Source organism: Pseudomonas libanensis (genome assembly GCF_001439685.1).
GTDB classification, from domain to species: Bacteria; Pseudomonadota; Gammaproteobacteria; order Pseudomonadales; family Pseudomonadaceae; genus Aquipseudomonas; species Aquipseudomonas libanensis.
The window spans coordinates 1-111683 of sequence record NZ_JYLH01000010.1; the positions used below are offsets into that span (position 1 = coordinate 1).

General features: G+C 59.7%; 106 protein-coding genes, 1 tRNA gene and 3 pseudogenes (1 of these 110 running past the window's edge). 65 read left to right on the forward strand and 45 right to left on the reverse strand.

Annotated elements, in window-relative coordinates; all coding sequences use genetic code 11:
* Nucleotides 1-212: 212 nt before the first annotated feature.
* The 6 genes from recC (at nt 213) to yfiB (ending at nt 11863) form a co-directional block, all read left to right on the forward strand.
* Entirely contained in the window at nt 213-3665 is a 3453-nt protein-coding gene (recC, locus tag TU73_RS16260) for an exodeoxyribonuclease V subunit gamma (protein ID WP_057013085.1), read from the forward strand.
* The gene (recB, locus tag TU73_RS16265; RefSeq protein ID WP_057013086.1) at nt 3662-7333 is read left to right on the forward strand and encodes an exodeoxyribonuclease V subunit beta; all 3672 of its coding nucleotides are present in this window, start codon (nt 3662-3664) and stop codon (nt 7331-7333) included. Before recC ends, recB begins: the two co-directional genes overlap by 4 nt.
* Complete coding sequence (gene recD / locus TU73_RS16270) at nt 7330-9399, forward strand: exodeoxyribonuclease V subunit alpha (protein ID WP_057013087.1); 2070 nt, start codon at nt 7330-7332, stop codon at nt 9397-9399. Before recB ends, recD begins: the two co-directional genes overlap by 4 nt.
* Nucleotides 9400-9541: 142 nt before the next feature.
* Nucleotides 9542-10108: a regulatory sequestration protein YfiR gene (gene yfiR, locus TU73_RS16275; RefSeq protein ID WP_057013088.1), complete on the forward strand. Its 567-nt coding sequence runs from the start codon at nt 9542-9544 to the stop codon at nt 10106-10108.
* Complete coding sequence (gene dgcN / locus TU73_RS16280; RefSeq protein ID WP_057013089.1) at nt 10105-11367, forward strand: diguanylate cyclase DgcN/YfiN; 1263 nt, start codon at nt 10105-10107, stop codon at nt 11365-11367. Before yfiR ends, dgcN begins: the two co-directional genes overlap by 4 nt.
* Before the next feature lie 4 nt (nt 11368-11371).
* Nucleotides 11372-11863, forward strand: coding sequence for an outer membrane lipoprotein YfiB (yfiB, locus tag TU73_RS16285; protein ID WP_057013090.1), 492 nt, complete (start codon nt 11372-11374; stop codon nt 11861-11863).
* A gap of 160 nt (nt 11864-12023) precedes the next feature.
* Here the strand turns inward: yfiB and TU73_RS28390 are convergent.
* A pseudogene (locus TU73_RS28390) lies at nt 12024-12119 on the reverse strand (DUF3077 domain-containing protein); the annotation flags it as partial.
* A 148-nt stretch (nt 12120-12267) separates the two neighbouring features.
* Between TU73_RS28390 and TU73_RS16290 the strand changes: the two are divergent.
* The 3 genes from TU73_RS16290 to TU73_RS16300 are packed head-to-tail and all read left to right on the forward strand — an operon-like array spanning nt 12268 to nt 15064.
* The gene (locus TU73_RS16290; protein ID WP_057013091.1) at nt 12268-13215 is read left to right on the forward strand and encodes a TauD/TfdA family dioxygenase; all 948 of its coding nucleotides are present in this window, start codon (nt 12268-12270) and stop codon (nt 13213-13215) included.
* A gap of 53 nt (nt 13216-13268) precedes the next feature.
* Nucleotides 13269-14117, forward strand: coding sequence for an EamA family transporter (locus TU73_RS16295; RefSeq protein WP_057013092.1), 849 nt, complete (start codon nt 13269-13271; stop codon nt 14115-14117).
* Nucleotides 14117-15064, forward strand: a complete 948-nt coding sequence (locus TU73_RS16300; protein WP_057013093.1) for a LysR substrate-binding domain-containing protein — start codon at nt 14117-14119, stop codon at nt 15062-15064. Before TU73_RS16295 ends, TU73_RS16300 begins: the two co-directional genes overlap by 1 nt.
* 45 nt (nt 15065-15109) lie before the next feature.
* Here the strand turns inward: TU73_RS16300 and TU73_RS16305 are convergent, their stop codons facing one another.
* Together TU73_RS16305 and TU73_RS16310 are read right to left on the reverse strand one after the other, a co-directional pair.
* A complete protein-coding gene (locus TU73_RS16305; RefSeq protein WP_057013094.1) occupies nt 15110-15400 on the reverse strand; it encodes a DUF3077 domain-containing protein in 291 nt (96 codons plus the stop codon).
* Between the two features lie 331 nt (nt 15401-15731).
* Nucleotides 15732-16679 carry a LysR family transcriptional regulator gene (locus TU73_RS16310; protein WP_043046740.1) on the reverse strand — a complete coding sequence of 316 codons (948 nt, stop codon included), beginning with the start codon at nt 16677-16679 and terminating at the stop codon, nt 15732-15734.
* 133 nt (nt 16680-16812) lie between these two features.
* Between TU73_RS16310 and TU73_RS16315 the strand changes: the two genes are divergently transcribed.
* Nucleotides 16813-18330 (forward strand): CoA-acylating methylmalonate-semialdehyde dehydrogenase, encoded by a 1518-nt coding sequence (locus TU73_RS16315; RefSeq protein ID WP_057013095.1) that lies wholly within the window; start codon nt 16813-16815, stop codon nt 18328-18330.
* Nucleotides 18331-18345: 15 nt separating this feature from the next.
* Complete coding sequence (gene mmsB / locus TU73_RS16320; RefSeq protein WP_043046742.1) at nt 18346-19233, forward strand: 3-hydroxyisobutyrate dehydrogenase; 888 nt, start codon at nt 18346-18348, stop codon at nt 19231-19233.
* 47 nt (nt 19234-19280) lie between these two features.
* On the opposite strand, the gene TU73_RS16325 is transcribed toward mmsB, so the two are convergent.
* Nucleotides 19281-19625, reverse strand: coding sequence for a cupin domain-containing protein (locus TU73_RS16325; RefSeq protein ID WP_003230905.1), 345 nt, complete (start codon nt 19623-19625; stop codon nt 19281-19283).
* A gap of 356 nt (nt 19626-19981) precedes the next feature.
* On the opposite strand from TU73_RS16325, the gene kynB reads away from it, so the two are divergent.
* A complete protein-coding gene (gene kynB / locus TU73_RS16330) occupies nt 19982-20632 on the forward strand; it encodes an arylformamidase (protein WP_046069514.1) in 651 nt (216 codons plus the stop codon).
* Nucleotides 20629-21486, forward strand: a complete 858-nt coding sequence (kynA, locus tag TU73_RS16335; RefSeq protein ID WP_057013096.1) for a tryptophan 2,3-dioxygenase — start codon at nt 20629-20631, stop codon at nt 21484-21486. The genes kynB and kynA overlap by 4 nt, the downstream gene beginning before the upstream one ends.
* Before the next feature lie 59 nt (nt 21487-21545).
* Here the strand turns inward: kynA and TU73_RS16340 are convergent, their stop codons facing one another.
* The 4 genes from TU73_RS16340 to antA form a co-directional block, all read right to left on the reverse strand.
* The gene (locus TU73_RS16340) at nt 21546-22946 is read right to left on the reverse strand and encodes an amino acid permease (protein ID WP_057013097.1); all 1401 of its coding nucleotides are present in this window, start codon (nt 22944-22946) and stop codon (nt 21546-21548) included.
* A 71-nt stretch (nt 22947-23017) separates the two neighbouring features.
* Nucleotides 23018-24025, reverse strand: coding sequence for an anthranilate 1,2-dioxygenase electron transfer component AntC (gene antC / locus TU73_RS16345; RefSeq protein ID WP_057013098.1), 1008 nt, complete (start codon nt 24023-24025; stop codon nt 23018-23020).
* An 18-nt stretch (nt 24026-24043) separates the two neighbouring features.
* On the reverse strand, nt 24044-24535 hold the full coding sequence (antB, locus tag TU73_RS16350) for an anthranilate 1,2-dioxygenase small subunit (RefSeq protein ID WP_057013099.1): 492 nt from the start codon (nt 24533-24535) through the stop codon (nt 24044-24046).
* Nucleotides 24535-25926, reverse strand: a complete 1392-nt coding sequence (gene antA / locus TU73_RS16355) for an anthranilate 1,2-dioxygenase large subunit (RefSeq protein WP_057013100.1) — start codon at nt 25924-25926, stop codon at nt 24535-24537. Before antA ends, antB begins: the two co-directional genes overlap by 1 nt.
* Nucleotides 25927-26237: 311 nt before the next feature.
* On the opposite strand from antA, the gene TU73_RS16360 reads away from it, so the two are divergent.
* On the forward strand, nt 26238-27230 hold the full coding sequence (locus TU73_RS16360) for an AraC family transcriptional regulator (RefSeq protein ID WP_057013101.1): 993 nt from the start codon (nt 26238-26240) through the stop codon (nt 27228-27230).
* A 132-nt stretch (nt 27231-27362) separates the two neighbouring features.
* On the opposite strand, the gene TU73_RS16365 is transcribed toward TU73_RS16360, so the two are convergent.
* On the reverse strand, nt 27363-28238 hold the full coding sequence (locus tag TU73_RS16365) for a LysR family transcriptional regulator (RefSeq protein ID WP_057013102.1): 876 nt from the start codon (nt 28236-28238) through the stop codon (nt 27363-27365).
* Nucleotides 28239-28352: 114 nt separating this feature from the next.
* Between TU73_RS16365 and TU73_RS16370 the strand changes: the two genes are divergently transcribed.
* Genes TU73_RS16370 through catA form a run of 3 tightly spaced genes read left to right on the forward strand, consistent with a single transcriptional unit; the run spans nt 28353 to nt 30756 of the window.
* Entirely contained in the window at nt 28353-29480 is a 1128-nt protein-coding gene (locus tag TU73_RS16370; RefSeq protein WP_057013103.1) for a muconate cycloisomerase family protein, read from the forward strand.
* A gap of 12 nt (nt 29481-29492) precedes the next feature.
* Nucleotides 29493-29783 carry a muconolactone Delta-isomerase gene (catC, locus tag TU73_RS16375; protein WP_014719906.1) on the forward strand — a complete coding sequence of 97 codons (291 nt, stop codon included), beginning with the start codon at nt 29493-29495 and terminating at the stop codon, nt 29781-29783.
* Nucleotides 29784-29826: 43 nt separating this feature from the next.
* Complete coding sequence (gene catA, locus TU73_RS16380) at nt 29827-30756, forward strand: catechol 1,2-dioxygenase (protein WP_057013104.1); 930 nt, start codon at nt 29827-29829, stop codon at nt 30754-30756.
* 94 nt (nt 30757-30850) lie between these two features.
* Here catA and TU73_RS16385 read toward each other — a convergent pair whose 3' ends face one another.
* Nucleotides 30851-31324, reverse strand: coding sequence for an Lrp/AsnC family transcriptional regulator (locus TU73_RS16385; RefSeq protein WP_057013105.1), 474 nt, complete (start codon nt 31322-31324; stop codon nt 30851-30853).
* A gap of 144 nt (nt 31325-31468) precedes the next feature.
* On the opposite strand from TU73_RS16385, the gene kynU reads away from it, so the two are divergent.
* Entirely contained in the window at nt 31469-32719 is a 1251-nt protein-coding gene (kynU, locus tag TU73_RS16390) for a kynureninase (RefSeq protein WP_057013106.1), read from the forward strand.
* A 132-nt stretch (nt 32720-32851) separates the two neighbouring features.
* On the forward strand, nt 32852-34258 hold the full coding sequence (locus TU73_RS16395) for an amino acid permease (RefSeq protein ID WP_057013107.1): 1407 nt from the start codon (nt 32852-32854) through the stop codon (nt 34256-34258).
* Here the strand turns inward: TU73_RS16395 and TU73_RS16400 are convergent.
* Nucleotides 34204-35094, reverse strand: coding sequence for a LysR substrate-binding domain-containing protein (locus TU73_RS16400; RefSeq protein ID WP_057013108.1), 891 nt, complete (start codon nt 35092-35094; stop codon nt 34204-34206). The two genes, TU73_RS16395 and TU73_RS16400, sit on opposite strands and share 55 nt — an antisense overlap.
* 184 nt (nt 35095-35278) lie before the next feature.
* On the opposite strand from TU73_RS16400, the gene TU73_RS16405 reads away from it, so the two are divergent.
* The 4 genes from TU73_RS16405 to TU73_RS16420 all read left to right on the forward strand — a co-directional run bounded on the left by TU73_RS16405 (nt 35279) and on the right by TU73_RS16420 (nt 39623).
* Complete coding sequence (locus TU73_RS16405; RefSeq protein WP_057013109.1) at nt 35279-36043, forward strand: sulfite exporter TauE/SafE family protein; 765 nt, start codon at nt 35279-35281, stop codon at nt 36041-36043.
* 42 nt (nt 36044-36085) lie between these two features.
* Nucleotides 36086-36982: a LysR family transcriptional regulator gene (locus TU73_RS16410; protein WP_057013110.1), complete on the forward strand. Its 897-nt coding sequence runs from the start codon at nt 36086-36088 to the stop codon at nt 36980-36982.
* Between the two features lie 103 nt (nt 36983-37085).
* Nucleotides 37086-37979 carry an NAD-dependent epimerase/dehydratase family protein gene (locus TU73_RS16415; protein WP_057013111.1) on the forward strand — a complete coding sequence of 298 codons (894 nt, stop codon included), beginning with the start codon at nt 37086-37088 and terminating at the stop codon, nt 37977-37979.
* A 198-nt stretch (nt 37980-38177) separates the two neighbouring features.
* Nucleotides 38178-39623: a SulP family inorganic anion transporter gene (locus TU73_RS16420; protein WP_057013112.1), complete on the forward strand. Its 1446-nt coding sequence runs from the start codon at nt 38178-38180 to the stop codon at nt 39621-39623.
* A gap of 2 nt (nt 39624-39625) precedes the next feature.
* Here the strand turns inward: TU73_RS16420 and TU73_RS16425 are convergent, their stop codons facing one another.
* The gene (locus TU73_RS16425; protein WP_057013113.1) at nt 39626-40006 is read right to left on the reverse strand and encodes a lysozyme inhibitor LprI family protein; all 381 of its coding nucleotides are present in this window, start codon (nt 40004-40006) and stop codon (nt 39626-39628) included.
* Nucleotides 40007-40252: 246 nt separating this feature from the next.
* On the opposite strand from TU73_RS16425, the gene TU73_RS16430 reads away from it, so the two are divergent.
* Genes TU73_RS16430 through TU73_RS16445 form a run of 4 tightly spaced genes read left to right on the forward strand, consistent with a single transcriptional unit; the run spans nt 40253 to nt 44352 of the window.
* A complete protein-coding gene (locus TU73_RS16430) occupies nt 40253-41602 on the forward strand; it encodes a GntT/GntP/DsdX family permease (RefSeq protein WP_167347568.1) in 1350 nt (449 codons plus the stop codon).
* Between the two features lie 26 nt (nt 41603-41628).
* The gene (locus TU73_RS16435) at nt 41629-42489 is read left to right on the forward strand and encodes a MurR/RpiR family transcriptional regulator (protein WP_057013115.1); all 861 of its coding nucleotides are present in this window, start codon (nt 41629-41631) and stop codon (nt 42487-42489) included.
* Nucleotide 42490: 1 nt separating this feature from the next.
* A complete protein-coding gene (locus tag TU73_RS16440; RefSeq protein WP_057013116.1) occupies nt 42491-43954 on the forward strand; it encodes an N-acyl-D-amino-acid deacylase family protein in 1464 nt (487 codons plus the stop codon).
* Nucleotides 43955-43983: 29 nt separating this feature from the next.
* Entirely contained in the window at nt 43984-44352 is a 369-nt protein-coding gene (locus TU73_RS16445) for a glyoxalase superfamily protein (RefSeq protein WP_057013117.1), read from the forward strand.
* Between the two features lie 277 nt (nt 44353-44629).
* Here the strand turns inward: TU73_RS16445 and TU73_RS29635 are convergent, their stop codons facing one another.
* Both TU73_RS29635 and TU73_RS29640 read right to left on the reverse strand, forming a co-directional pair.
* Entirely contained in the window at nt 44630-45493 is an 864-nt protein-coding gene (locus TU73_RS29635; protein ID WP_371851119.1) for a methyl-accepting chemotaxis protein, read from the reverse strand.
* Nucleotides 45485-46744, reverse strand: a pseudogene (locus TU73_RS29640) (methyl-accepting chemotaxis protein); the annotation flags it as partial. The gene TU73_RS29635 and the pseudogene TU73_RS29640, both read right to left, overlap by 9 nt.
* Before the next feature lie 84 nt (nt 46745-46828).
* Here TU73_RS29640 and bamJ point away from each other — a divergent pair.
* Entirely contained in the window at nt 46829-47446 is a 618-nt protein-coding gene (gene bamJ, locus TU73_RS16455) for a BamJ family beta-barrel-assembly machinery protein (RefSeq protein ID WP_003194089.1), read from the forward strand.
* Between the two features lie 63 nt (nt 47447-47509).
* Here bamJ and TU73_RS16460 read toward each other — a convergent pair whose 3' ends face one another.
* From TU73_RS16460 to TU73_RS16470, 3 genes are all read right to left on the reverse strand, one after another.
* Complete coding sequence (locus TU73_RS16460) at nt 47510-47767, reverse strand: PA4570 family protein (protein WP_057013119.1); 258 nt, start codon at nt 47765-47767, stop codon at nt 47510-47512.
* A gap of 159 nt (nt 47768-47926) precedes the next feature.
* Entirely contained in the window at nt 47927-48268 is a 342-nt protein-coding gene (locus TU73_RS16465; protein WP_046069494.1) for a zinc ribbon domain-containing protein YjdM, read from the reverse strand.
* Nucleotides 48269-48437: 169 nt separating this feature from the next.
* Nucleotides 48438-49406, reverse strand: coding sequence for a polyprenyl synthetase family protein (locus tag TU73_RS16470; protein WP_043046768.1), 969 nt, complete (start codon nt 49404-49406; stop codon nt 48438-48440).
* 239 nt (nt 49407-49645) lie between these two features.
* Between TU73_RS16470 and rplU the strand changes: the two genes are divergently transcribed.
* The 7 genes from rplU (at nt 49646) to TU73_RS16505 (ending at nt 55286) form a co-directional block, all read left to right on the forward strand.
* Nucleotides 49646-49960 carry a 50S ribosomal protein L21 gene (rplU, locus tag TU73_RS16475; protein WP_003176051.1) on the forward strand — a complete coding sequence of 105 codons (315 nt, stop codon included), beginning with the start codon at nt 49646-49648 and terminating at the stop codon, nt 49958-49960.
* A 34-nt stretch (nt 49961-49994) separates the two neighbouring features.
* Nucleotides 49995-50252: a 50S ribosomal protein L27 gene (gene rpmA / locus TU73_RS16480; RefSeq protein ID WP_003176049.1), complete on the forward strand. Its 258-nt coding sequence runs from the start codon at nt 49995-49997 to the stop codon at nt 50250-50252.
* Nucleotides 50253-50446: 194 nt separating this feature from the next.
* Entirely contained in the window at nt 50447-51670 is a 1224-nt protein-coding gene (gene cgtA / locus TU73_RS16485) for an Obg family GTPase CgtA (protein WP_005791308.1), read from the forward strand.
* Between the two features lie 109 nt (nt 51671-51779).
* Nucleotides 51780-52898: a glutamate 5-kinase gene (gene proB / locus TU73_RS16490; protein WP_057013120.1), complete on the forward strand. Its 1119-nt coding sequence runs from the start codon at nt 51780-51782 to the stop codon at nt 52896-52898.
* Between the two features lie 15 nt (nt 52899-52913).
* The gene (locus tag TU73_RS16495) at nt 52914-53378 is read left to right on the forward strand and encodes a CreA family protein (protein WP_043046770.1); all 465 of its coding nucleotides are present in this window, start codon (nt 52914-52916) and stop codon (nt 53376-53378) included.
* A gap of 101 nt (nt 53379-53479) precedes the next feature.
* Nucleotides 53480-53962, forward strand: a complete 483-nt coding sequence (locus tag TU73_RS16500) for a glutathione peroxidase (RefSeq protein ID WP_057013121.1) — start codon at nt 53480-53482, stop codon at nt 53960-53962.
* Nucleotides 53963-54182: 220 nt separating this feature from the next.
* Nucleotides 54183-55286 carry an NADH:flavin oxidoreductase gene (locus tag TU73_RS16505; RefSeq protein ID WP_057013122.1) on the forward strand — a complete coding sequence of 368 codons (1104 nt, stop codon included), beginning with the start codon at nt 54183-54185 and terminating at the stop codon, nt 55284-55286.
* A gap of 373 nt (nt 55287-55659) precedes the next feature.
* Here TU73_RS16505 and TU73_RS16510 read toward each other — a convergent pair whose 3' ends face one another.
* On the reverse strand, nt 55660-56838 hold the full coding sequence (locus tag TU73_RS16510; RefSeq protein ID WP_057013123.1) for a glycosyltransferase family 4 protein: 1179 nt from the start codon (nt 56836-56838) through the stop codon (nt 55660-55662).
* A 54-nt stretch (nt 56839-56892) separates the two neighbouring features.
* The gene (gene cysZ / locus TU73_RS16515; RefSeq protein WP_057013124.1) at nt 56893-57657 is read right to left on the reverse strand and encodes a sulfate transporter CysZ; all 765 of its coding nucleotides are present in this window, start codon (nt 57655-57657) and stop codon (nt 56893-56895) included.
* 294 nt (nt 57658-57951) lie between these two features.
* Between cysZ and trxB the strand changes: the two genes are divergently transcribed.
* A complete protein-coding gene (gene trxB, locus TU73_RS16520; RefSeq protein WP_057013125.1) occupies nt 57952-58914 on the forward strand; it encodes a thioredoxin-disulfide reductase in 963 nt (320 codons plus the stop codon).
* A 187-nt stretch (nt 58915-59101) separates the two neighbouring features.
* Here the strand turns inward: trxB and TU73_RS16525 are convergent, their stop codons facing one another.
* Genes TU73_RS16525 through TU73_RS16550 form a run of 6 tightly spaced genes read right to left on the reverse strand, consistent with a single transcriptional unit; the run spans nt 59102 to nt 62033 of the window.
* The gene (locus TU73_RS16525; RefSeq protein WP_057013126.1) at nt 59102-59440 is read right to left on the reverse strand and encodes a HopJ type III effector protein; all 339 of its coding nucleotides are present in this window, start codon (nt 59438-59440) and stop codon (nt 59102-59104) included.
* Complete coding sequence (locus TU73_RS16530) at nt 59433-59729, reverse strand: DUF1244 domain-containing protein (protein ID WP_014719882.1); 297 nt, start codon at nt 59727-59729, stop codon at nt 59433-59435. Before TU73_RS16530 ends, TU73_RS16525 begins: the two co-directional genes overlap by 8 nt.
* A gap of 24 nt (nt 59730-59753) precedes the next feature.
* A complete protein-coding gene (folX, locus tag TU73_RS16535; protein ID WP_005791287.1) occupies nt 59754-60125 on the reverse strand; it encodes a dihydroneopterin triphosphate 2'-epimerase in 372 nt (123 codons plus the stop codon).
* A 2-nt stretch (nt 60126-60127) separates the two neighbouring features.
* Complete coding sequence (folE, locus tag TU73_RS16540) at nt 60128-60688, reverse strand: GTP cyclohydrolase I FolE (RefSeq protein ID WP_057013127.1); 561 nt, start codon at nt 60686-60688, stop codon at nt 60128-60130.
* Nucleotides 60689-60708: 20 nt separating this feature from the next.
* Nucleotides 60709-61419, reverse strand: a complete 711-nt coding sequence (folM, locus tag TU73_RS16545) for a dihydromonapterin reductase (protein WP_057013128.1) — start codon at nt 61417-61419, stop codon at nt 60709-60711.
* Nucleotides 61420-61475: 56 nt separating this feature from the next.
* The gene (locus tag TU73_RS16550; protein WP_057013129.1) at nt 61476-62033 is read right to left on the reverse strand and encodes a putative antibiotic biosynthesis monooxygenase; all 558 of its coding nucleotides are present in this window, start codon (nt 62031-62033) and stop codon (nt 61476-61478) included.
* Nucleotides 62034-62245: 212 nt separating this feature from the next.
* Here TU73_RS16550 and TU73_RS16555 point away from each other — a divergent pair, with 212 nt between their 5' ends.
* Nucleotides 62246-63202, forward strand: a complete 957-nt coding sequence (locus TU73_RS16555; RefSeq protein WP_057013130.1) for a MerR family transcriptional regulator — start codon at nt 62246-62248, stop codon at nt 63200-63202.
* A 2-nt stretch (nt 63203-63204) separates the two neighbouring features.
* On the opposite strand, the gene TU73_RS16560 is transcribed toward TU73_RS16555, so the two are convergent.
* Both TU73_RS16560 and TU73_RS16565 read right to left on the reverse strand, forming a co-directional pair.
* Nucleotides 63205-63810: a hypothetical protein gene (locus tag TU73_RS16560; RefSeq protein WP_057013131.1), complete on the reverse strand. Its 606-nt coding sequence runs from the start codon at nt 63808-63810 to the stop codon at nt 63205-63207.
* Nucleotides 63811-63868: 58 nt separating this feature from the next.
* Nucleotides 63869-64336 carry a PAS domain-containing protein gene (locus TU73_RS16565; RefSeq protein ID WP_057013132.1) on the reverse strand — a complete coding sequence of 156 codons (468 nt, stop codon included), beginning with the start codon at nt 64334-64336 and terminating at the stop codon, nt 63869-63871.
* A 128-nt stretch (nt 64337-64464) separates the two neighbouring features.
* Between TU73_RS16565 and TU73_RS16570 the strand changes: the two genes are divergently transcribed.
* The 7 genes from TU73_RS16570 (at nt 64465) to TU73_RS16600 (ending at nt 74142) form a co-directional block, all read left to right on the forward strand.
* A complete protein-coding gene (locus tag TU73_RS16570) occupies nt 64465-64920 on the forward strand; it encodes a flavodoxin (RefSeq protein ID WP_057013133.1) in 456 nt (151 codons plus the stop codon).
* Nucleotides 64921-65111: 191 nt separating this feature from the next.
* The gene (locus tag TU73_RS16575) at nt 65112-65894 is read left to right on the forward strand and encodes a class II aldolase/adducin family protein (protein ID WP_057013134.1); all 783 of its coding nucleotides are present in this window, start codon (nt 65112-65114) and stop codon (nt 65892-65894) included.
* The gene (locus TU73_RS16580) at nt 65894-66796 is read left to right on the forward strand and encodes an alpha/beta fold hydrolase (RefSeq protein WP_057013135.1); all 903 of its coding nucleotides are present in this window, start codon (nt 65894-65896) and stop codon (nt 66794-66796) included. Before TU73_RS16575 ends, TU73_RS16580 begins: the two co-directional genes overlap by 1 nt.
* A 116-nt stretch (nt 66797-66912) precedes the next feature.
* Nucleotides 66913-67824 (forward strand): SDR family oxidoreductase, encoded by a 912-nt coding sequence (locus TU73_RS16585; RefSeq protein ID WP_057013136.1) that lies wholly within the window; start codon nt 66913-66915, stop codon nt 67822-67824.
* 480 nt (nt 67825-68304) lie between these two features.
* A complete protein-coding gene (locus TU73_RS16590; protein WP_057013137.1) occupies nt 68305-70086 on the forward strand; it encodes a DUF1302 domain-containing protein in 1782 nt (593 codons plus the stop codon).
* Nucleotides 70087-70112: 26 nt separating this feature from the next.
* Entirely contained in the window at nt 70113-71471 is a 1359-nt protein-coding gene (locus tag TU73_RS16595) for a DUF1329 domain-containing protein (protein WP_057013138.1), read from the forward strand.
* A 175-nt stretch (nt 71472-71646) separates the two neighbouring features.
* Nucleotides 71647-74142: a LuxR C-terminal-related transcriptional regulator gene (locus TU73_RS16600; RefSeq protein WP_057013139.1), complete on the forward strand. Its 2496-nt coding sequence runs from the start codon at nt 71647-71649 to the stop codon at nt 74140-74142.
* Here TU73_RS16600 and TU73_RS16605 read toward each other — a convergent pair.
* Nucleotides 74139-75014 (reverse strand): helix-turn-helix domain-containing protein, encoded by an 876-nt coding sequence (locus tag TU73_RS16605; protein ID WP_057013248.1) that lies wholly within the window; start codon nt 75012-75014, stop codon nt 74139-74141. The genes TU73_RS16600 and TU73_RS16605 overlap by 4 nt on opposite strands.
* A 136-nt stretch (nt 75015-75150) precedes the next feature.
* Between TU73_RS16605 and TU73_RS16610 the strand changes: the two genes are divergently transcribed.
* The gene (locus TU73_RS16610) at nt 75151-76053 is read left to right on the forward strand and encodes a DMT family transporter (protein ID WP_057013140.1); all 903 of its coding nucleotides are present in this window, start codon (nt 75151-75153) and stop codon (nt 76051-76053) included.
* 46 nt (nt 76054-76099) lie between these two features.
* Here the strand turns inward: TU73_RS16610 and norR are convergent, their stop codons facing one another.
* Complete coding sequence (norR, locus tag TU73_RS16615) at nt 76100-77644, reverse strand: nitric oxide reductase transcriptional regulator NorR (RefSeq protein WP_057013141.1); 1545 nt, start codon at nt 77642-77644, stop codon at nt 76100-76102.
* Nucleotides 77645-77791: 147 nt separating this feature from the next.
* Here norR and hmpA point away from each other — a divergent pair, with 147 nt between their 5' ends.
* Both hmpA and TU73_RS16625 read left to right on the forward strand, forming a co-directional pair.
* Nucleotides 77792-78973, forward strand: coding sequence for an NO-inducible flavohemoprotein (gene hmpA, locus TU73_RS16620; RefSeq protein WP_057013142.1), 1182 nt, complete (start codon nt 77792-77794; stop codon nt 78971-78973).
* Between the two features lie 222 nt (nt 78974-79195).
* The gene (locus tag TU73_RS16625) at nt 79196-79702 is read left to right on the forward strand and encodes a disulfide bond formation protein B (protein WP_057013143.1); all 507 of its coding nucleotides are present in this window, start codon (nt 79196-79198) and stop codon (nt 79700-79702) included.
* Nucleotides 79703-80176: 474 nt separating this feature from the next.
* Here the strand turns inward: TU73_RS16625 and TU73_RS29515 are convergent, their stop codons facing one another.
* Entirely contained in the window at nt 80177-80467 is a 291-nt protein-coding gene (locus TU73_RS29515) for a hypothetical protein (RefSeq protein WP_082642623.1), read from the reverse strand.
* Between the two features lie 27 nt (nt 80468-80494).
* On the opposite strand from TU73_RS29515, the gene cyoA reads away from it, so the two are divergent.
* The 6 genes from cyoA (at nt 80495) to queC (ending at nt 86131) form a co-directional block, all read left to right on the forward strand.
* A complete protein-coding gene (cyoA, locus tag TU73_RS16635; protein WP_057013145.1) occupies nt 80495-81436 on the forward strand; it encodes a ubiquinol oxidase subunit II in 942 nt (313 codons plus the stop codon).
* Nucleotides 81437-81439: 3 nt separating this feature from the next.
* A complete protein-coding gene (gene cyoB, locus TU73_RS16640) occupies nt 81440-83458 on the forward strand; it encodes a cytochrome o ubiquinol oxidase subunit I (protein ID WP_057013146.1) in 2019 nt (672 codons plus the stop codon).
* Nucleotides 83459-83461: 3 nt separating this feature from the next.
* Entirely contained in the window at nt 83462-84088 is a 627-nt protein-coding gene (locus TU73_RS16645; protein ID WP_010206435.1) for a cytochrome o ubiquinol oxidase subunit III, read from the forward strand.
* Nucleotides 84088-84429, forward strand: coding sequence for a cytochrome o ubiquinol oxidase subunit IV (cyoD, locus tag TU73_RS16650; protein ID WP_010206434.1), 342 nt, complete (start codon nt 84088-84090; stop codon nt 84427-84429). Before TU73_RS16645 ends, cyoD begins: the two co-directional genes overlap by 1 nt.
* Before the next feature lie 11 nt (nt 84430-84440).
* A complete protein-coding gene (cyoE, locus tag TU73_RS16655) occupies nt 84441-85328 on the forward strand; it encodes a heme o synthase (protein ID WP_003176002.1) in 888 nt (295 codons plus the stop codon).
* A gap of 104 nt (nt 85329-85432) precedes the next feature.
* Entirely contained in the window at nt 85433-86131 is a 699-nt protein-coding gene (gene queC / locus TU73_RS16660) for a 7-cyano-7-deazaguanine synthase QueC (protein WP_057013147.1), read from the forward strand.
* Between the two features lie 137 nt (nt 86132-86268).
* On the opposite strand, the pseudogene TU73_RS16665 reads toward queC, so the two are convergent.
* Nucleotides 86269-87146: pseudogene (locus tag TU73_RS16665) on the reverse strand (queuosine precursor transporter).
* Nucleotides 87133-87738, reverse strand: coding sequence for a helix-turn-helix transcriptional regulator (locus tag TU73_RS16670; protein WP_082642624.1), 606 nt, complete (start codon nt 87736-87738; stop codon nt 87133-87135). The pseudogene TU73_RS16665 and the gene TU73_RS16670 overlap by 14 nt, the downstream one beginning before the upstream one ends.
* A 213-nt stretch (nt 87739-87951) precedes the next feature.
* On the opposite strand from TU73_RS16670, the gene ptaA reads away from it, so the two are divergent.
* A complete protein-coding gene (gene ptaA, locus TU73_RS16675) occupies nt 87952-89043 on the forward strand; it encodes a pyoverdine biosynthesis transaminase PtaA (protein ID WP_057013148.1) in 1092 nt (363 codons plus the stop codon).
* Between the two features lie 171 nt (nt 89044-89214).
* On the opposite strand, the gene TU73_RS16680 is transcribed toward ptaA, so the two are convergent.
* The 7 genes from TU73_RS16680 to TU73_RS16715 form a co-directional block, all read right to left on the reverse strand.
* Nucleotides 89215-89931, reverse strand: coding sequence for a hypothetical protein (locus tag TU73_RS16680; protein WP_057013149.1), 717 nt, complete (start codon nt 89929-89931; stop codon nt 89215-89217).
* A gap of 162 nt (nt 89932-90093) precedes the next feature.
* Nucleotides 90094-91347 (reverse strand): 2-aminoadipate transaminase, encoded by a 1254-nt coding sequence (locus TU73_RS16685; protein ID WP_057013150.1) that lies wholly within the window; start codon nt 91345-91347, stop codon nt 90094-90096.
* A gap of 114 nt (nt 91348-91461) precedes the next feature.
* Nucleotides 91462-92475 carry a sensor domain-containing diguanylate cyclase gene (locus tag TU73_RS16690; RefSeq protein ID WP_057013151.1) on the reverse strand — a complete coding sequence of 338 codons (1014 nt, stop codon included), beginning with the start codon at nt 92473-92475 and terminating at the stop codon, nt 91462-91464.
* Nucleotides 92476-92611: 136 nt separating this feature from the next.
* Complete coding sequence (locus TU73_RS16695) at nt 92612-94513, reverse strand: alkaline phosphatase D family protein (protein WP_057013152.1); 1902 nt, start codon at nt 94511-94513, stop codon at nt 92612-92614.
* 455 nt (nt 94514-94968) lie between these two features.
* Nucleotides 94969-97197 carry an ATP-binding protein gene (locus tag TU73_RS16705; protein ID WP_057013154.1) on the reverse strand — a complete coding sequence of 743 codons (2229 nt, stop codon included), beginning with the start codon at nt 97195-97197 and terminating at the stop codon, nt 94969-94971.
* Nucleotides 97194-97808, reverse strand: coding sequence for a biliverdin-producing heme oxygenase (locus tag TU73_RS16710; RefSeq protein ID WP_057013155.1), 615 nt, complete (start codon nt 97806-97808; stop codon nt 97194-97196). The genes TU73_RS16705 and TU73_RS16710 overlap by 4 nt, the downstream gene beginning before the upstream one ends.
* Before the next feature lie 195 nt (nt 97809-98003).
* A complete protein-coding gene (locus TU73_RS16715; RefSeq protein WP_057013156.1) occupies nt 98004-98384 on the reverse strand; it encodes a response regulator in 381 nt (126 codons plus the stop codon).
* A 203-nt stretch (nt 98385-98587) separates the two neighbouring features.
* Between TU73_RS16715 and TU73_RS16720 the strand changes: the two genes are divergently transcribed.
* Nucleotides 98588-98962, forward strand: coding sequence for a c-type cytochrome (locus TU73_RS16720; RefSeq protein WP_057013157.1), 375 nt, complete (start codon nt 98588-98590; stop codon nt 98960-98962).
* A gap of 116 nt (nt 98963-99078) precedes the next feature.
* Here TU73_RS16720 and TU73_RS16725 read toward each other — a convergent pair whose 3' ends face one another.
* Nucleotides 99079-99450, reverse strand: a complete 372-nt coding sequence (locus tag TU73_RS16725) for a PH domain-containing protein (protein WP_057013158.1) — start codon at nt 99448-99450, stop codon at nt 99079-99081.
* A gap of 157 nt (nt 99451-99607) precedes the next feature.
* On the opposite strand from TU73_RS16725, the gene TU73_RS16730 reads away from it, so the two are divergent.
* The gene (locus TU73_RS16730) at nt 99608-100243 is read left to right on the forward strand and encodes a LysE family translocator (protein ID WP_057013159.1); all 636 of its coding nucleotides are present in this window, start codon (nt 99608-99610) and stop codon (nt 100241-100243) included.
* Nucleotides 100244-100261: 18 nt separating this feature from the next.
* On the opposite strand, the gene TU73_RS16735 is transcribed toward TU73_RS16730, so the two are convergent.
* The 3 genes from TU73_RS16735 to TU73_RS16745 all read right to left on the reverse strand — a co-directional run bounded on the left by TU73_RS16735 (nt 100262) and on the right by TU73_RS16745 (nt 102622).
* The gene (locus TU73_RS16735; protein ID WP_057013160.1) at nt 100262-100591 is read right to left on the reverse strand and encodes a hypothetical protein; all 330 of its coding nucleotides are present in this window, start codon (nt 100589-100591) and stop codon (nt 100262-100264) included.
* A gap of 241 nt (nt 100592-100832) precedes the next feature.
* A complete protein-coding gene (locus TU73_RS16740; protein ID WP_057013161.1) occupies nt 100833-101498 on the reverse strand; it encodes a DUF4276 family protein in 666 nt (221 codons plus the stop codon).
* On the reverse strand, nt 101495-102622 hold the full coding sequence (locus tag TU73_RS16745; RefSeq protein ID WP_057013162.1) for an AAA family ATPase: 1128 nt from the start codon (nt 102620-102622) through the stop codon (nt 101495-101497). The genes TU73_RS16740 and TU73_RS16745 overlap by 4 nt, the downstream gene beginning before the upstream one ends.
* 513 nt (nt 102623-103135) lie before the next feature.
* Here TU73_RS16745 and TU73_RS28410 point away from each other — a divergent pair.
* Entirely contained in the window at nt 103136-103228 is a 93-nt protein-coding gene (locus TU73_RS28410) for a hypothetical protein (RefSeq protein ID WP_231984837.1), read from the forward strand.
* Nucleotides 103229-103394: 166 nt separating this feature from the next.
* On the opposite strand, the gene TU73_RS16750 is transcribed toward TU73_RS28410, so the two are convergent.
* Nucleotides 103395-103479 (reverse strand) — tRNA-Leu (locus tag TU73_RS16750).
* Between the two features lie 108 nt (nt 103480-103587).
* Here TU73_RS16750 and queA point away from each other — a divergent pair.
* From queA to TU73_RS16780, 6 genes are all read left to right on the forward strand, one after another.
* A complete protein-coding gene (queA, locus tag TU73_RS16755) occupies nt 103588-104637 on the forward strand; it encodes a tRNA preQ1(34) S-adenosylmethionine ribosyltransferase-isomerase QueA (RefSeq protein WP_057013163.1) in 1050 nt (349 codons plus the stop codon).
* Between the two features lie 5 nt (nt 104638-104642).
* Nucleotides 104643-105758 (forward strand): tRNA guanosine(34) transglycosylase Tgt, encoded by a 1116-nt coding sequence (gene tgt / locus TU73_RS16760; RefSeq protein ID WP_032803964.1) that lies wholly within the window; start codon nt 104643-104645, stop codon nt 105756-105758.
* 43 nt (nt 105759-105801) lie between these two features.
* Complete coding sequence (gene yajC, locus TU73_RS16765; RefSeq protein ID WP_003175975.1) at nt 105802-106140, forward strand: preprotein translocase subunit YajC; 339 nt, start codon at nt 105802-105804, stop codon at nt 106138-106140.
* 62 nt (nt 106141-106202) lie between these two features.
* Nucleotides 106203-108071, forward strand: coding sequence for a protein translocase subunit SecD (secD, locus tag TU73_RS16770; protein ID WP_043046811.1), 1869 nt, complete (start codon nt 106203-106205; stop codon nt 108069-108071).
* A gap of 9 nt (nt 108072-108080) precedes the next feature.
* Nucleotides 108081-108995: a protein translocase subunit SecF gene (secF, locus tag TU73_RS16775; protein ID WP_057013164.1), complete on the forward strand. Its 915-nt coding sequence runs from the start codon at nt 108081-108083 to the stop codon at nt 108993-108995.
* A gap of 122 nt (nt 108996-109117) precedes the next feature.
* On the forward strand, nt 109118-109660 hold the full coding sequence (locus TU73_RS16780; protein ID WP_003194023.1) for a glycine zipper 2TM domain-containing protein: 543 nt from the start codon (nt 109118-109120) through the stop codon (nt 109658-109660).
* A gap of 186 nt (nt 109661-109846) precedes the next feature.
* Here the strand turns inward: TU73_RS16780 and suhB are convergent, their stop codons facing one another.
* Nucleotides 109847-110662, reverse strand: a complete 816-nt coding sequence (suhB, locus tag TU73_RS16785; protein ID WP_005791195.1) for a type III secretion system regulator SuhB — start codon at nt 110660-110662, stop codon at nt 109847-109849.
* A 145-nt stretch (nt 110663-110807) separates the two neighbouring features.
* Here suhB and trmJ point away from each other — a divergent pair, with 145 nt between their 5' ends.
* Entirely contained in the window at nt 110808-111578 is a 771-nt protein-coding gene (gene trmJ / locus TU73_RS16790) for a tRNA (cytosine(32)/uridine(32)-2'-O)-methyltransferase TrmJ (protein WP_057013165.1), read from the forward strand.
* A gap of 2 nt (nt 111579-111580) precedes the next feature.
* Nucleotides 111581-111683: the 5' end (the start) of a serine O-acetyltransferase gene (cysE, locus tag TU73_RS16795; protein ID WP_057013166.1), read on the forward strand. 683 nt of this gene lie beyond the right edge of the window; the window shows 103 of its 786 coding nt (coding positions 1-103); its start codon is at nt 111581-111583; the stop codon falls past the right edge of the window.

Genomic DNA, 111683 nt, shown 5'->3' on the forward strand with positions numbered 1-111683 from the left:
ATCGCCGATGGTAGTGTGGGGTTTCCCCATGTGAGAGTAGGTCATCGTCAAGATTAAATTCCGAAACCCCAATTGCGAAAGCAGTTGGGGTTTTGTTTTGGGCGCTTGGAAAGTGTCCACGATGTCCACGCGCACCTGTCAGCCATGTGTCCGGTCCGTGCACCACAGTGCTAAAGTCCATCCTCGATTTTGCTTTTCCCAAGGAAACCGTTATGCCGGACGCAACGTCCCTCAGCGCTGGATTCATGGTGGTCCACGGCAATCGCCTGGACGAACTGCGTAGCCTGGTGGTCAGTTGGATGCGCCGCTACCCACTGGCGCCTTTGGAAAACGAAATCGCCCTGGTACAAAGCAACGGTATCGCTCAATGGCTCAAGCTGGCCTTGGCCGAAGATCCGGAGGAAGACGATATGGGCGGTTGTGGCATTGCTGCTGCAATCGACGTGCAACTGCCTGGCAGCTTCATGTGGCAGCTCTACCGCATGGTCCTGGGCCGTGAAGAAATCCCACCGAAGTCCCTGCTCGATAAAGCTCCGCTGACCTGGCGCCTCATGCGGCTGTTGCCCGAGCTGATTGACCAGCCGCACTTCGAGCCTTTGCAACGTTTTTTGACTCAAGACACCGACCTGCGCAAACGCTACCAACTTGCCGAGCGCCTGGCTGACTTGTTCGACCAATACCAGGTCTACCGCGCTGATTGGCTGGAGGATTGGGCCGCAGGCCGCCACCAACTACGCAATGGTCGAGGCGAATCCAAACCGCTCGACCCTGCCAATTGCTGGCAAGCCGAGTTATGGCGTGCGTTGTTGCTGGATGTGGGAGCAGAGGGCATGGCCCAAAGTCGAGCCGGCGTTCACCAACGCTTTATCGAACGTATCAACAACCTTGAAGAAGCGCCGTCCGGCTTGCCTTCCCGGGTGATTGTCTTTGGCATTTCATCGCTCCCGGCCCAGGCATTGGAAGCGCTGGCGGGTCTGGCCCGTTTCAGCCAGGTCCTGCTTTGCGTGCATAACCCTTGCCGCCACCACTGGTCCGACATTGTCGCCGACAAGGACTTGCTGCGAAACGAATACAAACGCCAGGCGCGCAAAGCCGGTATGCCGGTCATCATCGACCCCCAAACCCTACATCAGCATGCCCATCCATTGCTCGCCGCGTGGGGCAAGCAAGGCCGTGATTACATCAGCCTGCTGGACAGCTACGATGACCCCAACAGCTACCGCGCCGCATTCCGTGACGGTCGCATCGACCTGTTCAGCGACAGTGAACCCACCACGCTGCTCAACCAGCTCCAGGACGATATCCTCGAACTGCGCCCGCTGAATGAAACCCGTGAACTGTGGCCCGCTGTCGACATGGAGCACGATGCTTCGATTCGCTTCCACATCGCCCACAGTGCCCAGCGCGAAGTGGAGATCCTCCACGACCAATTGCTCCAACGCTTCAGTGCCGACCCAACTTTGCGCCCCCGGGACATCATCGTCATGGTCCCCGACGTCGACAGCTACGCGCCGCACATCCGCGCAGTCTTCGGCCAGATCGAACGAAATGACCCACGCTTCATTCCTTTCACCCTTACCGACCAAGGCCAGCGCGGACGCGACCCTCTGCTGATCGCCGTCGAGCACCTGCTGAAACTTCCCGACAGCCGTTTCCCCGTCAGCGAGATCCTCGACCTGCTCGACGTACCCGCCCTGCGCGAACGTTTCGCCATCAAAGAGCGCGACTTGCCCACCTTGCATCGTTGGATCGAAGGCGCCGGCATCCGCTGGGGCCTGAATGCCGAGCAACGCGCCGGTTTAGGCCTACCTACAGAACTGGAACAAAACAGCTGGCAATTCGGCTTGCGCCGTATGCTGCTGGGCTACGCTGTCGGCACTGGCACGGCCTGTAATGGGATTGAGCCCTATGACGAAATCGGCGGCCTCGATGCGGCACTGATCGGCCCGCTAGTCGCCCTGCTCGATGCCTTGAGCGATGCCCACCAGGCGTTGTCCCAACCCGCCTCCCCCCAGGCCTGGGGCGAGCGACTGCAACACCTGATGCAGCTGTTTTTCCTGCCTGGTAGCGAGCACGATGACTACCTGTTAGGCCAGCTCGAACAATTGAGAGAGACGTGGCTGGAAACTTGCGAGTCCGTTGGCTTGCAGGATGAGTTACCGCTTACCGTGGTTCGTGAGGCGTGGCTGGCCGGACTGGATCAGGGGCGCCTATCCCAGCGCTTCCTCGCGGGAGCTGTCAATTTTTGTACCCTCATGCCTATGCGTGCAATCCCGTTCAAGCTGGTCTGCCTGCTCGGCATGAATGATGGCGATTACCCGCGGGCCCAGCCGCCCCTGGACTTCGACCTGATGGGCAGCGACTACCGCCCCGGCGACCGTTCACGCCGCGAAGACGACCGCTACCTGCTGCTTGAAGCGCTGCTGTCGGCCCGCGACCAGCTGTATATCAGCTGGGTTGGGCGCAGCATCCGCGATAACAGCGATCGCCCAGCCTCGGTGTTGATTGGTCAACTGCGCGATCACCTCGCCAGCGGCTGGCAGCACGCCAAAACCGATACACCGCTTATTGACGCAATGACCCAGGAGCATCCTCTGCAGCCCTTCAGTGCCCGCTACTTCCACGAAGGCGATCCGCTGTTCAGCTATGCTCGCGAATGGCAATTGTTGCATGAAGCGCCGGTCGGCGTGAGCCCAGAAAATGCCCTGGCGCAACACCAGCAGGAAGAGCCCCTGAGCCTCGGCCAGTTACAGGACTTCCTACGTAATCCGGTTAAACACTTCTTCAGCCAGCGACTGAAAGTGTTCTTCGAAGCCGCCGAAGTGCCCCTTTCCGACGAAGAACCCTTCGTGCTGGACGCACTGCAACGCTACAGCCTCAGCGACAGTCTGTTGAGCGCCGCACTGACACAGCCTGATCAGCTCGACCAGACCCTCAATGCCCAGGCGCTGCGCCTGCAACGCAGCGGACTGCTGCCGATGGTCGGTTTCGGTGAGTGCCTGCGTAACGAGCTGATCGAGCCTTTGCCTGATCTGGTGCAACGCTATCAACACCTTCTGACCCTTTGGCCAACCCCGCATACCGTTGCAGAGCCGATCAGTTTTGAGCATCAGGGCATCCAGCTGGAAGGTTGGATCAGTGGCCTGCATCGACGCAGTGATGGTGGTTTGTTAAGCGTCACCACCATCCCCAACAGCATTGGCTCGATCAAGACCCGCAAGTGGCATCGCCTGATCCGACCCTGGGTCAATCATGTGGTGGCCTGCGCCTGCGGTCTGCCATTGAGCACCGGCCTGGTGGCAAGTGACGATACCTTGCTGCTGGCTCCGCTGGATAAGCTCACTGCGCAGGAAAACCTTGGCAACCTGCTGCTGGCCTGGCACACCGGCATGAGCACGCCGCTACCCGTCGCGGTGAAAACCGCCTTTGCCTGGCTCGGCCAGACCGATCCCGTCAAGGCCCAAGCCGCAGCCAGCAAGGCCTATGAAGGCGACGGCATCACCACTGACGGTGAACGCCGCGAGACGCCCGCGCTCACGCGGCAATTTCCCGACTACGCCGCCTTGGTTGCCAGCGAAGAATTCGAAGGCTGGTGCGAAACCCTGTATCGCCCACTCCTCAACGCCCCGTGGCGATCACTCTCCAGCGCGGAGGCCGGCGCATGATCGGCAAACCCCTGGCCCTGGCATTCCCGCTCAAAGGCAGCCAGTTGATCGAGGCCAGTGCCGGCACTGGCAAGACCTTCACCATCTCTGCCTTGTACCTGCGCCTGGTGCTCGGCCACGGCGGTGATGAGTCCGGTTTCGGGCGCGAACTGCTGCCGCCGCAGATCCTCGTGGTGACGTTCACCGACGCCGCCACCAAGGAACTGCGTGAACGTATCCGTATCCGCCTGGCCGAAGCTGCGCGTTTTTTTCGCGACGAAATCGAGCAGCCCGATGCGTTGATCGCCGACCTGCGCGATCAGTACCCCCCGGAGCAGTGGCCCGCCTGCGCCAACCGTCTGGACATCGCCGCGCAATGGATGGATGAAGCCGCCGTCTCGACTATCCACAGCTGGTGCCAGCGCATGCTGCGCGAACATGCGTTCGACAGCGGCAGCCTGTTCACCCAGACCCTGGAAACCGACCATAGCGACCTGCTGGGCGAAGTGCTGCGCGACTACTGGCGGCTGTTCTGCTACCCGATGCACGACGACGCGCTCAACTGGGTGCGCAGCCATTGGGGCGGCCCCGCTGCACTGATGCCGCGAGTGCGTGCGCTGTTCGGCAGCGAACGGCCCGCCGATGAAGGTCGTGAGCCGGCGGAACTGATCAACGCGTGCCTGCAAGAACGTCGCGCAGCGCTGGTAAGCCTCAAGGCGCCTTGGCAACAATGGGCCGTCGAGCTACGGGATATCTGCCTGCAAGCTGTAGCGGCCAAAGCGGTCGATGGTCGCAAGATGCAAGCGCGCTACTTCGAACCCTGGTTCGAAAAGATCAGCGCCTGGGCCGCTGATGAAGCCTTGGAACAACTGGACATCGGTACCGGCTTCACGCGCTTGACGCCCGACGGTATGGCCGAAGCCTGGAAAGGTGAGCCGCCGCAGCACCCAGGGATAGAGGCCATGGCCAGCCTCAAAGCCAGCCTCGACGCCTTGCCAACGCCAGACGCGGCGGTGTTGCAACACGCTGCGGGTTGGGTCGGCAAACGCTTCGAAGAAGAAAAGCGTCGCCGCGCAGAGATGGGCTTCGACGACATGCTGATCCGCCTCAACGCGGCCCTTCAAGCCGACGGGGGCGAGCGCCTGGCCAGTGTGATCCGTGAGCAATTCCCGGTGGCGCTCATTGATGAATTCCAAGACACCGACCCTGTGCAATACCGCATCTTCGACAGCATCTACCGCATCGAGGAAAACCACCTCGACAGTGGACTGTTCCTGATCGGCGATCCCAAGCAGGCGATCTACGCCTTTCGCGGCGCCGACATCTACACCTACCTGCGCGCCCGGCAGTCCACTACCGGCCGCCATCACACCCTGGGCACCAATTTCCGTTCCAGCCATGCGATGGTCGAGGCGGTGAACCACGTGTTCCAGCGGGCTGAAACCGGCCGGGGTGCGTTCCTGTTTCGCGAGCCAAATGGCGAGAATCCGGTGCCGTTCCACCCGGTATTATCCCAGGGTCGCAAAGAACAGTTGCAGGTCGACGGCCAGACGCTGCCGGCCATGAACCTTTGGCACCTGCCCACCGACCAGCCAATGTCCAACGCGCTTTATCGCCAACAACTGGCTGCTGCCTGTGCCACGCAGATCGTCGCGCTGCTCAATGGCGGGCAGCAAGGCACGGCGGGGTTTGTCACGAAAGACAGTTTCACCGGTGTGCTGCCCTCAAACATCGCCATCCTCGTGCGCGACGGCAAGGAAGCCCAGGCCGTACGTGCTGAATTGGCCAGCCGTGGCGTGCGTAGCGTGTACCTGTCGGATAAAGACTCGGTGTTCGCCGCCCAGGAAGCCCACGACTTGTTGGCCTGGCTCAAGGCGTGCGCCGAGCCGGATGTCGAGCGCCCGCTACGCGCTGCCCTTGCCTGCGTCACCTTGAACCTGTCGTTGGCGGAACTGGAGCGCCTGAACCAGGACGAATTGGCGTGGGAAGCCCGCGTCATGCAGTTCCGGGGTTACCGCTCGATCTGGCGTACCCAAGGCGTGCTGCCGATGCTGCGCCGCCTGCTCCACGACTTCAAGTTGCCGCAAACCCTCATCGCCCGCGGTGATGGCGAGCGTGTGCTGACCAACCTGTTGCACCTCAGTGAGTTGCTGCAACAAGCAGCATCGGAACTCGATGGCGAACAGGCGCTGATCCGTCATTTGGCAGAACACTTGGCGCTGTCGGGCCAGGCTGGCGAAGAGCAGATCCTGCGGCTGGAAAGCGATGAACAACTGGTCAAGGTGGTGACCATCCACAAATCCAAAGGCCTGGAGTACGACTTGGTGTTCCTGCCGTTCATCTGCTCGGTCAAACCGGTGGATGGCAGTCGCTTGCCGCTGCATTACCACGATGAGCAGGGTAAGTCCCAAGTGAGCCTGCGGCCGACGGCCGAGCTGATTGCCCAGGCCGATGATGAGCGCCTGGCCGAAGACCTGCGTTTGTTCTACGTGGCATTGACCCGCGCCAAACACGCGTGCTGGCTGGGCATCGCCGACCTCAAGCGCGGCAATAACAGCAGTTCGGTTTTGCACCTCTCGGCCTTGGGCTATCTGCTGGGGGCCGGTGCGTCGCTAGGCGAATCCGCCGACCTGGCGCGCTGGCTGTCGGACTTGCAGCAAGGCTGCCCGGCCATCAGTTATGCACCTGTGCCAGATGCGCAAGACATCCTGTTCCACCCGCCACGCAATGAAGCGACTCTGCTGGCGCCGTTGCTGCCCAAACGCAAGGCTGCGGAAAACTGGTGGATCGCGTCCTACAGCGCTTTGCGCATTGGCGACAGCATGAGCGCCGCCAGCCTCGAAGCACCGGAAAGCCCACAGGCCCAGAAGCTGTTCGACGACGAACGCCTCGACCCGGATGCGCCACGGGAAGTGGTGGCGTCCGGCGGTGACATTCACCGTTTCCCACGCGGCCCTAATCCAGGCACCTTCCTTCACGGGTTATTGGAGTGGGCCGGTGAAGAGAGTTTCAACGTGACGCCTGAGGCGATCGAAAAAGCCGTGGGCGCACGCTGTAATCGCCGCAACTGGGAGGGCTGGATCGTCACCCTCAGCGGCTGGCTGGGCCATCTGCTGCAAACGCCGCTGCCCCTGTGCAATGACCACGTCACCCTCAGCGGCCTGAAGCAGTACCAGATTGAAATGGAGTTCTGGTTCGCCAGCCACAAGGTCGATGTGCTTGCCCTCGACAAGCTGGTATGCCAGCACACCCACGGCGGTGTCTCGCGTGTGGCCGCTGAGCCGGTGTTGCTCAACGGTATGTTCAAGGGGTTTATCGACCTGACGTTCGAGCACAATGGCCGCTACTACGTGGCGGACTACAAATCCAACTGGCTCGGTCCCGACGATTCAGCCTACACCGTTGATGCCATGGAGCATTCGATCCTAGAGCATCGGTACGACCTGCAATACGTATTGTACCTGCTGGCCCTGCACCGCCAGCTCAAGGCGCGTTTGCCGGATTACGATTACGACCAGCACCTCGGCGGCGCCCTGTACCTGTTCCTGCGCGGTACCCATTCGGTGAGCCAGGGCGCATATTTCACCCGGCCACCCCGTGAGCTGATCGAGGGGCTGGACCTGTTGTTCCAGGGCAAGCCTATCCCGCCCAAGGTTGAGCCCGCCTGGGAACAAGGAGTGCTGCTATGAACCTGTCGCCGTTACCGCTGGAAGAGCTGACGCCTCTGAGCCGCGCCGCCGACCTGCTGCAACTGTTGGAGCGTTGGGTCGACCGTGGCTGGTTGCGCGCCTTGGACAAAGCCTTCGTCGGCTTCCTGTACGAGCTTGATTCCCAGGCCGATCCCCTGGTGCTGTTGGCGGCGGCCTTGACCAGCCATCAACTGGGTCATGGTCACGTCTGTCTGGATTTGTTCGAAACCCTCAAGGCCCCGGACTTCGCCCTGTCGCTGCCGCCTGAGGGCGACCAGCACATCGGCGCCATGCTGCTGCCATCGCAGTTGCTGCATGGCCTGGACGGTGCCCATTGGTGTCATGCCCTGGCGTCCAGCCAACTGGTCGCGCTGGCGGTCGATGGCAGCGCAGCCGCCCAGAGCCGACCGTTGGTGTTGTCCGGTAAGCGCCTGTACCTGCGCCGCTACTGGGCCTACGAACGGCGTATCGACAATGCCTTGCGCCAGCGTCTTGCGAGCGTGGAAAGCGTTGCCGACGATTTGCCGCAACGCCTCAATCGCCTGTTCGATCAACCGGCGCCGGATGGCGTGATCGACTGGCAAAAACTCGCCTGTGCCCTGGCGACCCGCGGCGCATTCAGTATCGTCACCGGCGGCCCCGGCACCGGCAAGACCACCACGGTGGTGCGCCTGCTCGCGCTGTTGCAAGCGCCCGCCGTCGAGTCCGGCAGCCCGTTGCGTATCCGCTTGGCCGCGCCGACCGGTAAAGCCGCCGCGCGCCTGACCGAATCCATCAGCCAGCAAGTGTTGTCGCTGACAGTGGCCGGCAACGTGCGGGAAAAAATTCCCACTCAGGTCACCACTGTCCATCGTCTGCTCGGCAGCCGGCCGGGAACCCGTCATTTCCGTCATCACCTGGGTAACCCGTTACCTCTGGATGTGCTGGTGGTGGATGAAGCCTCGATGATCGACCTGGAAATGATGGCCAACCTGCTCGACGCCTTGCCGGCCCATGCACGCTTGATACTGCTGGGCGACAAGGACCAGTTGGCATCGGTGGAAGCAGGTGCCGTACTCGGCGACTTGTGCCGCGATGCCGAAGCCGGCTGGTACAGCCCGCACACGCGCCAATGGTTGCAAGCGGTCAGCGGTGAAGACCTCAGCACCAGTGGCCTGCAAGAAGACCTCGATGGCAGCCATCCCCTGGCTCAGCAAGTCGTGATGCTGCGCTATTCGCGCCGCTTCGGTGAGGGCAGCGGCATCGGCCAACTGGCGCGTTGGGTCAACCAGCAAAACGCCGAAGAGGCCCGCCAGCTGTTGGCCGCACGCCGCCACGACGACCTCTTCTGCGTCAGCCTCAAGGGTGAACATGACCACGCCCTTGAGCGCCTGGTCCTGGACGGTCAGGGCGAGGGTGCCCAAGGTTATCGCTACTATCTGAACCTGCTGCAATCGGCACGTCCCTCGCTGGATACGCGGCGGGATGACCCTGCCTGGACCCATTGGGCGCAACAGTTGCTGCAAGCCTTCGACGCATTCCAGTTGCTTTGCGCCGTACGCAAGGGCCCTTGGGGCGTCGAAGGGCTGAACCTGCGCATCACCGCGGCGCTGCGCAAAGTGCGCCTGATCGAAGGCGACGAGCAGTGGTACGAAGGCCGCCCGGTGCTGATGACCCGTAACGATTACGGCCTGGGGCTGATGAACGGCGACATCGGCATCGCGCTGAAATTGCCCGAAAGCGACGGTGGCCCCCAGGTGCTGCGCGTGGCCTTTGCGCGTAACGATGGCCAGGGCGGCGTGCGCTTTGTGTTGCCCAGCCGGCTCAATGACGTGGAAACCGTGTACGCAATGACCGTACACAAATCCCAGGGCTCTGAGTTCACCCATACCGCACTGATCTTGCCGGATGCGCTCAATCCGGTGCTGACCAAAGAGTTGATCTATACCGGTATTACCCGCGCCAAGCGCTGGTTCAGCCTGATTGAGCCCCGGGCTGGCGTGTTTGAGGAGGCCGTGCGCCGCAAGGTCAAGCGCTTGAGCGGGCTGATGCTGGAATTGGACGCCGTGCCTGAAGAAACTGACTGATAGGTCATGTAATATTTCTTATTCAGCTGCCTGATTTTTCTGAAAAAATAGTGCGACCCGCGCAAACCGTGTGTCGTGGGGTTTTCCGCCGCTGTGCTATCGTTGCGGCATCACTTTGGAAACTACCTGAGAGAATTGCTGCATGAACGTGGCTGGCTCGCCCACAGAGCGTAGTTTGAGCTGGAGACGCATGTTACTGGTGGCGGTTCTGTGCCTGCTCGTGACGCCTCTATGGGCACAGACCCAAAGCCTTGCCGAGCAGCGTGCCCAGGCGGTTACCCAAGTGGTGCTCGGTATCCTCAGCTACGCCCGATGGCCGGTAGAGCCTGCGCAGTTGCGGCTGTGCGTTGTCGGGCCGACCCAATACACAGACGACCTGGTCAAAGGCACCACCCAGGCTACCGGCCGTCCGGTGCTGGTGCGGCGCCTGCTGGTCGATCATCCCGACATCGTCAACGCCTGCGACGCCGTCTACATCGGCAAGCTCACCGCGGACGAACGCAGCCGCTTGTTCACCTCGCTGATTGGCCATCCGGTACTCAGCATCAGCGAAGGTGGCGACCAATGCACGGTGGGCAGTCTGTTCTGCCTGCGAGTGAGCGATGCGCAAGTGTCGTTCGAGGTCAACCTGGATTCCGTCGCCCGCAGCGGCGTGCGCATCCACCCCAGCGTGTTGCAGTTATCTCGCCGTCGAGCGCCTGGGTCATGAGCGGCACTAAAGTGCGGCCGACCCTGCGCTCGGTGATTGCCCGTGGGCATATGATCCTGGCTCTGGTGGCAGTCACCCTGGCCAGTGTGTCCCTGACCCTGCTCGGCGTACTTGCCCTACGGGTCTACGCCGAGCACAACCTGCACCTGATCGCCCGTTCCATCAACTACACCGTGGAAGCGGCGGTGGTGTTCAATGACAGCGCGGCGGCCACCGAAGCCCTGAGCCTGATTGCCTCCACCGAGGAGGTGGCCCAGGCGGAAGTTTTCGATATCAACGGCAAGTTGCTGGCGCGATGGGTACGCCCGGAAACCGGCATGTTGTCACGGGTCGAGCTGCAGATAGCGCACGCCCTGCTTGAACAGCCCATCAGCCAACCGATCCTGCGCCAAGGGCAAACCGTGGGCAGCATCCACCTGGTCGGCCACGGTGGCAGCCTGTTGCGCTTCTTGCTCAGCGGTCTGGTCGGGATTCTGATCTGCACCGCCCTCAGCGCCTGGGTGGCCTTGCACTTGTCGCGGCGTCTGTTGAATGGCATCACCGTGCCACTGCAACGCCTGGCCGCCGTGGCCCACGCGGCCCGCAGCGAGCGCGACTTCGACCGCCGCGTTCCCTCCGCGCAGATCGCCGAACTCGACAGCCTGGGCAGCGACTTCAACGCCTTGCTCGGCGAGATGGAAGCCTGGCAGAGCCACCTGCAAAGCGAAAACGAAACCCTGGCTCACCAGGCCAGCCACGACAGCCTCACCGGCCTGCCCAACCGCGCGTTCTTCGAAGGCCGGTTGATCCGTGCCTTGCGCAGCGCAGCCAAGGTCAGCGAGCAAGTGGCGGTGCTGTTTCTCGACAGTGACCGCTTCAAAGACATCAACGACAGGTTCGGCCACGCCGCCGGCGATGCCGTACTGGTAGCCGTTGCCGACCGCGTGCGTGCGCAACTGCGTGAAGATGACCTGGTGGCGCGCCTGGGTGGCGATGAATTTGCGGTGTTGCTGGCGCCCCTGCACAAGGCCGAAGACGCCCAGCGCATCGCCGACAAGATCATTGCCAGCATGGACGTGCCGATCCCACTGCCTGGTGACACTCAGGTATTGACCTCCCTCAGTATCGGCATTGCCATCTATCCCGATCATGGCGCCACTCCCGGCACCTTGCTCAACGCCGCCGATGCGGCGATGTACCAGGCCAAACGACTGTCCTCGGGCGGCCAGCAAACGGCGGAGTCGGAGCGCCCCGCCGTCAACGTTCAACACAGGAGTTGATCCCTTGTTCGCTAACACGCGCGTTTTGTTTATTTCTTTACTCGTTGCCTTCCTGGCCCTCAGCGGCTGCCAGACGCCACCGCCCAAGGGCCTGACCCCGGCGCAAGTCGCGGTGCTCAAACAACAAGGCTTCGAGCTGACCGATGAGGGCTGGGCCTTCGGCCTGTCTGGCAAAGTGCTGTTTGGCAGCGACGTCGAAACCCTCAACAAACCCAGCACCGACATCGTTGAGCGCATCGGTAGCGCCCTTGTTGGTGCAGGCATTGAGCGCGTGCGCGTTGACGGCCACACCGATGCTTCCGGTAAAGAACCCTACAACGTGGCGCTGTCCCTGCGCCGCGCCAAGAGCGTCGGCAAGGTGCTGATCCGCGTGGGAATGAAAGAAGAAAATATCCAACTGCGCGGCCTGGGCAGCAGCGAGCCGGTGGCATCGAATACGACAACGGCAGGCCGAACCGAGAATCGCCGGGTCTCGATTGTAGTGATCGCGGACTAAGGCAATTCACCTGCCTTAACCTGAAATACATTCAAAATGTGGGAGGGGGCTTGCCCCCGATAGCAGTGTGTCAGCCAATACAACTGGTGACTGACACTCCGCCATCGGGAGCAAGCCCCCTCCCACATTTGTTTTGCGGTCTGCTCGCGGGAGTTTCCGCTTAACAGCGCGGCGTCATCGTCTGCGTCAAGTCATCCACCACGGCCTTGCCCATCTCACACAGATAATGCGCGTCCCATGCGTATTGCTCGCCGCGAAAACCTACCAACGACCATTAGGAGTTTTCTCTGTAGGAAAGGCCTGTCATGACGAATTTTAATGGCTGGGCTGATGAAGTTTCGCTTTTTCGCAAGTGGTGGGCTTAGTTAAATGGACGCTATAAGTAACTACCGTAAAGGATTGCGATGAATATAAATGTCAGTAATTTTCGCCAGGAAGTATCTAAAGTCAGGCTTTCAAAAGATGCATTTGCTGAGCTATTGACGGTAAGAGAATTATTCGAGGTTGGAAGTCAAGGTGTTAGATTCGATACCAAGGTCGCTTACATCAATCCTCTACAGTCAAGCGTGCTGAGCGAGGAGCTGAATAGAATACGAAACATGATCGATCATGAAAGTCATGTCTTGATTCTCGATGGCTTTAAGGTGGATGAACTTTCAAATTTCAAATCTCTGATATGGACATTCGGTTCCTTGCTCGGTGTGCCAATGATGCAGAATCATCTTGGTCATAAAGTTATTGAGGTTTATGACCGAGGCGGCAAAAGCATCGAGGAGGGTGCGAGATACCATCAAACCCGTCAGGGCGCCTACGTACATAACGATGGTGTGAGCGACCCGCTGCCTATCGATTACTTGATCCTGGCCTGTGGACAGAAAGCGCTTTTAGGAGGTGAGAGCATTCTCATCGATGCAAGCGCGGTATACGCGGAGCTGATGGCGTTCCCAGAGGTATTGGAAGCGCTCAAATGCGACTTCTTTTTTGAGAATCGCGGCATGTCAGAGGATGAGCAACTGTTTAAAGCCCCCATCCTGAGCTTTTCCAGTGAAGGTATTCCACTGATCAGGTACTTTCGAGTCTACATTGAGTCAGCTCACCTTAAGGCAGGAGTGCCTTTAACCGTGGCTCAAACCCAGGCACTGGACTTTCTGGATACTGTTCTCGATCAGTCATCAGTTCAGCATCGAGTACTGCTGGAGCCAGGGCAAGTGCTTATTTCGGCCGATAACAAATTTCTCCATACGCGCACGCACTTCATTGATATGAATGCTCCACGCTCCGAGATCAATGATGCTGAGCCTTTGAGTGATCTGAATCGTTATATGCTACGGATGTGGTTACGCAAACCATGATGCATTCGTGTTCATAACGTAAGTCCTCCCATATCCGCCATAAGCCGAGCCCCATGGAAAATTCCGATATCGCGATCACGCTGGTCTTGATCTCTGCCTTTATGCACGCCACTTGGAATGCCGTAGTCCGCGCCGGTAGCAGTCGCTTTCTGACCTTGGCCATGGTCGATGGCACTGCGCTCGTGATATGCCTGCTGGCGTTGCCGTTTGTCAGTGTGCCTAGCCTAGAGGTATGGGGCTATATACTAGTCTCCGTGGTGCTCAATACGGTCTACCGGCTATTTTTGATCAAAGCGTACGAAACGGGTGATTTCGGTCAGGTTTACCCGGTGATGCGTGGGGTGCCACCTGTACTGGTCGCGCTGTTTTCTTACTTTCTGCTGCATGAACAGTTGTCATGCCAGGCGTTGACGGGAGTGTTGCTGATTTGTGTGGGGATTATCAGCCTGACCTTTGTGCGCAGGATGACGGCGCAGATGTTCAAGCCGATCCTGATGGCGGTGTGCGCCGGTGCGTTTATTGCGTCTTACACGGTGGTGGATGCCAAAGGTGTAAGAGCCAGTGAGACGGTGCTGCAGTACATCATCTACCTGACAGTGTTCCAAAGTATTCCGATCCCGATGCTGGCGTTTTACAAAGAGCGTTCAGTCTTGGCTCGTGCGATACGTGGGCATTGGCGAGTTGGACTCTTAGGCGGTGTTTTTTACCTGGCGTCTTACGGGTTGGTGTTGTTTGCGTTGTCATTGGACGCGGTGGCCAAGGTCTCAGCTCTGCGGGAAACCAGTGTTATTATCGGCGCCATTATTGCTGCACTGTTCTTTCATGAACGGTTCGGTTGGCGACGGATGCTTTCGGCGTTCGTCATTGTTTGCGGGATCATCTTGATCAAAGTGAGCACCTGATGGCCCAGCGTCCGCCTCCCACACCTATGCTTCAAGCGTTTGTCAGCGCAGCGCAAACCGGTAGTTTTGCGCGCGCAGCGTCTGAGCTCAACCTCACTGCCAGCGCCATTAGCCATCAAATTGCGGGCTTGGAGGAGTGGTGGGGCGTGTCGTTGTTTGAGCGGCACTCGCGTGGCGTCAAACTGACGGTGGCTGGGCAGGCTTTGTTGCCGGTTACCGATGGTTTCTTCAAATCGCTGGATGGGGTGCTGCATTCACTCAACCCCGGTAAATCCCAACCGCTGTACCTCTCATGCACGTCTTCTCTCTGTTCGACATGGCTGATCCCCAGGATGCACGGTTCTCACACTGAGGCCTCATTCAATCTAGATCTGGTGTTGACCAGCGCCGACATGAACCGCGCCAGCCTGGAGGCTCATCAATACGATGTCGCGGTGGTGATGGGGTACGGCGACTACCCGGATCATCATGTCGAATTACTGATGCGCGATGCGGTGTTCCCCGTTTGTTCGCCGGAGTTTCTGCGGTTGAAGGGTGATATTGCGCTTGAGGATGTCGCCCGCAATCCGCTGATTCATCGGGTGGACGATCAGGTGTGTCCGGGATGGGAAAGTTGGTTTGCGTTTCAGGGGCTGGCGGCGCCGCCTTATCACCATGGGCCGAGATTTCCGGATTCGAGTCTGGCGATTAGTCTGGCGGTGAAGGGTGGGGGGATAGCGCTGGGCAGGACTGCATTAGTGTATGACCAACTGGACGGTGGTGCGTTAGTTGCGTTGAATAGTCCCGTGATGATGTCTCCAGCGGCCTACTACATCATTTGTCGAAACGGGCGTCAGTCGGAGCCGGATATTGCTCGGCTGATTGAATGGCTCAAGAGCAGTGCGGGTGAGTTTCTGCGCGAAGTTCGGGCTCGGTATCCGCAAATTGCCGAGGCTGGCGCGGTTTAAATGTGGGAAGGAGCAAGGCTCCTCCCGCATTCGAACGGTATTCGCTTAACGGCCCGGCGTCATCGCCTGCGTCAAGTCATCCACCACGGCCTTGCCCATCTCACACAGATAATGCGCAGCCCATGCATATTGCTCGCCGCGCACATCCATGGCGGCTTCCATCGCGAGTTTCTTGGAGTAAAAAAGCAGGGTGGAGGCGTGTTCCAGGGCTTCCTCAATCGGCATGCCGGAATTGACGCGGAACAACGGTTTTTGGTTTTCGCCGTAATCGCCGAAGGTGACGACGCCGAGGGTGATGATGGAGGAAAGCGGTGGATCGGGAATGATTTTGCTCATGGTGATTGCTCTCTGTTGAGTTAGAGCCGCCACATCACATCGCTAAACATGAAGAGGGTGGCAGCTGCGTGCAGGTTAGCGATCCGGGCCAGAGCGCATCCCGGGTAGACTCGAAAGTCTCCCGCACACAGCCGCCATAAAACGCTAAAAGCTGACGGACGCCAGCTAATACTGTTTGGGGCAGTGTCACGCTCGAAACCCGGATCGCTAAACCCGATCGCTGATGTGCAGCGACCCAGGGAGGCTAGTGATCCAAACGCTACAGCGCAATAGGCCAAGGATTCTCTAGGAAACGTCCTGCAATTTAAAGCGAATCGTCGTTGATGGCGCTTTAATCCGCAAACCTGATCTCCCGCGTCTCCCCCATCAACAACCCCTGATTCTGCTCAGTCACCTCCCTTATGTAATCCCACAACAACGTAATCCGCTTCAACTTCCTCAGATCCTCCCGGCAATACATCCAGAACTGCCGCGTAATCGCAATCTGCTCCCCCAGCACCGGCAACAATCGCGGATCCTGCGCCGCCAAAAAGCATGGCAATATCGCCATCGACCTCCCTTGCTGCGCAGCAACGTACTGCGCGATCACGCTGGTACTGCGCAGGCTGGCGCTGGCGCCGGGCACTACGTTCGCCAAGTACAGCAACTCCGAGCTGAAGGCCAAGTCATCCACATAGCTGATAAACGGGTGCTCGGCCAAATCCGCGGGTTTGCGGATCGGCGGGTGTTGGTCGAGGTAATCTTGGGTCGCGTAAAGCTGCAGTTTGTAGTCGCACAATTTGCAGCACACATAGGGCCCGTGCTCCGGGCGTTCGAGGGCAATGACGATGTCGGCTTCGCGCTTGGACAGGCTGATGAAGTGCGGCAGCGGCAGGATATCTACCGAGATCGCAGGATAGGTGTCGACGAAATGGCTCAATTGCGGGGTGACGAAGAAGCTGCCGAACCCTTCGGTGCACCCCATGCGCACGTGGCCGGACAGCGCCACGCCGGAGCCGGAGACTTGTTCGCAGGCCATGTGCAAGGTGCTTTCGATGGTCTCCGCGTAGCCCAGCAGCCGTTGGCCCTCGGTGGTGAGGACGAAGCCGTTGGTCCGGGATTTTTCGAACAGCAGGGTACCGAGCGACACTTCCAATGAGCTGATGCGCCGCGACACGGTGGTGTAGTCCACTGCCAGGCGCTTGGCCGCCACGCTGGCCTTGCGGGTGCGGGCCACTTCGAGGAAAAACTTCAGGTCATCCCAGTTCAGGGTGCCCAGGGAGGTGATGTTTTTTTGCATATTGGACCGGCTTTTATGTGCGTTCTTATTAGAAGTTTGCACATCTATACTCCAAAAACAGTCCGAACGCCTCATTCTTCAAGGCGATTCAACGCCTTGGTTCTCTGCATAAATACAAGATTCTGGAGACCACATGAACGCATCTGCCGATATTTCCGTGCAACAGGTCAAGTTGCTGATCAACGGCGAGTGGATCGAGTCCAAGACCACGCAGTGGCACGACATCGTCAACCCGGCCACCCAACAAGTGCTGGCCAAAGTTCCGTTCGCCACTGCCGATGAAGTCAATGCTGCCATCGACGCCGCCCATCGTGCCTTCCAGACCTGGAAGCTGACGCCTATCGGCGCGCGCATGCGCATCATGCTCAAGCTGCAAGCCTTGATCCGTGAACATTCCAAGCGTATCGCCGTGGTCCTCAGTAACGAGCAGGGCAAGACCATTGCCGATGCCGAAGGCGATATTTTCCGTGGCCTGGAAGTGGTCGAGCACGCCTGCTCCATCGGCACCCTGCAAATGGGCGAGTTCGCCGAGAACGTCGCTGGTGGCGTCGACACCTACACCCTGCGCCAGCCTATCGGCGTGTGCGCCGGCATCACCCCATTCAATTTCCCGGCGATGATTCCGCTGTGGATGTTCCCGATGGCCATCGCCTGCGGGAACACCTTCGTACTCAAGCCATCCGAGCAGGACCCGCTGTCGACCATGCTGCTGGTAGAGCTGGCGCTGGAAGCCGGTGTACCGGCCGGCGTACTCAACGTGGTGCATGGCGGCAAGGACGTGGTGGATGCGCTGTGCACCCACAAAGACATCAAGGCCGTATCCTTCGTCGGTTCGACCGCCGTGGGCACCCATGTCTACGAGCTGGCCGGCAAGCACGGCAAGCGTGTGCAGTCGATGATGGGCGCCAAGAACCACGCCGTTGTGCTGCCGGATGCCAACCGCGAACACACCCTCAATGCCCTCGTCGGCGCCGGTTTCGGCGCGGCGGGCCAGCGCTGCATGGCCACTTCGGTGGTGGTGCTGGTGGGTGCGGCCAAGCAGTGGCTGCCGGACCTCAAGGCCCTGGCGCAGAAGCTCAAGGTCAACGCTGGCAGCGAAGCCGGCACCGACGTCGGCCCGGTGATCTCCAAGCGCGCCAAGGCACGCATCCTGGAGCTGATCGAAAGCGGCGTGAAGGAAGGCGCCAAGCTGGAACTGGATGGCCGCGATATCAAGGTGCCGGGCTTCGAACAAGGTAACTTTGTCGGCCCGACCCTGTTCTCGGGCGTCACCACCGACATGCGCATCTACACCGAGGAAATCTTCGGGCCGGTGCTGGTGGTGCTGGAAGTCGACACCCTCGATCAAGCCATCGCACTGGTCAACGCCAACCCGTTCGGCAACGGCACGGGCCTGTTCACCCAGAGCGGTGCGGCGGCGCGCAAGTTCCAGAGCGAAATCGATGTGGGCCAGGTCGGTATCAACATCCCCATCCCGGTGCCAGTACCGTTCTTCAGCTTCACCGGCTCCCGTGGCTCCAAGCTCGGCGACCTCGGTCCGTATGGCAAGCAAGTGGTGCAGTTCTACACCCAAACCAAAACCGTCACCAGCCGCTGGTTCGATGACGACACCGTCAACGATGGCGTCAACACCACCATCAACCTGCGCTGAACCTGGGAGACGACCATGAAGATTGCATTTATCGGCCTGGGCAACATGGGCGCACCCATGGCCCGTAACCTGATCAAGGCCGGGCACGCGCTGAACCTGTTTGACCTGAACCAGACCGTGCTCAAGGAGCTCGCCGAATTGGGCGGCACCATCAGCAGCTCGCCCCGTGATGCGGCCCAAGGCGCGGAACTGGTGATTACCATGCTGCCGGCCGCCGCCCACGTGCGCAGCGTCTGGCTCAATGAAGACGGCGTGCTCGCAGGCATCGGCAAAGGCGTGCCAGCGGTGGATTGCAGCACCATCGATCCGCAGACCATCCGTGATGTAGCGGCAGCGGCGGCGAAACAGGGCGTGGCCGTGGCCGATGCACCGGTTTCCGGCGGCACTGGCGGCGCGCAGGCCGGAACGCTGACCTTCATGGTCGGCGCCAACCCGGAACTGTTCGCCACCCTGCAGCCGGTATTGGCGCAGATGGGCCGCAATATTGTGCACTGCGGTGATGTCGGCACCGGGCAAATCGCCAAGATCTGCAACAACCTGCTGTTGGGTATCAGCATGGTCGGCGTCAGTGAAGCCATGGCCCTGGGGGATGCGCTCGGTATTGACACTCAAGTGCTGGCCGGCATCATCAACAGCTCCACCGGGCGTTGCTGGAGTTCCGATACCTACAATCCCTGGCCCGGCGTGATCGAGACCGCGCCGTCATCGCGTGGTTACACCGGTGGTTTTGGTGCCGATCTGATGCTCAAGGACTTGGGCCTGGCCACTGAAGCGGCACGTCAGGCACACCAGCCAGTGATCCTCGGTGCGGTGGCCCAGCAGTTGTATCAATCAATGAGCCAGCGTGGGGAAGGGGGCAAGGACTTCTCGGCGATCATCAACAGCTATCGCAAGCCTAAATAGGGCGGTTTCCGGGGGCCAGCAAATAGCTGGCTCCCGGGTTTTGCGGGTCAGGCAAACACAAAATACTTACGCACTGTCTCGACCACTTCCCACGTGCCCTTCATCCCCGGCTCCACCACAAAGATATCCCCAGCGCGCAAATGAATCGGCTCCATGCCTTCCGGCGTGATCACGCAATAGCCTTCCTGGAAATGGCAGTACTCCCACTTCACGTATTCCACGTACCACTTGCCCGGTGTGCAGATCCAGGTGCCCATGATCTTGCTGCCGTCTTCGCTGGTGTAGGCGTTGAGGTTGACGGTGTGCGGGTCGCCTTCGAGCTTTTCCCATTTGCAGGCATCCAGGACCGGCAGTGGGTGGGTGTCGCGCAGTACGGTGATGGGCTTGGACATGATGCCTCCGAGGCAAGGGTAGAAGAGTCGAACCCTATAGCGTCGCGGCTGGGGCTGGTGGTCTGGACTCGACATCGGTATGCCCAGAAGCGCAGCCGAATGCGTTTGTTCTGATACGGTGAGGTCGGTGTGGGAGGGGGCTTGCCCCCGATAGCGGTGGGTCAGTAGAGATATCTGTGACTGACACACTGCAATCGGGGGCAAGCCCCCTCCCACATTGATCTGTGTGAATTGTTCGGTAATTTGTCTTTTTATCGCAGTAACTGCGAAAGAATTCGCCCATGACGCCAGAATTCGCAAGAAAATTCAGAGCTGGCCCTCGTATCATTCACCCAGTACCCCGTGAGAGCCTTGCAATGAACCCAATAAAAACGTGGTGGGATATCAGCCCGCCCTTGAGCACGGCGACCCCGACCTGGCCGGGCGATACGCCATTCCAGGAAGAGCGCGTATGGCAGTTCGGCCCGGAGTGCCCGGTGAATGTGGGGCGCGTGACCTTGTCGCCGCACACTGGCGCCCATGTGGATGCGCCGCTGCATTACAGTGCCGACGGTGCGCCGATTGGCGAGGTGTCGTTGGACGTGTACATGGGCCCGTGCCGGGTGCTGCATTGCCTGGGCAGCGGCGCGCTAGTGCAGCCGCACCAGCTGCAAGGCCGTGTGGATAACGTGCCGGAGCGCGTGCTGCTGCGCACTTATCCACAAGCGCCGCTCACCGAATGGGATGCGAATTTCACCGCCATCGCCCCACAAACCATTGAACTGCTCGCCAGCCTGGGTGTGCGCCTGATCGGTATCGACACGCCGTCCCTGGACCCGCAGCAGTCCAAGACCATGGATTCCCACAACGCCGTAGCCCGTCACGGCATGGCGATCCTCGAAGGCATCGTGCTCGATGAGGTACCGGAGGGCGACTATGAACTGATCGCACTGCCGCTGCGCTTTGCCAACCTCGATGCCAGCCCGGTCCGCGCAATCCTGCGCCCGCTCAAGGAGCCCACGCGATGAGCCAATGTCCCTTTTCTGCCGATTACCAGCCACCGGAAGAATGGCATAACGCCGAACTGAATTTTTCCGAGTCCATGAGCTATGGCGACTACCTGGACCTGGGCAAAGTCCTCAGCGCCCAGCACCCGCTGTCGCCTGACCACAACGAAATGCTCTTCATCATCCAGCACCAGACTTCGGAGCTGTGGATGAAACTGATGCTCCACGAACTCAAGGCCGCCCGCGAACACGTGCGCCTGGGTGAGTTGCCGCCGGCGTTCAAGATGCTGGCGCGAGTCTCGCGGATCTTCGACCAACTGGTGCACGCCTGGGCGGTGCTGGCGACCATGACGCCGTCGGAGTACAAGGCAATTCGCCCGTTCCTGGGGCAGTCGTCGGGGTTCCAGTCATTCCAGTACCGCGAGATCGAATTCATCCTCGGCAACAAGAGCCCGGCCTTGCTGCGGCCCCATGCCCATCGGCCAGAGTTGTTGCAGGAACTTAAGGTGGCGATTGCCACGCCGTCGCTATATGACGAGGCGATCAACCTGATGATTAAGGCGGGGCTGTCGATTGACCCCCAGCGCGCCGAGCGCGATCCGACGGCGGCCACAGTGCATGACGAGTCGGTGGAGGCGGCGTGGCGTGAGGTGTATCGCGACCCGAGCCGGTATTGGGACTTGTATCAATTGGCCGAGAAGTTCATCGATCTGGAGGATTCGTTCCGCCAATGGCGCTTCCGGCATGTGACCACGGTGGAAAGGATCATCGGCTTCCAGCCGGGCACCGGTGGCACCGAAGGCGTGGGGTATTTGCGCAAGATGCTCGACACGGTGCTGTTCCCAGAGTTGTGGCGAGTGCGCTCCACCCTGTAAACAAAAAGCCCCGGATCACCGGGGCTTTTCATTTGCAATGCAATCAAATGTGGGAGGGGTTATTGCGCTACGGCAACTTTCGCGTTTCGGCTCCGCAACCGATAGGCCACATAGATTATCCCCACCCACACCGGCATCGCATACACCGACTCGCGAATCCCCGGAATCGCCAGCATCACGCTGATGATCATCAGCATGAACGCCAGGCACAGGTAGTTGCTGAACGGGAACCAGAAGGTCTTGAACGATGGCGTCATGCCTTGCTCGCCCATGGCCTTGCGGAACTTGATATGAGTGATGCTGATCAGCGCCCAGTTGATCATCAGCGAGGCAACCACCAGCGCGAACAGCAACTCCAGGGCACTCTGCGGCGCGACGTAGTTGACCACCACGCACAGCATCGTCACCAATGCCGAAATCGCCAACGCCCGCAGCGGCACGCCTTGCTTGTTGAGCTTCATCAGCGCCTTGGGCGCGTCACCTTGCTCGGCCAGGCCGAACAGCATGCGGCTGTTGCAATACACGCCGCTGTTGTACACCGATAACGCCGCGGTCAGCACCACGAAGTTGAGGATGTGGGCGGCGGTGTCGTTGCCGATCAGCGAGAAGATCTGCACAAACGGGCTGCCGCTGTAGGCATCGCCCGACGCGCCGAGGGTTTGCAGCAGTTGATCCCACGGGTACAGCGACAACAGCACGGTCAGCGCGCCGACGTAGAAAATCAGGATGCGGTACACCACCTGATTGATCGCTTTGGGGATGACCTTGCGCGGTTCGCTGGCTTCGGCGGCGGTGATGCCGACCAGCTCCAGGCCACCGAACGAGAACATGATGAAGGCCATGGACATCAACAGCCCCATGCCGCCATTGGGGAAGAAACCGCCATGGCTCCACAGGTTGCTTACCGAGGCTTGCGGGCCGCCAGTGCCGCTGAACAACAGGTAGCAACCGAGCACGATCATGCCGACAATCGCCACCACCTTGATGATCGCGAACCAGAACTCGGCTTCGCCGAAGAACTTCACGTTCAGGGTGTTGATCAGGTTCACCGCGACAAAGAACACCAGGGCGCTGACCCAGGTCGGAATCTCCGGCCACCAGAATTGGATGTACTTGCCCACGGCCGTCAGTTCGGCCATGCCCACCAGCACATACAGCACCCAGTAGTTCCAGCCCGCCAAAAAGCCCGCGTAGCCGCCCCAGTACTTGTGTGCGAAGTGGCTGAAGGAACCGGCCACCGGCTCCTCGACGATCATCTCGCCGAGCTGGCGCATGATCAGGAATGCGATAAAGCCTGCAATCGCATAGCCCAGGATCATCGACGGCCCCGCCGACTTGAGCACCCCGGCCGAGCCGAGGAACAAGCCTGTACCAATCGCCCCTCCCAAGGCGATCAGCTGAATGTGCCGGTTTTTCAGGCCTCGCTTGAGGCCCACCGGGTTAACCATGTCATCCGCCATTAACATTCCCTTCTACTTGTTTTTCTCAAGGGTGATTGCACGCCGCATCGGCCCCTCAGAACTGCTGAGGGTCAGATATTACTCTGCGTAAACTTTTCGTAATACAGCTGAACGCCATCAAGTGCCTGATCCGCCAGCCATTGTTGGATGGATTCGACCATTGGCGGGGGACCGCACAGGTACATATCCGCCGATCTGTCCCGCAATTCGGCCAGGTCGAAATGTTCGGTAAGGTAACCGCGCTTGCCGGACCAGTCATCGGAGGGTTCGCTGAGCACTTCGGTGTAGCGAAAGCCCGGGATTTTCCCCGCGTAGTCGTGGATACGCGCCGCTTCGCATAAATCCTCAGCACCGCGCACGCCGTAGTACAGGTGCACCGGTTGCGCGCAGCCGTTGGCCGCCAGCTCATCGAGCATGCCCAGCAACGCCGACAAGCCGGTGCCGCCCGCCACCAGCACCAGCGGCTGGGTGACATGGCGCAGGTAGAACGCACCCAATGGCGCCTCCAGCAGCATCTCGTCGCCCACCTGGCAGCGCTCGCGCAAATAGTTGCTCATCACCCCATCCGGCAGCAGGCGCACCAGGAATTGCAGTTGGTTGCCCGGCCGATTGGCGAAGGAGTAGGAGCGCCAACTGTCGGTGCCGGGTACCGCGAGGCGAGCGTATTGGCCGGGCAGGAAATCCAGTGGCTGCTCCAGCTGCACCTGCAAGATCGCCGTGCTGGTCGATATTTGCTTCACCGCGCTCACTGTGCCGCGTACTTGCACTGGCCCGGACGCATTGCACAGGCTTGAATCGAAGTCGAAGTAGAAGGTGGCGTCGGACTGCACCCGGGTCTGGCAACTGAGCATCTTGCGTTGTTGCAGGTCGAGGCTGGAGAGGGCTTCGTCGTCTACATAGTCTTGTGTGTAGTTTCCCGATTCGCAGCGGCCCTGGCAGGTGCCGCACACGCCTTCGCGGCAATCCAGCGGGATCTTGATGCCGTTGCGCAGGGCCGCATCCAAGAGGATTTCATTGGCGCCGATAGGAAAGAACAGGGTTTTTCCGTCGGCAAAACTGAAGGCCACTTTGTGATTCATCTGAAAAGCTCCGGTGCTTCAGAGGTGATAGAAATCCAGCACCGAGTTGATGGTGTCGTTGAGCAGCAGGGCGTGCTTGCGCGTGATCAGCCAGCTGTCGCCCTCGGGCTTGAGGCGATAGGTTGCGTGCCCATAGAACTGCTCGGACGTAGCCAGCCGATAAAACAGCGTGTGCCAGTTCAAGCGCACCTCCAAGGTGCCGTCGCTTTGTCCGGCAATGCGTACGTTATTGATCAGGTGCAGGGTGCGCGGCATCGGTGTGGCTGAGGCGGCCTTGCCGGTGCGCAGACGGAACACGCGGTCTTCCAGGCCCGAACGGTTGGCGTAGTAGATCAACGACATCTCGCGCTTGGGGTCGCGGGTGTAGACGTGTTCCGAGTCCCACTGCGGCAGGTGGAATTCACTCTGCGGGTCGAACAGCTGCACATAGGCATCCCAGTCCTGGGCGTCGCACAGTTCGGATTTGCGGTAGAAAAACTGCTCGATCTGGTACTGCAATTGCGCATTCATCACTTCACCTCCCGCAGTGTCAGGGCCCGTTGGTCCAAACCTTTGAGCAGAAACTGCTGCCAGTTGCGATGCTGGTTGACATACAGGCCTTCATGGGTGAATTCGGTGCCGGTCATCGCTGGTTGGATGCCAATGGCTTCACTGTTGGGCGTAGGTCCGGTTTCCCAGCGGTGGCTGCCCCGCGAGATATCGCTCCAGCGCTCCAGGCGGCCCTGGAAACCGCGCTGGGCTTCGCGAAATTCCACCAGGTCGTCCGGCGTGCCCATGCCCGAAACGTTGAAGAAATCCTCGAACTGGCGAATGCGGTTTTCGCGATCCGCGCAGGATTCATCTTTCACACCCAGGCACTGACTGATGATCTCGGTTTTGTTCCAGGCCACCGGGCGGATGATGCGCAGCTGTGAGCTGATCTGGTCGAGAAAGAACAGGCTTGGGTAGATGTTCAGGTTGCGTAGGCGGTGCATCATCCACTCGGCCTTTTGCTGGCCGTGCTCTTGTACCAGGCGCGGCATGATCGTGGCGTAGCCCGAGCGCACGCTGGGGTTGGGCATGTCGCTGAACAACACGCTGTGACCGTTGTTGAAGGCAAACCAGCCATCGTCGGTATTGGCGTCTCCCGCGCCGAGCTTGCTGTAGTCCAAGGTCGTGCTGGAGCCTGTGCCATTCTCGGTATTGACCTGCTGGCGATGCTGCACCGTGGCCACGTAGTTGTAGTGCACGGTGCTGACGTGATAACCGTCCAGGCCGTTTTCGTTTTGCAGTTTCCAGTTGCCGTCATAGGTGTAGGCGGACTTGCCCGGCAGCACCTCCAGTTCCCCCGTGGCCGATTGCGCCACCATCATGTCGAAGAACACTTTGGCGTCGCCGAGGAAGTCTTCCAGGCTGTCCGTGCCCTGCACGTCGAGACTGATAAACACAAAGCCCTTGTAGCTGTCGATGCGCGCTTTTTTCAGGCCTCGGGTGGCTTTATCAAACCCTTCTGGATATTCCCCGGGTGCCTTGACCTTCACCAACCGGCCGTCGCTCTTGTAGCACCAGGCGTGGAACGGGCAGGTAAAGGTGGACTGGTTGCCCTTGCCCACCCGGGTGAGGGTGGTGCCGCGATGTTGGCAGGCATTGATCAACGCGTTGAGCCGGCCTTCGCCATCGCGGGTGATGATCATTGGCTGGCGCCCGGCGCGCATCGTCACGAAGTCGTGGTTGTTCGCCAGTTCGCTTTCGTGGCAGGCGTAGATCCAGTTCTTTTCGAAGATCAGTTCCATCTCCAGCTCGAACAACTCGGGCTCGGTGAACATGTCGCGGGCGATGCGAAACACCCCATCGGCCGGGCGAAAATCCAGGCAGCTTTCGATAAAGCTCTTCCACTGCTCGACGCTTCTTGCACCACTCATGGGAGGCACCTTTTGTTCATGGCTAAACGGTGAGCCATTAAGAGCCTGTGAGGCGGTGGCGGGCTATCCGCTTAATGGGGGAAGCTGGGCCGCAAAGTTGGGCAGCAAATACCCACGGCGGTGCGCGCAAGTGACAGCATGCGCTACTGTGATTGCAGGTGAAGGTCACGAAAGCCTGGGCTTTATCCACATAGTCGACCTTTGCTATCCACCCAGTGGTGATGGTGCTGGCGTGGCTTGGAACTTGCTGTCGATGTTCAACGACGCGCCGCCAGAGCGCGCAAATGCCTAACCGCCGTGGGTGCAGCCCGATGAGTAGCCAGACACGCGATATTCATATCCAACGCTTCGACCTGGAGGGCGCCCGCAGCTGGATGTCCGGTATTTGCGGCCCCCACCGCCTGGCAACGGCGACGCCCGAACGCCTGCGGTTTAACCACAGCGCCAACGTGTTCAAGTCCCGCGCCACCACCCTGGGCGTTATCGAATACGGTACCGATGTGACTATCGATATCGAAGATGCCGAGCACTTTCGCAGCTACAGCCTGAGCCTGCCGTTGGTGGGCGAGCAGGAACTGAGCAAGAACGGTGAACGCCTCAGTTCCAACCGCGACCAGGGCGTGATCATTTCACCCAATGAACACCAGATGCTGGCGATTTCCGGTGACTGCCGCAAGTTGCAGGTGGTGATTACCCGCGCGGCCATGAGTGAGTCGCTGGAAGGCTTGCTGCAACGGCCCATCGATGCGCCGCTGCGCTTTGAATCAGTGATGGACGCGGTGGAGGGCGCCCCGGCGTCGTGGTGGCGCATGGCACGTTACTTCATCGCCGAGCTGGAATGCCGCAGCGAATTGTACGAGCAGACGGCGTTTACCCGTGACCTGGAAAGCTCACTGATCAAGGGCCTGATCCTGGCCCAACCGAATAACTACTCTGAAGAACTGCGCGACGTGCTCGGGGTAAAACTGCCGCATTACCTGGTCCGGGCGCGCCAGTACATCCATGACAACGCCCGTGAAGCGCTGCACCTGGAAGACCTGGAAGCAGCGGCGGGCGTGTCGCGTTTCAAACTGTTCGATGCGTTTCGCAAGTACTTCGCACTCTCGCCCATGGCTTATCTGAAGAAGCATCGGTTGGGGGCGGTGCGCCAGGAGATTCTGGAGCAGGGTTCGATCCGCACCATCTCTGAAATCGCCCTGGGTTGGGGGTTTACGCATTTGGGGCGGTTTTCGGCGGAGTACCGCAAGCTGTTCGATGAGTCGCCCAGCCAGACATTGCAACGCAAGCGCCTGCGCATTACTTGAACTGGATGAAAACCAATCTGTGGGAGCTGGCTTGCCTGCGATAGCGGTCGGCCGATCAATACGATGCCAACTGTTCCACCGCCATCGCAGGCAAGCCAGCTCCCACATGGAATATGGGGCGCCTGGAGAACCTCAGATCAGTTCCTCCACCAGTTGCAGGCAATGACTCAGCCCCGGCGACTGATCATTCACTCGCCGGCTGAGGATGATCGGCGAACTCGCCGTCGCCTCCACCACCGGCGTATAGCCAATATCCGCCCGATGCAGCACTTGCACCGACGCCGGCACCAGCGTCACCCCCATGCCTGCGCCCACCAGGCCGATAGCGGTCTGCAATTCGTTGGTCCACTGCGCCACCTTCACGCTCAAGCCATGGGCGTCGAACAGTGCGATCACATGGTCGGCATAACTGGGGCGCGGGTTGCCGGGGTAGAGCACAAAGGGTTCGGCGGCCAACTGGGCGAGGGTGGCCGGGGCGCCCAGCAACGGGTGACCGCTGGGCAGCACTGCCACCAGGCGGTCTTCCACCAATACGCGCTGGACGATGGCCGGGTCGTCAATGCGAATCCGCCCGAAGCCCACGTCAATGCGTCCCGCCTTGAGCGCTTCGACCTGCTGCAACGTAGTCATCTCCGACAAACCCAACTCCAGCTCCAAGGCCTCGTGAGTGCGCAGGCGCCGAATCAATTCCGGCAACACGCCGTACAAGGTCGAGGGCGCAAAGCCGATGCCCAGCCAGGTTTTCTCGCCTTGGCCGATGCGTCGAGTGTTGTCGCAAACCTTGCCCAGTTGTTCGAGCAACACATTGGCATGCTCATAGAAAAACCGTCCGGCCTCGGTCAGCCGCAAGGGGCGGCTGCGTTCCAGCAGCACCACCCCGAGTTCGTCCTCCAGTTGCTGGATCTGCCGGCTCAACGGCGGTTGGGCGATATGCAAGCGTTCGGCAGCGCGGGTGAAGTTGAGGGTCTCGCCCAGCACCTGGAAATAGCGCAAGTGACGCAGTTCCATATCGTCTCCTCTCATACCTTAAGGGTATTGCACGAGACCAATTCTATATTGGAAGCCCGAAAAAATGCGGAACAGAATCGACGCAAATCTATAAATAACCCAACGGGTATTGCCATGCCGATTTGCGCCATCGAGTCGATCGAAACTGTCATCGTCGACCTGCCCACCATTCGCCCGCACAAGCTGGCGATGCACACGATGCAAAACCAGACCCTCGTTATCATCCGTCTGCGTTGCACCGACGGCATCGAAGGCATCGGTGAAGCCACCACCATCGGTGGCCTGAGCTACGGCAACGAGAGCCCCGACAGCATCAAGGTCAATATCGACCGTCACTTCGCGCCGCTGCTGATCGGCCAGGACGCGAGTAACGTCAACGCGGCGATGTTGCGCCTGGAGCGCAGTATTCGCGGCAACACCTTTGCCAAGTCCGGTATCGAAAGCGCCTTGCTCGACGCCCTCGGCAAACGCCTCGGGCTGCCGGTCAGCGAGCTGCTTGGCGGGCGTGTGCGGGACGCGTTGCCGGTGGCCTGGACCCTAGCCAGCGGTAATACCGAACAGGACATCAACGAGGCCGAGAAAATGCTCGACCTGCGCCGCCATCGCTTTTTCAAACTGAAGATCGGCGCCGGTGAGGTCAGCCGCGACCTGGCCCATGTGATCGCAATCAAGAAAGCCCTGGGCGAGCGCGCCAGTGTGCGCGTCGACGTCAACCAGGCCTGGGATGAAGCGGTGGCCCTGCGGGCGTGCAAGGTGCTCGGCGACCACGGTATCGACCTGATCGAACAACCGATCTCACGCAATAACCGTGGCGGCATGGCCCGGCTCAACCTGTCGAGCCCGGTACCGATCATGGCCGATGAGTCCATCGAATGTGTCGAAGACGCCTTCAACCTGGCCCGTGAAGGCGCGGCCACGGTGTTCGCCCTCAAGATCGCCAAGAACGGCGGCCCTCGCGCTGTATTGCGCACGGCGGCGATTGCCGAAGCGGCTGGCATCGGCCTGTACGGCGGCACCATGCTTGAAGGTGGCATTGGCACCCTGGCCTCGGCCCATGCCTTTCTCACGCTGAACACCCTGGCGTGGGGCACTGAACTGTTCGGCCCGCTGTTGCTCACCGAAGACATCCTCACCGAGCCACCGGTGTACCGCGATTTCCAGCTGCATGTGTCCACTGCGCCGGGCCTGGGCCTGACGCTTGATGAAGAGCGCCTGGCGTTCTTTCGCCGTGACAAACACTAAGAGGCCCTTGCCATGTTGTTCCACGTAAAAATGACCGTGAACCTGCCCCTCGACATGCACCCCGAGCGCGCTGCCAGCCTCAAGGCCGAGGAGAAAGCCTTGGCGCAGCGCCTGCAGCAGGAGGGCAAATGGCGCCACCTGTGGCGCATCGCCGGGCACTACGCCAACTACAGCGTGTTCGATGTCGACAGCGTGCAGGACCTGCACGACCTGCTGATGCAACTGCCGCTGTTTCCCTACATGGCCATCGAAGTGAATGCGCTGTGCCGGCATCCGTCGTCGATCCATGCAGACGACCGCTAAGCGCTTTTTAAAAAGCTAATAATGACAAGATGAGGAGTGCTCCATGACCATCCGCCTGTCCCAGACTGCCCACGCCCAACGGTTTCTCGAAGAAGCCAGCGGTAACCTCAATGACGCTGGCAACCCGCGCGCCAAGGCGTTGATGTACCGGATCCTGCGCGACACCGTGAACATTATCGAAGACCTGGAGGTGACCCCGGAAGAATTCTGGAAGGCGGTCAACTACCTCAATGAACTGGGCAAGAACCAGGAAGCCGGCCTGCTCGCCGCAGGCCTGGGCCTGGAGCATTACCTCGACCTGCTGATGGACGCCGCCGATGAACAGGCCGGCAAGTCCGGCGGCACACCGCGCACCATCGAAGGCCCGTTGTACGTAGCCGGCGCGCCGTTGTCGAAGTACGAAGCGCGGTTGGATGATGGTCAGGATGACGCGGTGCCGTTGTTCATGCGCGGGCAAGTGCGCGATACCAATGGCAAGCCACTGGCGGGGGCGATTGTCGATGTGTGGCAGGCCAATACGGGCGGCACCTATTCGTGGTTCGATCCGACTCAATCGGCATTCAACCTGCGCCGGCGTATCGAAACCGACGCCCAGGGCAACTACCGTTTTCGCAGCATCGTGCCCTCCGGCTATGGCTGCCCGCCCACCGGGCCGACGCAGCAATTGCTCGACCAACTGGGGCGCCATGGACAACGTCCGGCGCATATCCACTTTTTCATCTCGGCGCCTGGGCACCGGCACCTGACCACGCAGATCAACCTGTCGGATGATCCGTACCTGCACGATGACTTTGCCTATGCCACCCGGGATGAACTGATTGCCGAAATTCGCTTCAGCGACGATCCGCAACTGGCGCGGGAGTTTGGTGTGCAAGGGCGGTTTGCGCAGATTGATTTTGACTTTGAGTTGCAGGTGGCTGATGCGCCGGTGGAGCAGAAACGCATGCAGCGCGTACGCGCCCTGGAAGACTGATCTGTGGGAGCTGGCTTGCCTGCGATAGCGATGTTGAATGTTCCACCGCTATCGCAGGCAAGCCAGCTCCCACATTGGTTTTGGGGTGTTTGTGTTATTTGCGCAGGACCAGATCCAACACTTCATCCCGATCCTTGATCTTCTGCAGCACAATCTCCGACCTGATATCCATCACCCCCGCCGTGCGGTTCAGGTGGTTCACGATAAAGTCCGAAAAATGCTTGAGATTGCGCGCCTGCACCCGCAGCACGTAGTTGCTGGCGCCAGTGATCACATAGGCGCTTGCCACTTCCGGCCAGCCTTGCACCTTCTTGATAAAGGTCTCATGCCAGTCTTCCACATCCTGGCGCAACGATAGATGGACGATGGCTTCCAACTCGATCCCCAACTGCTCGGCATTCAATACCGCACGGTAGCCGCTGATGATGCCCTCGCTTTCCAACAGGCGCAGACGGCGCAGGCAGGCAGAGGGCGAAAGCGCGACTTTTTCCGCCAGTTCCTGATTGCTGATACGGCCATCCTGTTGCAGGAAATGCAGGAGGCGCAGGTCGGTGGCGTCGAGAACCATGCTTGGTAGATATCCACGTATTTTGAGGTTAAATTCGAATTTCCTACAGCTTAAATAGCCGTTTACCCACCACTTTGCACGAAAATTCTCTAAAAGTTCGTTCATTATTTGGTCCATCCTCACCTATAAAAACCAGGACGACCCATGACCACTCGAAGCCATTGCCAAGCCCTTGACGCCCAGGACCCGTTGGCGCCACTGCGCGCCCAGTTCGCCTTGCCCGAGGGGGTGATCTACCTCGACGGCAACTCCCTCGGCGCCCGCCCGGTGGCGTCGCTGGAGCGGGCCCGGCAGGTGATTGCCGAGGAGTGGGGCAATGGTTTGATCCGCAGCTGGAACAGCGCCGGCTGGGCGGATTTGTCCCAGCGCCTGGGCAATCGTCTGGCGCCATTGATCGGTGCGCGGGACGGCGAAGTGGTGATCACCGATACCACCTCGATCAACCTGTTCAAGGTGCTCAGTGCGGCGTTGAGTGTGCAGCGCCAACGTGCGCCTGCGCGCAAGGTGATCGTCAGTGAGGCGAGCAACTTTCCCACCGATCTGTATATCGCGCAGGGCTTGGCTGAATTGCTGCAACAGGGTTATTCCCTGCGGTTGGTCAACAGCCCCGACGAGCTGCCGCGGGCAATCGATCAGGACGTGGCGGTGGTGATGCTTACCCACGTCAACTACAAGACCGGCTACATGTACGACATGCAGGCGCTCACCGCCTTGAGCCACGAGTGCGGCGCGCTGAGCATCTGGGACTTGGCGCATTCGGCGGGCGCGGTGCCTGTGGACCTGCATCGGGCCGGCGCTGATTATGCGATCGGCTGCACCTACAAATACCTCAACGGCGGCCCGGGCTCCCAGGCGTTTGTGTGGGTCAACCCGGCGTTGGTGGATGTGGTGCGCCAGCCGTTGTCGGGCTGGTTCGGGCACACCCGCCAGTTCGCCATGGAATCCACCTACGCACCCAGCACCGGCATTGCGCGCTACCTGTGCGGCACCCAGCCGATCACCTCGTTGGCCATGGTGGAGTGCGGCCTGGAGATTTTTGCCCAGACCGATATGACCAGCCTACGGACTAAATCCCTGGCATTGACCGACCTGTTTATTGCGCTGGTCGAAAGCCGCTGCGCCGCCCATGGCCTGACCCTGATCACCCCGCGTGAACACGCCCGGCGTGGCAGCCACGTCAGTTTCGAACACCCCGAAGGTTATGCCGTAATCCAGGCCCTGATCGCCCGGGGCGTGATCGGCGATTACCGTGAACCGCGGATCATGCGCTTTGGTTTCACCCCGCTGTACACCAGCTTTACCGAGGTGTGGGACGCCGTGGAAATCCTCGGTGAAATTCTCGACAACCGCACCTGGGACCAGGCGCAATTCAAAGTGCGCAACAGCGTCACTTAAGAGCAACACGGATCAAATGTGGGAGCTGGCTTGCCTGCGATAGCGTCGGTGCATTCACTACTGTTATCGCAGGCAAGCCAGCTCCCACAGGTTCAGCGTCAGCCACCATCACAATAATAAAGGGGCACACCAGTGACCACGCCAGACAACGGCTTTGCAGAAATTACCCACCGTGAACTAGGCTTGAGGCGCCAGCTCACTTCCGGCCAGATGAGCATGATCGCCATCGGTGGCGCCATCGGCACCGGGCTGTTCATGGGCAGCGCCTACGCCATCGGTTATGCCGGGCCGAGCGTGCTGGTGAGCTACGCCATCGGCGCCTTGATCACCTTGCTGCTGATGGGCTGCCTGGCGGAGATGACGGTGGCCCATTCCACCTCCGGCTCCTTTGGCGCCTATGCCGAGTTCTACATCAGCCCGCTGGCCGGGTTCCTGGTGCGGTATGCCTACTGGGCGGCGATTGTGCTGGCGGTGGGCGCGGAGGTCACGGCGGTGGCGATGTACATGAAGTACTGGTTCGCCAACGTGCCGGAGTGGGTGTGGATCGTGTCGTTCTCCAGCGTGCTGATCCTGCTCAATGCCATCAGCGTGAAGACCTTCGGCAACTTCGAATACTGGTTCTCGACGATCAAGATCAGTGCCATCGTCGGTTTCATCATCCTCGCCGTGTATGTGGTGTTCGGCTCCGGCAATCCCGACTACGGGGTGCAGAACTACACGGCTCATGACGGGTTTTTTCCCCATGGCTTGAGCGGCATGTGGATCGCGGTGATTGTGTCGATCTTCAGCTACCTCAGCGTCGAGATGATCGCCGTGGCTGCCGGTGAAGCTGCCGACCCGGAGCAGGCGGTGAAGAAAGCCTTTCGCGCTACCATCGTGCGCCTGGTGGTGTTCTATCTGCTGACCCTGGCACTGATGCTCGCCATCGTGCCGTGGAACCAGGCTGGCCAGACCCAGAGCCCATTCGTCACGGTGATGCAGACAATCGGCATTCCTGGCGCCACCGGGGTGATGAACTTTGTGATCCTGATCGCGGCGCTGTCGGCCATGAACAGCCAGCTCTACATCACCACGCGCATGATGTTCAGCCTGTCCCGCGCAGGCTTTGCGCCCAAGGCCATGGGCGCCTTGAGCAAGAACGGCATCCCGCTCAATGCCCTGTTGCTGTCCAGCTCGGGCATCGCCCTGGCGACCTTGCTTAACGTGGTGTACCCGGAAAGCTCGTTCACCCTGATGATGGCGATCTCGATGTTTGGCGCGATCTTCACCTGGTTCATGATCTTCCTCACGCACCTGTTCTTCCGCCGCTATCGCAAGCGCCATGGCGGGGCGAAGTTGTCATTCCAGTTGCGCCTGTTTCCCTACAGCACATTGCTGGGGCTGGTGCTGATGGGAGCGGTGATGATCACCACCTATTTCACCGAGGCGTTCAAGATGACGCTGGTGTTTGGCGTGCCGTTCCTGCTGATTCTGTCAGCGGTGTATTACGGATTTTTCCGTAAGGGCAGGGCCAAGGCGTCGAGCAAAGCCCTGGCGTAACCCGGCAGTTGTCCGAAGTCGCGTGCGCATAACAGCAGCTTGCGGCAGGCCCAGGCTTCTCGCAGAGGCTGGACCTTGAAACGGCGCTCCGACGGCCAGCGTTCCAAGGCGGCCTGGGGCACGATGCCCAGGCCTGCACCGCCGGCGACCATGCGAATCAAGCCATCAAAACCGTCGGCGCGGATGCGGGTTTGCAAGCGAAAGCCTGCGTGCAATGCCTGTTCCTCCAGATACACCGCCAGCGCACTGTTGGCCGCCAAGCCTACGTAGTCGTACTGCAAGCTGTCGATGAAACTGGCTGTGGTCAGCGGATGGTCAAGGGGCACGATGAGCACCAACGGGTCATCGCGAAACGGCAAGGTCTGCAAGCCATGGGTGTCCACCGCATCGGAAATAACCCCCAGGTCGGCCGTGCCCTGGCGCAAGGCTTGGGTGATGCGCAGGCTGGGCAGTTCTTGCAGGTCGATATCGAGGTTGGGGTGCTCGCGCAAAAAGTGTGCGAGCAGTTCAGGCAGGTACTCGCTGAGGGCCGTGGTATTGCATAGCAGTCGTACCTGGCCCTTGACGCCATTGGCGTACTCGGCCAGGTCTTGTTGCAGGTGGTCGGCCTGCTGCAACAGCAGGCGGGCATGTCGGGCCAGGGCTTTGCCAGCGGTTGTTGGGGTCACGCCACGGCGGCCACGCTCGAGAAACGTAATGCCCAGCGATGCCTCCATGGCCCGGATGCGTGCGCTGGCGGCAGCCAGGGACAGGTGGCTGCGAGCTGCGCCGGCGGTGATGTTGCCGCTGTCGAGGATATGCAGATAGAGGCGCAGGTCGATAAGGTCAAAGTGCATGAAGTTTCCCCATGACTGGAAGGGCCTCATCGCAGGCATCAGCCTCACACATTTTGAACTGTGAATACATTCAAATGTGGGAGCTGGCTTGCCTGCGATAGCGGCATCAGCCTCACACAAAACAAGAGGCTACCTCAGTATATGGCGAATTTTCAGCCTCTCTCCAGCCCTGCACAATCGGTGCATGAATACCTTTCTAGCGTTCTACCAAAACCTCGGTCCCGCCCTGACAGCGCTGGTCATCACCACCTTCCTGCTGGCCGGTACAGTCAAGGGCGTCATCGGTCTTGGCCTGCCTACCGTGGCCATGGGCATGCTCGGCCTGGCTATGTTGCCGACGCAGGCTGCAGCGTTGCTGATCATTCCTTCGACGGTGACCAACCTCTGGCAACTGTCCTTTGGCGGACACTTGGGTGCCTTGCTCAAACGCCTGTGGCCGATGTTGCTGCTGATTTTTCTCGGCACCGGGCTGGGCACTTTGTGGCTGGGCATGGGCAGCGGGCCTTGGGTAGTGCGTGCCTTGGGCGCGGCATTACTGGTGTATGCGTTGAGCGGGTTATTCCTGCCGACCTTCAAGGTCGCACCCCGAACCGAGCGTTGGCTGGGGCCCTTGTGCGGAGCGGTCACTGGCATTATCACCTCGGCCACCGGTGTCTTCGTGATCCCTGCGGTGCCGTATCTGCAGGCGCTGGGCTTGAGCCGTGATCAGTTGGTGCAGGCGCTGGGGCTCTCGTTCACCGTGTCGACGCTGGCGCTGGCCGCCGGGCTGGCCTGGCATGGAGCGCTGGGTGGCGGTGAAATGGGCGCCTCATTGTTGGCGCTGGTGCCAGCGTTGCTGGGAATGTGGCTGGGCCAGGTGGTGCGTCGACGCATCAGTGCGTTGTGGTTCAAACGTGGATTTTTCACCGGCATGGCGTTGTTGGGAGGCCATTTGTTGCTGGCTGGTTAATAATGAGCGGGCACGTGTCAGCCGATAAATGAAGGACCGCCCGTGAAAGCCCGTTCCGATGAGCTACAGATCTTCGTTAGCGTGATTGAATGCGGCTCGATTTCTGCCGCCGCCGAAAAAGTCGGGCAAACGCCATCGGCAGTCAGCCGCACCTTGTCACGCCTGGAGGCCAAGCTCGACACCACCTTGATCAACCGCACCACCCGGCGCATGGACCTGACCGAAGAGGGCAAGTACTTCTTCGAGCAGGCCAAGGTGATCCTGGCACAGATGGATGAGCTGGAAGAGCGCCTGTCGTCGCGCCAGAAAAAACCGGCCGGGCGCCTGCGTATCAACGCTGCCGTGCCGTTCATGCTGCATGGGATCGTGCCGTACATCGCCGAGTTTCGTAGCCTCTACCCGGATATCCAGCTGGAGCTCAACAGCGATGATTTGATCATCGACCTGCTGGAGCAAAGCACCGACATCGCCATTCGCATTGGTGCCCTGGCTGACTCGACCCTACATGCGCGCTTCCTGGGCAGCACGCCGCTGCATATCCTGGCCAGCCCCGGTTACTTTGAGCAGTACGGCACACCCACGACCGTGGCCGAACTGGCCGACCACACACTGCTGGGCTTTACCCACACCGAAACCCTCAACCACTGGCCGCTGCGCCATGTGGACGGTGATCGCTGGCTGATCCAGCCCAGCGTCAGCGCCTCCAGTGGCGAAACTGTGCGGCAATTAGCGCTGCAGGGGCAGGGCATTTGCTGCCTGTCGAACTTCATGACTATCGACGACATTAACGCCGGGCGCCTGGTGCCGATGCTGGAGGCGTTCAACAGCGGCTATCGCCAGCCGATCCATGCGGTGTTCTACCGCAACTCGCAATTGGCGCTGCGTATCCAGTGTTTCCTGGATTTTATTCAGGCCAAACTGGCGCGGTATGCCCGCTGATTCGTGACCTGTACGCAAGAGTGAATTGGGCTATACGGGCTTATTCGGCTGGGAGGGGTGCTTGATACTGGCCCCATCAATTACCCAGTCAGGAGCAACCTCCATGAACGTATTCGTTACCGGCGCCGCAGGGTTTATCGGCGGTTCCATCGCCACCGGCCTGGTCAAGGCCGGCCACCACGTCACCGGCCTGGTGCGCAGCGCCGAGCAAGCTGCCGAGATGACCGCCCTGGGCATCACCCCGGTGATCGGCACCCTTGACGACGCCGCCGTGTTGACCGAGCAGGCGTACAAGGCCGATGCAGTGATCAATGCCGCCAGCAGCGACCATCGCGCCGCCGTGGAAACCCTGCTGGCCGCCTTGAAAGGCTCGAACAAGCCGTTCCTGCACACCAGCGGCTCGAGCATTGTCGGCGATGCGTCGGGCGGCAAGGCCAGCGATGTCATCTATTTTGAGGACAATCTGCCGGAGCCGACCGTCGACAAGGCCGCCCGCGTGGCCATCGACAACCTGATCCTCGCGGCCGCCAATGACGGCGTGAATTCGGCGGTGATCTGCAACACCCTGATCTACGGCCACAGCCTGGGCGTAAAGCGTGACAGCGTGCAATTGCCGCGCTTGCTCAAGCAGGCGCGCAAAAGTGGTGTGGTGCGCCATGTGGGCCCGGGGCAGAACATCTGGTCCAACGTGCATATCGAAGACGTGGTGGCCCTGTACCTGCTGGCGCTGACCAACAACCTACCAGGCACTTTCTACTTTGTGGAAAGCGGCGAAGCAGCGTTTATCGACATGACCACGGCGATTGCCCAAGCGCTGAACCTGGGCGAGCCGCAGGATTGGCCATTGGCCGAGGCCGAAGCCGAATGGGGTTATGAAATGGCCAACTACGGGCTGGGTTCCAACAGCCGGGTGCGTGGCAAGCATGCCCGTGAGTTGTTGGGCTGGGTGCCCAAGCGTACGTCGGTGGTGGAGTGGATTCGCGACGAGATGGTGTGATGTTCGCTTAGCACCGCGGCGCGGCCATCGCGGGCAAGCCCGGCTCCCATATTTTTAAGGTGTGAACCCTGTCAAATGTGGGAGCTGGCTTGCCTGCGAAAGGCGCGACTCGGTATATCGGACCTGACACTTCACTAGCCCCACGTACCGCAATTCCGTACCATTCCCCGCCTTGTCCCCGCAACTCCCTGGTACTCCATGAACCTCACCCGTCTGCGCGCCGACGCCCTGGCCGGCCTCACCACGTCTTTCGCCTTGCTGCCCGAATGCATCGCCTTTGCCCTGGTGGCCCATCTCAACCCGCTGATGGGCCTTTACGGCGCTTTCATCATTTGTACCCTCACCGCATTGTTCGGCGGCCGGCCCGGCATGGTGTCAGGCGCGGCAGGCTCCATGGCGGTGGTGATCGTTGCGCTGGTGGTGCAACACGGCGTGGAGTATCTGCTGGCGACGGTGCTGCTGGGCGGGCTGATCATGGTCACATTCGGCCTGCTGCGCCTGGGCAAGCTGGTGCGCATGGTGCCGCACTCGGTGATGCTCGGCTTCGTCAACGGCCTGGCGATCATCATTGCCTTGGCGCAATTGGAGCATTTCAAGAGCGGCGAACACTGGCTCAGTGGTACGCCGTTGTATGTGATGACCGGTCTGGTGGTGGTGACCATGGCGATTGTCTACCTGCTGCCGCGTCTTACCCGTGCCGTGCCCCCCGCGCTGGTGGCGATCCTGGGGGTTGGCCTGGCGGTCTATCTGCTTGGCCTGCCGACGCGCGCCTTGGGCGATATGGCGCATATCGCCGGCGGCTTGCCAACCTTCGCCCTGCCGCAAATCCCCTGGACCCTGGAAACCTTCACCATCATCGCGCCCTACGCGTTCCTGATGGCGATGGTTGGCCTGTTGGAAACCCTGCTGACCCTCAACCTCACCGATGAAATCACCGAGACCCGTGGCTACCCCGACCGCGAAAGCATGGCCCTGGGCGCGGCAAACATGGTTTCGGGCCTGTTCGGTGGCATGGGTGGTTGCGCGATGATCGGGCAAACCGTGATCAACCTCAGCTCCGGCGGGCGTGGGCGTTTCTCCGGGGTATTTGCCGGGGTGATGATCCTGTTGTTCATTCTGTTTCTGTCACCTTTGATCGAGCGAATTCCGCTGGCGGCGCTGGTGGGCGTGATGTTCGTGGTGTCGCAGCAGACCTTCGCCTGGGCGTCGCTGCGGGTGATCAACAAGGTGCCGCTCAATGACGTACTGGTGATCATGGCGGTGACGATCATCACGGTGTTTACCGACCTGGCCACCGCGGTGTTGTGCGGTATCGTCATTGCCGCGCTGAACTTCGCCTGGCAGCAGGCGCGGGAGCTGTACGCGGATGAACACCTGGAGGCTGACGGCAGCAAGCTTTACCGCCTGCATGGCACCTTGTTCTTTGCCTCGACCACGCCGTTCCTGAATCAATTTGACCCGGCCAACGACCCGGCCCAGGTCACGCTGGATTGCCGTCACCTGAGCTTTGTCGACTATTCGGCGATTGCAGCGCTGATGACCCTGCGTGAACGCTACACCAAGGCGGGCAAGCACCTGCGGGTGCTGCATTTATCCGAGCGCTGCAAGAAGCTGCTCAAGCGTGCGAAGGTTCACCACGACTGATATTAAGGCCCGACCAGGTCTTCGAGTTCCTGGGCGCGGGTCTGGGTCATGTCCAGCACGCAGCCGGAACCGTTGACCTGATCGATAGTGCCGCCGGTGGCACTGCCGGCGAAGGCGCAATTGGCATCGCGGTATTTGATCCACAGGCGCTGCACATCTTGCAGTTGCTGCTTGCGCGCGCCGTCCTGGGCGGCGATAGCGGTCTTGTAGGCACGGTTCAGGCGTTCGTCCTGCACCTTGGTTTGCTTGGCGTTGCAGTTGACCATGTCCGCCGTGGTGTTGGCGCTGTCCATGCATTTCTTCAATGCGGCGTTGTCAGCGGCAAAAGCGCTGCCGCACAGGGACAGAAGCAGGGCGCTGGCGGCGATTGTGGTGCGCATCATGAGCGGTTTCCTGAGCAGAGTGGAGGCGCATTCTATGACTCGAGGGCGGCGCTTGAGTTTCCGACATCCTCTGATCTTCATGTAAGAACACACCCCGAATTTTCATGGGCTGGCGCTGGACGTATCCCCAAGCGACAGTGCTTATCTGTGGGCGAAAATTACTTTCATAAAATTTGAAAATATTCCTCTGTAATGATTTATGAGTTTCACAACCAATTCGACGTGACCCTTTCCGAGGAGTACCGCATGGCCGCATCACCGGGCTTCGGGCTACTGGCATACGCTGCCATTGCCATCATTGCATTGATCGTGCTGATTGCACGTTACCGACTCAACCCGTTTATCGTCATCACCCTGGTGTCGATCGGCCTGGCCCTGATGGCCGGCATGCCGGCCGATACCATCATGGGTTCGTACGAGGCGGGCGTGGGTAAAACCCTGGGCCATATCGCCCTGGTGGTGGCGCTGGGCACCATGCTCGGCAAGATGATGGCCGAGTCCGGTGGCGCCGAGCAGGTGGCGCGCACGCTGATCAACCGCTTCGGTGAGCGCAATGCCCACTGGGCGATGGTGTGCATTGCATTCCTGGTGGGGCTGCCGCTGTTTTTCGAGGTCGGGTTTGTGTTGCTGGTGCCGATTGCCTTTACCGTGGCGCGGCGCGTGGGCGTATCGATCCTGATGGTCGGCCTGCCGATGGTCGCCGGCCTGTCGGTGGTGCACGCGCTGGTGCCGCCGCACCCGGCGGCGATGATGGCGGTGCTGGCCTACAACGCTTCGGTCGGTCAAACAGTGCTGTATGCGATTTTGATCGGTATCCCCACGGCGATTATCGCCGGCCCGGTCTATGCCAAGTTCATCGTGCCGCATATTCACCTGCCGGCGGAAAACCCGTTGGAGCGCCAGTTCATCGAGCGCGAACCGCGTACCCGCCTGCCCAGCTTCGCGTTGACCATGGGCACCATCCTGTTGCCGGTGGTGCTGATGATGATCGGTGGTTGGGCTAACGTGATTTCCACCCCAGGCACCGGCTTCAACCAGTTCCTGCTATTTATCGGCAACTCGGTGATCGCCCTGCTGGTGGCGACCCTGGTGAGCTTCTGGACCCTGGGCCTGGCCCAGGGCTTCAACCGTGAGTCGATTCTCAGGTTCACCAACGAATGCCTGGCGCCGACGGCCAGCATTACCTTGCTGGTGGGCGCGGGCGGTGGTTTGAACCGCATCCTGGTGGACGCCGGGGTGACCAACGAAATCCTCGGCCTGGCCCATGCATTCCATTTGTCGCCGCTGGTGATGGGCTGGCTGTTTGCCGCCCTGATGCGTATCGCCACCGGCTCGGCCACGGTCGCTATGACCACGGCGTCCGGCGTGGTCGCCCCCGTCGCCCTGGGCCTGGGTTATCCACACCCCGAATTGCTGGTACTGGCGACCGGCGCGGGTTCGGTGATCTTTTCCCACGTTAATGACGGCGGCTTCTGGCTGATCAAGGAATACTTCAATATGACGGTGATCCAGACCTTCAAGACCTGGACCGTGCTGGAGACCCTGATTTCGCTCGTCGCCTTCGGTCTCACCTACGGCCTGTCGCTGGTTTTATGAGCCTCATCCTGTAACCCGGAGCCCCCATGGACATCCTTTACCAGATCCGCGCCCGCCAGGACTCTTTCAGCGCCGGCGAAGGGCGTATCGCCAAGCTGATGCTTGAGGATGTGGGCTTTGCCGCCTCGGCCAGCCTGGAGGTATTGTCCCAGCGGGCCGAAGTCAGTACCGCCACCTTGTCACGCTTTGCCCGTAGTGTCGGCTGCCGCGACTTGCGCGATTTGCGCCTGCAACTGGCCCAGGCCAGTGGTGTGGGCAGCCGCTTTTTGGACCCAGCGGGGTTGCCGGAACAATCGGCGTTTCATCGGCAGATCCTCGGCGATATCGAGGCGACGCTGCGTCAGCACCTGTCGGGGTTCAATCAACACAGTTTCGTCGATGCGGTCAATCTGTTGGGCAAGGCACGGATGATCCATGCATTCGGCATGGGCGGCCCGTCGAGCCTGTGCAGTGATGAATTGCAGGTACGCCTGGTGCGGCTGGGCTACTCGATTGCCGCCAGCCATGACCCGGTGATGATGCGGGTCACGGCGGCCACCCTGGGACCGGAGCACGCGTTGATCGTCTGCTCCCTCACTGGCCTGACCCCCGAGTTATTGGAGGTGGTGAAGCTGGCGCGCAGCTATGACGCCCGCGTCGTCGCCATCACGCTCGCCGATTCGCCCCTGGCGCAGTTGGCGGATGTGTTGCTGCCGCTGCAACCGGCGGAAACCAGTTTTATCTACAAACCCACCGCGGCCCGCTACGGCATGCTGCTGGCCATCGACCTGCTCGCCACCGAGCTGGCGCTGGCCCTGCCGGACGACAACCAGGAGCGCCTGCGCCGGATCAAACTGGCCCTGGACGATTACCGCGGCGGCCCTGACAGCCTGCCGCTTGGAGACTGATATGAAGTACGACACGCTGATTCGCCAGGCGCTGATCATCGATGGCAGCAACACCCCGGGTTATCTCGCCGATGTGGGATTGCACGGTGGCCGAATCCAGACGATTGGCGACTTGTCCACAGCCGAGGCCGAGCATGTTATCGAGGCCCATGGCCGCGTATTGGCACCGGGTTTTATCGACGTGCACACCCACGATGACACCGTGGTGATCCGCCAGCCGCAGATGCTGCCCAAGCTCAGCCAGGGCGTGACCACGGTGATCGTCGGCAACTGTGGCATCAGTGCCTCGCCGGTGAGTTTGCGCGGTGCCCCGCCAGACCCGATGAACTTGCTGGGCGGCCGTGAGGCGTTCTGCTATCCGCGGTTCAGCGACTATCGCAACGCCGTGGAGGACGCCCATCCGGCGGTAAACGTCGCCGCGTTGATCGGCCACACGGCGTTGCGCAGCAATCATATGGATGACCTGCACCGCACTGCCACGCCCGGTGAAATCACGGCGATGCGTGTACAACTGCAGGAGAGCCTGGAAGCCGGCGCCCTGGGCTTATCCACAGGCCTGGCCTACGCCAGCGCGTTCAATGCCGAGACCGATGAAGTGTTGCAGCTCACCGAAGAGTTGACGGCCTACGGTGCGGTGTACACCACTCACTTGCGCAGCGAATTCGAGCCGGTACTGGAGGCGATGGAGGAGGCGTTTCTGATCGGCCGCCATGCCAAGGTGCCGGTGATTATTTCCCACCTTAAATGCGCCGGTGCCGGTAACTGGGGGCGTAGCCCGCAGTTGTTGGCGTCCCTGGAAGCCGCGGCAAGAGACCATCCGGTAGGCTGTGATTGCTATCCCTATGCCGCCAGCTCCTCGACCCTGGACCTCAAGCAGGTGACCGATGCGTTTCGCATCACCATCACCTGGTCGACGCCGCACCCGGAATTGGGCGGGCGTGACTTGCAGGCTATCGCTGCCGAGTGGGGCGTTTCGCTAATGGACGCTGCCCGTCGCCTGCAACCGGCGGGGGCGGTGTACTACGGGATGGACGAAGACGATGTGCGCCGCATCCTCGCCCATCCGCTGTCGATGGTGGGCTCCGATGGTTTGCCCGAAGACCCGTTCCCCCACCCGCGTTTGTGGGGCGCATTTCCACGGGTGCTGGGGCACTTCAGCCGCGATGTCGGCTTGTTCCCGTTGCACACGGCGGTGCACAAGATGACTGGCCTTTCGGCAGCGCGCTTTGGCTTATCCGAGCGTGGCGAAATCCGCGAAGGGTACTGGGCCGACCTGGTGCTGTTCGACCCGTTGCGGGTGCGTGATGTGGCAGATTTCAAAACACCGCAACGTGCAGCGGAAGGGATCGACGGTGTGTGGGTTAACGGCGTACTGAGCTACAGCGATGGACAGGTCAACGGCCAGCGGCCAGGGCGATTCCTGGCGCGCAGTGGGGATTTGCGTGGTGGGTTTTCGTCTCTATAGTGGGCGTTCTCATACACGGAGCGGTTGTCATGCACTTAGGAAAAGTCACCCCCATCCTGCGGATTTTCGATGAGGCCAAGGCGTTGGAATTCTACGTCGACTTCCTGGGGTTCAAGGTCGATTGGCAGCATCGTTTCGAGGCGAATTTCCCGTTGTACCTGCAAGTGTCGCTGGGTGAGTGCGTGTTGCATTTGTCCGAGCACCATGGCGATGCTTCGCCGGGCGCGGCGGTGCGGATCCAGGCGCAAAGGGTGGATGCGTACCAGCAGCAATTGCTCGGCAAGGATTACCGCTATGCCAAGCCTGGGGTCGAGGAAACGCCTTGGGGATCGCGGGAAATGAGCATCCGGGATCCGTTCGGGAATCGCTTGGTGTTTGTCGAGGACAGCGAGGGCTAAGTGGCAAATGGCAGGCAATAAAAAACCGCCTTGATAGGGCGGTTTTTTTTGCAAACCCAGTTAGTGGCTGGGGTTGCGGCTTCACAGGAGCACTGGCGTGGTCACAATACTACTGCTGCTTTAGGGCGTTATGCAACACCAGACGAACAAGAGTTTTTCACGGCAGCATTGATCTTTTGTGTTGTTTAACTTTGCAAAAAACAGCAACAGCTTCGATGACCGTTAAGGTCTGAGAGGTGGGGCCGCCTCGGTCTAGATCGAGGCGGCTTTTTGGTGTCTACACCCGGAAATGACTGACCATCTGTTGCAACTGGCTGCCCAGTCGTGCCAGTTCCACACTCGACTTGGCTGTCTCATCACTGGCCGTCGCCGTCTGCTCAGACACATCCCGTACATTCACGATACTGCGGCTGATCTCTTCCGCCACGGCGCTTTGCTGTTCGGCGGCCGCGGCAATCTGCTGGTTCATCGACTGGATATTCGACACCGTACGGGTGATGTTTTCCAGTGACACGCCGGCCTTGCGGGTCAGTTCGACACTGCTGTCGGTGAGGCTGCGGCTGTTGTTCATCACGTTGGCTACTTGCTGGGTGCCGTTCTGCAAGCCGGCCACCAGGCCTTCGATTTCTTCGGTGGATTTCTGCGTACGCTGGGCCAGGCCACGCACTTCGTCGGCGACCACGGCGAAGCCACGGCCGGCTTCACCGGCACGCGCCGCCTCAATGGCGGCGTTGAGGGCCAACAGGTTGGTTTGTTCGGCCACCGCCTTGATCACGTCCATCACGCTGCCGATCTTGTTGCTCTCTTGCTGCAGGTGCGTCATGGCGTCGGTGGAGCGCGCCACTTCGGCGGCCAGGCGTTCGATCTGGGCGATGGCTTCGGCCACCACCTTGTCGCCTTCACGGGCCTGGCCGTCGGCGTCGGAAGCAGCCTGGGAAGCCTGCTCGGCATTGCGCGCAACTTCCTGCACGGTGGCGGTCATTTCATGCATGGCGGTGGCGACCTGATCGGTCTCGATCTTCTGGCTGTTCACTCCGGCGCTGGTCTGTTCGGTCACGGCCGACAGTTCTTCAGCGGCGCTGGCGATCTGAGTCACGCCATCGCGAATGCCGCTGATCAGTTCACGCAGGGTTGTGCCCATGCGCTGGATGCCTTGTTGCAACACGCCCAGTTCATCACGACGGGTCACCTGGATGTTGTGGCTCAGGTCGCCGGAAGCGATGCGCTCGACCACGGCCAGGGTGTCCTGGATCGGACGCGTGATCTGGCGGGTGATGACCCACGCAGCGATGATGCCGACCAGCAGGGCCAGCAAGGTGCTGATCAATTGCAGGCTACGGGCCTGGGTGCTTTCAGCGTCGCGACGTTCCAATTGGATGTCGTACAGCTTGTCGCTGATCGTCACGATATCGGCGCCTTGGGTGGTCATTTCGGCGCGGGCGGTAACGATGTTGGCGTTGGCCGCCTTGTAACTTTGCACGGCGCTGCGATAGTCACCCAGCGCGGTTTCCAGTGCGGTCAATGCGGTTTGCTGGCCAGTACCGAATGCGGCGTTGAGGGTTTTCAAACCAGCGACGGCTTTTTCGATTTGTGCAGCGGCGCGGGCTTCGGTTTCTGCGCTGGGGCTATTGGTATAGCCACGCACTTCGTAGCGAGCTTGCTGGAACTCATTCTTGGCTTGGGTCACGGCCAAAAACTGAGCGAAGCGCTCCGGGCTATCGGGTGATTGCTGCACGCCGGTTTCCAGCGCATTGATTTGCGTGTTGGCGATGTCGGCCTTGGCGCCCATTACGTCGCGCGCAGCGTTGCCATTACGGTAGGCCTCGCGCATTTTGTTCAGGGACTGGCGGTAAGCGGTAATGACGGCTTTCTGGTCATTGAGCAGCTTGAGGTTTTCCGGGCTCTTGAAGCTGTCCAGCAGCTTCTGTTGCTGGGCGGCGAAGGCCTCGAGGCTGGTCTGTACGTTCTGCGCCACGGCTTCGTCGCCGTTGGCCAGCATGTATTGCAAGCGCACGATCCGCAGCTTGGTCAGCGAGGCGTTGAGCTGGGTGATGTCGCTCATCCAATTGCTACGGTCGATCAGGCCGCCCAGGCTGGTCCAGCCGGTGAGTGCCAGGATCGAGGTGAGGACCAGCACCAGGCCAAAGCCCAGGCCGAGTTTGAGATTGACGCTGATGTTACCGAACCAGCTGTTCATCGAAAGCTCCTTGAAGAGTGATGTCTGTCTGCTGGACGGTGTGTTGTTGTTTGAGCCAGCCAAGATGTGTAGGGCTGTATCGGCGGCAATGGACAATTCTGAAATACTTTTCTTGCCGGGCGACCAAGGGGTGTCATTCGGCTGTACCTTATCTACGACCTGGTGCTCTGATGGCCGGGGGAGGGGGCTGATCATGGGCCGCCCTTGTGTGCTAGTCTGCGGGCCCTTTTAGTTCTGGGCGGCGCGGGAAACCGTGTTGTCCTATAGCGGAGCCTCTTCATGTCCGAAGTTAATCTGTCCACCGACGAAACCCGCGTCAGCTACGGTATCGGCCGTCAGTTGGGCGACCAACTGCGCGACAACCCGCCACCGGGCGTGAGCCTGGACGCGATCCTGGCCGGCCTGACCGACGCATTCGCGGGCAAGCCAAGCCGTGTTGACCAGGAGCAAATGGCTGCCAGTTTCAAAGTGATCCGCGAAATCATGCAAGCCGAAGCGGCTGCCAAGGCTGAAGCAGCCGCTGGTGCCGGCCTGGCGTTCCTGGCTGAAAACGCCAAGCGCGATGGCATCACCACCCTGGCTTCCGGCCTGCAATTTGAAGTGCTGACAGCCGGTACCGGCGCCAAGCCGACCCGTGAAGATCAAGTGCGTACCCACTACCACGGCACCCTGATCGACGGCACTGTGTTTGACAGCTCCTACGAGCGCGGCCAGCCTGCAGAGTTCCCGGTTGGCGGCGTGATCGCCGGCTGGACCGAAGCCCTGCAACTGATGAATGCCGGCAGCAAATGGCGTCTGTACGTGCCGAGCGAACTGGCTTACGGCGCTCAAGGCGTTGGTAGCATTCCGCCGCACAGCGTGCTGGTATTCGATGTCGAGCTTCTCGACGTCCTGTAAGACTTGTAGCCGATTACCTGTTGGGGCGAACGCGTTCGCCCCAACAGGTATTTGCCAGGTTCTTCATGGATGGAACTTGCCGTTCAGATCGGTCGTCGGGCGCAACGCTCGGGCATAGCAGAACAGAAACAGATTCCTCACCACTTCCTTCAGCACCCCAGGCTCACTGGAACTCAGGCCATTGACGTCCAGGTCTCCCTGATCCTGCAGTTCGTGCAGCGCTTCTTCCTCAAGCACCGCACAGACTTCACCGGTTTCCCGATGCAGGATCCGCAGGTAAGGGTGTGGGCGATCCAGCCAGGCATCTATCAAATAAGTCATGGTCGTTCTCCTTGATGGGTTTCAATGAGAATAATTCTTATTCGTAGAATAGCAAGTATCTATTGGCAGTTTCCGGTTTTTTTTGTGTGGATATCGTTGTCGATCAATCGCGAGGGCGAAACGCCATCCCGCGGCGGGCGCGGGATGGATGCAGCAGGTTCAGACCTTGCGCACGAACTCGGACTTGAGCTTCATCGGGCCGATACCGTCGATCTTGCAATCGATATCGTGGTCACCGTCGCACAGGCGGATGTTCTTGACCTTGGTACCGACCTTGACCACCAGGGAGGTGCCCTTGACCTTGAGGTCCTTGATCACGGTGATGGTGTCGCCGTCCTGCAGGACGTTGCCCACAGAGTCTTTCTTCACGGTTTCATCGCCGGCCACTTCGGCCTCGCCAGTGGCGGACCACTCATGGGCGCATTCCGGGCAGACCAGTTGGGTGCCGTCTTCGTAGGTGTATTCGGAATTGCATTTCGGGCAGGGTGGCAACGTGCTCACTAAAGCTCCTAGAAAGTCAGGGATGGCTAAAAGTCGCACATTATATAGGGTTTAAGCGCGGGTGGGGCTGGACTCTTTCTAATGTGGGAGCTGGCTTGCCTGCGATAGCGGCAGTGAATTCACTCCAGTCATCGCAGGCAAGCCAGCTCCCACATTAAACAGTGCTGGATCAGTGAGTACGGGCGACCGCAAACTCACTCAGTTCCACCAATGCATCCCGGTATTCACTGGCCGGCAAGGCTTCCAGGCACTGGATCGCACGGGCCACATAGTCACGCGCCAGTTGTGCGGTGTACTCCAGGGAACCGGACGCTTCCACGGCCGCACGAATGGCCTCCAGGTCTTCGATCCCGCCTTTCTGGATCGCCTTGCGTACCAGGGCGGCCTGTTCCGGCGTGCCTTCGCGCATGGTGTAGATCAGCGGCAAGGTCGGCTTACCCTCGGCCAGGTCGTCACCGACGTTCTTGCCCAGGGTTTCGGCGTCGCCCTTGTAGTCGAGCAGGTCGTCCACCAGTTGGAACGCCACGCCCAGGTGATCACCAAAAGTACGCAGGGCTTCGGCCTGTTCGGCAGTGGCGCCACACAGCGCGGCGGCACTATGGGTGGACGCTTCGAAGAGCATCGCGGTCTTGCCGCGAATCACTTCCATATAGGTTTCTTCGGTGGTGCTGGCGTCGCGGACTTTGGACAGTTGCAACACTTCGCCTTCGGCGATGATGCGCGTGGCCTGTGAAAGGATCTTCATCACCGGCATCGAGCCCAGCTCGACCATCATTTCGAACGAGCGCGAATACAGGAAGTCGCCCACCAGCACGCTCGGCGCGTTGCCCCACATGGCATTGGCGGTCTCGCGGCCACGGCGCATGCCGGACATGTCGACCACGTCATCATGCAGCAGGGTGGCGGTGTGCAGGAACTCAATGGTGGCGGCCAACAGGCGCAGGTCATCGCCTTCGCGGCCCAGGGCCTTGCCACACAGCAGCACTAATAAAGGACGCAGGCGTTTGCCGCCCGCCGACGTAATGTAGTCGCCAATTTTGGAGACCAGCGGCACGTTAGACGTCAGTTGCTGCTTGATGATGCCGTCGACGGCGCTAAAATCGTCCGCGACCGCGCGGTAGAAAGCTTGGGGTTGCATCAGCGACAGTCGCTCCAGAAGGGTTGCGCGGCATGCTAGGACCCTCACCCCGCAGTGTCAAGGCGCGATAGACGCCCCCTTGCAACACCCATTTACCTTGCGTACAATCGCGCACCCTGAACTTCCTGGGCAGCACCTGCCTTACGCAATTGCATTCGGGACGTCCATCCCATGCAGCCATGCCAGCCAATACCTCTTCTTATAAAGCGCTGGGTGAGCAGGATTATCGGAGAAATACCATGTCGTACGCAGTAATTGTTACTGGTGGCAAGCAATACAAGGTCGCCCCAGGTGAATACCTGAAGATCGAAAAACTGGAAATCGCTACCGGCGAATCCGTTACTTTTGATCGCGTTCTGTTGGTCGCCAATGGCGATGACGTGAACATCGGCGCTCCAGTTGTTGCTGGCGCTACCGTTGTGGCTGAAGTGATCTCCCAAGGTCGTCACGATAAAGTCCGCATCATCAAGTTCCGTCGTCGTAAGCACCACATGAAGCGTATGGGCCACCGCCAGTGGTACACCGAGATCAAAATCACCGGTATTCAGGCTTAATTTCAGCCTAATTCCTCACTAGGAGAATTGACTCATGGCACACAAAAAAGCTGGTGGTAGTACCCGTAACGGTCGCGATTCAGAAGCCAAACGCCTTGGCGTGAAGATGTATGGCGGCCAGAAAATCATTCCGGGCAACATCATCGTGCGTCAGCGCGGCACCCAATTCCACGCCGGTTACGGTGTAGGCATGGGTAAAGATCACACCCTCTTCGCGAAAATCGAAGGCGTGATCAAGTTTGAAGTAAAGGGCGCGTTCAACCGCCGTTACGTGAGCGTTGTCGCAGCTTAATTGCGAGATCGCTGGAAAAGCCCTGTCTTGCGACGGGGCTTTTTCGTTTGTGGAGTGAGTCTCTTGCAAAGCTGTTTGTAATGGGCGAGGGCAGCAGGATTTGCGGTCGTTGCTTGAGGTCGCTGCGCTCATTTTTGCAAGAGTCTTATGTCTTGGTTTCTTAAGCTCGCCCATGCGGCGAGAGGCGTTTTGTTATGAAGTTCGTTGATGAAGTTTCCATCCGAGTAAAAGCAGGCGACGGCGGTAACGGTTGCATGAGTTTCCGTCGCGAAAAATTCATCGAAAACGGTGGCCCTAACGGCGGCGACGGCGGTGACGGCGGTTCCATCTACATGATGGCCGACGAAAACCTCAACACCCTGGTCGACTATCGTTACACCCGGCATTTCGATGCCGAGCGTGGGTCCAACGGCGGCAGCACCGACTGCACCGGTAAAAAAGGTGAAGACCTGGTACTGCGCGTACCGGTCGGCACCACGATCATCGACTCCGCTACCCAGGAAGTGATTGGCGACCTGACCAAGGCCGGCCAGAAGCTGATGGTTGTGCAGGGCGGCTGGCACGGCCTGGGCAACACCCGATTCAAATCCAGTACCAACCGTGCACCGCGCCAGACCACGCCGGGCAAGCCGGGCGAGCAGCGTGACCTGAAGCTGGAAATGAAAGTACTCGCTGACGTGGGCCTGCTGGGCCTGCCGAACGCGGGTAAAAGTACCTTCATTCGCTCGGTGTCCGCCGCCAAGCCGAAAGTCGCCGACTACCCGTTCACTACCTTGGTGCCAAACCTGGGTGTGGTCAGCGTCGACCGTTGGAAAAGCTTCGTGGTTGCCGACATTCCTGGGTTGATCGAAGGCGCTTCCGACGGCGCGGGCCTGGGTATTCGCTTCCTCAAGCACTTGTCCCGCACCCGTTTGCTGCTGCACCTCGTCGACATGGCACCGCTGGATGACACCAGTGCCGCCGATGCCGCCGAAGTCATCGTCAGCGAACTGACCAAGTTCAGCCCGGCCCTGGCCGAGCGTGATCGCTGGCTGGTGCTGAACAAGTGCGACCAGATCCTTGAAGAAGAGCACGAAGAGCGCGTCAAGGAGATCGTTGATCGCCTGGAGTGGGAAGGTCCGGTCTACGTCATCTCGGCCATCGCCAAAGAAGGCACCGAGCGCCTGACCCGCGACATCATGCGTTACCTGGAAGACCGCGCCGACCGCCTCGCGGCCGACCCGGTATTCAAGGCCGAACTCGCCGAACTCGACCAGCAGATCGAAGACGAAGCCCGTGCCCAGTTGCAGGCCCTGGACGACCAGCGTGCCCTGCGCCGCAGCGGCGTGAAGTCGGTCCACGACATCGGCGACGATGACTGGGACGAAGAAGACGTGGATGATGAAGATGGCCCGGAAATCATTTACGTGCGCGACTGATCCGTTGCGATAAACTTGAACGCCGCTCCCAGGAGCGGCGTTTTGGTATCCGGGTATAACGTTATGGGCGGCGCTGGGTCGCGCGGCCCTCACTCTAAGGTTGAAGATGATGCGGAGCAAAGTGACAGGTGCGCAGCGCTGGGTCGTGAAGATCGGAAGTGCGCTGCTGACGGCGGATGGCAAAGGTCTGGATCGCGCAGCCATGAGCGTCTGGGTCGAGCAGATGGTGGCCTTGCATGAAGCAGGCGTCGAGTTGGTGCTGGTCTCGTCCGGGGCCGTTGCCGCCGGGATGAGCCGTCTCGGCTGGACCGCGCGACCCAGCGCGATGCACGAACTGCAAGCTGCCGCCGCCATCGGCCAGATGGGCCTGGTGCAAGCCTGGGAATCCAGCTTTGCCGAACACGGCCGCCATACCGCGCAAATCCTGCTGACTCACGACGACCTGTCCGACCGCAAGCGCTACCTCAACGCCCGCAGCACCTTGCGCGCCCTGGTGGAGCTCAAGGTCATCCCGGTGATCAACGAGAACGATACGGTGGTCACCGATGAAATCCGCTTCGGCGACAATGACACCCTGGCCGCCCTGGTGGCCAATTTGGTGGAAGCCGACCTGCTGGTGATCCTCACCGATCGCGATGGCATGTTCGACGCCGACCCGCGCAACAACCCCGATGCCCAGTTGATCTACGAAGCCCGCGCCGATGACCCGGCGCTGGATGCAGTCGCCGGCAGTGTCGGGGGTGCCCTGGGCCGCGGCGGCATGCAGACCAAGCTGCGCGCCGCTCGGCTGGCCGCGCGCTCCGGTGCCCACACCATCATCGTCGGTGGGCGCCTGGAGCGTGTGCTGGACCGTCTCAAGGCCGGTGAGCGCATCGGTACGCTGCTGTCGCCGGAGCGCGGCATGCTGGCTGCACGCAAGCAGTGGCTGGCCGGGCACCTGCAAACCCGTGGCACCCTGGTGCTGGACGCGGGTGCGGTGTCGGCGTTGTCCCAGGGCAACAAGAGCCTGCTGCCGGTGGGCGTCAAATTGGTGCAGGGCAGCTTCCGCCGTGGCGAGATGGTGGTGTGCGTGGCACCGGACGGGCGCGAGATCGCCCGTGGCCTGGCCAACTACAGCGCCCTTGAGGCGCAGAAGATTATTGGACAATCGTCTGACGCCATTGTCGGACTCTTGGGTTATATGGCGGAACCGGAACTGGTGCACCGCGATAACCTCATCCTGGTTTAAACGAAGGAATACCTGATGCGCGTAATGAAGGGATTGCTTGGCCTGTTGCTCGCCATGCCACTGCTGGCCTCGGCCGAAGAGATTGCCCAGGTCTCGACGGTGTTCAAGTTCGTCGGCCCCAACGACCGGATTGTGGTCGAGGCGTTTGACGACCCCAAGGTCGACGGCGTGACCTGCTACCTCTCCCGCGCCAAGACCGGCGGCGTCAAAGGCGGCCTGGGTCTGGCCGAAGACCGCGCTGAAGCCTCGATTGCCTGTCGCCAGGTCGGCCCGATCCGTTTCAAGGGCGAGCTCAAGGACGGTGACGAAGTGTTCAAGGAGCGTACCTCCCTGGTATTCAAAACCATGCAGGTGGTGCGTTTTCTCGACAAGAAGCGCAATACCCTGGTGTACCTGGTCTACAGTGACCGCTTGATCGAAGGTAGCCCGCAGAACGCGGTGACGGCGATTCCGATTCTGCCGTGGCCGACCGCTCAGTAACCCGCAGGCGGGTTTTGTAATCGGTGGCTATGATTGCAAGCTGGCGGGTTGTAAGCTCAAAACGCCGCAATACAAAGAACATGGGATATCTGGAGTTCGTCATGAGTGCTTTCCACGATCTGAAACTCAAAGCCTTGGACGGACAAGAGCTACCGCTGGCGCCCCTCAAGGGCCAGGTTGTGCTGGTGGTCAATGTGGCGTCCAAATGTGGTTTGACCCCGCAATACGCGGCGTTGGAAAACCTCTACCAGCAGTACAAGGGCCAGGGGTTCACGGTGCTCGGGTTGCCGTGCAACCAGTTCGCAGGCCAGGAGCCGGGCTCCGAGGAAGAGATTCGCGAGTTCTGCAGCCTGAACTACGGCGTGACCTTTCCCCTGGGCAGCAAGCTCGAAGTGAACGGCCCTGAGCGCCATCAGTTGTACCGTCTGCTGGCGGGCGAGGGCGCCGAGTTTCCTGGGGATATCACCTGGAACTTCGAAAAATTCCTGCTCGGCAAGGATGGCCGGGTGCTTGCGCGTTTCTCGCCGCGCACCTCTCCGGACGACCCGACGATCGTCCAGGCCATCGAAAAAGCCCTGAGCTGATCCGCACCCTCTGTAGGCGCGAGCTTGCTCGCGAAGATCGCCAACGATTACGCGCTTATCCTGATTTGACGCGTGTCCTTGAGTTCCTCGCGAGCAAGCTCGCTCCTACAGGTATTCGGCTGCATTTACCCCCTTAATCACCCAGATCAATAGTGCTATCAAGCACTACTCACTCCCCATATTATGCATGTCATAAATTTCTTTGCGGTGGAGTGCTGCCATGCCTGTCCAAGCCTTGTTCAAACCGTTCCAGCTCGGTGCATTGCAACTGTCCACCCGCGTGGTCATGGCCCCCATGACCCGTTCGTTCTCTCCCGGAGGCGTACCCAATTCCAAAGTCACCGAGTACTACCGCCGTCGTGCGGCTGCCGGTGTGGGCCTGATCATTACCGAAGGCACGGTGGTCGGCCACCCGGCGTCCAACGGCTACCCCAACGTCCCGCACTTCTATGGTGAAGCGGCGCTGGCTGGTTGGAAGAAAGTGGTGGATGCCGTGCATGCCGAAGGCGGCAAGATCGTCCCACAGCTATGGCATGTAGGCAGCGTGCGTCGCATCGGCACCGAGCCTGACGCCAGTGTGCCGGCCTACGGCCCGATGGAAAAACTCAAGGACGGCAAGGTGGTTGTGCATGGCATGACGGCCCAGGACATCAAGGACGTGGTCAATGCCTTCGCCCAAGCCGCCAAGGACGCCCAGGCCATCGGCATGGACGGTGTGGAAATCCATGGTGCCCACGGTTACCTGGTGGACCAGTTCTTCTGGGAGGGCAGCAACCAGCGCACCGACGAATACGGTGGCAGTCTGGTCAACCGTTCGCGCTTTGCCATCGAGCTGATCCAGGCGACCCGCGCCGCAGTGGGCCCGGATTTTCCGATCATCCTGCGTTTCTCCCAATGGAAGCAGCAAGACTACACGGCGCGCCTGGTACAGACCCCGCACGCATTGGGTGAGTTTCTCAAGCCGTTGGCTGACGCCGGCGTGGATATTTTCCACTGCTCCACCCGCCGTTTCTGGGAACCCGAATTCGAAGGCTCCGATCTCAACCTGGCCGGTTGGACGCGCCAGCTCACCGGTAAGCCGACGATCACCGTGGGCAGCGTCGGCCTGGATGGCGAGTTCCTGCAGTTTATGGTCAATACCGACAAGGTCGCGCAGCCGGCCAGCCTGGAAAACCTGCTGCAGCGCCTGAACAATGATGAGTTCGACTTGGTGGCGGTGGGTCGTGCACTGCTGGTCGACCCGGATTGGGCCGTGAAGGTGCGCGAAGGGCGCGAGGGCGACATCTTGCCCTTCAGTCGTGAGGCGTTGACGACGTTGGTGTAAGGGCTGGACTCCCTGTGTCGACCACAGGGAGTTTTGCGGTTCTAGTATTAATACTCTGGTCGCTTATTCAGCTCTTTGTGGTGGTCAGCCTTGAGCGCATCTTTATGCCCAGGCTGCCCTTAGGTTGGCGGCTCTGCACGAGATTGATCCAGCCATTGTTGCTGGCGTGTCCATTCCGCGGTTGGCATGTTGACGCCATTGCGTACACCCATTCCATAAATTGACATTGTTCAATTCTCCATTATTCAAAAGGGCCTGCTTGACCGGCAGGTATCAATGGTTGGCGTTTCGCGGCCAATGGTTCCCCCTTTTAAATACCAGGCAAAACTTGAGCAGCAGGCTCATCGCGGGTTCCACGTAAATGGCAGGTTTCTCAGCGCACGTAAGGTTGCGTTGGAAGGGCGAAACGCTCCCCGCACACACCACGCAAGTGGTGCTCGAATTGCTCGATGATCGCTGCCCAGCCTTGGCGGCTGGCATGTTGGCGAGCATTCAGGCGCATGCGGCGTAAACTCTCCGTATCCTCCAGCAGCCAGTTGGCGGCATCGCAGAACGCATCTTCATCCCCTGGCATCGCCAGCACGCCGTTGTAGCCGTGACGAATGTGCTGGGTAGCGGCTGCCTGGTCGTAGGCCACCACGCCCAGCCCCGAGGCCATGGCTTCCAGTACCACATTGCCGAAGGTTTCGGTCAGGCTGGGGAACAGGAACACATCGCCGGACGCGTAGTGCCGCGCCAGTTCCTCACCGCGCAAGGCCCCGCAGAAAATCGCTTCGGGCAGTTCCTTTTCCAGCATCGCCCGTTGCGGCCCATCACCAACGATGACTAGTTTCATCTGGCGCATTGGGTAACGGTCCTGCAGCGTCTCGAAGCAGCGTTTCAGCAGGCCCAGGTTCTTTTCCTGTGCAAGCCTTCCCACATGCAGCACGGCGATTTGCTCATTGTTCAACGCCCAAGTTTCACGCAGCGCATTGTCGCGTTTGGCCGGATGGAACAATTGGCTGTCGACGCCCCGTGACAACATCCCCAGGCGCTCGAAATGCCGACGTTCCAGTTCCAGCCGTTGGCTGGCGCTCGGTACCAGGGTCAGGCTCGAACGGTTATGAAACCAGCGCAGGTAATGGGTGACCATGCGACTGAGCAGGCTCAAGCCATACTGGTTCGAATACTGCTGGAAGTTGGTGTGAAAGCCGCTGACGACGCTGATACCCAGCCGACGCGCTGCCCGCAGGGCCGATAAGCCCAGCGGCCCTTCCGTGGCGATATACAGCACGTCCGGACGTTGGCGGCTCCAGCGCCTGAGCAGTTTGTGCATCGACGATTGGCCCCACTGCAGCCCTGGATAGCCCGGCAATGGCCAGCCGCGACACAGCAGCAATTGATCGTCGCTCGAGCGGCTCTGGTCGGCACCCTGGCGAGGGCGTACCAGTTCGACCTGATGGCCACGCAAGCGCAAACCCTCGCATAGACGGCCAAGGGTATTGGCCACCCCGTTGATTTCCGGCGGGAAGGTTTCGGTGATCAGGGTGATGTGAAGCGAGGCTGTCGTCATGACCCACAGTGTCGCCGTGGGCCATGTCGTCATTGTGTCAGTGGGATGATGGATTTATGACGTGGCAACGGCTTGCTGAGCCATCGCCTCGGCGCCTTGCTCGCGCACCCAGAACAACGTCGCCCCGGCGACCGCCGCCGGCATCATCAGCAGGTTGACCACCGGTACCAGCAGCACCAGGTAGACGATGCCGCCGAAGCTCATGCTCTGCCAGCGCTTCTGGCGCAGCCAGGCGAGCATTTCGTTCCAGCCCAGCTTGTGGTTGTCGGCCGGGTAGTCGATGTATTGGATCGCCATCATCCACACCCCAAACAGCAACCATAGCGGCGCCGCGATCAGGTTGACCACCGGAATGAACGACAGGATAAACAGGCCGATGGCCCGTGGCAGGAAGTACCCCAGCTTGCGCATTTCCCGGGCCAGGGTACGTGGGACCATGGCAATCAGCTCAGCCCAGCTGAAAGGCGGGAAGTCATCGGTGCCACGTACCACCACCTCGACTTTTTCGGCAAGGAAGCCGTTGAATGGCGCTGCGATGATATTGGCAAGCATGGTGAAGGTGAAAAACACCATCAGCACCACTAGCACCACAAACAACGGCCACAACAGGTAATTCAAAAATCCTAGCCAGTTGGGCACTGTCGGCATCAAGCTGTCGACCCACAGGCTGAACTGATGGCCGGCAAAATAGATCAACCCGACGAACAGCACCAGGTTGATCCCCAGCGGCAGTAATACAAACAGGCGCAGGCCGGGGCTCAACACCAGCTTGAGGCCCTCACGCAGGTATTGCGGGCCGGAAAGAACAGGGGCAGGCATGGACAACTCCGAGCAGGATGACGAACGCGCCGACCTTACCGGCTTTGCACAGGATGTGAAAGCGCGGGTACGTAGGCGACATTCACGGTAACAAAGGTGTCGATTAACTCGATCGGGCACATAGAGAGTTGCTATGAGCTGGATTGTTAATGCGTATTTCCTTAATCTTGCCCTCCTCGATACCCTGCACCCATTATTTTTCAGGACCTGGCGAGTCAAAGCCTTCCCCAAGTGCTTCGCGGTCCTTTTTTATTCCAGCCGCTCTGTGGTTCGAGCGGTCGATAGGAGTGAGTCATGTCTGATACCCGTCATTCCCGAGTGATTATTCTCGGATCCGGCCCTGCCGGTTACAGCGCTGCCGTCTACGCTGCCCGGGCCAATCTCAAGCCGCTGCTGATCACCGGCATGCAGGCGGGCGGCCAGTTGACCACCACCACGGAAGTCGACAACTGGCCGGGCGATGTCCACGGCCTGACGGGGCCGGTGCTCATGGAGCGTATGAAAGAGCACGCCGAGCGTTTTGAGACCGAGATCGTCTTCGACCACATCAACAAGGTCGATTTCTCGAAAAAGCCTTACAGCCTGACCGGCGACAGTGGCGTGTACACCTGTGACGCACTGATCATCGCCACGGGCGCCAGCGCGCGTTACCTGGGCCTGCCTTCGGAAGAAGCCTTCATGGGCAAGGGCGTTTCCGCCTGCGCCACCTGCGACGGTTTCTTCTACCGCAACAAGCCGGTTGCCGTGGTTGGCGGTGGTAATACCGCCGTGGAAGAGGCACTGTACCTGGCTAACATCGCCAGCACCGTGACCCTGGTCCACCGCCGCGAGACCTTCCGCGCCGAAAAGATCCTGATCGACAAGCTGCACGCCCGTGTCGCTGAAGGCAAGATCATCCTCAAGCTCAACGCTACCCTGGATGAAGTCCTGGGTGACAACATGGGCGTGACCGGTGCTCGCCTGAAAAACAACGACGGCAGCTTCGACGAGCTGAAAGTCGATGGCGTGTTCATCGCCATCGGCCACACCCCGAACACTTCGCTGTTCGAAGGCGTGCTGGAAGCCAAAGACGGCTACCTGGTGGTGCAGGGCGGTCGTGAAGGCAATGCTACCGCGACCAACATCGAAGGTATTTTTGCGGCTGGTGACGTGGCTGACCACGTCTACCGCCAGGCCATCACCTCGGCCGGCGCCGGTTGCATGGCGGCCCTGGATGCCGAGCGTTACCTCGACGGCCTGCAGAACGCTACGTTCTGAACCTGTTGAACCCAAAAAAACCGGCTGCGAGGCCGGTTTTTTTATGCGCGGGATTTAAACAGCGCCACAATCCTTAAGTGCTAACCCAATCACTGTGGGCGCTGGCTTGCCTGCGATGGCGGTGTATCAGTCACACCGCCATCGCGGGCAAGCCCGGCTCCCACACTGACCGGGTTTTCAAATTGAATCAGCGGCGGGTCAGGGGCTGTGCGGTGAAACGCACACCCGCCAAACCATGGGCAATCAACGCCCGGATATTCCCATGGTCACTGCCCTCGGGCGTGGCCACCACCGAACGGTAATGCTCACCGAACGCCAGCAACGCTTCCTGGTCGCTCAACTCTTCCAGCAACGCCAGACCCAAGGTCTTGCACGAACCTTCGTTCTGTCCGGCAGCGTTTTCCACATTGCCATTGGTAAAGGCTTGCGGCTGGTAGTCGTAGCCGGCGGCAACAAAGGCCAGGGTATCGGCAAAAACGTGTTCGCCGCTGTCGAGGCTGGCGCGCAGGGTATTCAAATCAGTCATGGGGTTTTCCTTTGGCAAACGCTGCTTGTTGGTCGGCGTTGGCTTCTTGCTGGTATTGGGCTTTCCACTCGGCATACGGCATGCCGTACACCACTTCACGGGCCTCATCGAGGCTGACCTCGATCTGGCGCTCGTCGGCCTCAGCCTTGTACCACTTGGACAGGCAGTTGCGACAGAAGCCGGCGAGGTTCATCAGGTCGATATTCTGCACATCCTTGCGGCTGTCCAGGTGGGCCACCAGCCGGCGGAAGGCGGCGGCTTCGAGTTCGAGGCGTTGTTGGTCGTTCATAGGGCTCACTGCAGATTCAGGGGGTTAGCGGCTGGCCGCCAGGGTAATCGAAACCGATTCGGCAAAACGCAGCGCATGGGGCTTGTCCACTTCGACCTCGGCGTACAGCACCGACTCGTTGCTCATCACCAGGTCCAGCAATTCCTGGGTCAGGCGCTCCAGCAGAGCGAAACGGTTGCCTTCGACATGGGCGATGATCGCCTTGGTGATGGTGCGGTAGTTCAGGGCGTGGTCGATATCGTTGTCGCGCACGGCTTCCTGGGCGGCATACAGGATGGTCAGGTTGATCAGCACGTCCTGCTTATTGAGGATTTCGTCCTCGTTGATGCCGATAAAGGTGCGCAGCCGCAGGTCCTTGACCCGGATACGCGCCATGCCTGGTTGAAGTTGTGGCATTGCTACTTGCTCCGTCCAATCAGTTGCAGGAACTCCATGCGCGTGGTGTTCGATTCGCGGAAGGCGCCGAGCATCACCGAGGTGTTCATGGTTGAATTCTGTTTTTCCACGCCGCGCATCATCATGCACATGTGCCTGGCTTCGATCACGACCGCCACGCCGGCGGCCTGGGTCACGTCCTGGATGGCGTCGGCGATCTGCCGCGTGAGGTTTTCCTGGATCTGCAGGCGCCGGGCGAACATATCCACGATGCGCGCCAGTTTCGACAGGCCCAGTACCTTGCCGGTCGGAATATAGGCCACATGGGCCTTGCCGATAAAGGGCAGCAGGTGATGCTCGCACAGCGAGTACAGCTCGATGTCCTTGAGGATCACCATTTCGTCATTGTCGGAAGCGAACAGCGCGCCGTTGACGATTTCTTCCAGGTTTTGCCCGTAGCCATGACACAGGTACTGCATGGCCTTGGCGGCACGCTTGGGCGTATCGAGCAGGCCCTCGCGCTGCGGGTCTTCGCCCAGGCCCTTGAGGATTTCGCGATAGTGGTGGGGCAGGGATAAGGTCATGCAACATCCTCACAGACGGCTTACTTGATATGCCGCCCGCCGTTGACGGTCAGGGTGGTACCGGTGACATAGGGGGTGTCCAGCAGGTAGCGCACGCTCTGGTAGATCACCTCGGGCCCGGGCTCGATGCCCAGGGCCGACTTGCCCAGGACCTTGGCGCGATAGTTCGCGTCATCGCCCTCATTGAACATCACCATCGCCGGGGCGATGCCGTTGACCTTGATCAGCGGTGCGAACTGCGCGGCAAATGACAACGTGAGGCTGTCGAGCCCGGCCTTGGTGGCGCAGTAGGCAATGTGCTGGCGACTGCCCTTACGCACCACATCATCGCTGATATGCACGATGTCGGCAGGTGTCGAGCGTTGCAGCAAGGGTGAACAATGCAGGTTGATCAGGTACGGCGCAAGCATATGCACGCTGAACATGTCGATAAAGGCGCGGCTTTCGTCGCCTGGGGTTTCGGCGACCCAGGCCGACGCGTTGTGGATGATCGCGCGCAGGCTTTGGGTGTGGGTGTGCAGTTCGGCAATAAAGGCAAGAATCCCGGCTTCGCTGGAGAAGTCGGCGAACACACCGATGGCACCCCGATCACGCAGGGCCTGCACGCCGGGGCGTTCGCTGCGGTAGCTGAAAATCACCGATTGGCCATCATCCAGCAGGCGCTCGGCGCAATGCAGGCCGACCCGTTGGCCGGCACCGGTGATCAGGATCGGGGCGTTGGTTGCAATCATGGGAGGCTCAAGTCGCTGGCAGGCTCAAACTATACCAGCGCCCCGGCCCCCTGTACTCAAGCGGCGGCTTCGGTGACTTTGCGTGGAGGCGAGGGCTGTAGCCAGTTCGCCAGCAGATGGGTCGACAGCGGGATAAAGAGGTAAACCATCAGCGGTGTCAGCACAGCCGTGCTGACCAGTACCCGGCTGAACAAATCCAACTCGTTGAGCAGCGGCCCCAGGCCGAAGTTGAACAGCAATGACACCGGGAAAAACGCCAGCCAGATCGCCACTGCCTGTTTCCAGCGTGGAGGGCGAGCACCCACGGCGCCAAACCAGCCATCAATACCGCTTACACGGTACTCGGATGGGTCGGCAAACAGTTCGCTGCCGCGGCTCAGCCACGCGCTGCGTGAGGCGGAAAACTCCCAGGCGTGCAGGGTCTTTTCGTCGGCGAAGCGGAAGATGATCTGGAATTCATCGTCATGGGGCGGGGGAGCCAGAACGCCGGAACCCAGGTAACCCGGGAAGTCAGTGGCCAATTGCTCGCCTTCGCGCAGCCAGGCCATCAATTCTTCGTAGCGACCTTTGGCTACGCGTCGCGCAACCATCAAGGTAACGGGTGAGGTAGACATCGTGTATCTCCAAGTGATCGGGTGCGCTGGGCCGGATAAGCGGCGCACGAACGAAGCTGCGGGGTGATGCAGCGACGTAAAAAACAGGCAAGGATTATTCCTGTTTTGCCGAAATACGCCAGAAGCTTCGGATGGATCGCCGTAGATCTTGAATCATGGGCTTCAATGGGCGTTAAATAAGATCCAAGCCCACATGGATTTTTTGACCGCTGATGTCCGAAATCATTGCTCCTGTTCGAGAAGCGACACCCGACAGTCACGTTGACGCCGAGGTGCTGTTTCCGATTCGTGAAGTGGCAAGGCTTACCGGTGTAAACCCGGTAACACTGCGTGCCTGGGAGCGTCGCTATGGCTTGATCCAGCCCGTGCGCACCGAAAGTGGGCACCGGCTGTATTCAAGCACCGATATCGATACGGTTCATCGCATTCTCGACTGGATCGAGCGTGGCGTAGCGGTGAGCAAGGTGGGTAAGATCCTGGCGCGTGACCCACTGCCTGGCGAGCCCGCCACGGCGTCACGCAGCGATACCGAGCTGGAGTGGCGCCAGTGGCAGGCGCAGCTGAGGTTGGCAATCAGCGCCTTTGATGATCATGAGCTGGGCCAGCTGTATGGCCAGATATTCAGCGTCTACTCAACGACCGTCGTATTTCAAGACATTCTGATGCCGCTATGGCAGCAACTGTTGCGTCACCAGGGGCGCTTTGGCCAGGCCAGCGAGTGGCTGTTCTTCGACAACTTCCTGCGCTCGCACGCCTCGCGTTGCCTGCAGATGGCCTGTGCCTCGCCGGTACCCAGGGTGCTGTTGGCGGCCATCGCGGGTGAGTGCCGTGAGCTGGAACTGCTGGTTGCAGGCCTGCTGATGTCGAGCGACAAGCTCGCAGTCAAGGTTCTGGGAGTGGGCCAGCCACTCGATGAATTGACGCTGATTTGCGAGAGAACCCAGCCGCAAGCCTTGGTGCTGTTTTCCAATCACGCTCCCGGCGCCGAACTGCCATCGCGGCTCAATCGCCTGGCGTTGACGCTCAATTGCCCGTTGCTGTTGGCTGGAGATGGGTCGGACTTGGCCGAACAAAGCCTGGCGGGCTCGTCGATTGGTTGCCTGGGCAACGACGGCCGTGTGATGCCGCGTCGCTTGCAGCAGTTTCTCAGCGGTCGCCTGGATACCTGACCTCAGGCATGCACCTGGGGATGGACCAGGCGGTGCTGGTGCAGGATGAACTGGCGCAGGCGCTCGATTTCACCGGCATCACTCTGGTTCAGGCGATAGGCGAACAGGCCTCGGGCGGTTTCTCGCTCCAACGTACCGCGCAGCGCGATACGTTCGTAGCCGGAAGGGCTGAACCACAGGGAAAAGGTCTTGGGTGGGTTGGTCCGGCCACGCACTTCTACCAGCACACCCTTGAATGACACTTCGTGCACCCATAATGCGCTGGAGTAGCCCTTGACGTTTTCCAGTGCAACGGGTGTTTCCAGGGCCAGCCGCCAGGGGCGGATCATCGGCCCGTCTTCGAAAATGCTCGGCACACCCAGGCGCAAATGCACGGCATGAAATTCATCTTCCACCAAATGCAGGGGGAAGGTCAGTTGCTGGTTGTCGAACTGCGCCTGGATGGTGACCTGGTCGTGAGCGGCAAGCCGGGTGAGCAAATCGCGAATCTGCGCTCCGCCATTGACCGTCAGGCTCGACCACGCATCCCGCAGGTTGAGTTGCGGGTTGTGCTGCATGTCCTGGATAAAATCCAGCTCGTCCTGCGTCAATAGCGTGTGGCGCTGCATTGATCTGGCTCAAGGCTAAGGCATTAAAAAGCCATTATCGCTCTAAAGGCTGCATCTTTTACAGTTTGTTGATTCCACTCGTCGCCTTGAGAGCCGCGAGCTCGGCTTTGAGTTCGGCCAATTGGGTTTCCAACTGAGCGACGCGTTGCTGCGCCTTGACTTGAAGGGTGACGTCTTTTTGCACGCCGACGAAGTACGTCTGCTTGTCGGCCTCGTTGTACACCGTCGAAAGCGATAGCTCATTCCAGAAGTGGCTGCCGTCCTTGCGGTAATTGCGCAGGGTTTCCCGGCACGAGCCACCGCTGTCGAGGGCTTCACGAATGGCCATCAGCGCCGGCTGGTCGCGGTCGCCTGACTGCAGGAAGCGGCAGTCCTGATACAGGATCTCGTCCAGGGTATAGCCGGTGAGCCGTTCGAAGGCCGGGTTGACGTAGATCAGCGGTTTGTCCTTGCCTTCGCGTTCGGCAACGACGATGCCGTCGTTGGAAGCATTGACGACCATTTGCAGCAGCTTGGCGTTAATCATTGAGCGGTCCATGGCTTGTTTTGATCCTGCAAGTTTATGGCAAGTCTTGAATGTTGCACGGTGCGCACTGAAATATTGGCACAGGCTGCTAATATCCCAGGCTTTGACTCAACTACAGGATCAGATTGATGAAAGTCGCCATCCTTTCCGGCTCGGTCTATGGCACGGCTGAAGAAGTCGCTCGCCATGCCGAAGAAATCCTTAAAGACGCCGGTTTTGAAGCCTGGCATAACCCTCGCGCTACTTTGGCCGACGTGCAGGCGTTTGGCCCTGGGGCTTTCCTGGCGGTGACCTCGACCACCGGCATGGGCGAGTTGCCCGACAATCTGCAACCCCTGTACTCGACCATTCGCGATCAACTGCCCGCTGCCTGGCGCGGCCTGCCCGGTGCGGTCATTGGCTTGGGCGATGCCAGCTATGGCGATACTTTCTGTGGTGGCGGGGAGCAGATGCGCGAATTGTTCGCTGAGTTGGGCGTACGTGAGGTGCTACCGATGCTGCGCCTGGACGCCAGCGAAAGCGTCACTCCAGAAACGGACGCCGAGCCGTGGCTGGCCGAGCTCGTCACTGCACTGCGTGGTTGATCGCAGTCAGCGTCGTCAGTGAAGACCTGCCTTCATTGACGGCGTTTCCCTGACACAAATCTGTACTATTCTGTTGGCTGACTCGCTCAGTCATCAAGCTGGCTGCGAAGGCAACTCCTTCGGCCTCGGCGTCTGACTAGACTGGCTCTCACTTTCGACACAATAAGAAGTGCGCCAAGGAGGTCATTGCCGTGAGCCTAGCCCCCGCTTTATCGCCACAGGATGTCAAAGCCCAGGTCAGTGCTGCCGAATGGCAGACCCGCGTCGACCTGGCGGCCTGTTATCGCCTGGTGGCGATGCATGGTTGGGATGACCTGATCTTCACGCACATTTCTGCCAAGGTGCCAGGTACCGAGGACTTCCTGATCAACCCCTATGGGCTGATGTTCCACGAGATTACCGCCTCGAGCCTGGTCAAGGTCGACCAGGCCGGCAAAAAACAGATGGACAGTCCCTACGAGATCAATCCTGCGGGCTACACCATCCACAGCGCCATCCACGAAGTGCGCCATGACGTGACGTGCGTGCTGCATACCCACACCGCTGCGGGCGTGGCAGTCTCTGCACAAAAGCAGGGGGTGTTGCCTATCAGCCAGCAATCGCTGTTCGTGTTGTCGAGCCTTGGCTATCACGCCTATGAAGGCGTGGCGCTCAATCACGAAGAAAAGGCCCGGCTGCAGGCGGACCTGGGCGAAAACAATTTCCTGATGCTGCACAACCACGGCCTGCTGACCTGCGCCGGCACCATCGCCGATACCTTCCTGATGATGTTCACCTTCCAGCGCGCCTGCGAGATCCAGGTACTGGCGCAAAACGGCGCACCTGAGCTGATTGCCATCGGGCCGCAGATTCTCGCCGGCGCCAAGGCGATGGTGGCAGCTGTCACAAAAAGCGCCCAAGGTATGGGTGGTGCGCTGGCCTGGCCGGCGCTGCTGCGCAAACTGGACCACCAGGACCCCGGGTATAAAAGCTGATGCCACTTGCCGAGATACCACTCAGGGCCTGGCGCAAACGCGGCCAGGACTTCGTCTTTCGTGGCCATACCCTGCGATATTGGGTGGCCGGGCAGGGCGAGCCATTGCTGCTGATCCATGGTTTCCCCACTGCCAGTTGGGATTGGCATTATCTGTGGCAGCCGTTGGCCCAGCGCCATCTAGTGATTGCCTGCGACATGCTCGGCTTTGGCGACTCGGCCAAGCCCCTGAATCACGACTATTGCCTGCTGGAACAAGCCGACTTGCAACAGGCGCTGCTTGACCATCTGCGAGTGGAGCAACCGGTGCATGTCCTGGCCCATGACTACGGTGACAGCGTCGCCCAGGAGTTACTGGCCCGGCATTACGAGGGGCGTTTCCAGATGGCCAGTTGCGTGTTTCTCAATGGCGGGCTGTTTCCGGAAACCCATCGGTCGACGTTGGTGCAAAAGTTATTGCTCAGCCCCCTGGGCTGGATGATTGGCCGGGCCTTTGGACGCAATGCACTGGCCAGCAGTTTCAACCAGATCTTCGGCCCGCGCACACGCCCCAGTGAAAGCGCCCTGGATGATTTTTGGAGCCTGATCAGCTGCAATGATGGCCCACGCATCCTGCACAAGCTGATCGCCTACATTCCACAGCGCCATCGCCTGCGCGAGCGCTGGGTAGCCGCCATGCAGCGGGGCGATGTAGCGTTGCGGGTGATCAATGGCGAGGTTGATCCCATTTCCGGCGCCCATATGGTCGAACGCTATCACCAACTGGTGCCCCACGCCGACACGGTATTGCTGGCCAATATCGGCCACTACCCGCAGATCGAGGCGCCGGTGCAGGTGCTCAAAAACTACCAGGCGTTCCGTGATTGTCTCGGCCAGCCGGCGCCGCGTGCGGTCTATTCCTGAAAAGGCATCATCCTGCTGCCTTATCGAGCACCATTCAGCCTCGGCCGTCTTTATTGTGACCAAAGGCGCTGTGCGTGACACTCTGGCTATTCCCATTGTCGCCAGCGGAGTTCGGTATGAGTGAGTCAGTGCAGTTCCAGGATAAGGTCGTGATCGTCACCGGTGCCGGCGGTGGCCTGGGCCGGGCCCATGCGCTGCTGTTTGCCAAACACGGAGCCAAAGTGCTGGTTAATGACCTGGGTGGCTCAACCCAGGGCGAGGGCGCCAACGCCTCGGCGGCCGACCGGGTGGTGGCAGAGATTCGCGCAGCAGGCGGCATTGCTGAAGCCAACCATGACTCCGTCACCGACGGCGACAAGATCGTACAAAACGCCCTGGATGCATTCGGCCGTGTCGACGTGGTGGTCAACAATGCCGGGATCCTGCGCGACAAGACCTTCCACAAAATGGACGACAGCGACTGGGACCTGGTCTACCGAGTGCATGTCGAAGGCGCCTACAAAGTCACCCGCGCCGCCTGGCCCCATCTGCGCGAGCAGGGTTATGGCCGGGTAATCTTCACCGCCTCCACCTCGGGCATCTACGGCAATTTCGGCCAGTCCAACTACGGCATGGCCAAGTTGGGCCTGTATGGCTTGACCCGTACCCTGGCGTTGGAAGGGCGCAAGAACAATATCCTGGTCAACGCCATTGCCCCCACGGGAGGCACACGAATGACCGAAGGGCTGATCCCGCCGCAAGTGTTCGAACGCCTCAAGCCGGAGCTGGTCAGCCCGCTGGTGGTGTACTTGGGCAGCGAGGCCTGCGAGGAAACCGCGGGGCTGTTTGAAGTCGGTGGCGGTTGGATCGGCAAGACCCGCTGGGAGCGCAGCCTGGGGGTGGGGTTTGATCCGCAGGCGGGCTTCTCGCCGGATGATGTGGCGGCTCATTGGCAGCAGATCTGCGATTTTGAAGGGGCTGCGCACCCAAGGGATAATATCGAAGCCTTGAAGGAGATGATGGCTAACTTGCAGAAGTTCAGCCTCTGATCATTGCTGGAAAATCACTGAATCCAACGGGGCGTCGATGACGCCCCGCTTTATTGCGGGCATAAAAAAGGCCGCTGCATAGCAGCGGCCGAAGTAAGACGTTGGATCAAGGAGCGACAAATCAACGTCAGTGAACACCGGGAACAGACTGAATAAAGGATCAATCTGTAGTAAATAAGCTTTTTCTCCCAACCTTGGAAGCGGGCCGTTTGCCCTGAAAGCCAGGCAAGAATAATCGGTTGTAACAAAATGAGTAATAGCAGTTCAGGACAAGGACTGTTACATAAATGACAATAATTGCCCCCGTCATCGATTCTCCTGATAGCCCCTTATCCGTCCAACGCATGCCCCCTGTGCAAGCCCTGTTCTGCCGGGCCGTTCATCCTTTCGAGTGACAACACGAATACCTCCTTGGTGCGCTTATCGCTCCTCAAGGGCGGCAGTAGGGTGGGGCCTTCTGTCACTCACCGGGGAAGACGCATGACAAAAACAATAATGCGCGCCATCTTCACGCCACAGGCGCTGGCCACTGCGGTTGCGTTGGGTTGCTGTGCCCAGGCACAGGCTGTTTCGTTCAATATTGGCGAGATCGAAGGGCAATTCGACTCTTCGCTCTCGGTGGGCGCGAGCTGGGGCATGCGCGATGCCGACAAAAGCCTGGTCAGCACCGTCAACGGTGGCACCGGCCAGGCGTCTACCGGGGATGACGGGCGCCTCAACTTCAAGAAGGGCGAGACCTTTTCCAAGATCTTCAAGGGCCTGCACGACCTCGAACTTAAATACGGCGATACCGGCGTGTTCGTGCGTGGCAAATACTGGTACGACTTCGAACTCAAGGACGAAGACCGCGAGTTCAAGCAGATCAGCGATCACAACCGCAAGGAAGGCGCCAAGTCCAGCGGCGCGCAGATCCTCGACGCCTTCGTCTACCACAACTATTCCCTGGGCGACCTGCCCGGTACCGTGCGCGCTGGCAAGCAGGTGGTCAGTTGGGGCGAAAGCACCTTCATCGGTAACTCCATCAACAGCATCAACCCCATTGACGTCTCGGCGTTTCGCCGCCCAGGGGCCGAGATCAAGGAAGGGTTGATCCCGGTGAACATGCTGTTTGCGTCACAAAGCCTGACCAACCAACTGACCGTGGAGGGCTTCTACCAGCTGGAATGGGACCAGACCGTGCTGGACAACTGCGGCACATTCTTCGGCGGGGATGTGGCGGCGGACGGCTGCACCGGTAACTACACGGTGGGTAACCCGGCGATTGCCCCTCTGCAACCCATAGCAGCGGCACGTGGCCAAGGCTTTGTGGTGACCCGCGAAGGTGTGGTGGTGCAGCGTGCCGCCGACCGTGATGCACGAGACTCCGGCCAGTTTGGCGCGGCCTTGCGCTGGCTGGGTGATGACACTGAATACGGCCTGTACTTCATGAATTACCACAGCCGTACTCCGACCGTGGGCACGATTACCGCCAATACCAATCTTGCGACCATCGGCGCCATTGGTGCCGCTGCTCCACCCGGCTTCGGGTCGGCCCTGGCCCAGAGCACTATGCTCGGCCGTGGCCAGTACTACCTGGATTACCCGGAAGATATCCGCCTGTTCGGTGCCAGTTTTTCTACCACCCTGCCTACCGGCACAGCGTGGACCGGCGAGATCAGCTATCGGCCGAATGCACCGGTACAACTCAACACCACCGACCTGACCCTGGCACTGGTCAACCCGATTGCCGGCAATACCGCGTCGCCGATCCGCAGCGCGTTTGGCGCGGACAACAAAGGCTACCGCCGCAAGGAAATCACCCAGATTCAAAGCACCATGACCCAGTTCTTCGACCAGGTGCTGGGCGCCGAACGCCTGACGCTGGTTGGCGAAGCGGCGGTGGTGCACGTCGCGGGCCTGGAAGATAAAAGCAAGCTGCGTTACGGCCGCGACTCGGTGTACGGCGCCTACGGTTTCGAGGGCGACACTGACGGTTTCGTCACCTCTACCTCCTGGGGCTACCGCGCGCGGGCGATCCTGGACTACAACAACGCCATTGCAGGGGTGAACCTCAAGCCCAACCTGTCCTGGTCCCACGATGTGGCTGGCTACGGCCCCAACGGCCTATTCAACAAAGGCGCCAAGGCCATCAGCGTCGGCGTGGATGCGGACTATCGCAGCACCTACACCGCCAGCCTGAGCTACACCGACTTTTTTGGCGGTGACTACAACACCCTGACCGACCGCGATTTCCTCGCCCTCAGCTTCGGCGTGAACTTCTGATCTGGCTTAAAGAAGGACAAGACCCTATGCGTAAGATGATTGCAGTGATGGCCCTGAGTGTATTGGCCGCTAACGTAATGGCGGCGGTGTCGCCCGAAGAAGCCGCCAAGCTCGGCACCACCCTGACCCCGGTCGGCGCCGAGAAGGCCGGCAACGCCGATGGCTCGATCCCGGCCTGGACCGGCGGCATCCCGAAAAACGCCGGCGCGGTAGACAGCAAGGGCTTTCTCGCCGACCCCTTTGCCAATGAAAAACCGCTGTTTGTGATCACGCCCGCCACCGTGGACAAGTACAAAGACAAACTCTCCGAGGGCCAGGTGGCGATGTTCAAGCGCTACCCCGAGACCTACAAGATTCCGGTCTACCCCAGCCATCGCACGGTCAACCTGCCGGCGGACATCTATGAGTCGATCAAGCGCAGCGCCCTGAATGTGCATGCGATCAATGACGGCAACGGCCTGGAAAACTTTACCGGCAACCGTTATTACGCGTTCCCGATCCCGAAGAACGGTGTGGAGGTGCTGTGGAACCACATCACCCGTTATCACGGTGGCAACCTGCGCCGCATCATCACCCAGGCCACGCCGCAGACCAACGGCAGCTACACGCCGATCCGCTTCGAAGAAGAAGTCGCGGTGCCCCAGGCCATCGCGGATATCGACCAGGCCAAGGCGGCCAACGTGTTGAGTTACTTCAAGCAGTCGGTCACCGCCCCGGCGCGGCTGGCCGGTAATGTGCTGCTGGTGCACGAAACCCTCGACCAGGTGAAGGAGCCGCGCCTGGCCTGGATCTACAACGCCGGCCAGCGCCGTGTGCGGCGGGCGCCGCAGGTGTCCTATGACGGCCCGGGCACAGCCTCCGACGGCCTGCGTACCACCGACAACTTCGACATGTTCTCCGGCGCCCCCGACCGTTATGACTGGAAGCTGGTGGGCAAGAAGGAAATGTACATCCCCTACAACAGCTACAAACTCGACTCGCCGAAGCTCAAGTACGACGACATCATCAAGGCCGGGCATATCAACCAGGACCTGACCCGTTATGAGCTGCACCGCGTGTGGGAAGTGGTCGGCACCGTCAAGCCCAGCGAGCGGCACATCTACGCCAAGCGCCACATGTACATCGACGAAGACAGCTGGCAGGTTGCCCTGGTGGATCACTACGACGGTCGCGGCCAACTGTGGCGCGTCGCCGAAGGTCATGCGCAGTTCTATTACGACCACCAGGTGCCGGCCTACACCGTGGAAACCCTGTACGACCTCATCGCGGGGCGCTATATCGCGCTGGGCATGAAGAACGAGGAGAAGAGCAGCTTCGTGTTCGGCTTCGCGGCCAAGGCGGCGGACTACACCCCGGCCGCACTGAGGTCGGCAGGCGTTCGCTAGTACCTTTGTGAAATGCAATCAAAGTGGGGGAGGGGGCTTGCCCCCGATGGCGGCCTGACAGCCCACTGGGATGTCGGGTTTGTGCATGGTCACTAATCACCCTGCTGAATACTTCTTCAACAACCACCAACCACGGGTCTACGGTTGCATAACAATAAAAAAGCAGGATGCAGCAATGACCGCCATGACCCGCTGCCTGGACCGTCCTGGACTCATGCCAAGGCTGTCCGCTCACCACCTGTTGCGCCCGCGCCTGGCTGGGCCGCTGCTCGCGGCACAGGCGCGGGTGAAGTTGTTGTGCGCGCCTGGGGGCAGTGGCAAGAGTGCGCTGCTCGCCGAGTGTGCATTGCAGGCACCCAAGGAGTGCCTGGTCTACTGGATGCCACTTAATGGTGCGGCGCTCACCCCCTTGGATTTCTGCGCACGGCTGGCGCAATACCTGGGCCTGCGGTTTATCGACGAAGCCACATTGCTGCTCGACCTCAGCCGTTGGCCAACCCCCACGTGGCTGTTTCTCGATGATTTCTGTCGTCTGCCGGCGCCCGAACTGGACGCCTTGCTTGACCGTTTGCTCACCGCCAGCAGCCCACACCTGACCTGGTGGCTGGGTGCGCGGCGACGGCCGTTGTGCAACTGGCCACGCCTGTTGCTCGACGATGAATTGCTGGAGTGCAGTGAGTTGTCATTCAGCGCTGCGGAAATCCAGACGCTGCTCGCACCAGGGCAGAGCGTCGACAGCATTATGCAGTTCAGCGCCGGTTGGTGTGCCGGGGTACGTATTGCCTTGCTGGACGACGGTCATCCCGACAAAACCTTGCTTGATTATCTGCAGCATGAACTCTTCAATACCTTGCCGGCGCCATTGGTGGACGCCTGGCGCGTGCTGGCCCATCTGCCACGCTTCAATCAGAGCTTGTGTGAGCATCTATTCGGCATTGACGACGGCGCTCAGTATTTGCACACGTTGCAGGCGCTCGGCGCGTTTATCCAGCCTTGGGAAGACACCAGTGACTGGCTGCAAGTCTTTGCCCCGCTGGCGCGATTGATGCGCGAAGCCCCCTGGCCGACCAAGCGTTCATGGCACCGACGTGCGTGCCAGTGGTTTACTGCCGAAACCGACTGGCAGGCGGCCTTCGAGCAGGCGCTGCTGGCAGAGGAATACGAACTGGCGGTAAGCCTATTGCAGCATTTCAGTTTCGAAGATTTGTTTCGTCAGCAAAACGCGGTGCTCCTGTTGCGCCTGCATGAGCAGCACGGCGATGAGTTGATGCTGGGGTCTGCGCAATTGGTGGGGTTGGTCACGGCCGCCTTGCTGTTTGCCGGGCGCTTCGAGCAGGCGGCGTTGTGTATCGACCAACTGGCCCGATTTGCCCCCCAGCCGACGGCCGCTGGGCAACGCTATCTGCTGGCGCGCTGGCAGGCCCAATGGGGCTGGCTGCTGCATTTGAGCGGCGATGCCGGACGCTCCCGCGAGCATTTCCTCGAAGCGTTGCAAGCCTTGCCTGAGAGTGCCTGGACGTCGCGCTTGATGTGCCTGTCGGGCCTGACCCAGCAAGCCTTGTTGCGCGGTGAGCTGGATGTCGCCCAATCCTTGAACCGCGAAGCCCTGTGCCTGGCCCGTGCCCATGATTCGCTGGTCCTTGAGGCCTTGCTTGAGCTGGATCATGCTCAATTGCTGGAGCAGCGCGGCGCACCCTACCGGGCACAAAGCCTGTTGGAGACGGTGCAGGCGATGTTGGCCCGCCAACGCCTCAAGGCTGGGCCGTTGGTGGGGCGTATTGTCCTGCGGCGCGGGCACTTGGCCTTGCGGCAGGGCCAAGACAGCTTGGCGGCCGAGTGTTTTGAAGCGGGCTTGACGATGTGCCAGCAGAGCCAGGACAAGCGCGTGCTGTATGGTTTTCTCGGCCTGGCGCTGTTGGCCGCCAATCGGGGCGACTACGCCCAAGCCTTTATCCAACTGCGTGACGCCGAGCGCCTGATGCAGCAGCGCCATGTGCCGGACACGGTGTATCGCGCGGTGCTGCTATTGGTCAGCGGGCACTTCTGGTTGCAGCAGGGGCGTGCTGAATTGACGGTGCAAGCGGTGCGCCGGGTGTTGCGTCATTTCCGTGGACCTTGCGCCAAGCAGGCACCACCGGCCACCTTGGAGCTGATCCCGCGCCTGGAGTATTTGCTGGTGTTGGCCGAAGTCAAGCTGGGCTGTGCCGAACAACCCATTACGCGGCTCAATGCCTTGCTCGACACCTCCCGGCAGCGCGGCATGCTCTGCCTGGAAACCGAACTGCACCTGGTGCTCGGAGAAGTGACCTGGCAACTCGGTGACCCCGCCTTGGCCCGTCGGGCGTTGCAGGCGGGGTTGGCGCTGGCGGGGCGTTGCCAGGTGCAGCAGGCCATTCGCGAGTTGCGTTTGCGCGCACCCGGGCTATTGAGTGAACTGGGCCTGGAGCCACAGGCAGCGCCTGTCGGTGCCGTGGAAAACCCACTGAGCCAGCGCGAGCTGCAAGTGCTGGAGTTGATCGCCCTCGGCAATTCCAACCTGGAAATCGCCGAGCGCCTGTATATCTCCCTGCATACCGTCAAGACCCACGCACGGCGTATCCACAGCAAACTCGGAGTGGAGCGACGCACCCAGGCGGTGGCCAAGGCCAAGACGCTGGGCTTGATGGTCTAGGCGCAGAAGGCCTGGCGGTATTCACTCGGGGTGGCGCCCATGGCTTGGCGAAAGCGTTGGTTGAAATGGCTGGCGCTGGAAAAACCGCACAGCAGGGCAACCTCGCCCATCGGCAACGCGCTGCTGCGCAGCAAGGTCTGCGCCCGCGCCAGGCGCCGTGCCAACAGGTATTGATGGGGCGGCAGGCCGAAGCTTTGCCGGAACATTCGTGCGAAATGGTATTCCGACAAGGCACACAGTGCGGCCAACTGGCCGAGGCTGATGGGGTCTTCGACGTGGTGGTCGATGTATTCCACCAACAGCCGTCGCTGGTGCGCCGCCAGCCCGCCTTTGAGGCGCAAGCCTTGGCGGGCGCCGACCTGGCTGAGCAGGGTATGGCTGAGCATTTCATGGGCCAGGCTGCTGGTCAGCAGGCGCTCGCCGGGCTCGTGCCAGTTAAGGCCGACCAATTGGTGAAAACGCCGGGCCTGGTGGGCATCTTCAAGGAAGGTGCCCTCACGCAATTGCAGTGCACGCGGTTCGCGGTCGAGCAGGGTGATGCAGCCGAGGGCAAATTGTTCCGGACTGAAATACACATGGGCCAGGCGAATCTCGCCATTGATCACCCAGGCCGACTGATGCTCGGCCGGCAGGATGCACAGCTTGTCGGGGCCACCCTTGGTGCCCGGCCGCTCACGGCGAAACGTGCCGGTGCCGCCGCCGATATAGCACGACAAGGTGTGATGGCTGGGCGCCTGATAATCCTGGGCGTCATGGTGGTTGCTCCACACGGCTGCAGCCAAGCCATCGCCCAGTTCGGCGCAGGCCTCGAGGCGCGCATGGGGCGAACGGTTGAGGGATTGAAAGACTTGCAGGGATTGCAGCTCTGGCATGGTGTGTTCTCCGACACCTTGCATCCTACGCTCCACGGCTGGTGCTGTGAGCCCACCGCCCGACAAAAGCGCAAGAATGTGCAAGAGCCCTTCAAGGGTTGGAGGCGACACTGTGGCTCAATCGATGGAGCCCGCTATGAACCTCTTCCTGTATTTACTGACCGTGCTGATCTGGGGCACCACCTGGATCGCGCTCAAATGGCAGCTGGGCGTGGTTGCCATTCCTGTGTCGATCGTTTATCGCTTCGGCTTGGCTGCGCTGGTGCTGTTCGGGCTGTTGCTGCTCAGCGGCAAGTTGCAGGTGATGAACAGGCGCGGGCACCTGATCTGCCTGGCCCAGGGTTTGTGCCTGTTCTGCGTCAACTTCATGTGCTTTCTGACTGCCAGCCAGTGGATACCCAGCGGCTTGGTGGCGGTGGTGTTTTCCACGGCGACCTTGTGGAACGCTCTGAATGCCCGGGTGTTTTTCGGCCAGCGGGTTGCGCGTAACGTGTTGATGGGCGGCGCGCTTGGGTTGCTGGGCCTGGGCTTTCTGTTCTGGCCGGAATTGGCCGGGCATACCGCCAGCCCGCAGACCTTGCTGGGTCTGGGCTTGGCGCTGCTGGGAACACTGTGTTTCTCGGCGGGCAATATGCTCTCGAGCCTGCAACAGAAGGCCGGGCTCAAGCCGTTGACCACCAACGCCTGGGGTATGGCCTATGGCGCGGCGATGTTGGCCACCTATTGCACGGTACGCGGTATTCCGTTCCAAATGGACTGGAGTGCACGATATATCGGCGCCCTGTGGTACCTGGTGATCCCGGGGTCGGTCATTGGCTTCACTGCTTACCTCACCCTGGTTGGCCGCATGGGCCCGGAGAAAGCCGCGTATTGCACTGTGTTGTTCCCGGTGGTGGCGTTGAATGTGTCGGCGTTTGCCGAGGGCTATCAGTGGACAGCGCCGGCTTTGGCAGGGCTGGTGTTGGTGATGTTGGGGAATGTGTTGGTGTTTCGTAAACCCAAGCCGGTAGCTCCGACGTTTCATGCGAAACAAATCTAATGTGGGAGGGGGCAAGCCCCTCCCACACTTTACTGAGTCGCCTGGTCTATTTGAGGCCCAGGCGCTTGGCCATGCGCCCAAGGTTGGCGCGGTCCAGGCCCAGTTCCCGGGCGGCGCCGGCCCAGTTGTGCTGGTGACGTTCCAGGCAGGTGCTGATGACCTGGCGCTGGTAGTGTTCGGTAGCCTGGCGCAGGTCGCCAGTGGCGATGGGCGCCGCTTCGGCCGGTGCTTCAGTCACCGCTGCACTGACATCGGGCAAGTCCAGGTCCAGGGCGCTCAGGCTGAGAATCTTCGGGCGCTCGCGGCAATTGCCCAGGGCTTTCAACGCGCTGCGTCCGATCAAGTGCTCCAGCTCGCGCACATTGCCGGGCCAGTTGTAGGTCATTAGGGCCGCCTGGGCATCATTGGTCAGGCGCAAACTGCCCAGGCCCATGCGCGAACGGTTCTGTTCGAGGAAGAACCCCGCCAATAGCAGCACATCACGCCCGCGCTCCCGCAGGGCTGGTACTTGCAGCGGGTACACACTTAAACGGTGGTAGAAGTCCGCCCGGTAGCGGCCATTGCGCACTTCTTCGGCGAGGTCGCGGTTGGTCGCGGCGATCAGGCGCACATCCACCTGATGCTCCTTGTCCGAGCCCAGGCGCTGCAACTGGCCGCTTTGCAGCACACGCAGCAGCTTGGCCTGCACGGTCAACGACAATTCGCCCACTTCATCGAGGAACAAGGTGCCGCCATTGGCCAGTTCGAACTTGCCCCGCCGCTCGTTCAGCGCCCCGGTAAAGGCGCCGCGCACATGGCCGAACAGCTCGCTTTCCACCAGGGTCTCGGGCAGGGCGGCGCAATTGAGACTAATCAACGGTTTGTCGGCGCGGGATGACGCCGCGTGGATCGCCTGGGCCACCAGCTCCTTGCCGACCCCGGTTTCGCCGGTGATCAGCACGGTCAGGTCACTGCCACCCACCAGTTTGATTTCCTCAACCAGTCGTTTATGCGTCTTGCTCTGGCCGATCATTTCCTTGTGCTGCTGGCCGCTGGCCTGGCGATAGATCTCGGCGCGTTGGTGCTCGTCCTCAGCCCGCAACGCCAGGCGTTCGATGCGCTGCGCCACATTGACCGTGGCCGCGGCGAGGCTGGCGAAGGCTTGCAGGGCGTCCAGTTCGACCCGTTCAAAGCGTTCTGTGTCGAGGGCATCCAGGGTCAGCAGGCCCCAGGGCCGGTCGTCGACAAACAGTGGGCAGCCCATGCAGTCGTGAACCTCCAGGTGCCCGTGCAAACCGGCGACCAGGCCGTCATAGGGGTCAGGTAATTGGCTGTCGCTGTCGAAACGGGTGGGGCCGGGGCTGCTCAGCAGTACCTCGAAGCGTGGATGTTCGCTGATTTTGAAGCGTCGGCCCAGGGTGTCAGGGCTCAAGCCATCCACGGCCAGCGGCACCAGCCACTCACCGTCCAGCCGCAGCAACGCGGCGGCGTCACAGGGCAGCAGGGCGCGCATGGCTTGTAGCAGGCGTCGGTAACGCTCGCCTTCGGGCAATTCCCGAGACAAATCGGCCACCAGCGGCAGCAGGGTGGTGAGCAACGGTTGTGCAGTCATACTGACTCCTTGTAGTCTTTATGACTATAGAGTGTACGAAGTCATATTGACTAGACGATATTTAACTCATTGAAAAACATGGATTTTTTAATTGGCACGAATACTGACTACCTAAAGGTAATGAGTAAAAAGACCTAGGAGTCTCCCATGCTTAGTGCCCAAGACCGTGCCATCGTCAAATCCACCGTGCCCCTGCTGGAAAGCGGCGGCGAAGCGCTGATTACCCATTTCTACCGCATGATGCTCTCCGAGTACCCCGAAGTGCGCCCGCTGTTCAACCAGGCTCACCAGGCCAGCGGCGATCAGCCCCGTGCCCTGGCCAATGGGGTGCTGATGTACGCGCGCCATATTGACCAGTTGGACCAATTGGGCGATCTGGTGGCCAAGATCATCAACAAGCACGTGGCCTTGCAGATCCTGCCCGAGCATTACCCCATCGTCGGTGCCTGCCTGCTGCGGGCTATTTCCGAAGTGCTGGGCAGCGAAATTGCCACCCCAGAGGTAATGAGTGCCTGGGGTGCGGCCTACGGCCAGCTGGCGGACATCCTGATCGGCGCCGAAGCGGCCATCTACGATGAAAAAGCCCAGGCGCCCGGCGGCTGGCGCGGTGCGCGGCCGTTCCTTTTGGTCAAGCGCGTGGACGAGAGCGACGAGATCACCTCGTTCTACTTCGCCCCGGTGGATAACGGCCCGATCCTGGCTGCCACACCTGGCCAGTACATCGGCCTGAAACTGGTGCTTGATGGCGAAGAAGTGCGTCGCAACTATTCCCTGTCGGCCCTCACCGATAACGGCATGTACCGCATCAGCGTCAAGCGCGAAGCCGGTGGGCGGGTGTCCAACTACCTGCATGACCAGATGCACGTCGGTGCCACCATCGACCTGTTTCCACCGTCGGGCGAGTTCACCCTGGCCGCCAGTGATAAACCGCTGGTGCTGATCAGCGGCGGGGTGGGTATCACCCCAACCCTGCCAATGCTCGAAGCGGCCCTGGCGACCCAGCGCCCGGTGCATTTTATCCACTGCGCCCGTAATGGCGGGGTGCATGCGTTCCGTGACTGGGTAGACAGCCTGGCGGCCCGGCATCCGCAGCTCAAGCGTTTCTACTGCTATGCCGAGGATGACGGTATCAGCCCGGCGGCGGACAAGGTTGGAATGCTGAACCAGGAGCAGTTGGAGGCCTGGTTGCCTGAGCAGCGGGATGTCGATGCGTACTTCCTGGGGCCCAAGGGGTTCATGGCGGCAATCAAGCGGCACCTGAAGGCGCTGGGCGTACCGGAGAAGCAGGCGCGCTATGAGTTCTTCGGCCCGGCTGCGGCGCTGGAATAGACTTTGGCCAAATGACCGTGTCGGCATCATCGCGGGCAAGCCCGGCTCCCACAGAGGATTGCATTCCAATGTGGGAGCCGGGCTTGCCCGCGATGGCGTCCGCACAATCACTACATTTGCCACGATTAATCCGCTGTTAACCCCTCTCTGTTTTAACCACTGCCTGTGTGTAAACTTGTTGCCATCAGGCACAACCATAATCAGGCAAAGGGAAAGACGGGGATGATTGACGACATGCGTTTGGGCAGGGAGCGGCGCTTTCTGGTGTTGCTGGGCATCATCTGCCTGGCGCTGATTGGCGGGGCGCTGTACATGCAGGTGGTGCTGGGCGAAGCACCATGCCCGCTGTGTATTCTGCAACGCTACGCCTTGCTGCTGATCGCACTCTTCGCGTTCATCGGGGCGGCCATGCGCACCAAAGGGGCGGTCACGGTCTTCGAAGGGCTGGTCGTGCTCAGCGCCCTGGGTGGCGTGGCTGCGGCCGGTCATCACGTGTACACCCAGTTCTTCCCCCAGGTCAGCTGCGGCATCGATGTGTTGCAGCCGATCGTCGATGACCTGCCCCTGGCCAAGGTGTTCCCCCTGGGCTTCCAGGTCGATGGCTTTTGCAGCACCCCCTACCCGCCGGTCCTCGGCCTGTCCCTGGCCCAATGGGCGCTGGTGGCGTTCGTGCTGACGGTGATCCTGGTGCCACTGTGCATCTATCGCAATCGTCATCCCAAAGCCTGAGCCTTCGCTCCATTAAAACGCTCCGCCCTTCTTGTGAAGGCCGGAGCGTTTTTGTTTGTAGGGATTTGTGAAAGCGCCGTGACGAGGAGCAACTTAAGGTGCGCACGGTGTGCGACATGTTGTCACACGGACGCTGTCGCAGGACGTTTCTGACCCATGAAATCGGCGCTTAAATTTGCACCCTGTGCACAAATTGTGCTGTCAGTTCGTGGTGCGAGCGGCGCCGCGCCGCACCTGTGGTCCGAGCGCTCGATGGATCTATGAATGCCTTGTTTTATGGGGACTTGGATAGCTTCGGCATGCCCTTACAGGCTGTAAAGGAAGTGGCAATCTGCCCAATAACAGGGCAATTTTTGTGGTTTTTGTTGAGAATCGAACGCGATAAGATCGCGAATCTTTGCAAGTTTGGTGAAGGATTGTTGCTGGAATCGATAAAAATTATTTCTTTATAAGACATGGTTTATACATCGCTAGCTAACTACAATCGCCCGCACTGAATGTCCGGTGCTGTTCAATCTTTGAGCATTGGAGCGGTCGAGGAGCAGAAGGAAGGCTCTGTGCGACCCCAGGTTCCGGCAGCCTTTCAACTATCCGCACCAAATGGAATTGGTCTGTAACAAGGCCTTTAGCCACGAAATCGAATAAGAACTCACTGCAGGTCCGTGCAACGTACAGCCATGACGTGTCGGGCAGGCTCTTATTCAATCGAAGAGAAATGCCAACCCTTGGCAGGGTGAAGTGTTGGCGATCAAAACCCAACTGCATTGCGCAAGCTGCTTTAGAGGTCGTGAGATGAGTAAAAACAGGTACCCCCGATTACTAGGCTTTTTGCCGCTGCTTGGCATGATGTTAATGCTGGGAGGCTGCAAGTGGACCTTGATGGACCCGAAAGGACAGATCGGTCTGGATCAACGAAACCTGATCATCACTGCCACCCTGCTGATGCTGTTGGTCGTGGTGCCTGTGATCATCATGACGTTCGCCTTCGCCTGGAAATACCGCGCGTCGAACACCAAGGCGACCTACGCGCCTAAGTGGTCGCACTCCACCAAGATCGAAATTGCGGTGTGGCTGGTACCGATCCTCATCATCATCGCCCTGGGTTACATCACCTATAAGTCGACCCACGAGCTGGACCCGTACCGTCCGCTTGAATCCGACGTCAAGCCGATCAACATCGAAGTGGTCGCGCTGGACTGGAAGTGGCTGTTCATCTACCCGGACCTGGGTATCGCCACTGTCAACGAGATCCAGTTCCCGGAGAACACCCCGCTTAACTTCCGGATCACCTCCGACGCCGTGATGAACTCGTTCTTCATCCCTGCACTGGGCGGCCAGATCTACGCGATGGCAGGCATGCAGACCCGCCTGCACCTGATCGCCAACGAAAAAGCTGAAATGGAAGGCATCTCCGCTAACTACAGCGGCGCTGGCTTCACCGGCATGAAATTCAAAGCGATCTCGACGAGCCAGGACGATTTCAACGCCTGGGTAGCCGAAGTCAAGGCCGCACCTAAACAGCTTGATCAAGCTGAATACGACGCCCTGACCAAACCAAGCCAGAACAACCCAGTCGCCCTGTACTCCGCGTACGAGCCGAACCTGTTTCAGAAAATCGTCGACAAGTACGAAGGTATGAAGCCAGGCAAGCCGGTCAAGCACGAGAAGAAAGAAGTGGCCGCGGTTGAAGGTTCTGATACAGGCGCGCATTCAACTGCTGGGGCAGAGGAGTAAACGATGTTTGGTAAATTAAGTTGGGACGCGGTCCCATTCCACGAGCCGATCGTAATGGTGACTATCGCCATGATCGCGCTGGGTGGTCTGGCACTGTTTGCAGGTATCACCTACTTCAAGAAGTGGACCTACCTGTGGACCGAGTGGCTGACCTCGGTCGACCACAAGAAAATCGGCGTGATGTACATCATCGTTGCCATGGTCATGCTGCTGCGTGGTTTTGCCGACGCCATCATGATGCGTACCCAGTTGGCCATGGCCACCGAGGGTTCGCCTGGCTACTTGCCGCCTGAGCACTATGACCAGATCTTCACCGCCCACGGTGTGATCATGATCATCTTCATGGCGATGCCTTTCTTCACCGGCCTGATGAACCTTGCGGTGCCGCTGCAGATCGGTGCACGTGACGTTGCCTACCCGTTCCTGAACTCCCTGAGCTTCTGGCTGCTGGTGTCCGGCGTGGTGCTGATCAACGTGTCCCTGGGCGTCGGCGAATTCGCCAAGACCGGTTGGGTTGCGTATCCGCCATTGTCGGGCATTCAGTACAGCCCTGGCGTGGGTGTGGACTACTACATCTGGGCGCTACAGTTATCAGGACTAGGGACGACATTGACGGGGGTCAACTTCCTGGCCACCGTCCTGAAAATGCGCGCCCCTGGCATGAAACTGATGGACATGCCGATCTTCACCTGGACCTGCACCTGGGCAAACGTACTGATCGTGGCTTCGTTCCCGATCCTGGCCGCTACCATGGCGCTGCTGTCGCTTGACCGTTACCTGGATTTCCACATTTTCACCAATGAACTTGGTGGCAATCCAATGATGTACGTGAACCTGTTCTGGGCATGGGGTCACCCTGAGGTGTACATCCTGATCCTGCCAGCGTTCGGTATCTTCTCCGAAGTGATCTCGACCTTTACCGGCAAGCGCCTGTTCGGTCACCACTCGATGGTCTACGCATCGGGCGCAATCTCCGTACTGGGCTTCATGGTCTGGCTGCACCACTTCTTCACCATGGGCTCGGGGGCCAGCGTCAACGCCTTCTTCGGCCTGGCAACGATGCTGATTTCGATCCCGACGGGGGTGAAGCTATTTAACTGGCTGTTCACCATCTACCACGGTCGTCTGCGCATGACCAGCCAGGTCCTGTGGACCCTGGGCTTCATGGTGACCTTCGCCATCGGCGGCATGACCGGCGTACTGCTGGCCATCCCGGGTGCTGACTTCGTCCTGCACAACAGCCTGTTCGTGATCGCGCACTTCCACAACGTGATCATCGGTGGTGCGGTATTCGGCTACATCGCTGGCTTCAGCTTCTACTTCCCGAAAGCGTTCGGCTTCAAGCTGCACGAAGGCTGGGGCAAGGCTGCATTCTGGTTCTGGATCTCGGGCTTCTTCGTCGCGTTCATGCCGCTCTATGCACTGGGCTTCATGGGCATGACCCGTCGTCTGAACGCCACCACCAACCCTGAGTGGGTACCGTACCTGTACGTTGCCATGTTCGGTGCGGTGATGATCGCCGTGGGTATCGCCTGCCAGTTGATCCAGCTGTACGTGAGCGTCCGTGACCGTAAGCAGAACGCTTGCGAATCCGGCGACCCATGGAACGGCCATACCCTGGAATGGTCGACCTCGTCGCCACCACCGTTCTACAACTTCGCCGTGATCCCGACTGCGAACACCATTGATGCGTTCACCGAAGCCAAGGAAGACGGTACTGCGTACCAGAAGCCCAAGCACTACGAACCGATCCACATGCCAAGCAACACCGCCACTGGCGTGGTGATGGGTGCGCTGTTGACCGTGTTCGGTTTCGCGATGATCTGGCACATCTGGTGGCTGGCAATCGCGAGCCTGGTGGGCACTATCGGTTACTTCATCATTCACGCTGCCCGTGATGATCAAGGCTACATGGTGCCGGTCGAAACGATCGAACGCATCGAAGCCGAGCAGCACGCTCGCCTGGTAGCCGAGAAGAAGATTCCGGCCAACCGTGTAGAAACCTCGTTGGAACAGGCTTAAACCATGTCGAACTTAGTGACCAATGCTGGACACGCCCATGTCGATGACCATGGGCACGATGACCATCACCACGACTCGGGGCCAATGACCGTCTTCGGTTTCTGGCTCTACCTGATGACCGACTGCATCTTGTTTGCGTCGATCTTCGCGGTGTACGCGGTACTGGTAAACAACGTAGCGGGTGGCCCGTCGGGCCACGACATCTTCGAACTGCCTTACGTGCTCGGCGAAACTGCCTTGCTGTTGTTCAGTTCGATCACCTACGGCTTCGCCATGTTGGCCTTCTACAAGGGCAACAAGAAGGGCGTACTGAGCTGGCTGGCACTGACCTTCCTGTTCGGCCTGGGCTTCATCGGCATGGAGATCAACGAGTTCCACCTGCTGATCTCCGAAGGCTACGGCCCGCACCGTTCCGGCTTCCTGTCGGCGTTCTTCACGCTGGTCGGCACCCACGGTCTGCACGTAACGGCCGGCCTGCTGTGGATGGCGGTGATGATGTATCAGGTCAATAAGCACGGCCTGACCAACACCAACAAGACTCGCCTGAGCTGCCTGAGCCTGTTCTGGCACTTCCTGGACGTGGTCTGGATCTGCGTCTTCACCGTTGTTTACCTGATGGGGACTCTGTAATGGCTAATGCACACTCCCATGACCATGACAGCCATGATGCGAGCCACGGCAGCGTTAAGTCCTACGCTATCGGCTTCATCCTGTCGGTAATCCTGACGCTCATCCCGTTCGGTCTGGTGATGTACCCGACCCTGCCGAAGTCGATCACCTTGATGATCGTATTGGCGTTCGCGGTGATTCAGGTGCTGGTTCACCTGGTGTACTTCCTGCACCTGGATCGTTCCAAGGAGCAACGCGATAACGTGATTGCGTTCGTGTTCGCAGGCTTAGTAATCCTGCTGCTGGTTGGCCTGTCGATATGGATCATGTTCAGCATCCATACGTTCATGATGGCGAAGTGAGGTAAGACCCGATGTCGCTTAAGCACTTTATCCAAATCACCAAACCGGGGATCATTTTCGGTAACGTGCTTTCTGTGGCGGGCGGTTTCTTCCTGGCCTCCAAGGGACATGTCGATCTGGCCATCTTCCTGGCTGCAATGATCGGTACGTCCCTGGTGGTTGCTTCCGGTTGCGTGTTCAACAACTGCATCGACCGTGACATCGATATCAAGATGGAGCGCACCAAGAATCGCGTGCTGGTCCAGGGCCTTATCTCCCTGAAACTGGCACTGATCTTTGCGACCGTCCTGGGTGTTGCCGGTGTGGTGCTGTTGTACAAGGTGGCCAACCCGTTGGCGGCGCTGTTTGCCGTGATCGGTTTTGTCATCTACGTCGGCCTCTACAGCCTGTACCTCAAGCGTAAGTCGGTACACGGTACGCTGGTGGGCAGCCTGTCGGGTGCGATGCCGCCGGTGATTGGTTATGTGGCTGTAACCAATAGCTTCGACATGGCCGCGCTGGTGCTGCTGGTGATGTTCAGCCTGTGGCAGATGCCGCATTCCTACGCCATCGCGATTTTCCGCTTCAATGACTACCTGGCTGCGTCGATTCCGGTATTGCCGGTCAAGCGTGGCATCCAGGTGGCCAAGAAACACATCCTGCTCTACATCCTGGCCTTCCTCGTGGCGACCTTGATGTTGACCTTCAGTGGCTACGCCGGCATGAGCTATCTGGCCGTGGCCGCCGCCATGGGCATGTACTGGTTGTACATGGCCTGGACCGGCTACAAGGCGGTGGATGACACCGTCTGGGCGCGCAAGCTGTTCGTGTTCTCGATCTTCACCATCACCGCGCTCAGCGTGATGATGTCCCTGGATTTCCAAGTGCCGAAAGAGCTGTTGCTGACCTACGCCCACTGAGTGGTGTAAGCAATAAAAAGCCCCGCCTTCGCAAGAAGCGCGGGGTTTTTTATGACATGCCCTTTAAACTATTCCCCAATTCTACGGATGCAGGAAGCAAAGCAATGAGTAAAAAAGCCGTTATGGTATTCAGCGGCGGGCAGGATTCGACGACCTGCCTGATCCAGGCACTGCCGCTGTATGACGAAGTGCACTGCATTACCTTTGATTATGGCCAGCGCCATGTGGCGGAAATCGAAGTGGCCCGCACGCTTGCCAAGCAACTGGGAGCCACGGTCCACAAAGTAATGGATGTGTCTTTGCTCAATGAGCTGGCCATCAGCAGCCTGACCCGTGACAACATTCCCGTGCCGACCGTGAGCAGCTCGGGCGAAAGCCTGCCAAGCACTTTTGTGCCGGGTCGCAATATCCTGTTCCTGACCCTGGCGGCGATCTACGCCTACCAGGTGAAGGCCGAAGCTGTCATTACCGGCGTGTGCGAAACCGACTTCTCGGGCTACCCCGACTGCCGGGATGAGTTCGTCAAAGCGCTGAACCAGGCGCTGAAGTTGGGGATGGAATACGATGTGCGCCTCGATACCCCGCTGATGTGGCTGAACAAGGCCGAGACCTGGGCGCTGGCCGATTACCACGACCAGCTGGAGCTGGTGCGCGAGCAGACGCTGACCTGCTACAACGGCATCATCGGCACAGGCTGCGGTAATTGCGACGCGTGCAACCTGCGTGCGCGGGGCTTGAATGAGTATCTGCAGAACAAGGCGGATGTCATGCAGAGCCTGAAGCACAAATTGCAACTGATGTGATCCACCTGATGTATGGAGCAAAATGTGGGCGGGGGCTTGCTCCCGATGAGGGCGTGTCAGTCACTGAATGCATCGACTGATACGCCGCTATCGGGGGCAAGCCCCCTCCCACCCAGGTATCTGTCAGCTCAAACGCTTCATGCTGTGCTGCTGGTCAGGTAGCGCTTGAACAACGAGCGCGCCCCATACGCAGGCAGGATATTGAAGAACGCAAAGCCGACTTTGATCGCGATCTGCACATAAATCATGCCCAGGATGTCGCTGGTTTGCATGGCGCCGTAGAAGGCAATAAAGCAAAACAGGAAGCTGTCGATAATGACCGCAAAGAATGTACTGAGGAAAATCCGCAGGTACAGGTATTTGGAGTTGGTCAGCTCCTTGATCTTGCACAGCAGGTAAGAGTTTATATTCTCCGATACCAGGAACGACACCGAAGAGGCCACCAGCACCGACGACACCTGCAGGATTACGTCGGTATACGGCCCGTCCAGTTTCCAACCTGGCAGCCCCGGCAGGAAGGTCGAGCCATACAGCAGGATGATGATCATCGCGTTGCTGGCAAACGCAAACAGGATCGCCCGTCGCGCCAGGCGCAAGCCGAAATTCTCGTTCAGCAGGTCCACGATCAAAAAGGTCAGCGGGTACAGGAACGTGCCCGGCGTCACGATGATGCCCATGGACTCCAGGTAGATCGGCTTGGTCGCGGCAATGCTGGTGAAGATATAAAACGTGAACAGCAGCAAGTTCAGGATGATGTAGATCATCCAGGAGTTTTCATTGCGATCGTTTATATCGTAGGCGGTGAGTGTGCCGCCCTGGGCATAGAATTTCTTGTAGACGTTCTTGACTTCCATTCTATTGAAGTCATCCATGATCTCGCTGTTGAGCACTTCACTCAGTTTGATCTTGATGACCTTGCCCGTGGCAAGCGCCATGATCACCGCCAGGCGCTTGTCATTTTCAAGCCCAGCAATTTGTACCTGCTGTTTTCAACGGCCCCTTCATGCGTGGTCATTGAAGCGTTCCTCAAGAATATCGCCGATGACACATAAACGGTCTGAACTGGCACAGGGCTCCAGGGTGATAAACAGCTTTTTGGTCGCGCGGTCGTACACCAGTTTCTCTTTATCGTCGCTCGATGAACCTTTCTGTACGATCAACAAGTCGCCCACCTCATTGATGCCGGGAATCGCATGTTCCAGGCGCACGCCGATCAAGTTGCAGGACGTGCCGAAGTAGTAGGTCAGCGGGTAAAGCGTGGCCAATTCGCCCACGCGCTTGCCCAGGTTTTGCATGAGCAGGCTTTCCTTGAGCACCGGCACCGCTGCCGGATTCATATTGCCCAGCGGCGAGACATTGTTCTCGATGATTTCCTTGGCTTCAAAATTGATGGTCTCGATTTCCTCATATGAGACGCCGAAGAAGTCAGAGATCTTGCGAATGGTCGACTGCTGTACGTTGAGGACCTTGCCTCCCAGGATGTTGTAGATGGTGGTCCTGGTCAGCCCGGCGGCGTTGCTTAACGAAAGCTGGGTTTCGCCACGGCTCTTGATCAAGTACTTGATGTTGCTCTTCAAGTGCTCGGTTTTTTCCCGTCTGTGTATCAAGTGCTCACCACTTCCATTTAGTCGTCAGTCCATGTCCGGCTGAACCTGTCCTTTCAGGTTCGCGGCAATGGAAGTGTTGCATGGGCCCGGCATAACAAGAAAGTGCTGAGTGCACGGATACGGCGTGACGCTAAATCAGGCAACGGTTATCTCGTCATACTCTTGTGTACGACCTCGTGCGATCCCTCGCGCCCTCTACAAGGAGTAGTAACTATGGTCAGTGTCAGTCGTCGGTCACTTCTCGCCCTGGGAGCCGCCTTGCCCGTGCTGGGGCATCTGGATTGGGCGCTCGCCAGCCCGCCGCCGACGACCTCTGACAAGGTGCTGCTCAACTACAACGAAAGCCCTTACGGCCCCTCAGACGCAGCTCGTGCGGCGATGCAGCGGGCGATTGCAATGTCCGGACGCTATCCTTACCCGCACATGTACGCACTGGCCGAGCTGTTTGCCCGGCAACAGGGGATTGCTGAAGAAAACGTCGCGATATTTGCCGGCTCGATGGCCGCCCTGCGTTATGCGGTGCTGGCGTTCACAAGTCAAAACCAAGGCCTGGTGATGGCGACACCGTCCTACGAAGTCCCGCGCCAGGCGGCCGAGTCAAACAAAGCGCCTGTGCATGAAGTGGACCTCGACACGCAGCATGCCCATGATGTGCAGGCCATGCTCAAGGCCGACCCGCAAGCTGGCATGCTGTACCTGTGCAACCCCAACAACCCGACCGGCACCCTGACCCCGACTGAAGCTATCCGCCAAGCCCTGGTGAACAAACCCAAGGGCAGTGTGCTGGTGGTAGACGAAGCCTACATCGATTTCTGCGACGCCCCCAGCTGCGTGAGTTGGACCAACGACCACGATGACCTGCTGGTGCTGCGCACGTTCTCGAAAATCTATGGTATGGCCGGCGCACGCCTGGGCCTGGCAATCGGTCATCCGGCACTGTTGGAGCGGCTGGCCGTGTTCGGCGGCGACAACGTCCCGGCTGGCGCCAGCTTGTTGGGTGCGACTGCCAGCCTGGAACAAGCCCAACTGGTGGGCCAACGCAAAGCGCTCAATGCCAGGTTGCGCGATGAGACGATCACATGGCTCAAGGACCGGGGTTTTGCCTGCACGGCCTCCCAGAGCAATTGCTTCATGATTGACGTGAAGCAACCGGCAGAACAGGTGGTCGAGCGGCTGGCGGCCCAGAATGTACTGGTCGGGCGGGTGTGGCAGAACTGGCCGCAATGGGTGCGGGTGACGGTGGGTAACCAGCCGGAAATGGAACGCTTTCGCCAGGTCTTCGCGGCGCAGATAGTCCGGGGCTAGGCACCAGGTCTGTTACACCAAGCCTGGACGGGCCTGCCGGGCCTGCTTCGTTTTCGCGCGGGTTGAATGATCAAGGACGACAGCTGTGCGACGAAATGCCCTCCCCGATAAAACCCGACCGATGCTGCCCGACGACCTGCGGCGCTTGCTCGATGTCTGCTGCACATCGTGTTACTGGGCGGCGATGGTATAGCCGTCAAAGGCGCTTTGCTGTTGCAGTGCGGTGACGATGCTCTTGCGCGTGACCGGCTGCTGCGCGCCGCTGTTGTCGATGAAGGTTTCACTCGCCAGCTCCGCCTCGCTGCCTTCACCCACAAAGGTAAAGCCCAGGAACTCCAGTGCTTCGCGGTCCACATTGAGCTTGGAGCGCGGCGTGCGCAGCGGCAGGGTGACGCTGATGCCATCCTTGCTGATCACAAACACTTCGGTGTCTTTCTTGGCGCGCGCGGCCTTGCCCTTGCCAGCGCTCGGGTTGCTGATGGCCTGGTGCGACTGGTTCAACACTTTGAGGGCCAGCCCGTACACCAGTTCCTGGAACTCTGGGTCGTCTTTGAAGCAGGACAGAATGCGGCTGATGGAGAACTGGCTGCTCAGGTTTTCCAGGGCGGCGTTATCGGCGGCTTCGGCGTCTTTCAACTGCTTGAGCTGGCCCATCAGGTCATAGGCTTTGTCATCGTCGAAGGCGTCGTGGGCCTGGCGGATGGCAACGCGCAACTCGCGGATCTGATCGCTCTCCTTGGAGGTGTGAAACGCGTCCAGCACCATCTCGCTGATGATCTTGGCCGCTGGCACATGTTGTGAAAGATTGATGGCGTTTTCGTATTCGGCTTTGGATTGCAAGGCGACTACGGATTCTTCGGCGGATTCTGCGGTGTAGGAATCGGACATTAAAATTTCACTGCGTAGTAAGCGGGGGAGACAAAAACGTCGGGCATTTTCGGCGGGCAGAGGGATCAGGTCAAGGCAGGTTCGGGCGGGTGAATACTTTCAGTGCCGATAGCGGCGCATTAATGCCTGTACTACCATCCGGGCCCTGCCTTGGCATGCGTGCTATTCATCCAGTCGTGCGAGACAGGCCTGGAGAATATCCAGGCCCTCCTCCAGCACCACCGGCTCAATGGTCAACGGTGCCAGCAAGCGCACGATGTGTCGCGCCTTGCCGCTGGGCATCAGCAGCAAGCCGGCCTCCCGCGCCAGGCCCAGCAATTGGGTCAGTTGCTTGGGCGCGGGCGTGCCGTCGGCATGGGCCAGCTCAATGCCGCGCATGGCGCCGACACCGGTAAGGCGACCCAGGTAGGGTGACAGTTGTCGCGAGCGCCAGCTGTCATAGCGGCTGACAATCGCTGCTTCCTGTTGTGATCCCCACGCCTGCAGATGCTCATCGGTCATCACCTCAAGAGTGGCCAGCGCCGCCGCACAGGCGATGGGGTTGCCGGAGTACGTGCCCCCCAGGCCACCTTTGGGCAAGTTGTCCATCAGCGCCTTGCGCCCGACCACTGCCCCCAGCGGCACGCCGCCGGCGATGCTCTTGCCGAGCAGCAACAGATCCGGTTCGATGCCCAGGCGCGAGAAGGCAAAACGCTGGCCCGTGCGACCAAACCCTGACTGGATTTCATCGATGACCAGCAGGATGCCATGCTCGTCGCAGAACCGGCGCAAGGCCTGGGCGAACTCGATATCCAGGGCGAGGAAACCGCCTTCACCCTGCACCGGCTCGATAATGAAACAGCTTACATCGTTGACGTCGATTTCCACGCTGAACAGACGGTCCATGGCCTTCAGCGCTTCGGCACTGGTCACGCCGTTGTCTGCACTGGGGTAGGGCAGGTGGTACACCGGGCCGGGCAGTACGCCGACTTTCTGCTTGTAGGGCGCCACCTTGCCATTGAGGTTGAGGGTCGCCAGTGTGCGGCCGTGGAAAGCGCCGTCAAAGGCGATCACCGCCGTGCGCCCGGTGGCGCCACGCACGATCTTCAAGGCGTTTTCCGCGGCCTCCGCGCCGCTGTTGGTGAGCATGCCGCTGACCGGGTAGCCCACCGGAATAAACGCAGTCAGGCGTTCCATCAGCTCTATGTAGGGTGTATGTGGTGCGGCGTTGAACGCGTAGTGAGTGAGCTTGGTCGCTTGCTCGCGAATCGCCGTAACCACAGCCGGGTGGCAATGGCCCAGGTTGAGTACGCCGATGCCGCCGACAAAATCGATATAGCGCTTGCCCACCGTATCCCAGACTTCGGCGTTTTTACCGTGGCAGAGGCTGATGGGATGAACGATGGAAATGGATTGGCTGATGGTGGCGTGGCTCATGAATACGGGACTCGGCAAGGGCGGGCGTGTTTTATCTAAGCCGTGCGCTGGGTCTTGCCGCAAACGAAATAAAGTCGCCGGGTCATTCCAAATCGGAAGGAGCGGTTGCCTGCATTACTCCGAAACCCCATCCTTGCCCGCCGCCTTTGACCGATACAGCGCTTGATCGGCCCGCGCCATCAGGGCGGCCGGTGACTCACCCATGCGCCGCTCTACCACACCCATGCTCAGGGTGACGTTGAAGCCGCCTACGGTGGGCGTTTGCTTGACTGTATGGCGAATCCTTTCGGCCAGTTCCTTCGCCATCTCCAGGGTGCTTTTGGGCAGTACGACCATAAATTCATCGCCACCCCATCGGGCCAGCAAGTCGCTGGTGCGTATGCAGGTTTCCAGGCTTTCGACCACGCGTATCAGCGTCTGGTCGCCGACGCCGTGGCCGTGGCGGTCATTGATCGGCTTGAAATCATCGATATCCATCGCCACCAGCGCCAGGGGCAGGCGGAAGCGTTCAGCGCGATCACACTCTTCCAGCAGGACTTTTTCCAGGCGATAACGGTTGGCAATGCGTGTCAGCGCGTCCCGTTCGGCCAGGGAGCGGTTTTCGTTCAGCTGCAATTGCAGTTGTTGATTGACCCGCGACAGCTCCAGGGTACGTTCGGCCACCAGTGCCTCAAGGGATTTGTTGCGCCTTTGCAACTGTTCGATGGAGCATTTGCGCGTATGAATATCGCGGTGTGCGCCCACCATGCGGGCCACGGAGTGGTCGGGGTTACGTGCAATGATGTAGCCGCAGTCCTCGATCCAGAGATAGGTGCCATCTTCTTTTCGGCAGCGGTATTCAGCCCGGTAATGGGGCGAGCGCTGGCTGATGTAGTCGTCAAACATCGCCATCACCTGGGGGTAATCCTCGGGGTGGATCACGTTCTCCCAGGTGAACACGCTGTTTTCCAGAGAGTGGCGGGAGTAGCCAAGCATTTCGTACCAGCCGGGGTTGCGGTAGACGAAGCCGGTATTGGCGTTCCAGTCCCAGACTCCGTCACTGACCAGTTCCATGATGGCGTGCAAGAGGTCGGCGTTGAGGTCGGTTATTTCATTGCGTAGTGGTTCGTTGCCGGATGTATCGTCCATCAGCGCGCTTCCCTGCGAGGGCTGGCTTAAGGCCAGTCATTGTTGTCGCCGATACCCCGTGGCTGGCGCTACTGTACATCGCAGCCTGCGCGCTTTGAATAGGGCGGGTGTGCTGCTTTTGGATAGTGGCAATAGGCTATTGTTCGGGGGCCGCCATTTTTGTCCGAGGCTTCCCATTGGCGTTGTGCTGATAAATTGCCTCTGGCTGGCCGTGCTCATTGAAAAATACCTGGCCAATGCCCGCCGAATTCCACAAACGCTCCCCCGCCTCGGCATGCTCCGGAATGTGCGGTACCACCTGCATGGTGCGACGACGGGTAAACCAGTTGAGCGGTGAACGCGGGGAGTAGAGCCAGCGATTGAGGCGGTCGAACCATTCCAGCAAGCGTGGCGGGAACTCGTTTTTGATGCCGCTGCTGGTGATTTGCCAGATCCTCGGGCCACCGTTGCGATGGCGGATCAGCACCTGGTAGACGAATGAGTAATGCACGTCGCCGGAGAGGATCACGTAGTTACCCGGGGTGCGCGAGTGGCGGAAGATATTCAATATCACCTGGGCGGCACCGCGATGGGCCATCCAGTTTTCAGCGTCTACCAGCAAGGGAAAGCCGCACCAACTGAAGATTTTTTGTACAGTCTCTATCAGCTTTACGCCAAAAATCGGCGCGGGCGAGACAATAATGGCCGACGGGTGGTCAAGCAGCTCCTGTTGCAGTTCGCTCAAGGCTTCCCAGTCCAGCAGGCCGGAGGGTTGCTTGAGGGTGAACTCGCTGCGCCAGCGTCGGGTGCGGGTGTCCAAAACCACCAGGGCGGGTGTGGTAGGCAATACGTAGTGCCAGTGCTGGAATTTCAACAGCGCTTCCAGCAGGTCATCTTGCGCGATGGCGTCGAGATGATTGTCGCGTGCCTGCCCGGCCATGGCCTGGGTTTGGCTCAGCAGTTCGCCAAACACTTCGGGTTGGTTGCCCCAGCCTTGGCATAACAGGTACGCCAGCAACGCATTGCCGATGATGCGTTTGGAGAAGGGATGGCCGTAGGCGGTTTCTTCCCATTGGGCGCTGAGGTTCCAGTCGTCGGTAATGTCGTGATCGTCGAAGATCATCAGCGTCGACAGGTGGGCGAACACTCGGGCGACTCCAGGTAGACCGCTGCGGAACAGGTCGATCTGCACCTGTTCGCGGGCATAACGCTGTTGTTCTTCGGGGCTCAGTTGCGGCGGTTGCGGCGTGACCAGCGTCCACGGCGTGGGTGACCAGGCCAGCAGATACATGGCGATCACTTCGGCAAAGGTCACCAGGTGGTTGTCCGCGGTGCTGCTGGTGAAGATCGGTTTCTTTACGCCGCCGAAAAAGCGTTCGCGCAAGGTCTCGTTACTGTCCAGCGCAGGGAGCAAATCCGCCCGGTGGTAGTAACTGGCGCGATGGTCGTAAAGGGTGGCGCTGTCGGTCACCACGGCACCTTCCAGGTATTCGTCGAACAGTCCCAGGCGCACGATCAGCGCATGAATTGCCCGTAGCATGGGGCCTGCGACATCGTCGGCGTAGACCTGGTCGCCACTCATCATCAGCAGGGCCGGGCGTTCGGTCGGTGTGCGGGCATCCGCCAGTAGGCGATCGACGCACAACAAGCCTTCGTCGGCACGGTGGTGGGGCTTACGGCAGGAGCCATGTACCAACTGGTGGATGCGACTGTGCAGCACGAAGTTCGGCGTCGTCGCATCGGCGTACAGTAAATGTGATGCCCAGTCGGCGATGCCTACGCCGTCGATTAACAGGTCGTAGCCGATGACCACATCCTGGGGCAGGGCGTGACTCAGTGTTACGTCAATCAGGTGGATAAAGGCATGACGCCCAACGGGCACGACTTGGCAGCACGTCGTATCTAAAGGGATATCCAACCTCTCGCCGTGGGGTAACCACAGTTCCAAGGACAACGGCAGGACACGACTGCCCACCAACCAAATAACCAGGCGCTGCGGTTCCAGGCGCCTTAGCAGCGGACCTGCAATGACTGCGGGCAAAGTGTCGGGTTGAAGCATTGAGGTGGTGGCTCACACAAGGTCTAGGACGTAAAAGGGTAGCGCAGGGGATGTCGGTGTTTTGTCAACAGAGTGCAGCACCGGCGCTGCACTCCTTGGTAGCGATCAGGCGTGCTACAGGCCTGGCGCGGTGGGTAGGATCAAAGCAGCCGGCCCTGTCCGAGAGAGTCCATGGATGAGTGAGACGATTTCCCCGTCGTCACGTGCTCTGATTGATTGCTTTCAGTTTTCGACGGGCTATCCGCAGGTTTTAGGGACGCTGGATGGTCCTGCTGGACCTCCGTGGATTGGTTGATGTTATAGGTGTGGAACGGCTGACCGATAATCATGATAAACCCTTTGCTCAATTGGAGGATCGTTCTCGCATCAATACTCCCTTTGAGTGCGCACTTATTCAGTGGCATGGGGCGGGTTCGTCGTTCCTGGCATTAGGTGTTCAGGTATTACGGCGCGTTTCAGGCGGGCTTAGGCACCGTAAACCTGAACTCACTGCCACGGCCCAACTCACTCTGGGCTTCAATCCGCCCGCCGTGGGCCTGGACGATGCCTTGGGTGATATACAGTCCCAACCCGCTACCGGTAGGGTTGTTCTCTGTCTGGGTCCAGTAGCGTTCAAACACATGAGGCAGTTGTTCAGGCGCAATGCCTTCACCGGAGTCGCGCACCGAGAACACGATCTCTTCGCCGTTGCTCATGGCGCTGATACCAATGTTGCCCAGGCGCGGCGTGAACTTGATCGCGTTGCCGATCAGGTTCGACAGCACCTGGAACAAGCGCTCCGGGTCGGCATTGATTTGCAGGCCTGGCTCGGCATTGAACGACAGGTCGATGCTTTTTTCCGTGGCCAGCGGCGCCAGTAGTGAGTACGCCTCTTCAAAGATCTGACTGACGTCCAACGCAACCGGCCTGACCATATAGCGCCCGGCCTCGATTTTCGAGGTATCGAGCAAATCCTCCAGCAGCACATTCATACGCCCGGCGGCCTGCTGCATGGTGTCGATGGCCGAGGAAATCCGCCGTGAGGTGTGTGGGCCCTCGGAACTGAAAGCTTTTTGCATCATGCCGCAGAGCATCGAGATGACGGTCATCGGGTTACGCAGGTCGTGGGACACCACCGCGACCAATTCATCACGGGCGCGCACCGCTTGCCGTTCGCGCAGCACTTGGCGAGCCAGGTCGTTTTCCAAGGCCGAGCGGCGCAGGTCGTTGGCGGCAAATAGATCGCCATGGCTCCACTTGGTGGAGATGCCGGCCATTTCCACCATCCAGATTTCAAACGACGTGCGTGGGCGAAGGCGCAGGCCGGCGTCGGAAGTTTCCAGGTTCAACGGCTTTTTCGGATCGCCACTCCAGTTGATGTTCTCTTTCATCTCGGGGCGGAACCACAGCACACCGTTATCCACTGGCTTGGGCAGGCTCATGGCGAGTACACCGCTGGCGACGGTTTGGTACTCGGCGGCAGGCGGGTACGCCGAGGCCAGGTGATGGCTGGAAAACACCGGCTCGTCGCTCTTTTGCAACCATTTGTGCAACGCGCGGATCTGCGCCGGCTCCGGGCAGTTGCCGTAACGGTGCAGTTGTTTGTCTTCGATGATCGCCACACCGCCGGACAGGGTCAGGTCCATCAGTTTTTTGCCGTGGTGGGCCAGGCTGTCGAACACATTGCCTTCGTGGGATTTCATGGCCTGATCGAGCAGCGCCAGGGTTTCGATTTTCTCTTCGCGCTGACGACTCAGCTCCAAGGCTTCCATGGCACTGATCTGCAACGACAGTATTTGGCCTATGGTCTGGCAGGTCATACGCAGGTCGTTGGGCACCAGCAGCGGTTCGCGGTTGCCGCAGCTGATCAGCCCCCAGAGTTTGTCGCCCTTCATCAGCGAGATGCTCATGGACGACAGCACACCCATGTTCTGCATGTACTGGCAGTGAATCGGCGAGACACTGCGCAGGGTGGCAAAGCTCAGGTCCAGGGGCTGGCCAGTGTCCGGGCGCAACTTGGGCAGCAGCGGCACCGGTTCGTAGGACGCATTCGGGATGATGCGTAGCCAGTTGGTGCGATACAACTCGCGGGCTTGTTCGGGGATGTCGGACGCGGGGAAGAACAGCCCATTGAACAACTCCATGGACGGTGCCGACGCTTCGGCAATCACCTGGCCATGGCCTTCTTCTTCGAAGCGATAGATCAGCACCCGGTCGTAGCCGGTCATGGCCTGGATTTCATTCACGCTGATGGCATACAGCGCCTGCAGGGTCTTGGCCGATTGCAGGCGTTGCAGCATCTTGCCCAGGTCACTGGTGCGGCCATTGCGCGCCTGTGGCTTGAAATTCTCAAGCCGTGGTTCGAACTCCAGTACCAACACATCCTGATGGCGATGCAGCAGGCCCTCGAATGGCGCACCGTTGAAGGTGACGTGCAGGGGCGGAGCATCGAAAAACGTATTGTTGACAGCCATGGTTTGCACTGCGCGGGCATGCTCGCCGCCAATCAGGGTGTGCAACGGCTGATTCAACAGGGTTTCAGGCGCGTGGCCGAATAAGGTGCCGACGTTGGCACTCACCTGAATGATTTCCAGGCCGGGCTCCGACAAGGTCAGCAGCACGCCGTGGGGCTGAATCGCCCCCGGAAAGCGGATGGGCTCGTCAGCACAGTTGGCAAGCAGCTCTTCAAAATCTTCGGGTTTCATAGCAGTACCTTCTGGCTGTCGAGCCATTGCTCAAAGCCGCTGAATGTCGAACGGGCCGCGTTCACCGCGTGCTGTTTGGCGAGTGCATCCAACGGCAAACGGCCCAGGTAATCGAGAAAGTCTTTCCAGCGTCGACCGGTCTCGACGCCGTATACATTGAGAAACGCGCCGCCGTTGTCGGCACCCACGTCCAGGCGCAGGGCCATCTCCCGGCGCAGCACCTGGCCGCCGAGGGTCGCGCCTTCCAGCACATAGAGGGCGCCCAGGCAGGCCGCCGCGGTGTCGAAGTCGGGGAGGTGGGTGCAGCGGGGCAGGGCGTTGATCTCCTGGTCATCCAGGCCAAGGGCGTGCAGATCACAGACCAGTGTCGGGGTTTTCGCACGCAATACGCAGTCGAAGCCATCAGGGATCAAGCCACTGTCGTACAGCGCCGATTCTATTGGTCTGTAAAACCCGTAATACGCTTCAAGCAAACGTCGGTACCAATCGGCATCCAGGTTCGCAGAGAAAAACGGCAGGCGCTTTTCCAGTGCTACGTGCAGCAAGCCCGTGCCTGTGCGCAAGGCTTCCAGCAATGAGGGCGCACCAATGTCATGGACCTGTGAATGCATTCAATGAGCTCGAACTGTGGGCTTTTCAGCCATCCATGACGCGTAAAAGTCGGCAACGATTCTACACAACTCATGGCCGTCAGCTGAGCGCACGATGCGAAAAGGCTGACCGTCAGATCCGAGAAGACGCTCCATGCATGGTTAATGACCCCTTCGCCTGACCGGAAGTTCGGTTTGAACGATGTCGCACCGCTATCAATGCATGCACGCACCCTGCTGGGTCAGCGCCGACTCCACACACTCCAGCAGACGCTCGGTGCTCCATGGCTTGGGTAAAAACCTGACCCTGCCACCCAATTCAGACGCCAGCGACGTATTGCCGGACGTCAACAGCACCTGGATAGATGGCCAACGATGCGCCACAACCCTGCTCAAGTCATAGCCGTTCAACAGCCCGGGCATCTGGATATCGCTGACAATCAGATCCACCTGCTCATCATCGCGCTCCAGGAAAATCATGCCGTCATCCGCCGAAGGGAACGACGTCACATGCGCCCCGAATTCCTCCAGCACATCCACCATCAACGAACGAATGATCTCGTCGTCTTCCAATACCAAAATCGATGGCTGAGCCATGATCCTTACTCCTCCATCAGGGGTTCAGTAGGGTGGAGTGGAGGGCGCGCATATAGGTTCGATTGGATGTTTTTTAAACGATGGGTGGTTATTTGACGTGATTGCTACTGGAGTGGGGTTATCGGACGCGCCTGATTGAACGGTTGGGGGGATGCCCGATTAAACAGGCATAATCGCCGGTAATAGCCGAAGTGGAGCCCTCAATGAAGTACGCCCTGTTCACCCTCGTCCTGACCCTTGCCACCAGCCCTGCCTTCGCCGCCGGCGACGCGGAGGCGGGCGGTAAACTCTTCACCAAGACCTGCGGTGGCTGCCATAGCGTCGGCGAAGGCGCCCGCGGTGGTTTCGGGCCGCAGCTTAATGGGGTCATTGGCCGGCCTGCCGGAACTACCACGGACTATCAGTATTCCGATGCGATGAAGAATTCCGGGGTGGTATGGACGCGGGACAAACTTGCCGCCTATATCGAAGCGCCGAAGAAGGTGGTGAGCGGGACGCGCATGATTTTTTGGGGGATCAGCGATCAGGAGAAGATTGAAAACATCTTGGCGTACCTGGAGACGTTCCAACCCAAATGAGCGGCCTAAAGCGCGATCAAAATGTGGGAGGGGGCTTGCCCCCGATATAGGCAGAGTATCAGTATCCGATCTGGTGACTGATTCACCGCTGTCGCGGGCAAGCCTCCTTGTGTTGATCAGCCCAGCAGATGCTTGGAAATTAACCGCGAGATTTCCACAATCGAGGTCTTGCCGGTGAACTCAAACCTCACCTTCCCCAGTGACGAAAAGTAAACCTCCAATTCCGAGTCCAGATCAAACGTCCCGGACGTCTCCACCGAATACGCCACGATATTTTTATACGGCAATGACGTGAAGTCCTTCTTGCTGCCGGTAATCCCCTGCACGTTCACCGCAATGATGCGCTTGGTGGTGAACACCACGCCGTCACGCATGGCTTTGTAGGCGTCGACCACTTCCTCGCCGTCGAGCAGCAGGGCCGATACGCGTTCGGCGTATTCATTGTTTTGTTTTAGTTTGAAAAAGCCTTTGTTGTTGAAGTCGATCATGTGCCTGTCCTGGGTCCCGTGGGGCCGCCTGTGTATGACGTTTTGCTCGCGGATCTGTATCTAACGCCCGACCCTTCAAGGCCCTAGCATGGCGCGTAACACTACAGCGTTGGCGAAGGATTTCACGCTGGCGGAATAAAAATCCAGGAGCGAAACAATGCCCGATATGTCCAGCTTGCTTGCCTATGGCCTGATTTCACTCGGCATGGTGCTGACGCCCGGGCCGAACATGATCTACCTGATATCACGCTCGATCTGCCAGGGCCGCACCGCCGGGTTGATTTCCCTGGGCGGGGTGGCGCTCGGGTTTGTGGTGTATATGGTTTGCGCGGCACTGGGTATCACCGCATTGGTGATGGCAGTGCCCTTTGCCTACGACGCGCTGCGGCTCGGCGGCGCGTTGTACCTGGTCTACCTGGCTTGGCAGGCGATCAGGCCAGGTGGGCGTTCGCCATTCCAAGTGCGGGATTTGCCCAAGGACAGCCCGCGCAAGTTGTTCACCATGGGCCTGGTCACCAACCTGCTCAATCCCAAAGTGGCGGTGATGTATTTGTCGCTGCTGCCGCAGTTCATCGATCCGAGCGGTCATGGCAGTGTGCTGATGCAATCTCTGGTGTTGGGCTCCCTGCAGATTTTTATCAGCGTGAGCGTCAACGCGGTGATTGCCTGCATGGCAGGTTCCATCGCGGTGTTCTTCGTCACCCGGCCAGGCTGGCAGGTGGTGCAGCGCTGGGTGATGGGGTCGGTGTTGATGGGGTTGGCGGTGCGGATGGCGGTTGAAGGGCGGCGTTAGGTCGTGGGCGATTCCAATTTACAGGATGTCTTTAAGGTAATCCCTGAGATGGTTCAGCGGCATGCGCAATTCATCCAACTGATCGGCGTTTTGCACGTCCTGTGCCAAGCGCTGCAGCTCGCGGCCCATCACCGTGTCGGCCCCGCCCAATGCCTCAAGTGCTTGATCAACACATTCCGCTATCTTGGCTTGAATAACGGCCAAATCCTCCTGGCGTACCAACAATCCAAACACCTCCCGCTCATAGCCATCCATCACCAGGTCATCGCGCAAAACCGGGCTGCCGTCGTCCGTCTCGTGCACAAGTTTCAGTGCGAAGAGCGCAACGGCTTCCAGCGACAATTCCATGGTTTCGGTTCCTGGGGCTTTTTGGGGGAGGGCGATGATCACTGTTCTGCACGGGAAAAAAAAGACCCAATAGCGTGAGCCGGTTGGCTCGCGCACCCGTAATGTCATCTGCCCAAGGAATGAAATTATTTGGTCATGCTCTACCGATCACGCGGGGCTGCGCGCTGATCGCCCTGTTGAAATAAGCTGACCGACCGCTCGGCAAGGGCAGTCGGGTTTCAACATGTTCGAGGCTCGTGTTCTATTCCAATGCTTCCATCTGCCTGATCCAGGCATCGAACCGACTGCATTGCTCGCGGATGATCGGCAGGCCGATCTCAATCGCGGCGAGAGAACCATGCAGTGGTTTGTCATAGCCTGCGTAGAGCTTCTGCAGCCTTTTGCTTGGCGCAGTCATTGGACTGTTGTTGATGGTTTCCGGGCTTTCAAATTCATTTCGTATGTGCACAAACCGTTCTTCGAGAGCTGGCTGGTTGATCCCGGTCGCAAGCCGTTTTGGGCAACTGAACAGCAAGCCTTCGAATTCGTACATTTGCACATAGGGAATGAATCGGCGCATGGCTTCATCACCGAGTTTGTTTGTGAGCCTCTCCACCATGGCATCAAGCAGGCAATCAGCTTTTTCATCCATGGTGTTTTTGCCAGCGGCATTTGTTTTGCCAGGAAACTCCTCGGGCAGGCCATAAAAGTCGAAGAATGTGGTGCAGTAAGCTTGGCGGTCGCCGAGGAGGCGCTTCTCTACGTCTGTCAGCAGGCGCTCGAAGCGAAAGTTGCCGCCTTTGTGGCCGGGTTTACCGATCAGCGCGGGCAACAGATAAATACCCTTGTGCTGGAAGGCATCCGCTAACACCTCATTGATGAACATTTCTTCTGTCTGGCCCTCGCAGATGACGTGGACTCGAATCATTTACGCGGCCTCCCGCCCAGGATGTTTTTCTCCCACAGCTCACCTACCGAATAATCGTCCAGCCATGTTTCGAAGGCCTTTTCGTCGAGGCGCTTGAAGACGGTTGCGCCTTTTTCCCGCTCGACGATGATCAGGTCATCTATTGAGAATTCATTCACCAGAGGGACCGACTGCGTTGAGACAATCACCTGCATTCGGGTGGAGGCTGAGCGCAGCAGTGAACCCAGTAGGGTGATGGCGTAGGGATGCAGGCCGAGTTCCGGCTCATCAATGATGATGGTCGATGGCGGATCGGGCTGGAGCAGGGCGGTTACCAGACATATGAACCGGATCGAACCGTCCGAGAGCTGGCTCGGCCAGAAGGTATAGTCGCTGTCCTTCTGACGCCATTGCAGGTTGATCAATTCTTCCTGGGAGTCCAGTCGCACAGGCTTGAGCACAAAGTCGTCGAAGAACGGAATCGCCAGTTGGATCGTTTTGCGGATCTGGTCATACACTTCGGGCGTCTGGGTGGATAAACGATGCAGATAGGCCGCCAGGTTCGACGCGTCTGGACGCAGATAGTCGTCGATATGGGCCGGTCCCCAGCGTTTGACGCTAGCGGTTTCGCTGGTGTCATGGAAGTGGAAAACCTTCCAGCTGGAAATCGACTCGTAGCAGTACGCCACAACGTTGTTTTTGTAGGGGGCTTGGAACTGTTTGGTTTCGTAAGCTTTTTTGAGCTTGGTCTCCTGATGCCCAGAGCCCAGTGGAATCCACTCGGACCCATACATCGGGCCGTCAAAAAAGAGCCGTTCATTGGAAAAAACAAAGTCACCATCCACGGTCGGTTCCAATTCGAACTCATAGCCGTTCAAGCCAAAATGGACATAGGAACTGATCTTCCGAGTTTCCTTGACCCCGAAGCTGACAATGCGGTCCGCCGAGCCTTGTTGGGTCGTCCACTTTTTAAGGCGCAGCTCCATCATTTCGCTGAGCATGCGAAAGTAGGAAACGAAGCTGCTCTTGCCCGCACCGTTGGCACCCAGCAGCACGTTCAGGCTGCCCAGATGCAAGTCTTCAAGGCTTTTGATGGACTTGAAGCCTTTGATGGTGAGCCGGCTGATCGGGTTCTTGGTGCTCATTGCTGCTTGATTCCTTTAGCGGCGCTGCTCGATGAGAGCAACGCTGCTGTCGTTGATAGCTGTGGTGGATTCTGCCATTGATTTCGCATGCTGGCTTGCCGCTTGATGGGGTCATCCTAACGCTAATCTTTACTGCCTAATACCGGCGCGTTGGTTCGCGAGTATTGCAGTTATAGCGACCCCCCATATCGCTATGGATCAAGTGGCTATCACGTAGGTCGCAGTGTGGGGGGATGAATTGGGAGAAAACCTGCCGGAAACCTTTCGCCACAGATCCGGCCTTCCAGCCCCCAACCCCTCCTGCGCTACCTTCCACCGTCGCTTCCAATCCAGCGACCGGACCTGATAATCCGAAAACAATAGGCTCACTTATTTAGGAGCTTATTAATGAGCGTTTCTGATCAGTCGTACTCTCGCAATCCCATAACCCACGCCTCCACCCACCTGGGAGGTGCCCAATGATCAACCCACCCCTAAACAAAACCCTCGGCGTCTGCCTGGGCAGCACATTATCTGGGCGAGATGGCGAAGGCGGTGGTGGACGATTTGGCCAATGGGATGTTGCCGAATGGGGTAACAGAGGAGGGGGATTCGGTGGGTGTGTAGGCAGGTGGTTTGAGGGTGTTTGGGCTGGCGTCTTCGCAGGCAAGCCAGCTCCCACATTTGGATTGTGTTTCAGGCTGCTAGTGGCCGGTGTGCGATGAATCAGCTGGCCATCCACTTTTCTACAGGCGAAAAAAAAGACCTTGAATTTCAAGGTCTTTTTTTAAGATGGTGCCCCGAGGGAGAATCGAACTCCCACTTCTTTCGAAAACGGATTTTGAATCCGCCGCGTCTACCAATTCCGCCATCAGGGCTCAATGGCGGCGAAGTATAGAGATGAGATTACCGTTGGTCAATCACGTTTCATGGTCAATTTTGACTATTTCCGCTAGACTTCCCGGCCCTGCTAGACGAACCCCATCATGCGCGTTGCTGACTTTACTTTTGAGCTCCCTGATTCGCTGATCGCTCGCCATCCTTTGGCCGAGCGTCGCGCCAGTCGACTGCTGACCCTGGACGGGGTCAGCGGTGTCCTCGCACACCGTCAATTCACTGATTTGCTTGAGCATTTGCGCCCAGGCGATTTGATGGTTTTCAACAATACCCGGGTGATTCCGGCGCGGCTGTTTGGCCAGAAAGCTTCCGGCGGCAAGCTGGAAATCCTGGTGGAGCGGGTGCTGGACAGCCATCGCGTGCTGGCCCATGTGCGCTCCAGCAAGTCGCCGAAACCTGGCTCTTTGATCTTGATCGATGGCGGTGGCGAAGCCGAGATGGTGGCGCGCCATGATGCGTTGTTCGAACTCAGGTTCGCCGAAGAAGTATTGCCGCTGTTGGAGCGTGTCGGCCATATGCCGTTGCCTCCTTATATAGACCGCCCCGACGAAGACTCGGACCGCGAGCGCTATCAGACGGTGTACTCCCAGCGTCTCGGTGCGGTTGCAGCACCGACGGCCGGCCTGCATTTCGACCAGCCGCTGCTGGATGCAATTGCCGCCAAGGGCGTCGAAAGCGCGTATGTGACCCTGCACGTGGGGGCCGGTACGTTTCAGCCGGTGCGTGTGGAGAACATCGAAGACCACCATATGCACAGCGAATGGCTGGAAGTCAGCCAGGACGTCGTGGACGCGGTTAATGCGTGCAAGGCGCGCGGTGGGCGAGTGGTGGCGGTGGGCACCACCAGCGTACGGTCGCTTGAGAGTGCGGCGCGTGATGGCGTGCTCAAGCCGTTCAGTGGCGACACCGATATCTTTATTTACCCTGGCCGGCCATTCCATGTGGTCGATTGCCTGGTCACCAACTTCCATTTGCCGGAATCCACGCTGTTGATGCTGGTGTCGGCATTTGCCGGTTACCCGGAAACCATGGCCGCCTACCAGGCCGCCATCGCTAACGAGTACCGTTTTTTCAGCTACGGTGATGCGATGTTTATCACCCGTAACCCGGCGCCGCGCGGCCCTGAGGACAACTTATGAGTCGTATGTCGTTTGAATTGCTCGCTACGGACGGCAAAGCCCGTCGCGGTCGCCTGACCTTCCCGCGTGGCACCGTAGAGACCCCGGCGTTCATGCCGGTCGGCACCTACGGCACCGTCAAGGGCATGCTGCCCCGTGACATCGTCGCCACCGGCGCCGAGATCATCCTCGGCAACACCTTCCACCTATGGCTGCGCCCCGGCACGGAAGTGATCAAGAAGCATGGCGACCTGCATGACTTCATGAAGTGGCAAGGCCCGATCCTCACCGACTCCGGTGGTTTCCAGGTGTTCAGCCTGGGCGCCATGCGCAAGATCAAGGAGGAGGGCGTGACCTTCGCTTCGCCGGTGGACGGTGCCAAGGTGTTCATGGGCCCGGAAGAGTCGATGCAGGTGCAGCGTGACCTGGGCTCCGACATCGTGATGATTTTCGACGAATGCACGCCGTACCCGGCCGATGAAGACGTGGCACGCATTTCCATGGAGTTGTCGCTGCGTTGGGCCCAGCGCTCGAAGAATGCCCATGGCGACAATACGGCCGCGCTGTTCGGTATCGTCCAGGGCGGCATGCATGAAAGCCTGCGCAAGCGCTCGCTGGAAGGCCTCGACAAGATCGGCTTCGACGGCCTGGCCATTGGCGGTCTGTCGGTGGGCGAGCCCAAGCACGAAATGATCAAGGTGCTCGACTACCTGCCGGGCCTGATGCCCGCTGACAAACCTCGTTACCTTATGGGCGTTGGCAAACCGGAAGATCTCGTAGAGGGTGTGCGCCGCGGTGTGGACATGTTCGATTGCGTGATGCCAACCCGTAATGCCCGCAATGGGCATCTGTTCATCGATACAGGCGTGCTGAAGATCCGTAACGCGTTCCATCGCCATGATGATTCGCCGCTGGATCCCACCTGTGACTGCTACACCTGCCAGAACTTCTCCCGTGCTTATCTGCATCACTTGGACAAATGCGGGGAAATGCTGGGTAGCATGTTGAATACCATCCACAATTTGCGTCACTACCAAGTCCTGATGGCTGGTTTGCGCGAGGCTATTCAACAGGGTACATTGGCCGCCTTCGTCGATGCCTTCTATGCCAAGCGCGGGCTCCCTGTGCCGCCCTTGGACTGAGTTTCCCGACCCTAAGATTCACTATTTGCAACTGGAGTGCTAAATGAGCTTTTTTATCTCTAACGCCATGGCTGACGCCGCTGCGCCTGCTGCTGCCGGCCCTATGGGCGGTGGTTTCGAGTGGATTTTCCTGGTCGGCTTCCTGGTCATCTTCTACCTGATGATCTGGCGCCCACAGGCCAAGCGCGCCAAAGAGCAGAAAAACCTGCTGGGCAGCCTGCAGAAAGGCGACGAAGTCGTGACCACTGGCGGTATCGCCGGCAAGATCACCAAGGTTTCCGACGCTTTCGTGGTACTGGAAGTCTCCGACACCGTAGAAATGAAGTTCCAGAAGGGCGCCATCGCCGCCACGCTGCCTAAAGGCACGCTCAAAGCGATCTGAGTAACAACCTTTACCAATCGACGGGGCGCGCAAGGCGCCCCGCGTTATAAGCGGGCGGCGTGATGCTGAACAAATACCCTCTGTGGAAATACGTACTGATCCTGGCGGTGCTGGCGATCGGTTTTATTTATTCCGCTCCCAATCTCTATCCTGATGACCCTGCGATCCAGATCTCTGGCGCCAGCACTTCGCTGCAGGTCAATCAGGCTGACCTGGAACGCGCGAGCAAAGCGCTCAACGACGCGGGTATCCAGGTTAAAGCGGCAACCTTGGCGGCTGGTTCCAAAGGCGGCTTGTTGCGCCTGACCAAGCAAGAAGACCAATTGCCGGCCAAAGATGTCGTGCGCAAGGTCATGGGCGATGACTATGTCGTTGCGTTGAACCTGGCACAGACCACGCCGCAATGGCTGCGCAGCATTGGCGCGCACCCGATGAAGCTGGGTCTGGACTTGTCCGGTGGTGTGCACTTCCTGCTGGAAGTGGACATGGACAAGGCCCTCGATGCGCGCCTGAAAGTCTACGAAGGCGACGTGAAGAGCTTGCTGCGCAAAGAGAAGTTGCGTTATCGCAGCCTGCCGCAGCTCAACGGTGCCATCCAGTTGGGCTTTGCTGACGAAGCCTCTCGCGAACAGGCCCGTGCGCTGATCCGCAAGAATTTCAATGATTTCGACATCGTGCCAGCCGACCTCAATGGCCAGGCGGTACTACGCCTGGCGATGAGCCCGGCCAAGATTGCCGAAATCCGCGAATACTCCATCAAGCAGAACTTGACCACGGTACGTAACCGCGTCAACGAGCTGGGTGTGGCCGAGCCGATCGTGCAGCGTCAAGGCGCCAACCGCATCGTGGTTGAGCTGCCGGGCGTGCAGGACACCGCCGAAGCCAAGCGTATCCTGGGTAAGACTGCCAACCTGGAATTCCGCCTCGCGGCTGAGCCGGGTGCCACCCGCGCGACCTCCGAAGAGTTCGAGTTCCGCGAAGGCAATCGTCCTCCAGCATTGATCGAGCGTGGCCTGATCATCACCGGTGACCAGGTGACCGATGCCAAGGCCGGTTTCGGCGAGCACGGCACCCCTGAAGTGAACATCCGCCTGGATGGCCACGGTGGTGAACTGATGAGCCGCGCCACGCGCAGCAACGTCGGTCGCAGCATGGCGGTGATCTTCATCGAGCAGCGCCCGGTCACCACCTACACCAAGCAGATGGTCAACGGCGTCGAGAAAGACGTGCCGGTACAGACCTTCAAGGAAGAGAAGAAGATCATCAGCCTGGCGACCATCCAGTCGCCGCTGGGTGCTCAATTCCGCATCACTGGCCTGAACGGCCAGGGCGAGTCCTCCGAGCTGGCGCTGCTGCTGCGTGCCGGTGGCCTGGCTGCACCGATGTACTTCGCTGAAGAGCGTACCATTGGCCCGAGCCTGGGTGCCGACAACATCACCAAGGGTGTCGATGCCGCGCTGTGGGGCATGTTGTTCGTGTCGCTGTTCATCATCGCCATCTACCGCTTCTTTGGTGTGATCGCCACTGTCGCCCTGGCGGGCAACATGGTGATGCTGCTGGCGCTGATGTCGTTGCTGGGGGCCACACTGACCCTGCCAGGTATCGCCGGTATCGTACTCACCATGGGTATGGCGGTGGACGCCAACGTGCTGATCTTCTCGCGGATCCGTGAAGAGATCGCGGCGGGCATGACCGTACAACGTGCAATCAACGAAGGCTTCGGCCGGGCATTTACCGCGATTCTCGACTCCAACCTGACTACCCTGTTGGTCGGCGGGATTCTCTTTGCCATGGGCACAGGCCCCGTCAAAGGTTTTGCGGTGACCATGTCCCTCGGTATCTTTACCTCGATGTTCACGGCCATCATGGTGACCCGCGCAATGGTCAACCTGATCTTTGGCGGACGTGACTTCAAGAAGTTGTGGATTTAAGGGGCTGCCATGTTACGTACAATCAACTTCATGGGCGTTCGCAACATTGCGTTCGGCGTCACCGTGCTCCTTACCGTTCTGGCGTTGTTCAGCTGGTTCCATAAGGGCCTGAACTACGGCCTGGACTTCACCGGCGGTACGCTCATCGAGCTGACCTACGAGAAGCCGGCCGACGTTACCCTGGTGCGCGACGAGCTGGTCAAGGCCGGCTATCACGAAGCCGTCGTGCAGAGCTTCGGTGCGACTACCGACCTGCTGGTGCGTATGCCTGGCGAAGACCCGCAACTGGGTCACCAGGTGGCCGAGGCCTTGCAGAAGGTCGGCGGCGACAACCCGGCATCGGTCAAGCGCGTCGAGTTCGTGGGCCCGCAGGTCGGTGAAGAGCTGCGCGACCAGGGCGGCCTCGGCATGCTGATGGCGCTGGTCGGCATCATGATCTACCTGGCCTTCCGTTTTCAGTGGAAGTTCGGTGTCGGCGCCATTGTGTCGCTGATCCACGACGTGATCGTGACCGTGGGTATCCTGGCCTATTTCCAGATCACCTTCGACCTCACCGTATTGGCGGCCGTGCTGGCGATCATTGGTTACTCGCTCAACGACACCATCGTGGTATTCGACCGGGTTCGTGAGAACTTCCGGGTGCTGCGCAAGGCATCGTTGATCGAGAACATCAACATCTCCACCACCCAGACCCTGCTGCGGACCATGGCGACGTCGATCTCCACCTTGCTGGCGATTGCTGCGCTGATGATCTTCGGTGGCGACAACCTGTGGGGCTTCTCTCTGGCGCTGTTCATCGGCGTGCTGGCGGGTACCTACTCGTCGATCTACATCGCCAACGTGGTGCTGATCTGGCTGAACCTCAATAGCGAAGACCTGATCCCTCCTGCTGCTACCGACAAGGAGGTCGACGACCGTCCTTGATGGATATTCGTTGATACGCTGTTACAAAGAAGGCACGAGATTGAACTCGTGCCTTTTTTTTGGCTCCAAGGCTGGGTATAGCGCGGACGTTTCGGTCCGCTTGTGATGGTCAGGAGGTTCATGTGAACAAGTCGTTGCTGGTTGGTGCGGTATTGGGTGCTGTCGGTGTGACTGCCGGGGGCGCTGTTGCCACCTACAGCCTGGTAAAAAGCGGCCCTGAGTATGCGCAAGTGCTGGCGGTGCAGCCGGTGAAAACCCAGATTAAAACCCCTCGTGAGGTCTGCAAGGACGTCACCGTGACCCGGCAGCGTCCGGTGCAGGATCAACATCAAATCGCCGGTACCGTAGTGGGTGCCCTTGCAGGTGGCCTGCTGGGTAACCAGATCGGTGGCGGTAACGGTAAGAAGCTGGCCACCGTGGCCGGTGCAGTCGGTGGTGGTTACGCCGGTAACAAGGTTCAGGAAGGCATGCAGAACCGCGATACCTACACCACCACGCAAACTCGCTGTAACACCGTCAATGACATCAGCGACAAGGTTGTTGGCTATGACGTGCGTTACAACCTGGATGGCAAGGAAGGGACTGTGCGTATGGAGCGTGATCCGGGCAGCCAGATTCCGGTGGATAAGGAAGGGCGTCTGATCCTGGGTCAGAACCAGCAGTAACCCCAAGCTTTGCATGGGGCTAAATGTGGGAGCTGGCTTGCCTGCGATGGCGGTGGGTCAGTAACAAGATGAGTTGGCTGGCAGGCCGCTATCGCAGGCAAGCCAGCTCCCACCTTGGATCGGCGTCAGGTTGAATCCAGGCATAAAAAAAGCACCCCTATGGGGTGCTTTTTTGTGCTCGCTCGCTTAGCGCTTCAGCGAAGCCGGCAGGTGCGGCTGGATCGCCGTCAGTACTGCCTTGAAGCATTTGGTGTTGCCGGCAACCACGTGGCCTTTCTCAAGGAAGTCGTGACCACCGGTGAAATCGCTCACCAGACCGCCAGCTTCCTGGATCAGCAGGGCGCCTGCAGCCATGTCCCACTCGGACAGGCCCGACTCCCAGAATGCATCGAAACGACCCGCGGCGACGTACGCCAGGTCCAGGCTGGCTGCGCCGGCGCGGCGGATGCCGGCGGTCTGGCCAACCAGGGCGCGGAACATGCCCAGGTAGTTTTCCAGGTTGTCCATCTGGTCGTCACGGAACGGGAAGCCGGTGCCCAGCAGGGCGCCTTCCAGGCTGGTACGACCGCTGACACGCAGGCGACGGCCGTTCAGTTGGGCGCCACGGCCACGGCTGGCGGTGAATTCTTCCTGGCGAACCGGGTCCAGCACAACGGCGTGTTCCAGGCGGCCACGGTATTTGCAGGCGATGCTCACGGCAAAGTGCGGGATGCCGCGCAGGAAGTTGGTGGTGCCATCCAGTGGGTCGATGATCCACAGGTAGTCTTCGCCTTCGCCGCTACCTTTGTGCAGGCCGGTTTCTTCGCCGAGGATGCCGTGGGTAGGGTAGGCCTTGCGCAGGGCGTCGATGATCTTCTGTTCAGCGGCGCGATCCACCTCGGATACATAATCCTTGGCGTCTTTTTCGTCGACCTTGATGGTATCCAGGCGCTCGATGGAGCGGAAGATCAATTCACTGGCGCTGCGGGCGGCGCGCAGCGCGATATTCAGCATGGGCTGCATGGATGTGTCACCTAAGGTTGTTAAAGAAAGCCGGGCATTCTAGCAGAAACTTTCTTCAGGTGAAGGACGACGTTAGCTTTCATGGCATAACCTTAGGCTGTTCTGTAAGATTTGCTCCCCTTTCCTGTGTCCGAGAGCGCCTCCCTTGCTGCAAAACATTCGTGTCGTCTTGGTCAATACCAGTCATCCCGGCAATATCGGCGGGGTGGCGCGAGCCATGAAAAACATGGGGCTGACGCGCCTGGTGCTGGTCGAGCCGCGGGTATTCCCGCACCACGAGGCCGATGCCCGCGCGTCCGGCGCCAATGACATCCTGCAAAGCGCTCAGGTTGTTGCGACGTTGGAAGATGCCTTGGTTGGCTGCAATCTGGTGCTCGGCACCAGCGCCCGTGGCCGACGCATTCCCTGGCCGCTGCTGGATCCGCGCGAATGCGGCACCAAAGTGGTGGAAGAAGCTGCTGGTGACGCTGAGATCGCCCTGGTGTTCGGCCGTGAAGACTCCGGCCTGACCAATGAAGAGCTGCAGCGATGTCATTACCACGTGCACATTCCATCAGACCCTGAGTTCAGCTCGCTGAATCTCGGGGCGGCGGTGCAGGTATTGAGTTACGAAGTGCGCATGGCCTGGCTGGCTGCTCAAGGCCAGCCGAGCAAGGTTGAGAAGGATGAGGTCGCGTCGACCAAAAGTGGCGAGTTGGCCACCATGGACGAGCTGGAACGCTTCTATGAGCACCTGGAGCAAACCCTGGTAGCCATCGAATTTCTCGATCCTGAAAAGCCAAGGCATTTAATGGCGCGCCTGCGTCGCTTGTACGGTCGCAGCTCGGTGAGCCGGGCTGAGATGAATATATTGCGTGGCATCCTCACGGAAACCCAGAAAGCGGCCCGTGGCGAGCTTCTTAAGCGGAAGGATTAACAATGTTCGAGCGTTTGCGAGAAGACATCCAGAGCGTTTTCCACCGAGACCCGGCGGCGCGCAATGCCTTTGAAGTGCTGACCTGCTACCCGGGCATGCACGCGA

What these genes read in the sequence shown, in the direction of transcription:
- TU73_RS16580 (WP_057013135.1), top strand. Translation starts at nt 65,894, where the DNA reads ATGCCACTTGCCGAGATACCACTCAGGGCCTGGCGCAAACGCGGCCAG.
- yajC (WP_003175975.1), top strand. Translation starts at nt 105,802, where the DNA reads ATGAGCTTTTTTATCTCTAACGCCATGGCTGACGCCGCTGCGCCTGCT.
- TU73_RS29515 (WP_082642623.1), bottom strand. Translation starts at nt 80,467, where the DNA reads ATGCAGTTGGGTTTTGATCGCCAACACTTCACCCTGCCAAGGGTTGGC.
- TU73_RS16720 (WP_057013157.1), top strand. Translation starts at nt 98,588, where the DNA reads ATGAAGTACGCCCTGTTCACCCTCGTCCTGACCCTTGCCACCAGCCCT.
- TU73_RS16710 (WP_057013155.1), bottom strand. Translation starts at nt 97,808, where the DNA reads ATGCATTCACAGGTCCATGACATTGGTGCGCCCTCATTGCTGGAAGCC.
- TU73_RS16735 (WP_057013160.1), bottom strand. Translation starts at nt 100,591, where the DNA reads ATGGAATTGTCGCTGGAAGCCGTTGCGCTCTTCGCACTGAAACTTGTG.
- suhB (WP_005791195.1), bottom strand. Translation starts at nt 110,662, where the DNA reads ATGCAGCCCATGCTGAATATCGCGCTGCGCGCCGCCCGCAGCGCCAGT.
- TU73_RS16295 (WP_057013092.1), top strand. Translation starts at nt 13,269, where the DNA reads ATGGAAAATTCCGATATCGCGATCACGCTGGTCTTGATCTCTGCCTTT.
- tgt (WP_032803964.1), top strand. Translation starts at nt 104,643, where the DNA reads ATGTCGTTTGAATTGCTCGCTACGGACGGCAAAGCCCGTCGCGGTCGC.
- TU73_RS16605 (WP_057013248.1), bottom strand. Translation starts at nt 75,014, where the DNA reads ATGCCAGAGCTGCAATCCCTGCAAGTCTTTCAATCCCTCAACCGTTCG.
- TU73_RS16325 (WP_003230905.1), bottom strand. Translation starts at nt 19,625, where the DNA reads ATGTCCAAGCCCATCACCGTACTGCGCGACACCCACCCACTGCCGGTC.
- kynU (WP_057013106.1), top strand. Translation starts at nt 31,469, where the DNA reads ATGACCACTCGAAGCCATTGCCAAGCCCTTGACGCCCAGGACCCGTTG.
- TU73_RS16685 (WP_057013150.1), bottom strand. Translation starts at nt 91,347, where the DNA reads ATGAGCCACGCCACCATCAGCCAATCCATTTCCATCGTTCATCCCATC.
- TU73_RS16340 (WP_057013097.1), bottom strand. Translation starts at nt 22,946, where the DNA reads ATGGCGGATGACATGGTTAACCCGGTGGGCCTCAAGCGAGGCCTGAAA.
- dgcN (WP_057013089.1), top strand. Translation starts at nt 10,105, where the DNA reads ATGAGCGGCACTAAAGTGCGGCCGACCCTGCGCTCGGTGATTGCCCGT.
- antA (WP_057013100.1), bottom strand. Translation starts at nt 25,926, where the DNA reads ATGAGTGGTGCAAGAAGCGTCGAGCAGTGGAAGAGCTTTATCGAAAGC.
- recD (WP_057013087.1), top strand. Translation starts at nt 7,330, where the DNA reads ATGAACCTGTCGCCGTTACCGCTGGAAGAGCTGACGCCTCTGAGCCGC.
- TU73_RS16610 (WP_057013140.1), top strand. Translation starts at nt 75,151, where the DNA reads ATGAACCTCTTCCTGTATTTACTGACCGTGCTGATCTGGGGCACCACC.
- TU73_RS16550 (WP_057013129.1), bottom strand. Translation starts at nt 62,033, where the DNA reads ATGTCTACCTCACCCGTTACCTTGATGGTTGCGCGACGCGTAGCCAAA.
- TU73_RS16460 (WP_057013119.1), bottom strand. Translation starts at nt 47,767, where the DNA reads ATGACTTATTTGATAGATGCCTGGCTGGATCGCCCACACCCTTACCTG.
- TU73_RS16570 (WP_057013133.1), top strand. Translation starts at nt 64,465, where the DNA reads ATGAAAGTCGCCATCCTTTCCGGCTCGGTCTATGGCACGGCTGAAGAA.
- antB (WP_057013099.1), bottom strand. Translation starts at nt 24,535, where the DNA reads ATGAATGCGCAATTGCAGTACCAGATCGAGCAGTTTTTCTACCGCAAA.
- TU73_RS16415 (WP_057013111.1), top strand. Translation starts at nt 37,086, where the DNA reads ATGAACGTATTCGTTACCGGCGCCGCAGGGTTTATCGGCGGTTCCATC.
- TU73_RS16495 (WP_043046770.1), top strand. Translation starts at nt 52,914, where the DNA reads ATGCGCGTAATGAAGGGATTGCTTGGCCTGTTGCTCGCCATGCCACTG.
- TU73_RS16565 (WP_057013132.1), bottom strand. Translation starts at nt 64,336, where the DNA reads ATGATTAACGCCAAGCTGCTGCAAATGGTCGTCAATGCTTCCAACGAC.
- TU73_RS16740 (WP_057013161.1), bottom strand. Translation starts at nt 101,498, where the DNA reads ATGATTCGAGTCCACGTCATCTGCGAGGGCCAGACAGAAGAAATGTTC.
- cysZ (WP_057013124.1), bottom strand. Translation starts at nt 57,657, where the DNA reads ATGCCTGCCCCTGTTCTTTCCGGCCCGCAATACCTGCGTGAGGGCCTC.
- TU73_RS16500 (WP_057013121.1), top strand. Translation starts at nt 53,480, where the DNA reads ATGAGTGCTTTCCACGATCTGAAACTCAAAGCCTTGGACGGACAAGAG.
- cyoE (WP_003176002.1), top strand. Translation starts at nt 84,441, where the DNA reads ATGTCGCTTAAGCACTTTATCCAAATCACCAAACCGGGGATCATTTTC.
- cgtA (WP_005791308.1), top strand. Translation starts at nt 50,447, where the DNA reads ATGAAGTTCGTTGATGAAGTTTCCATCCGAGTAAAAGCAGGCGACGGC.
- queA (WP_057013163.1), top strand. Translation starts at nt 103,588, where the DNA reads ATGCGCGTTGCTGACTTTACTTTTGAGCTCCCTGATTCGCTGATCGCT.
- TU73_RS16585 (WP_057013136.1), top strand. Translation starts at nt 66,913, where the DNA reads ATGAGTGAGTCAGTGCAGTTCCAGGATAAGGTCGTGATCGTCACCGGT.
- cyoB (WP_057013146.1), top strand. Translation starts at nt 81,440, where the DNA reads ATGTTTGGTAAATTAAGTTGGGACGCGGTCCCATTCCACGAGCCGATC.
- TU73_RS16525 (WP_057013126.1), bottom strand. Translation starts at nt 59,440, where the DNA reads ATGACTGATTTGAATACCCTGCGCGCCAGCCTCGACAGCGGCGAACAC.
- TU73_RS29635 (WP_371851119.1), bottom strand. Translation starts at nt 45,493, where the DNA reads ATGGGCACAACCCTGCGTGAACTGATCAGCGGCATTCGCGATGGCGTG.
- TU73_RS16315 (WP_057013095.1), top strand. Translation starts at nt 16,813, where the DNA reads ATGAACGCATCTGCCGATATTTCCGTGCAACAGGTCAAGTTGCTGATC.
- TU73_RS16745 (WP_057013162.1), bottom strand. Translation starts at nt 102,622, where the DNA reads ATGAGCACCAAGAACCCGATCAGCCGGCTCACCATCAAAGGCTTCAAG.
- TU73_RS16360 (WP_057013101.1), top strand. Translation starts at nt 26,238, where the DNA reads ATGAGTAGCCAGACACGCGATATTCATATCCAACGCTTCGACCTGGAG.
- ptaA (WP_057013148.1), top strand. Translation starts at nt 87,952, where the DNA reads ATGGTCAGTGTCAGTCGTCGGTCACTTCTCGCCCTGGGAGCCGCCTTG.
- TU73_RS16305 (WP_057013094.1), bottom strand. Translation starts at nt 15,400, where the DNA reads ATGAGCAAAATCATTCCCGATCCACCGCTTTCCTCCATCATCACCCTC.
- trxB (WP_057013125.1), top strand. Translation starts at nt 57,952, where the DNA reads ATGTCTGATACCCGTCATTCCCGAGTGATTATTCTCGGATCCGGCCCT.
- TU73_RS16435 (WP_057013115.1), top strand. Translation starts at nt 41,629, where the DNA reads ATGGACATCCTTTACCAGATCCGCGCCCGCCAGGACTCTTTCAGCGCC.
- TU73_RS16715 (WP_057013156.1), bottom strand. Translation starts at nt 98,384, where the DNA reads ATGGCTCAGCCATCGATTTTGGTATTGGAAGACGACGAGATCATTCGT.
- TU73_RS16730 (WP_057013159.1), top strand. Translation starts at nt 99,608, where the DNA reads ATGCCCGATATGTCCAGCTTGCTTGCCTATGGCCTGATTTCACTCGGC.
- kynA (WP_057013096.1), top strand. Translation starts at nt 20,629, where the DNA reads ATGAGCCAATGTCCCTTTTCTGCCGATTACCAGCCACCGGAAGAATGG.
- cyoD (WP_010206434.1), top strand. Translation starts at nt 84,088, where the DNA reads ATGGCTAATGCACACTCCCATGACCATGACAGCCATGATGCGAGCCAC.
- TU73_RS16385 (WP_057013105.1), bottom strand. Translation starts at nt 31,324, where the DNA reads ATGGTTCTCGACGCCACCGACCTGCGCCTCCTGCATTTCCTGCAACAG.
- rpmA (WP_003176049.1), top strand. Translation starts at nt 49,995, where the DNA reads ATGGCACACAAAAAAGCTGGTGGTAGTACCCGTAACGGTCGCGATTCA.
- recC (WP_057013085.1), top strand. Translation starts at nt 213, where the DNA reads ATGCCGGACGCAACGTCCCTCAGCGCTGGATTCATGGTGGTCCACGGC.
- TU73_RS16690 (WP_057013151.1), bottom strand. Translation starts at nt 92,475, where the DNA reads ATGGACGATACATCCGGCAACGAACCACTACGCAATGAAATAACCGAC.
- TU73_RS16440 (WP_057013116.1), top strand. Translation starts at nt 42,491, where the DNA reads ATGAAGTACGACACGCTGATTCGCCAGGCGCTGATCATCGATGGCAGC.
- TU73_RS16445 (WP_057013117.1), top strand. Translation starts at nt 43,984, where the DNA reads ATGCACTTAGGAAAAGTCACCCCCATCCTGCGGATTTTCGATGAGGCC.
- antC (WP_057013098.1), bottom strand. Translation starts at nt 24,025, where the DNA reads ATGAATCACAAAGTGGCCTTCAGTTTTGCCGACGGAAAAACCCTGTTC.
- TU73_RS16420 (WP_057013112.1), top strand. Translation starts at nt 38,178, where the DNA reads ATGAACCTCACCCGTCTGCGCGCCGACGCCCTGGCCGGCCTCACCACG.
- TU73_RS16300 (WP_057013093.1), top strand. Translation starts at nt 14,117, where the DNA reads ATGGCCCAGCGTCCGCCTCCCACACCTATGCTTCAAGCGTTTGTCAGC.
- rplU (WP_003176051.1), top strand. Translation starts at nt 49,646, where the DNA reads ATGTCGTACGCAGTAATTGTTACTGGTGGCAAGCAATACAAGGTCGCC.
- TU73_RS16625 (WP_057013143.1), top strand. Translation starts at nt 79,196, where the DNA reads ATGATTGACGACATGCGTTTGGGCAGGGAGCGGCGCTTTCTGGTGTTG.
- TU73_RS16370 (WP_057013103.1), top strand. Translation starts at nt 28,353, where the DNA reads ATGCCGATTTGCGCCATCGAGTCGATCGAAACTGTCATCGTCGACCTG.
- TU73_RS16595 (WP_057013138.1), top strand. Translation starts at nt 70,113, where the DNA reads ATGCGTAAGATGATTGCAGTGATGGCCCTGAGTGTATTGGCCGCTAAC.
- proB (WP_057013120.1), top strand. Translation starts at nt 51,780, where the DNA reads ATGCGGAGCAAAGTGACAGGTGCGCAGCGCTGGGTCGTGAAGATCGGA.
- TU73_RS16430 (WP_167347568.1), top strand. Translation starts at nt 40,253, where the DNA reads ATGGCCGCATCACCGGGCTTCGGGCTACTGGCATACGCTGCCATTGCC.
- secD (WP_043046811.1), top strand. Translation starts at nt 106,203, where the DNA reads ATGCTGAACAAATACCCTCTGTGGAAATACGTACTGATCCTGGCGGTG.
- TU73_RS16645 (WP_010206435.1), top strand. Translation starts at nt 83,462, where the DNA reads ATGTCGAACTTAGTGACCAATGCTGGACACGCCCATGTCGATGACCAT.
- TU73_RS16470 (WP_043046768.1), bottom strand. Translation starts at nt 49,406, where the DNA reads ATGCAACCCCAAGCTTTCTACCGCGCGGTCGCGGACGATTTTAGCGCC.
- norR (WP_057013141.1), bottom strand. Translation starts at nt 77,644, where the DNA reads ATGACTGCACAACCGTTGCTCACCACCCTGCTGCCGCTGGTGGCCGAT.
- secF (WP_057013164.1), top strand. Translation starts at nt 108,081, where the DNA reads ATGTTACGTACAATCAACTTCATGGGCGTTCGCAACATTGCGTTCGGC.
- folX (WP_005791287.1), bottom strand. Translation starts at nt 60,125, where the DNA reads ATGCCACAACTTCAACCAGGCATGGCGCGTATCCGGGTCAAGGACCTG.
- catC (WP_014719906.1), top strand. Translation starts at nt 29,493, where the DNA reads ATGTTGTTCCACGTAAAAATGACCGTGAACCTGCCCCTCGACATGCAC.
- mmsB (WP_043046742.1), top strand. Translation starts at nt 18,346, where the DNA reads ATGAAGATTGCATTTATCGGCCTGGGCAACATGGGCGCACCCATGGCC.
- catA (WP_057013104.1), top strand. Translation starts at nt 29,827, where the DNA reads ATGACCATCCGCCTGTCCCAGACTGCCCACGCCCAACGGTTTCTCGAA.
- recB (WP_057013086.1), top strand. Translation starts at nt 3,662, where the DNA reads ATGATCGGCAAACCCCTGGCCCTGGCATTCCCGCTCAAAGGCAGCCAG.
- TU73_RS16290 (WP_057013091.1), top strand. Translation starts at nt 12,268, where the DNA reads ATGAATATAAATGTCAGTAATTTTCGCCAGGAAGTATCTAAAGTCAGG.
- TU73_RS16400 (WP_057013108.1), bottom strand. Translation starts at nt 35,094, where the DNA reads ATGCACTTTGACCTTATCGACCTGCGCCTCTATCTGCATATCCTCGAC.
- TU73_RS16405 (WP_057013109.1), top strand. Translation starts at nt 35,279, where the DNA reads ATGAATACCTTTCTAGCGTTCTACCAAAACCTCGGTCCCGCCCTGACA.
- TU73_RS16600 (WP_057013139.1), top strand. Translation starts at nt 71,647, where the DNA reads ATGACCGCCATGACCCGCTGCCTGGACCGTCCTGGACTCATGCCAAGG.
- queC (WP_057013147.1), top strand. Translation starts at nt 85,433, where the DNA reads ATGAGTAAAAAAGCCGTTATGGTATTCAGCGGCGGGCAGGATTCGACG.
- hmpA (WP_057013142.1), top strand. Translation starts at nt 77,792, where the DNA reads ATGCTTAGTGCCCAAGACCGTGCCATCGTCAAATCCACCGTGCCCCTG.
- TU73_RS16365 (WP_057013102.1), bottom strand. Translation starts at nt 28,238, where the DNA reads ATGGAACTGCGTCACTTGCGCTATTTCCAGGTGCTGGGCGAGACCCTC.
- TU73_RS16555 (WP_057013130.1), top strand. Translation starts at nt 62,246, where the DNA reads ATGTCCGAAATCATTGCTCCTGTTCGAGAAGCGACACCCGACAGTCAC.
- TU73_RS16425 (WP_057013113.1), bottom strand. Translation starts at nt 40,006, where the DNA reads ATGATGCGCACCACAATCGCCGCCAGCGCCCTGCTTCTGTCCCTGTGC.
- TU73_RS16725 (WP_057013158.1), bottom strand. Translation starts at nt 99,450, where the DNA reads ATGATCGACTTCAACAACAAAGGCTTTTTCAAACTAAAACAAAACAAT.
- kynB (WP_046069514.1), top strand. Translation starts at nt 19,982, where the DNA reads ATGAACCCAATAAAAACGTGGTGGGATATCAGCCCGCCCTTGAGCACG.
- TU73_RS16530 (WP_014719882.1), bottom strand. Translation starts at nt 59,729, where the DNA reads ATGAACGACCAACAACGCCTCGAACTCGAAGCCGCCGCCTTCCGCCGG.
- folM (WP_057013128.1), bottom strand. Translation starts at nt 61,419, where the DNA reads ATGATTGCAACCAACGCCCCGATCCTGATCACCGGTGCCGGCCAACGG.
- TU73_RS16505 (WP_057013122.1), top strand. Translation starts at nt 54,183, where the DNA reads ATGCCTGTCCAAGCCTTGTTCAAACCGTTCCAGCTCGGTGCATTGCAA.
- folE (WP_057013127.1), bottom strand. Translation starts at nt 60,688, where the DNA reads ATGACCTTATCCCTGCCCCACCACTATCGCGAAATCCTCAAGGGCCTG.
- cyoA (WP_057013145.1), top strand. Translation starts at nt 80,495, where the DNA reads ATGAGTAAAAACAGGTACCCCCGATTACTAGGCTTTTTGCCGCTGCTT.
- TU73_RS16310 (WP_043046740.1), bottom strand. Translation starts at nt 16,679, where the DNA reads ATGCAAAAAAACATCACCTCCCTGGGCACCCTGAACTGGGATGACCTG.
- bamJ (WP_003194089.1), top strand. Translation starts at nt 46,829, where the DNA reads ATGTCCGAAGTTAATCTGTCCACCGACGAAACCCGCGTCAGCTACGGT.
- TU73_RS16590 (WP_057013137.1), top strand. Translation starts at nt 68,305, where the DNA reads ATGACAAAAACAATAATGCGCGCCATCTTCACGCCACAGGCGCTGGCC.
- TU73_RS16680 (WP_057013149.1), bottom strand. Translation starts at nt 89,931, where the DNA reads ATGTCCGATTCCTACACCGCAGAATCCGCCGAAGAATCCGTAGTCGCC.
- yfiR (WP_057013088.1), top strand. Translation starts at nt 9,542, where the DNA reads ATGAACGTGGCTGGCTCGCCCACAGAGCGTAGTTTGAGCTGGAGACGC.
- TU73_RS16705 (WP_057013154.1), bottom strand. Translation starts at nt 97,197, where the DNA reads ATGAAACCCGAAGATTTTGAAGAGCTGCTTGCCAACTGTGCTGACGAG.
- TU73_RS16560 (WP_057013131.1), bottom strand. Translation starts at nt 63,810, where the DNA reads ATGCAGCGCCACACGCTATTGACGCAGGACGAGCTGGATTTTATCCAG.
- TU73_RS16695 (WP_057013152.1), bottom strand. Translation starts at nt 94,513, where the DNA reads ATGCTTCAACCCGACACTTTGCCCGCAGTCATTGCAGGTCCGCTGCTA.
- TU73_RS16510 (WP_057013123.1), bottom strand. Translation starts at nt 56,838, where the DNA reads ATGACGACAGCCTCGCTTCACATCACCCTGATCACCGAAACCTTCCCG.